This window comes from Xenorhabdus lircayensis (assembly GCF_016306625.1).
Taxonomy (GTDB): Bacteria; Pseudomonadota; Gammaproteobacteria; order Enterobacterales; family Enterobacteriaceae; genus Xenorhabdus; species Xenorhabdus lircayensis.
On sequence record NZ_JACOII010000020.1, the window covers coordinates 57,672 to 173,014 of the forward strand.

The window sequence follows — 115,343 nt, forward strand, 5'->3', positions numbered from 1 at the left end:
AGCAATTGGGTGACTATACTGCTGGGCGATGGGAAACCCCATTGATGCCAATCGTTCCAGCTTGACCGCCATTTCAATTGGCCCATCCGGCCAGCCCCAGATAAAGACGCCAATTTGTTTAAGCTCCGGTGCAGGCACCTTGCGCATCATCACCCCCGCAACTTTGCTGCGCGATCCCTGACTTCCTGCAACGGATTGTTGGTGATGTGTCTGCTGCCAGAAAAGCTCACCTTGCAATACCAAACGTTCCGGAGCATTTTCTATCTGCTTGGGAATACTGGGAATAAATGAGCTTTTATCCATCCAGTCTGTTCCTTCGGTACCATTACCACGACTGATTAACCGCACTAACTGGCCTTTTTCATAGACCAAAGTCACCGCGACACCATCAATTTTGGGTTGCAGCCATACCCCCGTTCGCCCCTGTAACCACTGGCGAATTTCCTGTATTTCTTTCAACTTATTCAACCCGGTGTGCTGGACAGGATGAGGCTGTTTCCCTTCTGTTGGCACAGCAACCACGAAAGAGCGGTTTGGTGCCTGATTGACACAACCTTGCCAAAGCGTCAGGGTTTCCAGTAATTGATCATAGATTTCATCATCTATTTCACTAACGCCCTGCTGACGATAAAGCTGATCCCATCTCGCCATCTGCTCTGTCAGATGTTCGATTTCATGCTGAAGCTTTTCTTGTGACCACTTGTCCTGTGGCCACATAGAGCAATTTACCTTGTTGGCAAATGCCATCGGCGTGCCAAATAGCAATACCCATATTGTTATGAGAAAACTGATGAGAAAATTAAGCATCCCTGCTCCGTCGATTCCTAAAATACGGACAGAGAATAAAAAGCAGGGCGATTTTTGCCAAGAAGCAAAAGATAGGTTTGCGAAGCGTTTCGAAAAATAAATGTTTAATTTCTGCAACCGTTTATTTTTCCTGAAATTGTTTCGCAAAATGAACCATTAATATCAGTTTGTTAAGAAAAAATTTTGTTGAAATGTCCGTTGGCATGTATTGTAACGCTGCATGGGTTAACGTATCCGTGTATACTATGTGGGATTTTACATTCCTGCGCTTGCATTTATTTATACCCAATCAGTCAAGAAATCATCATGAACCAAGGAACGTTATATATTGTTTCTGCGCCGAGCGGAGCAGGCAAATCAAGCCTTATTCAGGCTTTATTAAAAACTCAGCCTTTGTATGACACTCAGGTTTCTGTTTCGCATACGACACGCCAATCTCGTCCAGGCGAAAATCATGGTGAACATTATTTTTTCATCACAGTGGATGAATTCCAAAATATGATCAGCCATGATGAATTTTTGGAGTATGCCTGTGTTTTTGGTAACTATTACGGCACATCGCGAAAAGTCATCGAAGATACGCTCGCCAGTGGCGTTGATGTTTTTCTTGATATTGACTGGCAAGGCGCACAGCAAATCCGTCAGAAAATGCCGGCAGCTCGCAGTATTTTCATTCTTCCTCCTTCCAAGGAAGAGTTGCTCCGCCGTCTGCGTGGGCGTGATCAGGACAGCGAAGAAATTATTGCCAAACGGATGGCTCAGGCTGTCGCGGAGATGGAACATTACAACGAATATGATTACGTCATCATCAATGACGATTTCAATACGGCACTAGTCGATTTACAATCTATTATTCGTTCAGAGCGTCTACGATTAGATCGTCAGACTCAGCGGCATGACGCCTTAATCAGCAAATTATTGGCAGACTGAACCAAGTTTCAGTATTATGCCCAGTCATTTATTTATCTGTGGAGTAGCACATATATGGCACGCGTAACTGTTCAAGACGCAGTAGAAAAAATTGGTAACCGTTTTGACCTGGTGTTGGTCGCTGCTCGCCGAGCACGCCAATTGCAAATAGGCGGTAAAGATTCCCTCGTTCCAGAAGAAAACGATAAGATGACTGTTGTCGCTCTGCGTGAAATTGAGCAAGGCCTCATCAACAATAAAATTCTTGATGTTCGTGAGCGTCAGGAACGGCAAGAACAAGAGGCCGCAGAAATCAAAGCCGTTTCTGCCATCGCTGAAGGTCGTCGTTAATTTTACGGTAGGTCTGCCTTGTATCTGTTTGAAAGCCTGAATCAGCTGGTTCTGAAATATTTGCCTGAAGATCAAATTGATCTGCTTAAACAGGCCTATGTTGTCGCGCGGGATGCCCACGAAGGGCAGACCCGCTCCAGCGGTGAGCCGTACATTACTCACCCTGTCGCCGTTTCCTGTATTCTGGCCGAAATGCGCCTTGACCATGAAACACTCATGGCGGCACTTCTGCACGATGTCATTGAAGATACTCCAACGACATTTCAGGATATAGAGCAGTTATTTGGCACGGCCGTCGCCGGATTGGTGGAAGGCGTATCCAAACTGGATAAGCTGAACTTCCGCGACAAGAAGGAAGCACAGGCTGAAAACTTCCGCAAAATGATCATGGCAATGGTGCAAGATATCCGCGTCATTTTGATCAAATTGGCAGACCGTACACACAATATGCGAACACTTGGCTCCCTGCGCCCTGATAAACGGCGGCGCATTGCCAGGGAAACGCTGGAGATTTATAGCCCGCTGGCTCACCGTCTGGGTATTCATCACCTGAAAACGGAGCTGGAGGAGCTTGGGTTTGAAGCCCTGTATCCTAACCGTTACCGCGTAATCAAAGAGGTTGTTAAAGCCGCTCGTGGTAATCGTAAGGAGATGATCCAAAAAATTCTGTCAGAGATTGAAGGCAGGTTAACGGATGCTGGCATCGAATGTGCCGTTAGCGGCCGCGAAAAACATCTCTACTCTATCTATTGCAAGATGCGTCTGAAAGAACAGCGTTTCCATTCCATCATGGATATTTACGCTTTTCGTGTCATCGTCAATAATCTTGATACCTGTTATCGCGTACTGGGGCAAATGCACAGTTTATATAAACCGCGCCCCGGCAGAGTGAAAGATTATATTGCTATCCCCAAGGCTAACGGCTATCAATCCTTGCATACTTCCCTTATTGGCCCGCATGGAGTCCCCGTTGAAATCCAAATCCGTACCGAAGATATGGATCAAATGGCAGAAATGGGGGTTGCAGCACACTGGGCCTATAAAGAGCAGGGAGAACTTGGTACAACTGCGCAAGTCCGCGCTCAACGCTGGATGCAAAGTTTGCTGGAGCTTCAGCAAAGCGCCGGAAGCTCTTTTGAATTTATTGAAAGCGTTAAATCTGATTTGTTCCCCGATGAGATTTACGTTTTTACCCCCGAAGGACGAATTGTTGAGTTACCAGCCGGCGCGACTCCTGTCGATTTTGCCTATGCCGTCCATACGGATATCGGCCATGCCTGCGTTGGCGCACGTGTTGATCGCCTGCCTTATCCCCTCTCACAAACTCTCAGTAGTGGGCAAACTGTCGAAATCATCACTGCACCTGGCGCACGCCCTAACGCTGCGTGGCTAAACTTTGTCGTCAGTTCCAAGGCGCGAGCCAAAATCCGCCAGTTACTGAAAAACCTAAAACGGGATGATTCCATTGGATTGGGGCGCCGTCTGCTCAATCATGCACTTGGCAACGGAACGAAAGTTGTCGATATACCACAGGAAAATATCGACAAAGAGCTGGCAAGAATGAAGCTCACCACTTTGGATGATTTGCTGGCGGAGATCGGGCTGGGCAATGCCATGAGCGTGGTGGTTGCACGTAATTTATTACTGAGTGCGACGGAGAAAGCGCCAAACAACAACGCTAATACAGCTCGTAAGCTACCGATCAAGGGTGCTGATGGCATTTTGATCACCTTTGCCAAATGTTGTCGTCCAATTCCAGGCGACCCCATTATTGCCCACATCAGTCCGGGGAAAGGTTTGGTGATCCACCACGAATCCTGCCGCAATATCCGTGGATATCAGAAAGAACCGGAAAAATTCATGCCTGTCGAGTGGGATAAAGATATCAATAGCGATTTTATTGCCGAAATTAAAGTTGATATGTTTAATCATCAGGGCGCACTGGCAAATCTGACTGCTGCCATCAATGATGCAAACTCCAGCATTCAAAGCATGAATACGGAAGAAAAAGATGGCCGCGTTTATTGTGCTTTCATCAGGCTGACGACCAAAGACCGTATACAGCTGGCGAATATCATGCGTAAGATACGTGTCATGCCAGACGTGATGCGAGTCAGCCGTAACCGAAACTAAAGGTTATGAATCCTAAACGTTACGCCCGTATTTGCCAGATGATGGCAATGCGTCAACCTGACTTGACGATTTGTTTAGAAGAAGTCCACAAACCCCATAACGTATCCGCCGTCATTCGTACTGCGGATGCGGTTGGTATCCACCAAATTCATGCCATCTGGCCCACCCAACAATTAAGAACCCAGCTCTCCTCTGCGGCGGGCAGTAATAGTTGGGTTCAAGTAAAGATGCATTCCGCTGTTGAACAAGCCATTCAACAATTTAAATCCGATGGCATGCAAGTGTTAGCAACTCATCTTTCTGATAAAGCCGTCGATTTCCGCCAAATTGATTACACTAAACCTACCTGCATCATTATGGGGCAGGAAAAGAAAGGTATTTCAAAACAAGCTATCACTTTGGCAGATCATGACATCATCATTCCGATGGCAGGTATGGTGCAATCACTAAATGTTTCCGTCGCATCTGCCCTGATCCTGTATGAAGCACAACGACAGCGCCAATTGGCTGGCATGTATCAGCGGGAGGAAAGCACATTGTCCGAAGAGGAACAGCAAAAACTGCTTTTCGAAGGAGGATATCCCGTTTTGGCCGCAGTTTCTTGCCGTAAAGGTCTGGAACAGCCATTGATTGATAAACAAGGGCAAATCATCGCAAGTGAATCATGGTGGGCAGCAATGCAGGCAACGACCGCACCATCAACAAGGAAATAAATCACACCGACGGAGATATCGCATGAAAGGCCAACTACTTGATGCCATCCCCTTAACCACCCTGCGTGGTGTTGGAGCCAGTCAGCTCACTAAGCTCGCCGAATTAGGGTTAGTCAACCTACAGGATTTGCTGCTGCATCTACCTCTCCGCTATGAAGATCAAACCCGCCTGTATACCATCAATGAGTTGCTGCCCGGCATTTATGCTACGGTAACAGGTGAAATATTGCGCACCAATGTGGCTTTTGGGCGTCGTCGTATCATGATCTGCCAAATCAGCGATGGCACAGGAATATTGACTCTACGTTTTTTCAATTTCACCGCTGCCATGAAAAATAATTTGGCCGAAGGGAAACACGTCGTTGTCTATGGCGAAATCCGTCGCGGCAACCAAGGGCCAGAGATTATTCATCCTGAATATAAAGTCCAGCAACACGCCAACCGTGTTCAGTTGCAAGATACCTTAACCCCTATCTATCCCACGACTGAGGGAGTGCGCCAAACAACGCTGCGCAGATTGATTGAGCAGGCATTGGAGATATTGGATACCTGTGCCATTAATGAATTGTTACCGGAAGAATTCAGCCGGAAGATGATCAGCCTGCCCAGTGCACTGCATACGTTACACCGGCCCCCGCCAGATATCTCTCTGACCGATTTGGAAAATGGACGACACCCAGCCCAGCGTAGGTTGATTCTGGAAGAATTTCTGGCACACCATTTAAGTATGCTAGCGGTCAGAGCGGGAGCCCAGCGCTTTCACGCCCAGCCGCTCACGGCGGATAATTCGCTAAAACAGCAGCTTCTTAGCCAATTGCCATTCTCACCAACAGGTGCGCAAGCGCGTGTCGTTGCAGAAATAGAACACGATCTGGAAAAAAACGTCCCCATGATGCGCTTGATACAAGGGGATGTTGGGTCGGGTAAAACGCTGGTGGCAGCTCTGGCGGCAGTCCGTGCCATTGTTCACGGCAAACAAGTTGCGTTGATGGCGCCAACTGAGCTGCTGGCGGAGCAACATGCCAATACCTTCCGCCAATGGTTGGAGCCACTCAGTATTCAAGTCGGCTGGCTGGCTGGCAAGCAAAAAGGCAAGGCTCGTCAGGCACAGCAAGACGCAATTGCGAGTGGTCAAGTGAGCATGGTCGTCGGGACTCATGCAATGTTTCAAGAGCAAGTCAAATTCGCGGGATTAGCGCTAGTTATCATCGATGAACAACATCGATTCGGTGTTCATCAACGACTTGCGTTATGGGAAAAAGGCCGCGAACAAGGATTCCATCCTCATCAATTGATCATGACAGCGACCCCCATTCCACGGACATTGGCAATGACCGCCTATGCCGATCTGGATACGTCCATCATTGATGAATTGCCGCCAGGCCGAACTCCAGTGATAACCGTTGCTATCCCCGATACCCGCCGAAACGACATTATCCAACGTATCAAAAACGCCTGTTTGGATGAAGGACGTCAGGCTTATTGGGTATGTACTCTGATCGAAGATTCCGAAGTACTGGAAGCGCAAGCAGCGCAAGCGACCAGTGAAGAACTGGCACTGGCGTTGCCGGAGCTGAAAATCGGCTTAGTGCATGGGCGAATGAAATCCGCAGAAAAGCAAATCATCATGGAGGCTTTCAAACAGGGTGAATTACAATTGCTGGTCGCCACGACAGTCATTGAAGTCGGTGTCGATGTGCCCAATGCCAGCCTAATGATTATCGACAACCCCGAGCGGCTGGGATTGGCCCAGTTGCACCAGCTTCGTGGGCGTGTCGGGCGTGGTGCCATCGCTTCACACTGTGTCTTGCTCTATAAAACGCCACTGACCAATACAGCCAAAATACGTCTGCAAGTTTTACGGGATAGTAACGATGGTTTTGTGATTGCCCAAAAAGATTTGGAAATCCGCGGGCCGGGTGAATTACTTGGCACACGCCAAACGGGTAATGCAGAGTTTAGGATCGCAGATTTATTGAGGGATCAAAGTATGTTGCCCGAAGTTCAACGCATCGCTCGCTATATCCATCAGCACTATCCTGAACATGCCAAGGCACTGATTGAGCGCTGGCTACCGGATCGCTCGCAATATAGCCATGCTTAAAATACGCATTTAATGACAAATATGCCGCTGAGTATTTCAGCGGCATATTTAGCCAAGATATCAGGCGATATCAAAAATGAATCAATTTAACCTGCTACAGATGGAAATACCGGTAATAACAGATACATTTTGATAACAGCAGCGTTAACTATATCGATAAAGAATGCCCCAACCATCGGCACGAGTAAGAATGCCACGTGAGATGGCCCACAACGGTCAGTAATCGCCTGCATATTCGCAATAGCCGTTGGCGTCGCCCCCAAGCCAAAACCGCAGTGACCGGCTGACAATATTGCGGCGTCATAATTTTTACCCATCACACGGTAAGTCACGAAAATCGCGTACAACGCCATCACCACTGCCTGCACGGCGAGGATCACCAGCATGGGTAGTGCGAGGGAAGCCAATTGCCATAGTTTCAGGCTCATCAACGCCATTGCAAGGAACAGTGACAAACTGACGTTACCCAATACAGAAACCGCTCGGTCAAATACCCGATAAAAACCAAGCATAGACAGGCCATTACTGAGGATGACCCCAACAAACAGTACACACACGAACGTCGGCAGTTCAAAGGCAGTACCTTCCAACTGTTTTTCAATAAAGCTACCCGCCAACAAGCAAATGGAAATCATGGCAATGGTTTCCAACATCACTAATGGCGTGATAAGCCGGCCAGTATAAGGTTTCTCAAAAGCAGTCGGGATCTCAGTATCATCTGCACTCAAACCCGGTGTTTTGGTATTTTTCACCAGAAAACGAGCCACTGGGCCACCGATCAAACCACCCAAGACCAAACCGAATGTCGCACAAGCCATTGCGACTTCCGTCGCATTCTCAAAGCCGTAACGTTCAGTGAATACTTTGCCCCAAGCGGCTCCTGTTCCGTGGCCACCTGAAAGCGTAATAGACCCTGCCAACAGCCCCATTAATGGGTCAAGACCAAGCATTTTCGCCAATGCGATGCCTACGGTGTTTTGCACCAATAACAGGCCAACAACCACGAAGACAAACATTATCAGAAGCTTTCCGCCCGCTTTCAGGCTGGCAAGATTAGCGTTCAAGCCGATTGTGGCAAAGAATGTCAACATTAGGGGATCTTTTAGGGATAAATCAAAACTGACTTCCCAACCCGTGGTTTGTTTAACCGCCAATAAAACTAAAGCGACTAATAACCCGCCCGCGACTGGCTCAGGGATCGTATATTTTTCGAGGAATGAGACTGATTGTACGAGCTTTCTTCCTAGTAGTAAAACAAGTGTGGCAGCAACGAGCGTGCCATAAATATCCAGATGATACATCTATGTACCCCATCCATTGTTAATATTATGTGAATTTAATGTGACGTTATAATCATCCTATAAAAACGCCAAGAGCAGGTAGGGATCGGATTAGAAAGAAAATTATTAATAAACACAAGTTAAAACATTTAAAAATGTGACGGAATTAAGTCGTTTTTCATAATGAAAACTTAACGCAAACGATTGCTTTAATGATGTAGATCATTAAAATGTTCTCCTTTGTCCATCTGGAATTTCACAACATGGTCAATTTAGCCCGTGAGTCCAATTCACCAGCCGTTTCCGACAAATCAGACAATGAATTGATCTATCGTCTCGAAGATAAACCGCCTCTCCCACATGCCCTATTTGCTGCATGCCAACACTTACTGGCAATGTTTGTGGCTGTTATTACTCCGGCGATGTTGATTTGCCAGGCCCTTGGGCTTCCAGAGCAGGATACGCAGCGCATTATCAGTATGTCCCTGTTCGCCTCAGGTCTGGCATCACTTATTCAAATTCGCTCTTGGGGGCCGATCGGTTCCGGATTGCTTTCAATTCAGGGGACCAGTTTTAACTTCGTTGCTCCACTGATTATGGGCGGGCTGGCGCTGAAAAATGGAGGCGCTGATATCCCAACCATGATGGCAGCCCTGTTTGGTACACTGATGCTCGCCTCAATGACCGAAATACTGCTCTCCCGTGTGCTGCATCTGGCAAGAAGGGTCATTACGCCTCTGGTATCCGGTATCGTGGTCATGATTATCGGCCTGTCGCTGATCCAAGTCGGATTAACCTCAATTGGAGGCGGTTACTCTGCCATTCAAAACGGTACATTTGGTGCACCGGAAAATCTACTGTTAGCAGGAGTTGTCCTTGCTGTTATCGTGCTGCTAAATCGCCAAAAGAACCCTTACCTGCGCATCTCTTCTCTGGTCATTGCCATGATAGTCGGCTATCTGGTGGCATGGTACATGGACATGCTGCCTCTCTCGACACCAAAAGAAAATACACCTGTCATCACGATCCCCTCACCGCTCTATTACGGCCTGTCTTTTGATTGGAATCTGCTGATCCCACTTATTCTTATTTTTATGGTGACGTCACTGGAAACCATTGGCGACATCACAGCAACCTCAGATGTTTCAGAGCAGCCAGTCAGTGGCCCACTATATATGAAACGCATCAAGGGCGGTGTGCTGGCAAATGGCCTCAATTCGATGGTTTCAGCAGTATTCAATACGTTTCCAAATTCCTGCTTTGGCCAGAACAATGGCGTAATCCAACTGACAGGCGTTGCCAGCCGCTATGTCGGCTATATTATTGCCTCAATGCTAATTCTGCTGGGACTGTTCCCCGCCGTGGCAGGTTTTGTGCAACATATCCCCGAACCTGTCTTGGGAGGAGCGACGATTGTTATGTTTGGTACTATCGCCGCTTCTGGCGTCAGAATCGTTTCCCGCGAACCACTGAATCGCCGTGCGATTATGATCATTGCACTATCGCTAGCGGTAGGTTTAGGTGTTTCTCAGCAACCATTGATTTTGCAGTTTGCACCTGATTGGGTTAAGAACTTACTCTCTTCGGGTATTGCTGCGGGAGGGCTAACAGCTATTCTGCTGAACCTGATTTTTCCTCAGGAAAAATAGCATAGATTTGGATACCTTTTGTCACTCCCGCTTTACTGGCGGGAGTTTTCTTTTTTTACGTTCATTTTGCGTAGCTATCCGCAATATCCGCATTAACTCGCCCTGAAATGCACTAAATGATGTTTTTGTCAGTGCCACCTATTGAGTGCCTATCCTTTTTGCGGCATAAAAGAGTTTCTGTCAGGAGGCTATGCTGAGGTGCATTTATGAAGTGGTTAGGGAAATTTGTTGTCACTCTTCTATTGTTGTTGATTCTGGCAATCATAGTTATCTATGTTGTTGTCCAGACACATTGGGGAACCAAACAAGTAAGTCAATGGTTCAACAAACAGGGGCATTATCAAGTCAGTATTGAAAGCATCAATCATAGCTGGCTGCAACCTGCCACCTTAACGTTTAATCAAGTGGATATCCGCGATAAACAAAGCCCGTTCTCACTCAGTGCCAATACCGTCAATCTCGATTTCAAATGGCAGCACCTGCTGACACCTCAAAACCTCCATCGTCTGACATTACAACAAGGAACATTGACGCTATCCGGAAACCAATTTCCGCCTCCCTTGCAAGCAGATATTTTACAACTGAATCAGATGAATATTCAGTTAAACAATCCCAATACACACATTCAGGGAGAGAATATCACCGGCGGCATTGCTCCTTGGATCCCTACCGTGAAAAACCCGTTTGGTAATGGACAATATCAATTCAGTGCCAGTGCGATCCATTTAAATGGCATTCCTGTTGAAAATGTCATTATGCAAGGCAGTTACCAGAATAATGCCCTGTCTATCGACTCCTTTGGTGCGACATTTCTGCGAGGCGCCATTTCTGGAGATGGTCAGCGATTATCTGACGGTAGCTGGCGGTGGAATAACCTCCTGATCAGCGATATCCGCTGGCAATCACCGATGACACTGAACGCATTGAAGGGCAAAATTAGTCATCTTCCCGCTATTCACGTTAAAGACCTCAATATCACCAATGCCAAACTGCAAGGGCAAAACTGGTCTGTCGATTATCTGGATAGCACTATCAAAAACTTGGGGCTGGTCAATGGCAGTTGGGATGCCGAAGATGGGTTGATTGATTTTAATGTGATGAACATGATGCTGAATGACGCACAGTTCAGCGATACGCTTGGGAAATTCCGTTTTTCTGGTGATACTTTTACTATTGCTAACCTAACGACCCATTATCAAAAAGGATTGTTCAATATCCAATCTCAATGGGATCGCAAAAACCGACAACTGACTCTCAAGGATAGCTCGGTAACAGGGCTGCTTTATATTCTGCCATCAACCTGGATCAACTATTTCAAAAACCCTGCACCGGAATGGATTTCAGGATTGAAACTAAATGACATTACCATCAATAATACTCTGCTGATTGATACCAATCCCAGCTTCCCGTTCCAGCTCACCACCCTTTCTGGCCATGTTGATACCTTGGATATCTTGAAAAATGGCAAATGGGGATTGTGGAATGGTCAGGCATTCTTGCAAACCGCCGGAGGGACATTCAATAAAGTTGAAATAGTTCGCCCTTATCTGCAATTGCACACCACAGATGGCAAAATAACCATTGATAAATTGAATGCCTTCACACGTGATGGACTACTACAAATCACCGGCACAGCTGAACAACAAACCGCTCAGACCCCTTTTAACCTCAATTTCAAAGGAATGAATGCAGATTTGAACATTTTGCCACAATGGGGTTGGGTACCGCTCAATATTCAGGGAGCAGGGAATTTCTCACTCTCTATCACAGGTGATCTCTCTGCTGATGATGTTAAAGGAACAATCAATGGCACATTGGTTGCTGAAGATAAATCATCAGACAAAGAGTCACAGTCTATTGAGCAGGGTTTGATTTCAACCAGTCGCTGCTCCCCCACAACACACTCTCCCGTAGATAACCCGGAAGCCGAACACTCGACAACAGACAATCACTCTACAACAGAGAGACAAACCTGCGCAAAAATCAAGCTGTAGCAAAACGCTCGGGAGGCAGGACAATATAAGTTCCGGTGAACACGCTACCAACGCCATGTTCACCGCTAACCAGCACTTCCAGTTTTACGCGCGCTTTGTTGCCTCTGGCAAGACGGGCCAGATCACCGCTCATATTATTGAAATCCGCAGTTGCACTGGGGCGCCCCGTTATGGGCTGCCGGTAACGAATATTGGCATCCACTAAAATAATGTCTCCACCCAGCTGGCGCTCCTGCAACAACAACCAAATCAGTCCCCATGCCGTTAAAGTCGCCTGCGAAAACAGACTGCCAGCGAAAATAGTATGGTGCGGATTCTGGTTTCCGGCTTCAGGCATAGTTGTGATAAAACGCTGCCCAGTATATTGAGTGATCCGCAACCCCATCTTTTCGCTTAAGGGAATATTCTTGTACCATGCCTGCTGCAATTCTGCACACCAGTCAGGGCGATGCAGAATATCATCAAGGCTCATAATAGGCTTGATCATCAAAAAATGGTTAATCGGTAACGTCTTAGCACCATTGATCAGGCCGCGGTTTTGAAAGCCTAATTTATCGAAGAAATCAACAGCATCTTCCCGTACACTGCAAACAACCCGTTTTACCCCTTCCTGCCTGGCGACAGATTCCAATGCCATCTCAATCAGTGTACCTAACCCTTTCCTCTGCACATTGGGATGAACAGCCAGAAAACGGATAGCACCTTCATTGTCCGCATTGATATATAAACGCCCAACAGCAAGCGGATTACCATGTTCATCCACCACCATTTGATGATGGGCCATCGAATCGTAACCATCTTTCTCTGAACCGATAGGCTGGTGAAGCGGCTTACGCAGCATCTCCCAACGAAATTGGTAATAGGTTTCCAACTCTTGTTCTGTTTGAGGTACTCTCAGATGGTACATAGGAACAGCTCCTTCTCTTGTGTGTAGTCATGTGTAGTCGGGGGAAACGTATGCAGCACAAGGTGGGTTATTTTATTATTGTAAAAAGCAATATTTCTTATAAAATCAATCCATTGAAATGTTCCACCACATCATACTTGCAACCAGAAAGTCACCGGTCCATCATTTGTCAAACTGACTTTCATATCCGCAGCAAATTTCCCCATTTCTGTTTTTACACCAGTTACACGGCACTGTTCAACAAAATAGCGATAAAGTTCATCTGCTTTTTGAGGCTCGGCACCACCAGAAAAACCTGGTCTTAAGCCTTTCTGGGTATCCGCAGCTAATGTAAATTGGGACACAACCAGCAAACTGCCATGAGCCTGCTGAACATTTAAATTCATTTTTCCCTGCTCATCGCTGAATACCCGATATCTCATTACTTTTTCACATAAACGCAGGGCTTTCTGGGGATCATCGTCTTTTTCAACTCCCAGTAATACCAGCAAACCCTGTCCAATTTCGCCAATAGTTTCACCTTCAACAACAACCTTTGCCTCTGTTACGCGCTGAATTAATGCGATCATTTTTCTTACCTGTTATCCTTGCCCAGACCGGGCAAGGAGAGGAGAGAGCGGAAGATGTTAAATTTCTGTGGGAAGCGAGAAATTATATGCTTTAAAGTAATCAGGAACCACGTTCCTGTCAGTAACATGAATTGCATTGATACCTGATTTTTTCGCGGCTTCAACGTTTTCTAAAACATCATCAAAGAACATGGCTTTATCCGCCTCCACACCTTCTATTTCAAGCACATATTTAAAAATATCAGGATTCGGTTTACGCATCCCCAGATCTTGAGATAAATAAAGAAAATCCGCTGATTCAGCAATCTCAGGGTAGTTCACTGGCCAGTAATCAAGATGCAATCGGTTTGTATTTGACAGTACAACCACACGATGCCCTTGAGCACGCAATTTATTCATTAACTCAATAACTTCCTGCCTGATACCAATAAAAATCGCCTGCCAGCCTTCCGCGAACTGTTCAAAACTGAGCGAAACGTCCATTTCATCACACATCATTTCCGCAAATTCACTGTCAGTGATTTGCCCATGTTCATGTTTTTCAAAGGTTTCTCCCAATGAAAATCTCGGGGTCAATGTTGCCAATGGTGTCCCACTCAGATTACTCCAGACAGCCAGTACTCTTTTAAAATCAATATCAATAATCACGTTACCCATATCGAAAATATACAGCATAATCCCTCCTGACTGACGCTCATAGTTTGGTACTTTTATCATAATTTTATGAAGAAAAAAGAATAAAGAGACAAAAAGACAATCAAATTGCTTTTTGATGAATGGTTGTTGCATTTGATAAATAGTTATTGAGTTTGATAAATAGTTGTTGAGTTTGATAAATAGCCGTTGAAATCCCAATTGGCTGTACGGACGAATGATTAGAAATGGATGGCAGAGATTATTGGAAGAAATATCATAAAAAACTCAGGGTGCCGAAACACCCTAAGCTATTCACATTCAAACTGTCACACGCAATGTATCACACGCATGTATCACAGAGAAATTAAGCGTCTTTGCTACGATTTGCACGACGGCGATCATTTTCAGTCAAATGACGCTTACGTAGACGAATTGACTGTGGAGTAACTTCAACCAGTTCGTCGTCATCAATAAACTCCAGCGCCTGCTCTAGTGTTTTCTTGATATGTGGAGACAGTGTTGTCGCTTCATCTGTTCCTGACGCACGTACGTTAGTCAGTTTTTTACCGGTCAGACAGTTAACAGTCAGGTCATTAGAGCGTGAGTGAATACCAATGATCTGGCCTTCATACACTTCAGTACCGTGACCAAGGAACAATTTACCACGCTCCTGCAAACCATACAGTGCGTAAGCAACCGCCTTGCCCTGTCCATTGGAAATCAGCACACCATTTTGACGGCGGCCAATCTCACCTGGACGGATATCGTCATAGTGGATGAATGTTGCGTATAGCAGACCAGTACCAGAAGTCATGGTCATAAATTCAGTACGGAAGCCAATCAGACCACGGCTTGGAATCACGTAATCAAGGCGAACACGGCCTTTGCCATCTGGCAGCATGTCACGCATTTCACCTTTACGCTCACCCAGCGCCTGCATCACATCACCCTGATGCTGTTCTTCGATATCCAGAGTTACCTGCTCGAAAGGCTCCTGCTTACGGCCATCAATTTCACGGAAGATAACTTTTGGACGGGAAACGCCCATCTCAAAACCTTCACGACGCATGTTTTCAATCAGAACGGACAAGTGCAGCTCACCACGACCCGACACGCGGAATGCATCTGGATCTTCGGTTTCTTCAACACGCAGTGCAACGTTGTGAACCAGTTCTTTTCTCAGACGATCAAGGATCTGGCGAGAAGTCACATATTTACCTTCGCGACCACAGAACGGTGAGGTATTTACACAGAAGTACATGCTCACGGTAGGCTCATCAACCGCCAGTGCTGGCAATGCTTCAACCGCATTAACTTCACACAGGGTATCGGAAATGTTCAGATCGCCCAAGCCGGTAATCGCGATGATATCACCCGCTTCCACCTTATCAGACTCAATGCGATCCAATCCCAGGTGGCTGAATACTTTACCAACTTTACCGTTGCGAGTTTTACCTTCGCTATCGATGATGGTGATATTCTGGTTTGGTTTTATCGTACCGCGCTTGATACGACCAATACCGATAACCCCAACGTAGTTGTTGTAATCCAGCTGCGAAATTTGCATCTGGAATGGGCCATCAAGATCAACCTGAGGTGGTTCAACGTGATCAACGATTGCCTGATACAACGGAGTCATATCTTCAGCCATATCAGTATGCTCGTTACCGGCAATACCCATCAGTGCAGAAGCATAAATGATTGGGAAATCCAGCTGCTCATCTGTTGCACCGAGGTTCACGAACAGGTCAAATACCTGATCTACAACCCAGTCAGGGCGGGCACCAGGGCGGTCAACTTTATTGATAACCACGATTGGCTTCAAGCCATGAGCAAAGGCTTTCTGGGTTACGAAGCGAGTCTGTGGCATTGGGCCATCCATCGCGTCAACCAGCAGCAGGACGCTGTCTACCATTGACATTACTCGCTCAACCTCACCACCAAAGTCGGCGTGACCCGGGGTGTCTACGATATTGATACGGTAGTCATTCCATTTGATGGCAGTATTCTTTGCAAGAATGGTGATGCCACGTTCTTTTTCCAGATCGTTGGAATCCATCACACGCTCAGTTGTTGCGGCACGTTCACCGAAAGTACCGGACTGTTGCAGAAGTTTATCAACCAGCGTGGTTTTGCCATGGTCGACGTGAGCGATGATGGCGATGTTTCTTAAGTTATTAATTGACAAGTATTTTTACCGTTTTAGCTATTTGAGGAAATATTACATGATACAGAGTGGCGGGACGCCGCTAGACTCATCTAACACAAATATGGTGCTATTTTACACGTTATACCTACAGAGTGAAATAAATGTGAGATGTATCACCTTAGATAGTTTGTCGGTAAGGCGGAATACGCTCGATGAGGGAACATGTTTGATACGTTAGTAACGTGCTCTGACTTCGTTAACTACGAGTGATATGTGTGCCATTTTATCTCAGTGTTACTTTATTTTTCACCTATAGTGATAACTTCATAGCAGATAAAAATATTTATTCGAATTAGAGATCATATAATAAAAACAACTATCAATATAATCAGTTAAATAGATGACCTTTTACAAATAAAATGTAAAAGGTCAACAAAATCACTCCACAAAATCAATATTAACCTTAATAATAATATTTATATAAAACTGACGGTTAAAAATCACTAGACATCACTCACACTCGGGCCATGGCCCATCAGTATGAGTATCAATTTTTCCTTTCCAAGCCTTACTGTTAATCATTCTATCATCTGTATTCTTAATTGAATAAGAAAAATAAATCTTACCAGGATTATCAGTGTCAACTTCACTAATACCGACAAGATATGTTTGGGTAATACCTTGTATGAAAAAATTAGTTTTACCATCGTTACCCGCATCAGTCGGCATGTTTAATTTAATAGGGAGATCTAATTTTTTCCGATCTGATCTAATGTGTAAATACAGAGTCACTTCAGAACCTAGAGGTACTTTTGTCGCATCGTTAGGATCGTTTGTTCCCGTAATTTTAACAAATAATCCTGCATCCCCCGTATTGTTTTTATAATTAGAGATATCTTTACAAGCTATAACGTAATCCTCAGTCACTAGATCGTTATCATTAGTTCCCTGACTAGAATAAACTTTACATTTCTCATAAACATTATCTAAAGGCGTTTCGTCTTTTACATATGTTACCTGAATTGAATCTGATACTAATCTCTCCGCACTATCTTTAATAATGACATAATAGAAATTAACTGGTTTATTTGGCTCCAAGAAGACACTATAAGGTAACTGTATAAAAGGAGTTCCTAAATTTTCGGGATCTGAATAAAAAGGCACATCAGTCATTAACCCATTAATAAAGAAAAATATGGTATCACTATCCTCTGCATTATCATATTTTGGGATCGTAACTGAGAATTTCGAAGAATTACCATCAGAACGCAAAATCCCTTGGTGCTCCCCTGAAATAATTGGCTCATCTACTATATAGTTGGGATCTGTTCGTCCACTATCTATAATATACAAAGCCTTATCGGCCGAAATCTCTCCCGTAACACCCACTATCTTAGAGACAAGATTAAGAACAACAGAGCTATCTTGTTTAGCATAAACATAAAAAACCAATCTACCATTAGAATCTGTATTAATAATTAACCCTCTTTTATTCCCGATATCTCTAACTTGTAACTTTTCTTTTTTATCAGAAGAATAGAAATTAACTTTATCAAAATTACCAGAAGTATCAAGCACAGTAACAGGAGTACCAGATAAATTAGTCTTCCCGTCCCGACTTTTGATTGTCGTACTAATCTTAGAAGCTAATTGTCCACTTGGGGGAATATTAAGAGAAGTCGGCATTTTTATATAGTCAACCCCAACTTCCAATTTCACTGAAGATATATCAACAGTTTTGGCATAGTATAACATACTGGTTTTATGAAATCCTTTTGCTTCTGAATTCGGTATAATATCAAATAGTACACTATTATTCTCAGGTACATTATCATCAACAAACAATTCAACAGAAAAAAACCCTACTTTTCCGCCATCATGAAGAGTTATTGGTGGTATATTTCTTTGAAGCTCAATACCATTTTTAGTTATTATATCAATATTAGCGTCATTTGAAATAACATTATCAGATTTTAAAATAATATCAAGAGTAAGGTTTTGCCCCATTATTACATCTAAGCCATATTTTACAGAAGTGCTAATTGTGTTAGCCATAATAATCATCTCGTCCTAATATCCAATTAAACTTTTATATAGAGTGTAAATTTAAGAATTATTTAATTACCACTCTAAATTATAAATATTTATAAGATTATATTTTAATTTAATTAATTCACCCTATCCATTTAATATAAATAGAGTTATCTACGTATCCATTTTAAATTTCTTGTTACAAGCCATAAGCTATATATATATTTATTAAAAATATCATGAATCGATAGTTTCAATTCTACCCCAGTAATATTTACTGTAAGTACGGTCTCCGTCATCAGAGACATAATATTCAAAATAAATCATCGGAATTCCATATTCTGGGCTACTCGCAAAGTGAACCAATAAATCGTGTTTTATACAGATTACAGTCGTTGATGTCTTACCACCAGAATGATCAGGAACATCGTTAATAACGCAAGAATACCTTTGATTGGTCTGTACATATTTATTGTCAAAGCTCAAATCATCGCTAGAATCACCGTTAAGATACATAGTTAAATCAATTGTATCTCCAAATTTTGGTTTTTTCGTATCTGTTATATCATTTGTTCCTATTATTTTTACAAACAACCCGTAACCTTTATTTCCATCTTTATTATAACCAGAAATTGAGGGACTATTAATAGTAGACCCACAATCAAGCTTAAAACGATCATCATCCTGATCTAAGGGAGGTTTACTCGTAGGATCAGCCCAACTAGCATATACAATCGGCATTTCAAAAACACGTTTAACATCATCAGATGGCTTATTATCTCCGCCACCGATGTAGGTTACATCTTGCTCTTGCGAATATAAACTACGGCCATTTTCTGTAACAATTATGTAATATAATTCTGATTTATTATTTAATTTAAATATATCATAATAAAGTTCATAATCATAATAATGAGAAATAGTATCCCTTATTTTCTTAACAGGTGGAAAAGTTATATTGTTATTATCCTTAGTAAAAAATAGAACCGAATCTCCATCTAATGCCCCATCATAATGTGGAATTCTGACATCAAACTTCTGGCTTGAGCCAGAAACGCTCAGTTGACCATCATCAAGATCTACTATTATTGGCCTAGAGAGTAATAAACTTTGATCACTAGGCTTAGGAGCAATAATATATATATCAGGTACAATAAAATTCACATCCGCCCCAGGCAATTCAGCACCTAATTTTATTTCAGCAGAAATGTCTTTTTTCGGATAAACCCGAAATTTAAGATCCCCATTATGATCACTAGAGATAGGAACAAAAACATTATATCCAGTAGTGACTGGCTTAATAGATTTAAGAATTTGCCCCGCATCAGGATTATTCGTTACAATAATTTTATCTTCTATATAACTTCCAATTACTGAATAAATATGGATAAGTATATTCCTCATTGGTTGACCAAACATATCGGTCAACGTCATAGAATAGTTAATGAAATTATCCTTGATATCTTCAAGATTTTCATCTTTCACTGGTGTATAACAAAAGGATTTATTCACATGTACTTTCACATCATTTGAAGTGGAAAATTCATTTTTTTTCATATTATTACCTATTCATTTTTCATTTAAAATATTTTTATATGAACATCAATGATAGATATTAAACAAGTAATATAACCACATGTATAATAGAAAATAGTTATCACGTGATAACCATATAAAATTATCAGTGAAAAAAGAATAATAACCTACAGACTTATCATAAAATGATTATAGGAACATCTTTTACATGAAAAATTCATAAAAAACAACAAATAACACCACTCAATAATGGCAGTTTATTACTGTTTCTATATAAGGTTGTTATCCTATATCTAAAAATAATATAGTAACATCAAAATAATAAAGTGGGAACTTTATATAAAAAGCGCCCACTTTTCAATAAATATAGATATTGAAAGTAACTATAACTCAACCTTTAATTATTATCAGTAAAAATTTAAGCATCAGATGAACAACCTTCCAGATCATCCTCCCCCATATGTGTATCAGTATCAATACCAGCTACCCAGATATTACTATATGTTTTTGTACCGTTACCATCATCAATATAGTAATCAAAAAAGAGTTCTCCATCAGTACCATCATGGTATGCAGCAGCCCTACTAAGAGCACAGTATGGTATTGGAATTATATTTCCACCTTCTTTATTCAGTGTGAATGTATAAACCTTCTGATTGTTTCTCGTCCTGGATGTATAATACAAATTTATACCACCACTCTGACCAACTGTTGGTAATGATTTATTTTTGGGATCTTTAGAAGCAGGTACAATAATATATAGACCAATAGCACTATTAACATTAACTCCAGAGTCCTTTTGGGCACTTATTGAACCTGTATCAACAACGTCATAATCGCGTATTTCGTTTTCATCACTGGATAAGTCAATAGGTAGATCCACAATACTAGAATAAACCCTGACTTTATCATACTGTCGATAAATATGATCTTTTGGTGTTTTCTCTTGACCACCAACATACTTAACGCCATTACCTCTAGAGTATTGCTCTTTCCCATCAAGTGGTGAAATAACATAAGAAAGAGATACATACTTATTATATGGCAATACATCATACGGAAAACAAAAAGGATAATCACTTGAATTAACTATATTACCAAAAACATAAACTGACTTAATCAACTTAGGTATATTATCAGAATCATCCTTCATGAAAAATAAAATACTATCCGAAGATTTATGATTATTATAATTAGGAATTTTAATTTTAAATTCATTTGTAGATGAATTTAAATCCTGTTCAAGAGTGTTGTCTTCTTTTTTCCCATTTATAAATGGAGGTTCTATTTCTTCAAATGGATCAACAATGTTCGGAGCAAAAACATAAATATTAGCTGCTTCTGTTTCATTTTGGGTTACACCAAATACCTGTATGACTAACCCAATCCGGACAGGTTTATCTTTTATAGGATATACACGAAATTTTACATTCCCTTGCTTATCGCTATAAACTGAACAAAACTCTATCTTCTCTACTTGATTTACTTTCCTCAATATAGGAGAGGTTTCATCTGTCGTAATCAAAACATTACTTAACTTTCCATCAATAATAGATGATATATTTACTTCAATATTATTCAATGGATTTCCTTGTTCATCTTTGATGACAGTTGAAAATAATGAAAAATCTTTATTTTTTGGATCATCAATATTATTATCCTGTTCTGGCGTAGTAAAATAAGCCATATCTGGATGAATAGTAATAGGATTTTTTTGTAATGACTTCACTTTATAATCTACTGGGAGTGGCGTAAAACCAGCCAAATCGTGATTTTGGTCTAATTCAGAAACAACATGAATAGTATATCTGACAATATCACCCGGTTGTAATTTATTATCAATATTTAATTGATATTTTATTTTTCCTGATTTTTCGTCTACTTTTTCCCAACCATAATCTTTTATAACTGAAATAGAATCTGATTTAGGTTTTATTAATACTTTAATATTTGATGGTAAATCTGAATCAGAGCGTACACATATCGTTAAAAAAATATATTGACCAATAATGACATCAGATTCTGTCGGTATTGATACCTTAATTTTATCCGATGCTAATCCACTCGATGACATTACTGAATATTTCTCAAAGTTCATATAACATTCCTTTAATAAAATAAAAAATTTCAAGTTTTAGTGTTTGTTACTAATTTAAAATACCACAAAAATAAATTTTATATAATAAAAATAAATTATCACTTAAAAACCGGCTTATATTTTAATTTTGCAAAGTAATATTTTAAAATATAAAAATATAGAATTAAATACTGCACATGCTTCCACATAATAAATCATCACCAATTATCTATCTTAAAATTTTCAGATAAAACACTGCAAATTTTAAACTTGTAGAAATACAAGCAATAAAATTTAGTTATCATCCCAGTCCATATGATCATCACCAAGAGGACAGCCATCTAGCTCACTAGGATCATCATATTGCTCTGCTGTTTCAATCTCTACGTTCCACACTTTACTATATATCTTCATACCATCATCATCATTAACATAATAATCAATATATAAATGACCAGGGTGATCTTGGTATGCCGCTGCACGGTTAAGATCACAATATGGTATTGTCACTAAAACACTACCCGTTGTTCTTCCTGGATCATTGAGATTCGGTAAAGTAAAATTATAGTTTCTAACTATCTTTCTAGTACTAGATCGTAAATACAAATTAACTTCACCGGATTGGCTAAGTCTAGGTAATTCTTTATTTGTTGGAGCATACGAGCCTTCAATATATAAATATAAACCAGGTGCCCCAGCTCCTTCAGATTGGTGATGTCTTTTCTGGGCAATCATATCTAAGGTAATATCATTCTCTTCAGACAATTTATTATCACTACTGGATAAATTAATAGGTAATGTTGCATAGCTAGAGTATATTTTATCAATCTTAGCATATACCCTTGGAATAATTTCAAATGGATTTTTTTCTTTTTCACTGCCTAGATATTTTACAGTGAGAGGATAAGATATTTTTATATCACCATCTATAGATGAAATAATATAATAAAAATCAACTTCTTCATTAAGAGGTAAGTCTTTATATGAAAATGTGAAAGCTTTATCCGGTAAATCACTCACGTTTTTAATCGGATAGATAGGTTCAAGTAACTTAGATTGATCATGCATCCCTTTCTTTATAAAAAATAGAGCAACATCCTGAGCATAAGCTGGCTGATAAGAAGGGATTGTAACATGGAATTTTTCCGAGGGGGATATCAAACTGTTTTTGAGTATATTATTTCCATCCAATTCTTGAATGGTTGGAGGACCAAGTGTGGATGGGCTATTTTGTGGATAAGAAAAGACATACAAAGTATATGCTGGATTAGCTCCTGTAACGTCTAATATTTCTGTTGTTAAATCAAGCCTGACTTGCGTATATTGTTTGGGGTATATACGGAACTTAATTTTACCTTCTTCATCAGAGTAAACAGTAAGGAAATTAATTTTATCTTTGGATTGGGTTTTTATACGCCGACGAGGGTTTTCGTTTGTAGAAAAACAAACCAATTCTAGTTTGTTTGGTGGAAAGGCAGAAATTGTTAAAGCTACATTTTTTAGTGCGTTGCCTTTATCATCAATCAGTGTTGAAGAAATTAGGGCATATTTACTATTTGGAGAATCCATACTGTTATCGGTGGTTGGTGTCACCATATAGTTTGTGTCAGAACTAAGTTGAATACCGCTGCCATGGCTGATTTGTTTTGCTGTATAAGTAACATTGAGTGGATCGATCCCTTGAACATCCCCCATTCCTGAACGTGAAATAGCATGAACAGTATAAATGACGTCTGTTTCTGGTAATAATTCGTTATTGATTTTTAATAAAAATACTGCGCTTCCTTGGGTTTTATCTTCTGTTAATGTCCACGGGGTGTGACGGATGGCTGTAACCACGTTTGTGTTATTTTTTATTTGGATCTTTTTAACATCTTTAATCACCTCTGGAGCAGCTAATAACGTAATGGTCAGATACACTGATTGCCCAATAATAATATCTGAGCCACTCGGTATTGATACACAAAGGTTTCCAGAGGAACATTTATTTAATAATGTATCATTGTCATTTAGTATATTCATTTTTACCTTATAAATAATGTGTTGATATTTAGTGTAAAATAATTATATAAATTAATTTTAATCATCGCTCCAATGCATATTTTCTTCACTCTCAGGGCAATTACTTATATCACACTCAAATCCTAAAATATTCTGCCAGATTTCAATAAAACTTTAATGTTTGATGGTAACTCTGAGTCAGATTGTGCACATATTGTTAAAAAAACATTGACCAATAATGATATCTGAACCAGAAGGAATTGACATCTCAATTTTATTCAATGCCAGTATATCTCGTGGCATTGAGTAATTTTTTTCAAAATTCATATATAATCCTTATTGATTATTAGTTTTAAGTTTAATGTATTTGTTATTAATTAAATGCATATGGATAATTTTTCTCTTAAAAAATAATGTTACGTTAAAAAATTATCAATTAATTATATGGCTCCTTATGTTTAGTTTTACTTCATAAAAAATAATAGTTAGGGCTGTAATCATTTATCGGCGTATATTCAAAACGATAATGTTAATCAACTATCGACCGAAGAAGCGCCTGAATTTTAGGCAACCCAAAGTCGTCTTTGAAGAACTACAGCAGGCGGCGTTGCACTTGAAAGTTGAATCCGCCCTTTGTCACACTGTAATTACATTTCATTAATATATTAAGATCCCTTAAAGACAGTATGACGCTCTAATTTATAATGCCAACAATACGTATAATCTAAAATTAGCGATGTAATAAATAATTAATATGTTATAAGTTAGGATTATGATGGGCATCCATAATATGTATAATTCTCAAAATCAGGACCACTTGGGTCACTGGTATCTATATTAACTCCAAAAAGTTTACTTTTTGTTTTTTTGTTATTTTTTGCAGTTATTTCGTAATAAATATGTAATCTTGAAGGCCTATAATCACCTATTGGATGGATTTCTTTAAGGAGACAAAATGGAATAGTAACTATTTGATATTTTCTATTTCCATCTGTGAGTAGTTTCTTAGTGGCTAAGTCAAAGTCATATTTTTGAGGCTGAATGTTCTTGGAAGATTTTATACTCACCTTCACTGTCCCCTTCTGGTCAGGTGTAGGTAATTTTTCTGCAGAATTATTAGTAATTTGTATCACTACATATAAACCAGCATTCTGACTATTATCTATATATTCACCAAAAATAAGCTGTTGGCTTATCGTGTCAAAAGCTACGGAAGCTGATTCATAAACTCTGGCGCCTGGATAACTAGGTTTGACCTCACTCTTCGTTATATAACTAGAATATATAACAGGTTTATCATAGACTGTATCGCTATCATCATCTGGCTCTGATGAGTCATCACCACCGACGTACATCATTTGTAGGGAGTCGGAATACACGGGGCTTCCGTTTTCCTTAACCACCATATAGTATAATCCACCCTGTTGATTAAGTACTAATTGGTCATATGTAAACGGAAATGGCGTCTCACTTAGCATTCCTACATCTCCTGTTCTATATGTAGGAGATAATAATGTTTTGTTTTTTGTATTATCATATTCAGTAAAAAATGCAAGTACGTCTTTCTTACTGGCACCCGGATATAAATTAATTTGCGTATTAAAACTCGTATCATCAAATGATTTTTTAAGTATACCCCCTATATCCATTTCAAATATAAAAGGGTTGTCTAATGGACGGTTTTTAGAATCAAAAGGAAAAATACACATGACTGCTGTATATTCTTCACGTGATATATTTGCTATTTTAGCTACAAAATCAATTCTCGCTGATTGACCTTGTATGGGATATGCACGAAAACTTATCTTACCATGTTCATCACTCTTTAGAACAAAGAAGTGTCTTTCACCTTGCTTTCCTATAATAGCAATGGGGTTACCTTCAGATGTGGCTATATTTATCAATGCCGGAGAAAACTGATTATGTTGTGTTGTGATCATAATCTGGGTATTTTTTATTGATTTTTCTGAAGCATCTTCAACTTTTCCTTCATATAGCCTGTTTGTTCCATTTGGTATTATATTTTGAGTAGTAGGTGTTTCTATAAATTCATTTTCAGTTTTTAATATAATAATATCTGGTGGTGTGTTTTTTATTATATTATATGTAATAGGTAGGGGCTTAAATCCAGTTAAATCTTTACCTTTATTATCAATAGGGACTACTGTAAAAGAAATATTATTGGATGTAATTTTTTCACTAATCTCTAATAATATTACAGTAGAACCAAATGTTCTATTTTCAAGGTTAAATGATGAATATTTAACATATTCTAATACATGAAAATCGTGTTCTGATCCTGTTTTTGGTTTTATTTTTATGTGCGCTATTTTATTAAATATGCCCGGATTTTTTTCACCATCAATTGTAATTGATAAATAAATACTTTGACCTTTAAAAACATTAGAGCCACTAATAAATGACACCGTAATAGGATTGGTTGCATCTTCAACTGTGATTATTTCTTTTTTGTGTCTCATTTTTACACCTTTATAATTTATTTAATAAGAATTATATTATTGTGTTATAGTACAAATAAAATTTATTAAAAAACTAGTGATAACATTAATGTAAATTAAAAATAACTTGCTATCTAATGAAAAAAAGTAATCACCTCATAAAGATATTACGCATACTAAATTATCACCATATTAATATAAGCATAACTCAGTCCGTTTAGTGATTTGTGATTTTTCGCAATTGTTCAGATCGCAAAAATCGGACTGAGTTACCGCCAAGTGATCTACTATTTTGAAATTTTATTTATAATATATTGTAATTTATTCAGTTGGAGTGTATTTTCTTCCAAATTTCTACTAACCTTCAATAAAGTAAAGTTTATCAGAGAATAATCATCTCTGATAAACTTATAATTACTCAGTAAATTATACTATATTAAAATCAAGCACACACAGTACATATCCTTCTATATCAGTACTATACTTAGGACCTGTATCACTCCTGAGATCGTATATGAACTCTTGCCTAGTACCAATAAGTATATTTGATATATTAGGGTTACTACCCCCGTATAATATTCCCCAGAAGAAACTTTTTGGAAACTCTTCAGTCAAAGGAATAATGTTTTGTGGATTAGGATTAGACCTTGTTAAATCAGACATATCAACTTTTCTAACCCTATTGTGTGGATCGCTGTTAGTAGTGCAGTGTGCTTCAGTACCAGGGTAAATTGGGTCAGTATTGCCATAACTCAAGAAAAGTTTTTTGATATTAAAATCATAAGTATAACTATACTTGGCTTTATTAGGTTTCATAACCGTTATTTCAACCTTCTCTTTTCCTGGATAATAAAAGCTCATTATTCCTTTACTATCTATACTAGCAACCGAAAGATTATCAGATGCTTTTACCCGATCGTTCCCTTGGGAAATAGGCTTTTCTGTCAATTGATCCAATAATTGAGCTTTCAACGCCATAAACGTATTATAAGGTTTGTTTTGTTCTTTATATATGTATCCCTGAGGTTTTTTATCACTGAATACGTGAATCCATGCTTCCTTAGCGACAAGAAGGAATGCCACTGGAGATGCTTCGCCCAGTATAGCGGGAGCTGTTCCTTGTGGTATTTCTAATTTTACTATCAGACCATCAGTTAGTTTATCACCTTGAATATCACCCACACCAACCTGGCTGGTCAATGTAGCAGTAATTTTGCCATCTTGTATTACGTTATTGATATTCGTAATTTTCCATTCGTCCTTATTGTTGTAAGTTGTAGCAGTAAGATTAGTATCCCATTTTGCATCTATTTCAGTTCCATTGGGCAGCGGCTCCCCTGATGCCTTAGTAACATATGCCGTATAGTTATAATGATTGTTGCCATCTCCCAACAGAGCATTGTCGATCTTAAAATCTGATGTGACTTTTTGTATCTTAAGTACCTCTACTGGATTTTCAAAATCTACAGGTTCTGCACATTGTTCTGTCGAAGACACTTCAACAGATTTGTCAACAACATAAAGACAGACCTGTGCGCCTGTCACTACAGGTTTTTTCTGAATGCTGTATAGTGAAACCTTCAATATACCGCCAGACTGAGCAGTGACTTCTTCTTTATTCGATAACCAAGTTTTACTCTGGTCGTCTCCATACGGAAGTTTCACTTTCCATTTAAATTTAATATCCTGTTTTGTATAAGGTGTTTTACCATCAGGATCGAATACTTTTGCAGTAAATACATAGGATTTTGTTCCATCGGGAGAAATTGTTTTACTGGCTGGGGTAAAAGTTGGTTTCTGGACAATTGGCCATCTGAATTCCGCAACAAAAGGTGCTGATTTCGAGGCACCATTATCAATAGACGCTTGCACGCTAATACTTTGTGGCACATTGCTGGTCAATTTCGCCGTGTTTTCACCAGTTGGCTTTATCGTTGCCTGCCCTTTAACAAAAGTCCAACTAACAGGCTGTATTTTCCCGCTTTTATCTAAAAACTCTGCCGTTAATTCATAGGATTCATTGACTGGTAGTATTGGATTTTGTGGTGAAGACGTTATCTTGATTTTGGCAAGATAAAAAGATACCTTTTGAGCCGATACTAATGGTTGTTTTTCAATCGATAAAGAAACCTCAACATCTGTTAGGAGAACCGGACTGCTCAATATTGCTTGTAATTGTCCCTGCTCATTTGTTTTAAATTTCCCGTCTATTTTTATTGGGGTCACAGGAACATTCTTACCCTCCTTATCTTTTGCACTCCATTTCACATCATTATCATCTAATTCTTTACCTATAACTTTTGTCCCACTTCCATCAACAATAGTTGCTGTATAAGTATATTTACTGTAGTCGCCAGCGGGTAGCGGCCCAGACTGATCAACATCCAATTTGTTATTTTCAATATGGTATTTTGATTTATCTTCATTAAAACTCACCGTTCCCACCAATTGTTTAAGTTCCCCTTCCATTTTCAAGTAAACATTTACATTCGGAATGGGTTTTTGGCTGGTCAACATGACAGTTTTTGTTAGATAACCGTGCTCATCTGTCGTCAATTTATCTACTTTATTCCAGCTAAACTTCAGACCGGATTCAGCACCTTCATCGGGTTCCGATATCCACTGAACATTATCGATAGTGGCATTTTTTAATGGCTCTCCCTTACCTGTATCAAAGGTAATCACGGGGTTAAAAGTATAATGGGATATGTTATTTGCGGGTAATGGCCCTGATGGAATGAAGTTAGCTTCTTCACTTATTTTAACTTTGTAAGGTCTGACAATGACGTTCATCTTCACAAGCTCTGATTTCTGATTATTATTTAATTCGGCAAGTGCATAAATCGCGTAATTGTTGTTTTTATTATCACCGGAGAGAAACCTCGGCAATGTAATTTGAATTGACTGCCCTGTTTTAGAAGAAATTTTCCCTCCGTTTTTTTCAAAGTCTTTACTTGCAGTCCAGTGGATCTGTTTGATAGGAGTATCAGATGATATTCTTGCTGAGATCTCGTGTTGCTGATAACTATAACCTATGATCGTTTCTGGCAAAGACAATTGCGTAATTGATGTCTTTTTGTGTTCAAGCACAATATTGTTATTTCTTTCCACCAAATCATAACGGCTGCCCGCTAATGTCCGCATAGAGGCCACGTTTTCTGGCGATAATTGCACACCCAGAGGTACACCCAGTTTGTAATTTAAATTCGCCAAGAATTGGGTTTCGGTATGTCCACTTTCCCCTTGTTTATAATCTACACCCATTGTGAATAGCGGGATCGGGGTATAAGTCAGGCCTAACTTAGCCAAGCTGGGGTTTTTCTGTTTGGTGTCGCGGTTGAATAAGGTAACGTTATCACCAAAATATTGCTCATAGGTTAGTTTGGTGCCCAGATTAGGGTAGGCTGGCAGGAAAAACTCTCCATTGATGTCATAACCGTCGGCAGGGCGTTCTTGATAATCCTTAAAACTCTGTGATTTTTGCCAATCACTTAAGCGATAATAAGTATTCGCGGAGAGTTTAATATAGTCTCCCCAAATTTCGCCCCCCAACCCCAAACGTTGGTTTTTCCCCGTGAGGTCGTGGTCATAAAATGTATTTAGGCCATACATCCAGTTTTGATAAAAATAGCGCCCTCCTAAACCCACGTTAATGGTATTTCGGCTGTCTTTATTGCGATAACCGAATTGAGAGAAGAGCAACCAATCAGCTTTATTGTCGTAAAGCGGCAATAATAAATCGAGTGAGTTATTTTCTAGCGTTCCCTTTTTATCCAGCCCAAAGTTAATTCTGGCAGTACCAAATTGCGATAACCATTTTTGAGCTTCAGACGCGACCGTACTGTTCAATCTACTTAAAGCATAGGATTTAGCTTGTTCTGCCAACTCTGAAGGAGAAGATGATAGGATATTGCTTGCTGTTTGAATGTTTTTGACAAGCACATTCGGTGTATCAGGCTCTGAGATGTCATTGCTTTTTTGCAAATTATCTTCTTTATTGGTATTAGAGTTCAGAAATCTTTTACTTGACTTATTAACTTGAATATCTATATCTTCTTTCTTATTTACTTCTTGGGGATATGTTTTCCCTGTTGATACATTACCATCAGCAAAGGCATTCATCAGCGTAGAAGGTAACAATAATGTATATAAAACAATAAGAAAGCGAAATGTATTAGTAATATATGAAGGCATATATGAAGACCTCAGCATATTTTCAATAGAGTATTTTCATTTAATTTCATTAATGTAAGAAATATCCTTCTTCCTGATATAGCATATAAATAGTAATTACATAAAATTACAAATATTTATCAGTTGATTCAAATAAGTTATCACTTGATGATTTTTACCATTTCCCGCAAAAAAATCATCAATTCCTCATGATGCTATAGCCGTAAATTATTTCATTTAAAAAAATTTATCATAATGACAACCATTTATAATTAACAATTAAAATACTCCAGAGATAAATAACCACACCTATCCTTATATAAAAACAGTATAAAATAAACAACCTCATCATCAAAGACCTCTCCAAATAAGACTCCCCCTTAAAAATCAACCTAATTAGTGAGTCAGTTTTTATAGTTAAATATTTTTAAAATCATCTTAACTCCTGAAAAAAAATTAAAAAACATAAAATTAAGGCAAATAATTTTTTATTACTCGTAATGCGAGTAATAAAAACAAAAAATCACTCAGTTATTAATGTGATAACTTATTTTCATTATAAACCTGCCAATATTTTATTTATATTTACCACTCCTATTTAATAATTAAAATTTCTGTATAACTCTTAACAAAACAAGGGATTAATTATAATGACCGAAAATCATCTACTTCCTCCTCCTGTCTTACCTCAAGCTAATAATGGTGTTTTGGATAAATCTAAATTACAAGGGGAGGATATTAAAGTTTTGGTACCAACTTCACCCGCTACTATCAATAAAGGTGACAAGATTACTGTGACCTTTACTCACGGTGATGACTCTTTCAGCCATGCAAAGCATGCGGGCAATAACCTTGGTCAATATATCGAGGTTGATTTTTCTCCAGAACAGGTCATAGCACAACAGTATGACGTCAGTTATGTAATTGAAAATACTTACAACCCTGCCAACTCAGCAATAGTTACCATCACAGTTGTTGACGGTACATCAACAAAACCACCACCAACCGATGAGCCATTTATCATCATGGGTGCCCGTTCTACCAATTACCTTTTGGCCAATGGCCTTAAAGGACCACAATGTCTGACTGCCTGGGATAAGGATACCAAGCAGCCACTTGCAGTAACATGGCAATATGATGGTAGTACACTAGTCTATGATCCTTTGTCTTATGAAAATTCTACATTTTTCTATGATACTGCTCCGAATCGCATCATTCTCGTTTCTCACGGTAATAGCACACTCCGAATAAATCCACTCAACGTTTTTGGCAACGGTGGCACCTTACATCCCACCTTACCTTTTAATAGTGAAGATTATAATAACATTGATGATGACTCGCCTGTTTACTTGTATCCCTCTACTTTTGCTGCATTACTCACTCCTTATGGCCCTGGAAAATATCAGGTCATGGTAGGTTGGGGAGGGTACTTCAATAAATCTTTTACACTAGGCAACAAAGAAGATATCTCCGGAGTTTTATCATTGACCACAAACGGAGGTGCCTATGCAGCTATTTACATAGATCCTAGTCAAGATATGCTCTTTAAAGGTTGGGGAATTGAAAAAGATGGTGCTTATATCCCTCCTTATGCTAGCCAGATGGCATCTCATTTTGGTGCTGGCGGCCAGAGCTTTATAGCCGAAAATGTCTTTGGGGGTTACACCATCTGGGACAAAATAAAATGTCCAACCACCGACCTTAATGAAGGACACGATGTACCTACCCTCTTTGCAGGAAATAATTATGGTATCACCTGCTATCTTCCTGATTCTGGAACCATACAAACTTGGTATAGATCATCAGTATTAACACCAACATCAGATTGGACGAAGAAACCATTGGGGGGAAATTATCAGGAGATACGTTCCATTACACCAATAGCAGATGGTTTTGTTCTCCTGAACAAAGAGGGTTATGCGTCGGTTTGGGGAAATACTCAACTTTCTATACCAGATATCATCGGAAGTCAGGGTGATTACGTACAAGTTGCCAATACCCCAAAAACCGGTACCGCTTTGCTGAAGTTTGATACCCATGAAGTGTGGGGTTGGGGAGGCCAATTTGGTTCCGATAGTTCAACCGCCATTGAGTCAAAAGTTCAGGACATGTCAACCACTATGGACACGATCCTTTTCAGAACCACAGATTATGCTGTCAAAGCAATAGGAGATCTTGAAGTACCCGATGATATCCAGTCACTCAAAGATATCGTTCAAGTAGTCGGCTCGGCTAAGGCATGTGCCGCATTGAGAAAAGATGGAACGGTAGTAACCTGGGGAGATACTGACTATGGTGGTGACTGTACCGCAGTCCAAGGACTACTCACTAATGTAAGAGCCATCTACTCTACAGGAAGAGCTTTCGTTGCTCTAACCGCAACGAAGTCAGTCATTACTTGGGGTGACTTCAATGGCGGAGGAGATAGTAGCGAGGTACAACAATACTTTCTCAACAATCTAACCTATTATCTTGATTAAGATGGTGTTGATATCATCATAATCAGTTCACTCTAATTTAACAGGCGCAATCTATGTTAGTACGACAAAAAGATTGCGCCTTATCACCATCAATACCGCATCGATACTCAATAGCACCATAATGGTGCGCACCTTCTTTTATCATTCCCTAATTTGGTGCAAATGTGTTTAAAACCGTACTTTTACCTCATTCATATGTCTCCCTCCACAGCCCCATACATTGATATTAAAGATTTTTAAAATGTTGGCACACTTTTCGCATTTCTCTTGGCAATAGCGATTTCGTAAAAATTTACCGTACAGAGATACACAACCGCCCCGACGTAAACTTAGGAGAGCTCAGTATGTCCGTTGAACATGTTTTGTCCATGATTGAAGAACATCAGGTGAAGTTTATTGACTTACGTTTTACTGATACCAAAGGTAAAGAACAGCATATCACCATCCCTGCCCACCAGATTGATGAAGATTTCTTCGAAGATGGCAAAATGTTTGACGGTTCATCTATCGGTGGCTGGAAAGGTATCAATGAGTCCGACATGGTGTTAATGCCAGATCCAAGTACCGCAATGCTTGATCCTTTCTTTAATGATGCCACCCTCATCCTGCGCTGCGATATTCTGGAACCCGGCACAATGCAAGGTTATGTTCGCGATCCCCGCTCCATCGCCAAACGCGCAGAAGATTTTCTACGTGCAAGCGACATTGCAGATACAATTTTATTTGGGCCGGAACCCGAGTTTTTCCTGTTCGATGACATTCGTTTCGGTAACTCCATCTCTGGCTCGTATTACCATATTGATGATACTGAAGCGGCATGGAACAGTGGTACGCGTTATGAAGGCGGTAACAAAGGCCATCGCCCCGGTGTCAAAGGAGGCTATTTCCCTGTTCCTCCAGTAGATTCTTCTCAAGATCTACGTTCAGCCATGTGTCTGACAATGGAAAAAATGGGTTTAGTGGTTGAAGCCCACCATCATGAAGTTGCGACCGCCGGACAAAACGAAATCGCCACCCGCTTTAATACCATGACTAAAAAAGCGGATGAAACCCAGATTTATAAGTATGTAGTTCATAATGTTGCCCATAAATATGGCAAGACTGCCACATTTATGCCAAAACCATTGGTAGGCGATAACGGCTCTGGAATGCACTGTCATATGTCACTGTCCAAAAATGGTACTAACCTGTTTGCTGGTGATAAATACGGTGGTCTATCCGAGCTGGCACTTTACTATATCGGCGGTGTCATCAAGCATGCCCGCGCATTGAATGCTTTTACCAACCCAACCACTAACTCATACAAACGTCTGGTTCCCGGCTTTGAAGCTCCAGTGATGCTGGCTTATTCTGCCCGTAACCGCTCTGCTTCTATCCGCATTCCGGTTGTAGCCAGCACTAAGGCTCGCCGTATTGAAGTGCGTTTCCCTGATCCAGCAGCGAACCCTTATCTGTCCTTTTCTGCCCTGTTGATGGCGGGTCTGGATGGCATCATCAATAAAATCCACCCGGGTGATGCAATGGATAAAAACTTGTATGACCTGCCAGCGGAAGAGGCGCAGGAGATCCCAACGGTGGCCCCTTCTCTGGAAGACGCATTGGCCGCACTGGATGCAGACCGAGAATTCCTGACACGCGGTGGTGTTTTCACTGATGATGCAATTGATGCTTATATCAACTTATTGAAGGGTGAAATTGAGCGTGTCCGCATGACTCCACATCCTTTAGAGTTTGAACTGTATTACAGCGTGTAATGTTTTATCGTGTGCTTGATGGCATTGCGGTTGTACCTTTTTTTGTTGCCGTGAAACTTTTGGCCCATCTTCGGATGGGTTCTTTTCCCGTACATATGCACGCTACAATCACTCGTGATGATGCATGTTCCCAATAACACAGCCAGATGATACACAGCGGAAATAACGCATACTGAGCAGAAGGATTCATCGAGTTATGCTTAAATAGGCTACAATGCACCAAAAAAGTGCAGAGATTGAATGACAATGGTTGATTTACCCGAAGCAGAACAGATTCTCGACTCACTGATAAACAGCGTCTTGGTGCTGGATAATGATCTGATTATCCGTTACGCCAATCATTCCGCTATGCAACTTCTGGCACAAAGTACACGTAAATTATTCGGTACGCCTCTTCCAATTCTGTTTAGCTATATCTCAATGGATACAGAATTGATGCGTTCCAGTTTGATCAACAGCCATGGTTTTACCGACAACGAAGTTATACTGGTGATTAATAATCACTCTCATGTGATGTCGCTCAGTGCCCAACCGATTTCCGAACAGCTTATTCTGCTGGAACTGGCGCCTATGGATAGTCAACGCCGTTTAAGCCAAGAGCAGATACAACAAGCACAGCAGGCAGCTGCACGAGAATTGGTTCGGGGGCTGGCCCATGAAATCAAAAACCCCCTTGGCGGGCTGCGGGGAGCCGCACAACTGCTGGCTAAAGCGCTGCCAGAACCGTCCTTGCGGGAATATACCCAAGTGATTATCGAACAGGCAGACAGGCTGCGCGCCCTTGTTGATCGGTTGCTGGGGCCACAGCATCCGGGAACCCAAACCCACCAGAGTATCCACTATGTGGTCGAGCGGGTTTATCAATTAGTTTCACTGGAAATGCCTGCCAATGTCACGTTGATAAAAGATTATGATCCCAGCCTGCCAGAACTGTCTCACTATCCTGACCAAATTGAGCAAGTTCTGCTGAATATCACCCGTAATGCCCTGCAAGCACTGGGCAAAAAAGGCGGTACTATTACTCTGCGAACACGAACAGCCTTTCAGGTTAGCTTACAGGGTGAGCGCTATCGTCTGGCTGCCAGAATTGACATTGAAGACAGTGGGCCAGGCATCTCCCCCAATATTCAGGATACGCTTTTTTATCCCATGATCAGTGGACATAGAGGTGGAACTGGACTCGGGCTGTCCATCGCGCGTAATCTTATCGACCAGCATGCTGGCAAAATCGAATTTACCAGTTGGCCGGGACATACGGAATTTTCCATTTACCTGCCTATCAAGAAATAACCGATCAAGAAGTAGAGGGTGACAATGCAACGAGGAAAAATCTGGATCGTTGATGATGATAGTTCTATCCGCTGGGTACTTGAACGGGCGCTAAGTGGTGCAGGAATGGAATGCACCACTTTTGAAAATGCCGATGCGGTGCTGGCTGCACTATCACAGGGCAGCCCTGAAGTTATTCTGTCCGATATCCGCATGCCCGGCTTGGACGGATTAAGCCTGCTCAACCAGATAAAACAGAGCCACCCACAGCTTCCGGTCATCATTATGACCGCCCATTCTGATCTGGATGCCGCTGTCAGTGCTTATCAACACGGTGCGTTCGATTATCTGCCAAAACCCTTCGATATTGATGAAACCGTTGCGCTGGTTGAGCGGGCGCTAAGTCACTATCGCGAACAGCATCAATCTTCCTCCAATCCGCAAGTGCCGGTATCCGTTTCAGACATGATCGGAGAAGCACCAGCCATGCAGGAGGTATACCGGATTATCGGCCGACTTTCCCTCTCCTCCATCAGTGTGTTAATCAATGGGGAATCCGGCACGGGAAAGGAGCTGGTTGCCCATGCCCTGCACCGCCACAGCCCACGTTCTTCAGCGCCATTTATTGCTCTGAATATGGCTGCAATTCCGAAAGATTTGATTGAGTCCGAACTGTTTGGTCATGAGAAAGGTGCTTTTACGGGGGCAAATCAAGTACGCCACGGGCGTTTTGAACAAGCCAATGGCGGCTCGCTGTTTTTGGACGAAATTGGCGATATGCCGCTGGATATCCAAACTCGCTTACTGCGTGTTCTGGCAGAGGGGCAATTCTATCGGGTTGGGGGTTATGCACCAGTGAAGGTTGATGTCCGCATTATTGCAGCTACTCACCAGAAACTTGAACAACGCGTTGCAGAAGGCAAATTTCGGGAAGATCTCTATCATCGCCTGAATGTGATTCGCGTTCAGTTACCCCCTTTGCGGGACAGAGTGGAAGACATTCCTCGTCTAGCGCATCATTTCCTGCAACAAACCGCCAAAGAACTGGGTGTTGAAGCCAAAGTGCTGCATCCTGATACCGAAACTGCCTTGATACGCCTGCCGTGGTCGGGAAATGTCCGCCAATTGGAAAACGTCTGCCGTTGGCTGACCGTGATGGCTGCCAGCAAGGAAGTACTGGTACAGGATCTTCCTGCTGATCTGATTGGAAACCGAACTACAGAACAGGCAAAAATTATCACTCTTTCTCACTCCACCTCACCTGAAAATTGGCCACAATTACTGGCAGACTGGGCACAACATGCCTTAAAAGAGGGGAAAACTGATCTTCTTTCCGATGCCCTCCCATTGCTGGAACGCACTCTGCTTAATTGCGCTCTGGTGTATACCAATGGGCATAAACAGGAAGCCGCCCGCTTGCTAGGCTGGGGCAGAAATACCATAACGCGGAAATTGAAAGAATTGGGGTTGGAGTAAATCGATATATATTATGGATGCTATTTGGCATGGATTCTGTCTACACAGAAAAAGATAAAATCCAACATTGAAAAATAATCAAGAATTAACTTTATATGAAGATAATGACAGTATTTCACTGACATTAAGAGAATATGCAGAAAATAGGTAGCATGGGAAGAAAGCTCATCTTACGAGCCTTCCCATTTCTGACAGCCTCATATCACCCGCGAAAACTGCCTCTGCCGCATCTGATTACGCAGATAGCTATCAAAACACATACAAATATTACGGATCAGCAGACGCCCTTTTGGTGATACGTAAACCTGCGATTCTGTCACTTCAACCAGTCCATCTTCTGCCAATGGCGCCAACAATTGCAGGTCTTCGGCAAAGTAATCAGCGAAGTTCAGCCCATAACGCTGTTCAATATCCACAAAGTTCAGCCGGAAATTACAGATTAGCTCTTTAATCACATCACGGCGAATGCAGTCATCCTGCGTCAGTGCCAAACCACGCCATAACGCATTACCGTGGGCTTCTACTGCTGCATAGTAAGTTTTCAGGTCTTTATGGTTCTGCGCATAGCTGTCCCCCAGCATACTGATGGCTGAGACGCCCATACCGAGTAAATCGCATTCTCCCTGCGTGGTGTATCCCTGAAAATTACGATGCAAAATGCCTTCTCGCTGGGCAACCGCCAATTCATCATCAGGGCGGGCAAAGTGATCCATACCAATAAACTGATAATCATTGCCTGTCAGAGTCGCAATCGTTTCCTGCAAAATATCCAGTTTCTGCGTCACACTTGGTAAGTCTTGCTCTTTAATCTTACGCTGTGCCGCAAACAAATTCGGTAAATGAGCATAGTTGAATACACTCAGGCGATCAGGTGACAACGCCAGCACGCGCTGCAATGTAAAGGTAAAGCTCTCTGCGGTCTGTTTTGGCAGACCATAAATCAGATCAATGCTGGTGGATGTAAAGCCGGTTTCGCGCGCGCGATTAACCAGTTCGAAGATAAAATCCTCGTCCTGTTCGCGATTCACCAAACGCTGTACGTCTTTATTAAAATCCTGCACACCCATACTCAGACGGTTAAATCCTTCATGGCGCAGGTGATCAATCACATCAAGCTCAATTTCACGCGGATCAATTTCAATGGAAAGTTCGGCATCAGGCAGAAAATGGAAATGGCTACGCAACATCGACATCAATCGACTGATCTGTGCCTTATCCAAATAAGTTGGCGTTCCTCCGCCCCAGTGCATTTGGCTAATTTTCCGCTGAGAAAATAATTTCGCTCGGGTAGCAATCTCTTTTTCCAACACATTCAGATAGTCATCTGCCTTGTGCTTTTGGCGAGTGACCAACTTATTGCAGCCGCAGAAATAACACAGCTTATGACAGAACGGGATATGAATGTAGAGGGAAAGAGGGCGCTCGGGATAACGGGAAGCGGCGTGGGTAAAAGCAGCAGCATCGTATTGCTGGTTAAACTCCAATGCCGTTGGATATGAAGTATAACGAGGCCCTGAATAGTTGTATTTTTGGATCAAAGGCAGATCCCAAACAATGGCTTGTTCTGGCATGCTTATTCCTTCCGCTGTTTTCGCCCATCAAAACACAACCTTTTCGTGGAGCTGAAATGTCGTGCCATAATGGTACCGCGCAATCGACGTTTACGTCGCGATAGCCGCCATAGTTTACCCAATAACCACAATAAATAACATACTAATAATGTGGTTATTAGGATGAACCCGCCTTCTACAATCACAACTAATTGATGCAGGGATTACTTACCCTTCAACAACTGCATGATATCTTCCTGTGGTTGTTCTTCTTCGCTGTCACCTTCTTCCAGATTGATACCCAACTCTTCCATCAGGGCATCGATGCGGTCGAGCATATTATCGATATAGGCTTTCTCTTCCTGAGACAGTGTTTCACCCTGTTCAAAACGTGCCAGCAAGTCATCCAGGCGCTCATCATTTTCCAGCATGTTCAGCTCTTCCTGCGGTGACAGACGAGGCGTCTGTTTCTCCACAACTGGTTTAGCCACTGGTTTCGCAGCCACCGTTTTTTCACCGGCGACCAGAGGAACCGGAACTTTACTGCCGATACGCGGATCTTTTTCCTGCTTGGCTCCTGAGCGCTTATTATCTCTGTCATCACCGTTACTACGGCTGCCGGAGGGGTTACCACGCTGTTTTTTCTGACGTTTACGCTCGCGCCCTTCTATATTTAGCTCTGCGCGGCTTTTTCTTTTTTGCTTACCAGCGGAAGACTTCGGCTTCGCTGGTGATTTTTTCTTTAACGGGCTCATGGTTTGTGACTCAACTCGCTTTTATCAAGATATTTTCGGCGGAATCTAACAGAAACTACCTTTAACATCCAATGTCATTCACTTATGGTTTAAAGTTCGGCTATTATCCTAGATAACTTTAATTCAAATAATATGATCATTAACCACCATGCGTTTTTTCAATACTTCTTCTTATCGCATGCCATTGTATCTTTGGGTCACTGGTTATGCTGCTTTATGGGTAATAGCAAGCTACTCTCTCGATCCCACCGTTCCTTATGATGCCGTAGAAGCTTTGAACTGGGGCATCAATGGGGAGTGGGGATCTCCCAAAAACCCGTGGCTAGTGGGCACTATAATGCTACCCGCCATCCATATCAGCAATATTTCTCTTAGTTTTTATTGGTATTTCACCCATTTTGTTGCCATTGCCATCGGTATGCTCGGTGTCTGGCAACTGACTTTCAAGCTAACAGGCAAAGTCACACTGGCTTGGCTTGCCATGTTAACGCTGAACCTGTCCGGTATCATCAATTTTGATATCATTCCTTATAACGATAATTACCTTTTGGTTATGCTCTGGCCGTGGTCGCTGCTGTTTTTCCTGCGCGCCATCGACGATCATCCCAAATGGTGGCTGGCATTCGCACTCACCACAGGGCTGGCAACGATGGGGAAATACTCTTCGCTGGCCATCGTCGGCTCTGTCTTTTTGCTCTCTCTGTTCGTGCCTAAAGTGCGTCGCAACTATCGGGAACCCTTGTTCTATCTCGCCATCGTGGTGTGGTTAGCGCTAGTGTTACCGAACGTCTGGTGGCTAGTGCATAACGACTTCGTTGCGTTTAAGTGGGTAGATTCCCAAATTCAAAAAGGATTCAATCTGCATACCACACGTGCGGCGTTTTCCGTGTTCTATCCGTTGATTATCGTCAGTGTGATTATTTACCTGCTGGGTGGCCGAATTGGCTGGCCAAAACAGCAATCCAACGCGTTGATCAATATCGTTATCCTACTGCCTTTGCTGATTATTTACGGCTGGTTCTCCTTCAATCAGGGCGGACGTATGACTGAGTGGATACAGCCTTTCATGGCCGTTTCGCCCGCCCTGTTAGTGGGATCGATAACGGTCTATCCCAACAAGTCTCTGAAAGGAACATTTCTGGGATTGGCTATATTCGGCGCATTGGTGTTGATCGGCTATACCAGCGTGATGATGGCGAATGTCCGTGATGCAGGGCAAAAATTTGTTGGCATAAAAACCCTTACCAGCCAACTTGATCAACGTTGGAACGAGCTATATCCGACACCTTTGCGCTATGTTGGCGGGAAATATCTGCATGAATGGCTGACGTTCTATAGCCACTATCGTCCAGAAACGATACAGCCTTGGGAATTAGATAATGGGGCGCCACCGAATATCTATAACCGTCATATCAAAGAGAGCGATATCGTAGAGTATGGTGCATTACTGGTGGGGGAACGAGGCAAAAGCTGTGCGGAGGAAGGTTTCCAGCATACTCTTCAGGAATGGCCGGCATTGACGATCAGCCATAAGGAAGAGTTCTCCTTCCAAGCCCAGCCAAGTGCTGAACCAGAAACGGTCTGCATTGGTTTTGTGGCACCTGAAAATATCCAATAATAGATTAACCATCTAATAAAAAGCCTGACAGCAATATTCATTGTCAGGCTTTTTATTACCATATCAATCATGTTTAGTGGGCATCCACCAACACCATTTTCAATACAAACAGTAGCGTCACAACGATAACGCAGGAGCCAATTTCACGCCATTTTCCGGTTCCCAATTTCATGGCACAGTAGGCGATAAAACCCAGCGCAATGCCTTCAGTAATGGAAAAACTAAATGGCATCATGACCGCAGTGATAAATGCGGGTACGGATTCAGTCAGATCGTTCCATTTCACTCGTGTCAGGCTGGAAGTCATCAAAACACCGACATAAACCAGCGCTCCCGCCGTGGCATAGGCAGGAACCATGCTCGCCAGTGGAGAAATAAACATCACCAGCAGGAATAAAATACCGACCACAATCGCCATCAAACCCGTACGACCACCAACAGAAACACCAGCGGAGCTTTCGATATAAGCGGTAACCGAAGAAGTGCCAATGTAAGAACCCGCTACCGAACTGATACTGTCCACATACAACGCTTGTTTCATGCGTGGGAATTTGCCGTTACTGTCCGCGATCCCTGCTTTATCCGTCACGCCAATCAATGTACCGGAAGAGTCAAACAAGTTCACCAGCATGAACGAGAAAATAACACCAGCCAAAGCAATATCCAGTGCGCCTTTCACATCGACATTACCCACCACACTCATCACACTGGGCGGCAGGTCAAAAATACCGTGATATTCCACATATCCCATCATAAAGCTGATGCCTGTTGTCGCCAGGATGGAGATCAATACTGCTGCGTGGAAATTGCGTGCTGCTAAAATGGCAATGATGAAAAAGCCTAATGTTCCCAACAGGACGTTATGAGAAGCAAAATTACCAATTGAGACGATTGTATCGGGATTTGGCACGATAATGCCGGCATTTTTCAGCCCCATCATGGCAATGAACAGGCCGATACCGCTGGTAATTCCCACCCGTAAACTCAATGGAATATTGGCGATCATCCAATAACGGATTTTAAAGATAGTTAAGATCAGCAATCCCACCGCGCCCCAGAAAATCGCTCCCATCGCGACCTGCCATGAAATACCCATCGCACCGACCACAACAAAGGCGAAAAACGCATTCAGCCCCATCGCAGGTGCAACGGCAACAGGCAGATTTGCCATTAATCCCATCAAGATACTGCCCACTGCGGCAATTAAGCAGGTGGTGACAAATACCGCCTTAATATCCATTCCTGCAACCGCCAAAATTTGCGGGTTAACAAAAACGATATAGACCATGGTCAGAAAGGTCGTCACTCCGGCAACCATTTCGGTGCGAACCGTTGTGCCATGTTCCTCTAATTTAAACACGCGCTGAAGCAAGCCCTGACGATTTGCAGAGCCAGAAGTTATTGTGCTCATGTAATGTTGTTTCCCAAAAAACGAAGTTTTCGACCCATCTTACAGGAAACCCATAAAAATCGTTACTGTGGAACAACAAAAAAAGTAAACGTTTGCGGAGCGTATAATCAATAAGTTACATAACAAAATGATTGTTGTGGTTATTCATCAGATGACGCTATTTTATGCGTTATTTCTGCCATTCATCATGTTATGCCACGCCAAAAAACAGTGTAATTCTCTGGGATGTTTAGTGTAATATTCAGTTTAATTACCTTATGATGATTTTCATTTATTTTCTTTTTTTGATTTTTTTCTTCTTGTATCCATTCGTTTCTTACGCTCTATTTCCTTTAAATGAACGCTGTATTGTTTCTTGCTCATTTTCATTATCCTATCGCTATCTTTACTCAATAAAAAATGTGTCATTTTAAAATATTTAATATCAATAACCATATTAAAAAAATGCTGGCTATTCATAATGAATTTTGTTAACAAAGAAAGAGTTATTTAAAGGTATCCCCACTCATTTACTTCGTTCATAACCGTGTTGCACTTATTATGTGAATGCAAGTTGCTTTACTTCTCGTGGTTATAGCATAAGATTTAACCAGAAAATACCGATTAAATTCTAAAAACAGAGACAACCACATAGATATACCCAATAGATTTCAAGTTGCAGCGCGGCGGCAAGGGAGCAAATCCCTAGGAGCATAGATAACTATGTGACTGGGGTGAGTGAGCGTAGCCAACAAAGCAGCAACTTGAAAGATGACGGGTATAAAAACATTTTTCTTCAATAAGAAAAACATCAGACAAGTAAATAAAATAACCTTACAATTTTTAGCTTAATATAAAAAAATTCCCTACCTCTCAGCAGGGAATTAATACAACAGCGAAAATATCTGCCAGGTTTCAGATATTAACTTTGTAGAACCACTTTCAATACTTTTTTACGCCAGAAACTGAAGATCGATATTTTTTCACGTCTCACTGAGAATCGCCGGACAACGTAATTGGCACTCAATTCCAGTGTTAAACACATCACAAAATAAACTAGCGCGACAAATAAAAAGACTTCCATTGGGTAAACCATGCTGCGGTTATTTACTTGGGTCGCCAAAAATGACAATTCCGCGACACCAACGATATACGCCAATGAGGTATCTTTAATTAATGCAATCCATTGATTGATGAATGAAGGCACCATCATGCGTAGTGCCTGTGGTAAAACGATATACCACAGCACTTCCCAGCGATTGAATCCCAGTGATAATCCTGCGCGCCATTGGCCTTCGCCAATGGCCAAAATGCCCGCCTTGACACCATGCGCCAAATAAGCCGAGGTAATCAATGCCAGCGCACAAACCACCGTGGTAATTTCAGGAATTTCCATCCCCAATACCACTGGCAGCAAGAAGTATGTCCAGAAAATCAGCATGATGACCGGAATGGCACGGAAGAACCCCAGTATTGCCGCCAACAGATTGACCCAAAATCCACGCAGCATCGCCAGTGCAATTCCACCTAAGGTGCCCAATACAATGGAAATCACCCCCGCCATGATGCTGATTACCAGCGTCAAGGCCGCTCCTTCCAATGGCCCATCGGGAAAGGTTCCCAATAGCAAATAGCGCCAGTTTTCTGCAATAACGGTAAAGTCCATATCAATACCCCCTCGCCAATGTTCTCTGCTGATGCCACTGTCCCCAACCTTCCATCACGGCGATAATGGCAACGTAAAGCACGGTCGCGACGCCAAATGCCTCAAAAGTTTGCAGGGATTGAGTTTCAACCTGACGAGAAGCATAGGATAGTTCTGCCACCCCAATCGCCATCGTTAATGAGGAGTTTTTGACGATGTTCATGTATTGCCCCAACAGCGGCGGCATGGCTATTTTCAATGCCTGTGGCAGTACAACATGGCGCATGGCCTGCCAGCCCGTTAGGCCTAACGCATGAGCAGCATATTTCTGCCCACGTCCGACACCCTGAATGCCCGCACGTAATTCCTCAGCAACAAAAGGGGCTGAGTAGAGCGTCAGGCCAATAAATCCCGCCAAGAATTCAAAGGATGGCCATTCCAGTGTCAGGCCAAAAAGCATGGACTCATGGGGCGTATTCAGCCACATCATCGCTTCTTGTGGCAGGAGCTGACCAGATGCGAAGTACCAGAAAAACAGTTGAACCAACAGGGGCGTGTTACGAAATACAGTGGTGTAAGCCGTGACTGACCAAAGTAATGGCTTGATTTGGCTGTCCCGCGCAGCAGCAATGACAAAACCCAGTAAGGTAGAGGAAACAATAGCACAGGCAGAGAGCCACAAAGTGAGCAGGAATCCCTGCCAGAGCCATCGCAGATATTCAGGAGCCAGTAAATGCTCGGTAATAAATTGCTCAAACATATTATTCACCACATAAACCAAACAACGAAGCCCCGTGATGACGGGGCTAGTTTAAGCCGTTGTTTTCTAAAAAATGACTAAAGGAGAATTACAGCTTTGCCTGACTCTCTAATGGAGCGAATTTAAAGTCACCACGTGGTTGAGCAGATTTGGTTTCCGGGCCAAACCAGCGGTTGTAGATTTTCTCTGCTTCACCCTCTTTTTCCAGTTTCAGTAAGGTTTGGTTAACCGAATCAATCAGTCTCCCTTCCCCCCTGGAAGCCGCTACCGCCTGATATTCGCGGGTAATGCTGAAGGGAGAAATTTCAAAGTCTGCTTTCTGGGCTTCTGGAACGTTTGCCAGCAAACCAACCAGTTTTGCATCATCTTGCGTGATCGCCTGAACATTGCCATTTCTCAGAGCAGCAAATGCCAGCGGTGTATCGTCATAAGAAATGACTTTTGCTGTTGGATAATGTTCGCGTAGGGTGATTTCCTGCACTGTGCCCTTGTCTGCCCCAATACGCAGTTTGGCGATATCATCCGGGCTAGTCAGAACGCCTTTGCGGGCAATAAATTTCTGCCCCGTAGCAAAATAAGGAATGGAAAAATTGACTTGTTTTGCACGTTCGGCGGTAATCGTGAAGTTAGCGGCGATTAAGTCAATTTTCTTGGAAGAGAGCAGAGGAATGCGGTTTGCTGGGTTCGTTGGACGCAATTCCAATTTTACGCCCAAATCACTGGCAATTGCGTTGGCGATATCCACATCATAGCCTGCCAGCTTTTTCGTTTGAGGATCAATAAAACCAAATGGCGGGTTACTGTCAAATACCGCAATGCGTACCGTACCGGCTTTTTTAATGTCATCAAGTTTATCTGCCTTTGCCACACCAGAGACCAGTGCCAAGCCGGTCAGCAGTGCAGTCACCGCTACGCGAGATTTATTGCGAATTTTCATTGAACACCCCTGTTGGTTATAAATTTTTATATGACCAGCAAAAGCTATCAATTTCGATATAGCACTTGAAATAATATAAAATGCTATATTTATTTCTATATGGAATATATAAAAAAGGAAACGCTGGAGGAAAACACCAGCGTTTCAGATGGTTAAGAGGATTACTCTTTTTTGGTAAGTAGTTTTTCCAACTGATCACCACCAACGTGGCGGAAGTCCTGTCCTTTAACGTAATAGAAGATAAACTCACAAATATTCTGGCAACGATCACCAATTCGCTCAATGGATCGGGCACAGAACAGAGCTGTCATAACATTCGGAATGGTTCTGGGATCTTCCATCATGTAGGTCATTAGCTGACGAACAATGCCTTCGTATTCCTGATCGACTTTTTTATCTTCACGATAAATACGAATGGCTTCTTCCAGATCCATGCGGGCAAAGGCATCCAGCACATCGTGCAACATTTGGATAGTATGGCGCCCCAAAGATTCCAGACTGACCAGCAAGGATTGCTGTTGATGTGAAAATTTCTCAAGCGCGGTCTGGCAGATTTTATTTGCCACATCCCCAATGCGTTCCAATTCAGCAATGGTCTTTGAGATCACCATGATCAGACGCAGGTCACTGGCTGTCGGCTGGCGTTTTGCAATGATGCGGACGCAGGCTTCATCGATCGCTACTTCCATCATGTTGACCTTATGGTCATCTTCAATTACTCGCTGTGCCAGCGCTTCATCCTGATTGTGCATCGCCAGAATTGCTTTACTGAGCTGTTCTTCCACCAGCCCACCCATTGTCATCAATTCCGTGCGAATATGCTCCAGTTCAGCATTGAACTGGCCGGAGATGTGTTTGCTGAGATTCAGATTGTCCATATTATGCTATACCCCATATATGCCCCGTCTATACTCTGTATCAACCGTAGCGGCCAGTGATGTAATCTTCGGTCTGTTTCATTTTAGGTGTGGTGAACAATCTGTCGGTATCGCTGAATTCAATCAGTTCACCAAGATACATAAATGCGGTGTAATCAGAACAACGAGCCGCCTGCTGCATGTTGTGGGTAACAATCACGACGGTATATTCCGATTTCAATTCACTGATCAGCTCTTCAATGCGCCCGGTAGAGATCGGGTCAAGCGCCGAACACGGTTCATCCAGCAACAAAACTTCCGGGCGAATGGCGATACCACGGGCTATGCACAGGCGCTGCTGCTGACCACCGGAAAGACTATATCCACTCTGGTGTAATTTATCTTTGGTTTCATTCCACAGTGCCGCCTTTGTCAGTGCCCACTGGATACGTTCATCCATCTCAGCCCTTGGCAGTTTTTCAAACAGGCGCACCCCGAAAGCAATATTGTCGTAAATTGACATCGGGAATGGTGTCGGTTTCTGGAAGACCATCCCAACTTTAGCACGCAACAGTGCAATATCCTGTTTATCCGTCAGGATATTGGTATCATCCAGAATAATTTCACCTTCTGCCCGCTGTTCACCGTACAGTTCATACATTTTGTTGAAAGTACGCAGCAACGTGGATTTGCCACATCCCGACGGCCCAATGAATGCCGTCACTTTATTCTGTGCAATATCCAGCGTGATGTTTTTCAGCGCGTGAAATTTGCCGTAATAGAAGTTCAGATCACGTACCTGAATTTTGCTTCCTGCAATTTTGCTTACTGCAATGTCATTGGCCTTATTCATCAGTGCTCTCTTTACCTATAAAAATATTAGTGCGTCTTCTTCGCAAACAGCACACGCGCCACAATGTTAATCAGCAATACGCACAGCGTGATCAGTAATACCCCTGCCCATGCCAGTTGCTGCCAATCAGAGAACGGACTCATGGCAAACTTGAAGATGGTGACAGGCAGGTTGGCAATCGGCTGGCTGAGATCCGTGCTCCAAAACTGGTTGGAAAGTGAGGTGAACAGCAGTGGTGCCGTTTCACCTGCAATACGGGCAATCGCGAGCAGCACGCCAGTAATAATGCCTGATATCGACGCCTTCAACGTAATCGCAGAGATCATTTTCCATTTCGGTGTCCCCAGTGCATAAGCCGCTTCACGCAAGTTATCCGGCACCAGTTTCAGCATGTTCTCCGTCGTGCGGATAACAATGGGAACCTGCAACAGTGCCAGTGCAATTACCCCAGCCCAGCCGGAAAAATGTTGCATTTTCGTCACCACCACCGTGTAGACAAACAGCCCGACAACAATCGAAGGTGCCGAAAGCAAGATGTCATTGATGAAGCGGGTCATTTCTGCCAACCATGAGCGACGACCATATTCCGCCAGATAAATCCCCGCCATAATACCCAATGGCGTACCAAACACCGTTGCCCAGAAGATCAGCAATCCACTGCCGACGATGGCGTTTGCCAGACCACCGCCCTCAGTATTGGGGGGTGGCGTCATATCGGTAAACAACGCCAGCGACATACCATCAATGCCTTTAGTGACGGTGGAGATTAAGATCCAGCTCAACCAGAACAAACCGAATGCCATCGTCGCCATGGACAGCATCAGCGCAATGCGGTTTTTCTGGCGACGCCATGACTGCATGCGGCGACGGCTTTTCATATCAACTTCGTTGATTGCACCAACCCGGTGTGGCTGTTGATTACTGATGGTTGTCATCTCAGCGCCCCTCATTTTTTGCCAGACGCATAATCATCAATTTTGACAACGCCAACACAATAAAGGTGATTACAAACAAGATCAGCCCCAGTTCCATCAATGCGGCGGTATGCAGGCCAGATTCCGCCTCGGCAAATTCGTTCGCCAGCGCAGAAGTAATGCTGTTCCCCGGCATGTACAGAGACAAACTATCAAGCTGGTAAGTGTTACCAATAATAAAGGTTACGGCCATCGTTTCTCCCAAGGCTCGACCAAGCCCCAACATCACGCCACCAATCACACCATTCTTGGTATAAGGCAGGACGATACGCCAAATCACTTCCCATGTTGTACAACCGATCCCATAGGCGGACTCTTTCATCATGACGGGAGTTTGCTCAAACACATCACGCATAACAGAAGCGATATAGGGGATAATCATGATGGCGAGAATGACACCCGCCGCCAAAATACCGATACCAAAGGCGGGGCCGGAAAACAGTTCACCCACGATGGGGATACTCGATAACACATCACCGACGGGTTGCTGGAAATAGGTGGCGAACAGCGGAGCAAAAACAAACAACCCCCACATGCCGTAAACAATACTAGGAATCGCCGCCAGCAGTTCAATAGCGACACCCAACGGACGTTTCAACCAGTTCGGCGCCAGCTCGGTCAGAAACAGGGCGATACCAAAGCTCACCGGAACTGCAATAATCAGGGCGATTAATGAGGTCATTAATGTGCCATAAATCGGCACCAGTGCGCCAAACACCCCTGCTGGTGCATCCCAATCTTTGTTCCACAAAAAAGCAAAACCAAATGCCTGTATACTCGGCCAAGAAGCAATGAGCAACGAAACGATAATGCCCCCCAGCAGGAATAAAGTCAGCAGCGCTGCCAGTCTAACCAGAGCGCTGAAAATAATGTCGCCATTTTTGCTTGGTGCTTTCAGTGCCGTTTTACGTTCGGCCATACGCTTAATTCTCATTTTGGGTTATTTCCCCCTCGAAAGGGGGAGGTTTCACAATCGCCGATTCACAACGGTGACAGGCAGACCATCAATATAGCGGTTTGCCACTGCTGTCTTTGATGTTGCTCTTCCATGCTGCACGTACCTGAGTGATCACTTCTTTTGGCAGAACAGCATAATCCAGATCTTTCGCCTGTTTTTTGCCTTTGTCATAAGCCCAATCGAAGAATTTCAGAACTTCGGTGCCATTCGAGGCATTTACCTGCTGTTGGTGGATGAGAATGAATGTTGTGGAGGTAATTGGCCATGCATTATCACCTTTCTGGTGTGTCAGATCCTGAGCAAAGCTGCTGCGCCAATCCACTCCTTTGGCCGCTGCACTGAAGTTCTCTGCCGTAGGTGCTACCACTGCGCCATCCGCTGAAACCAGTTTGGTGTAAGCGAGGTTATTCTGCTTCGCATAGGCGTATTCAACATAGCCAATCGAACCAGGCAGGCGTTGAACAAATGCTGCGATTCCATCATTGCCTTTGCCGCCCAAGCCGGTTGGCCATTTGACGGTAGTCCCCGCCCCAACTTTTTCTTTCCAACTACTGCTAACTTTGGACAAATAGCGGGTGAAGACATAGGAAGTCCCTGAACCATCCGCGCGACGGACCACGGCAATGTTCTGATCCGGTAATTTGAGGTCTGGATTCAATTTTGTAATAGCCGGGTCATTCCATTTCTTGATATTACCCAGATAAATATCACCGAGGGTTTTACCATCCAGAATCAATTGACCAGATTTGATGCCGGCAATGTTCACTGCCAGCACAATACCGCCGATCACTGTCGGAAACTGGAACAGAGCATCTGCGGCCAATTTTTCATCAGAAAGCGGGGCATCAGACGCACCAAAATCAACGGTATTGGCAATAATCTGCTTTACACCACCAGAAGAGCCGATGCCTTGGTAATTAATTTTGTTGCCAGTTTCTTTTTGATAAGAATCCGCCCACTTGGTATATACCGGTGCGGGAAATGTCGCACCTGCCCCCGTCAAGCTGGTGGCAGCAAATGAAGACAGGGATGTCATAGCAAATACAGCAACCATGAAGCTCGCCACGGTGGTACGCATTGGTTTCATACTCCCTCCTGCTGGGATACGTATCATTAATTAAAAACAAGTGTCAGATATCGTCGATAATCAGGTTCTTAGGTTAAGAAATGGATCAATGAGGAAAATAGATGAATTCAATGACAATAAAATGTATGAATTATGACATTTTTATGACAGGTCATTTTCAGGCGCTACTCATTTTGTATTCAATGGGATATATACACGAATGGAGAACCCCCGCTTTTCACTTTCTCCCACCTCAATATATCCCCCATGAAAATCGATGATGCGGCGGATTATTGCCAGTCCCAGCCCTACGCCGCCATTATTGTGAATACGGCGAACCCGCTCTCCCTGTACGAAAGGCCGGAACAGAGTAGCCACTTCTTCTTTCGTCATACCTGCGCCATTATCCTCCACCTGAAACCAGCCAAATTTTTCTGTTGAACCACTGCTGATTCGAATCCACCCATTGCCATAACGCTGGGCATTAGTGAACATATTGACCAGCACGCGTTTGATGGAAAGTGGATTGGCCAAAATGAAAATTGAGCTGGCGGACAAATGATTTTCGATATCTTCTGTACCGTGCTGCCCGGTTTCAATAACCGCTTCAAGCAATCCATTCAATTCACAGCATGCCATCGGCACATCCTGCCCCGCACGCTGATAGTCAATGAACTGATCAATAATGGCGTTGCACTCCTCAATGTCTCGATGGATGGATTCCGTAAGAAACGCTTCTTTTCCCTCCATCATTTCCATCGCCAGACGAATACGAGTCAATGGAGTGCGTAAGTCATGGCTCACACCAGCCACCAATACCGCCCGATCACGTTCCTGTGATTTCAGCCCCTCCGATATCTGGTTAAAAGCGCTAATCATCGAACGCATGGCTGGTGCTCCCACTTCAGGCAGGGGGGCGATCTTTCTTCCTTTTTCCATCTCTATGGCTGCTTTTTGCATAGCTTCCAGTAGGCGTTTCTGGGTATGGAGATACTGCCAAAACGCCACGAACACCGACAATGCAGCCGTAAAAACACTCATGAAGATATAAGGAAATACAACGCTGAGTGAGAGCTTTTCTATCATCACCAGCAACTGGGCGGCCAAATAGCTGACCAGCAGACTACCCAGCAACATCGCCAGCATCAAATACAAGGTATGGGGCAACAAGGCGCGTAGCGAAAGCCAAAGCCTTTTCATACTTTGCTTCCATCGGGAACAAAAACGTATCCCAATCCCCAAACCGTCTGGATATAACGGGGGTGGGCGGGATCTTCTTCAATCATGCGACGCAGGCGAGAAACCTGCACATCAATGGAGCGCTCCATCGCGCCATACTCACGTCCCCGAGCCAAATTCATTAATTTATCCCGTGATAATGGCTCGCGTGGGTGAGAAACCAAAACCTTCAGCACGGAGAATTCTCCACTGGTCAAAGGCAGTGGCTTATCTTGATGGAACATTTCACGGGTTCCGAGATCAAGTTTAAATTTTCCAAACCTAACCACCGCATCATCCGATGCAGGCGCTCCCGGTAGTTCATTAATCTGACGACGCAGGACTGCACGCATACGTGCCAATAACTCACGCGGGTTAAAAGGCTTGGCAAGATAATCATCAGCCCCGATTTCAAGACCAACAATCCGATCAACTTCTTCCCCTTTCGCGGATATCATGATGATCGGGATCGGATTATGCTGGCTTCTCAATCTTCGACAGACAGACAACCCATCCTCGCCTGGCAACATTAAATCCAGGACAATCAATTGAATGGATTCTCTAGTCAATAAGCGATCCATCTGTTCTGCATTCGCTGCGCTACGAACTTGAAACCCCTGCTCGGATAAATAGCGCTCCAATAACGCCCTCAAGCGCATATCATCATCAACAACAAGGATCTTATAACTCTCTTGCATGTTTCAGCTCCCAAGATGCTCCATGCCCGCAATATCCATTACTCTCACAGAAAACCCATAATCCAATAGAGACTAACCGCATGTATTTTAAGGCCATTCACGCCATTAGCAATAATTGCTTATGTTTTGGTTTTCTCTCCCTGTTCTCCTATCTACGTCACTCAATCTCCGTCATTTAATCGCCGTGATTTATGCCAAAGGCTGGTAACTAATTGCCAATATCCAGTAAGTCGCCATGCCGTTAGGGGTCATCACTGTAATTTCATCATCAACCTGCCTGCCAAGTAACGCCCTCGCTACTGGAGAATCAATGGAAATCCACTTCTTGGCAGGATCGAATTCATCCGACCCCACCAGACGAAAAATATGCTCTTCCGCATTTTCATTTTCGACTTTTACCCATGCGCCAAAAAAGACTTTTCCTTCTTGTCGCGGATCAGGGTCGACAATTTGCAGCACATCCAGACGCTTGGACAAAAACCGCACACGACGGTCAATTTCCCTTAATCTTTTTTTACCATAAATGTATTCTGCATTCTCCGAACGATCACCTAATGCGGCCGCATCTGAAACAGCCTGAGTGACTTTGGGACGTTCAACTTTCCAGAGATATTTCAGTTCTTGATCAAGCGCATGCCAACCTTCTCGGGTAATGTAGTTACTCTTGGCCATGAAAAACTCACTTGAGAAAAGATGATTAATGGCGGAGTACTATATCTCAACCCAAAAGATATTCGATGAATTCTGTCGCAACATGACCGAAATATCGCGCTAAACTGGAAATTATCGCTCTCAACACGTATAAATGGAGCCAGTTTGAACCACGCCTATATTATTTCAGATGATATTTGATCCTATCAGGCACTGTCTGATGATGTCCGAGGATATCTACAGGCGCTAAGAAAGTTGAAGAAAACAGACCATGAATGAATCTTTAAGTCGAATCATTGCCGGTGAGCTACAGGCTCAGCCACAGCAAGTCCAAGCCGCCATTACTCTTATTGATGAGGGAAATACCGTTCCCTTTATTGCCCGTTATCGTAAAGAGGCCACCGGTGGTCTGGATGACACGCAGCTCCGCCAGCTCGAAAACCGCCTCGGTTATCTGCGCGAACTGTCCAACCGCCGTCAGACTATTCTGAAATCTATTGAGGAACAGGGGAAGTTAACCGTTGAGCTCGCAGAAGCGATTAACATCACGCTGAGCAAAACCGAACTGGAAGACCTGTACCTGCCATATAAACCTAAACGCCGCACCCGTGGACAGACAGCCATTGAAGCCGGATTGGAGCCTCTGGCCGATCTGCTGTGGCAAGATCCGCAGCAAGAGCCAGAGCTGGCGGCAGCCGCTTATGTCAATGCCGACAAGGGCGTTGCCGATACCAAAGCGGCGCTGGATGGCGCACGTTATATCCTGATGGAGCGTTTCGCCGAAGATGCGGGTCTATTGGCGAAAGTACGCGAATACTTGTGGAAAAATGCCCATTTGGTGTCCAAAGTTGTCGAAGGCAAAGAGGAAGAGGGTGCTAAGTTCAGCGATTATTTCGATTATCACGAAGCCATCACCACGGTTCCCTCTCACCGCGCCCTTGCCATGTTCCGTGGACGCAATGAAGGTATCCTGCAACTGTCTCTGAATGCCGATCCACAATTTGAGGAAGCGCCGAAAGAGAGCTATTGCGAACAAATTATTACCGATCACCTCAACCTGCGCCTGAATAACGCCCCCGCTGACAATTGGCGCAAGGCGGTAGTGAGCTGGACATGGCGCATCAAGGTGCTGTTGCATCTGGAAACCGAACTGATGGGCACACTGCGCGAGAAGGCCGAAGACGAGGCCATCAACGTATTTGCCCGTAACCTGCACGATCTGATGATGGCGGCACCTGCGGGTATGCGTGCAACAATGGGTCTGGATCCAGGCTTGCGTACAGGGGTAAAAGTTGCCGTTGTTGACGCGACAGGTAAACTTATCGCCACCGACACCATTTACCCGCACACTGGGCAGGAAAATAAAGCGGCTGCAAGCGTTGCTGCCCTGTGTACCAAACACCAAGTGGAACTGGTGGCTATTGGTAATGGCACTGCATCCCGTGAAACCGAGCGTTTCTTTGCCAACCTCCAGAAACACTATCCTGATGTCACAGCACAGAAAGTGGTCGTCAGCGAAGCGGGAGCCTCCGTCTATTCCGCTTCTGAACTGGCTGCACTGGAATTCCCTGATCTGGATGTTTCCCTGCGTGGTGCCGTCTCCATCGCCCGCCGTCTGCAAGATCCGTTGGCAGAACTGGTGAAAATCGAACCAAAATCCATCGGTGTTGGTCAATATCAGCATGATGTCAGCCAGACCCAGCTTGCCAAAAAACTGGATACTGTGGTTGAGGACTGCGTAAACGGTGTCGGCGTTGACCTGAACACGGCCTCCGTCGCCCTGCTGACTCGCGTTGCAGGTCTGACCCGAACTGTTGCCCAAAATATCGTTAACTGGCGTGATGAGAACGGTCGCTTCGACAACCGTGACCAATTGCTGAAAGTTAGCCGTTTGGGGCCGAAAGCCTTCCTGCAATGTGCGGGCTTCCTGCGCATTAATCAGGGGGATAATCCGCTGGATGCTTCAACGGTTCACCCAGAAGCCTATCCAGTGGTTGAGAAGATCCTGACAACGATAGTACAAACACTGCCTGAATTGATGGGCAACCCAGCTAACCTGCGTAATTTGAACGCACAGGATTTCACGACGGAAAAATTCGGTATCCCAACCGTCACCGATATACTGAAAGAACTGGAAAAACCAGGCCGCGACCCACGTCCTGAATTTAAGACTGCCACGTTTGCCGATGGCGTTGAGACAATGAAAGATCTACAGGTGGGCATGATTCTGGAAGGTACTGTGACCAACGTGACCAACTTTGGTGCGTTCGTCGATATCGGTGTCCATCAGGATGGCTTGGTACATATCTCCTCCCTGTCCGATCGCTTTGTAGAAAACCCTCATACAGTGGTCAAAACAGGTGATATCGTGAAAGTGAAGGTGATGGATGTTGACCTGAACCGTAAACGCATTGCGCTGACCATGCGTCTTGATGAACAACCTGGCGAAAGGAACTCTCAAGGTGGCAACCGTCAGGAACGCAATGACCACGGTCACAACAGTAACGGCCGCAACGGAAATGACAGAAATAGTAATAGCAGAAACCGCCATAATTCCCGTCCTTCAGGTTCTTCACCTGTGGCTAACAGCGCCATGAGTGATGCACTGGCTGCCGCCTTTGGTAAAAAGCGTTAATCTCAGTTAATCACTTCCTGAACTGGCTCAATGGGGTCAGTTCAGGATGATACCTAATGAGATATACCCAATAGATTTCAAATATCACTAAATATATTTTTATTTAAATAAATTATTACATTGAGAAAATCAAATTTCTCAACCAATCTCTCCCCATGAAAAATCCATAATATTCATAATGATGATTCTATTTATTGCTAACGTTATAAATTTAAACAAGTTATGATGGCTGCCTATTTACATTAATATTTCGTATAATTCATTTCGCAATAAATCTCATCATAATGAGAGGTTATTGGAATAATACAAAAATATAACCAACTAACAAAACCAACATGTTCTACACCCAATAGATTTCAAATAGCCGCTAACCCGGCAGCCATTTGAAAAATAAAAGGTATCAAGAACAAATTCACACTGTTGAGGAAAAATTATGAACAAATACGTCCAAAGCAGTTTTGATTTACTCAGCAATATCCGTTTTTTCAGTCTTTCCACTCATGATCCAGATGCCGATTCAGTCTGGTCATCAACGATGTTTTATATTCCGAAATACAATCCACTGACACTGATCTGGTATTCAAAACAAGATACCCGACATTCACAAGAACTGCACATCAATCCCTGTGTCAGCGGTACCATCTACAGTAGCCGGGTCATGCCTGATTCATCGCTGGACTTGGCAGGGTCTCAATTCGTTGGTCATGCCTGCCAAGTCCCAGACGAGCAATTACAAGAGACATATGATTACTTCTTCCTGAAAACCTATCCTGATGAAAATATCAGAAAGAAGAAAGCTCGTCCTATCAGTGACTATCAAGGCCATGCAATACGCCGTTTCTATGAATTGGAAATTCAAGCATGGTGGGTATACGATTCCGACGCCTGGAGTCAGCATCAAGATGATGATCGCGTTCAGGTTCCGCTGGACGAACTACTTTATCCCCCAAAGGGAAGTGAAAGATAAAAAATCATTGATGAAACTAATGAAAAAATAAAAAATAACAAGCCCTGATAATAAACAGGGCTTGTGACAGCAATAAACTCCACCATCGTCATTCCCTTCATCATTTTGTCCCACTTATCAATTAAAAGTAATTTCTGAGAGTATTAAACAATTATCAGAATTATTTGTTTTCAATAAAATTGCCATTAGTTTGATTAATATCAATTTGTTTCAGTACTATTCCGGGATAAATAACCAGTATTGCAGTTGCATATTATTATCATTAACAATCAGAATTCAGGAGAGTTGCCGTACTTTTTCCTTGTGAATTCCCCTTTATTGAGGATAATAATTCTTATAATCAATTATATTTTCAGTTTTAATGGAGAGTTATATGGTACTTATTCCAGAACACAGATATAAAATTCTGGGATTTTCTCCAGAGATCAGCCCAGCTTACCGGCAAAAATTATTGTCACTCGGCATGCTACCCGGCTCAACATTTCAGGTCATTCGCTTCGCCCCGTTGGGCGATCCAATACAAATCGAAACACGCAGAGTCAACCTTACCCTTCGTAAACAAGATATGGCATTTCTCATGCTGCATGAAGATTTGGGCTAACAAAGCCCGGAGTCAATATGGTTTAGAACAAACCATAACCCACACACGTTTATAACTAGAGTGAAATAGTCGCTTCTTGATTGGCAGAAAGTATGATGAAACAATTAACCATAGGCCTGATCGGTAATCCCAATGCCGGCAAAACAACGCTCTTTAACCAACTCACGGGTTCCCGACAACGAGTGGGGAACTGGGCAGGCGTCACGGTAGAACGCAAAACAGGCCACTTTACCACCCATAACCATCAAGTCGATCTTGTCGATCTCCCTGGTACTTATTCCCTCACGACCATTTCTGAGCAAACCTCTATTGATGAACAGATTGCCTGCCACTATATCCTCAGTGGTGAAGCCGATATGTTGATCAATGTCGTTGATGCTTCAAATCTAGAGCGTAATCTTTATCTCTCTCTGCAATTGATTGAATTGGGTATTCCCTGCATTATTGCGCTGAATATGCTGGATATTGCCCAAAACCAGCATATCAATATTGATATTGCAGCACTGGAACAACGTCTCGGCTGTCCGGTTATCCCGCTGGTTTCTACCCGCGCCACGGGGATCGATGTACTGAAAAAAACCATCGATAATTATCCCCAGAAATCTAATCCGGTACAGGTTGAGTATCCTGATGAATTATTGCAGGAAATTGCCCACCTCTCCCACCAGATCACGGAGAAATTCAATCCACAACAGCGACGTTGGCTCACTTTGCAAGTGCTGGAAGGGGATATTTACAGCCGTGAAATTTCCGGGTTAACTCAGGCACAACTGGCCGAAAGCAAAGTACGCCTACAACCACAGATTGCAGAACCAGACCTCATCATTGCGGGCGCTCGCTACCAAATGATTAATGAGCTTTGTCTGTCTGTCATTGATACCCGCTCGGCCATACCGAACAAACTGACCCAAGTGTTAGATACCGTGATCCTGAACCGCTGGCTAGGTGTCCCTATCTTCCTGTTTGTTATGTACCTGATGTTTGTACTGGCCATCAATATTGGTGGCGCCTTGCAGCCAATCTTCGAAGGCGCTTCCGCCGCCATTTTCATCGATGGGATGCAGTGGCTCGGTCATACTCTCCATTTCCCGAATTGGTTGACGGTTTTCCTTGCCCAGGGGATTGGCGGGGGTATCAACACGGTGCTACCACTGGTGCCTCAAATTGGCATGATGTACCTATTCCTCTCCTTCCTTGAAGACTCAGGCTACATGGCGCGAGCGGCGTTTGTCATGGACAGGCTGATGCAAGCAATGGGGCTGCCAGGTAAATCTTTTGTCCCCTTGATTGTCGGCTTTGGTTGTAACGTACCTTCCGTAATGGGTTCAAGGACACTTGATGCCCCCCGTGAGCGTCTGATTACCATCATGATGGCACCGTTTATGTCCTGCGGGGCGCGGCTGGCGATCTTCGCCGTCTTTGCTGCGGCTTTCTTTGGCAAAAGTGGGGCAAGCATCGTTTTCTCCTTGTATATATTGGGGATTGCCGTTGCCATTCTGACGGGGTTACTTCTCAAATACACCATTATGCGTGGTGAAGCATCGCCATTTGTGATGGAACTGCCGGTTTATCACGTGCCTCATGCCAAAACTTTGCTGCTCCAGACATGGCAACGACTGAAAGGTTTTGTGATACGTGCGGGTAAAGTGATTGTCGCAGCAAGTATGCTTATTGGCGCTCTGAACAGTTTCTCCTTCTCAGGTAAGACCGTTGATAATATCAACGAATCGGCACTGGCTTCAGTCAGTAAGGTACTCACTCCCATACTGCACCCCATCGGCGTGCATTCCGATAACTGGCAAGCAACCGTCGGTCTTATCACTGGAGCGATGGCAAAAGAAGTGGTTGTGGGAACCTTAAACACGCTATATACCGCAGAGAACATCACTCAAGAGCCATTCAACCCAGATGAATTCAATTTGCTGGATCAACTGAAAGATTCCGTGGCAGAGACCTGGGATAGCCTGAAAGAAACTTTCACCTTAAGCGCGCTTTCTAACCCGATTGGGGCCAGCAAAGGTGATGGCGATATGGATCGCGGCCCTATGGGAACCATGAGCGCCAAATTTGGCTCTGCCATTTCTGCTTATAGCTACCTGATTTTCGTGCTGCTGTACGTGCCCTGTGTTTCCGTCATGGGGGCGATTGCCCGTGAAACCAGCCGGGGCTGGATGACTTTCTCCATCCTGTGGGGACTGAACGTCGCCTATTCTCTATCGGCGTTGTTTTATCAAGTCACCACGTTTTCTGCCCACCCAGAAAGCAGCCTGATCACAATTTCGACCGTAGTTCTGTTTAACGTGCTGGTCTTTATTGGTTTGCGCCGAGCACGCAGTAGAGTCACCGTAACATTCACTAACAGCACAGACCGTAGCTGCGAATGCTCAAACAGCAACTGCCACTAGTCGGAGTTCTGAATGATTAGCCTGCTGAAAATCAGAGATGCCGTTGCCCTTAATGGGCGCACTGATGCAAGGTCATTGAGCCATCAGTTTTCAGTACCACTGCCAATGGTGGAAGCCATGCTCAAGCAGCTTGTCATAATGGGTAAACTGGAGGAAGTGGATGCTTCCTCCTGCCTCAGTGGTGGCTGCAAGCAGTGCCCGGAAACACAGAAATGCGATACGAAAGTGTATCAATTGGCAGTCAAAAGTTAAGAGATTGCCTGCTTTATGGGGTTTGATAAGGCAAGTAAATTCTCCTTGAAATCATAACAATCATCCCGTTGTCGTAGTTGGTATTTCGGTAACGGGATGATTTTATTAAATCAGACTTTCAAGAGATTTGCGCCCAAATAATGCGCCAATACCGCTTGGGATATATTGAGTTTTTCACGAATAGATCTGATCTCATCAGGTTTCAACTCTTCTTTAGATTTAGCGGTAACCTGATGGTTTTTCAGGGTAATTTTTCCTTCGTTATATTGCTGTAAGCTCTCCATGCCTTCTTTAAGTTCAGAAAACAGTGATGCAGGCGATAAATATGATATGTTCTTTTTTTACTTGAATTGCCAAATTAAATCCCTTATTAACAAGCAAGAGCCTATTTTATATTGGAAATGAGTAATAAGAATAATGGCTTAGTCAAAAGTATCTTACTCAAGATTAAACAAAAAAATACCCACGCGAAAAATAAATTCATTCATTACAACTCAATTGAAAAATAAAAACTATTTTCTTATTATCTGATACGCGGCCTTCCAATATTAATAACCTGAGGATACTAATATGCCTAAAGAGTTATTCACTGCAACAGTCGAGTCAGCGGGTCATCTCAAAATGAAATGTTCATCGCGGGATTTTACCTTTCACATAGACGAGCCGAAAAATCTGGGTGGAACCGATGAAGCAATGAACCCAGTGGAAGCATTGCTTTCTGCTTTTGGTGCGTGCCAGTGTATTGTGGCAAAAAGTTTTGCCCGCAAACATAAAATCAATTTGATCGATATTCAGGTTAAAATGGAAGGAGAGCTGGATACCGATGGCTTCACAGGCAGAAATAAAAACACCAAACTGGGGTTTTCAAAAATCACCTCCAAATTTTATATCAAGGCAGATAATACCGAACAGGAGATCCGCGACTTTATTGCTTTTGTCGAAAGTAATTGCCCGGTTCTTGATACTATCGTTAATACACCAGAAATTGTAACCGAAGTTTATCCTGCCGAATAAATTTCCTTATTACCCATAACCGTTTAGTGTTATGGGTAATAGTTAGCGTTATAGATAATTTGTGATCATAAATAGTTATCGACAATTACCATCCCATGCTGGCAGCAAAATCCATTAATACTTCAACAAATTCATCAGGATGGGAAATAAAAGGCGCATGGGCGGCGTGTCGCATAATAACGGAATGCGTATTCGGCCACTCACCATCAAGCCGCGCAGCAATCTTGCGCGGAACCAGACCATCAAGATAACCATAAAGACGCAGGAAAGGTAATCGAAGCTGCAACAGCTCTGCCCTTAAATCATCAGTGCGCAGAATTTCCAAACCCGCATTGAGTACCTCCACTGTCGGCATCGGCTGATTCAGTATTACTGATTTCAGTAAACGAGAATCCTGACGAGCACTCTCTGTTCCCAATGTCTGCAACGCCAGAAAACGTTCGACAGTCTTCTGAAAATTTGCACTCAATTGATGTTCAAAGGCACTCAATACCTCAGGCTTAATCCCCGGCCAATCCCCATCAGTACTGAATTTTGGCGAGGAAGCCACTGTCACCAAACCCGCAACCTGTGCCGGATGATCCAGGGCAATCCGACTGGCAACCAATCCGCCCAAAGACCAACCCAGCCACAGGGCATTCTCTGGTGCCTGCTGCCACACCGTATCCGCCATTTCCGCCAGTGACATGGCCGGATACGACTGACTGCGGCCATAGCCCGGCAAATCCACCAGATGCAAGCGAAAATGTGAAGCCAATCGCGTTTCCACTGAATGCCAAACTTCAGCATTCAATCCCCATCCGTGCAACATCACAAGATCACGTGGTGCCTCACCGATTGTCTGCCAAAACAACTGTTCCATTGTTATGCTCACCTTATTTGTCACCAAGGAAGGAAACTATGCTAACAATGGTTGGATACTGTTGGCTATGCCATCAAAATTTGTATTTTGCCCATCATGGAGTCTGCCACGTCTGCCATCGCCAATTAAAACGGCTACAACGTGTCTGCCCGCGCTGTGCGCTGCCTTCTAAATCCAGAGACGTTGCCTGCGGGCGCTGCCTGAAACATCCCCCTCCGTGGCAACACCTGATTGCCATCACAGATTACACCCCGCCATTAAGCCAGCTTATCCAGCGATACAAGTATCACGGTACGCCGCAACTCGCGACAGTGCTGGCTCGCCTGTTCCTGCTGCATTGGTTACAAGGCTACCGTGAAGGCCGCTGGCACAAACCGGATCATATACTGGGCATTCCTCTGCACAGCAAAAAACGCTGGCAACGGGGGTTCGATCACATTGGGTTAATTACTCATCCCCTGTCGCGCTGGCTGCAATGCCCGTATCAGCCCGATCTTTTGCAACTCTCACGTGCTACACTCACTCAACGGGGCTTATCTGCCGCCCAGAGGAAAACCAATCTTAAACATGCCTTTCAATTACGGGGCGATTTTACCGATCAACATGTCGCGATTTTCGATGATGTGATCACCACGGGCACAACGCTGCATGAGGCCTCACAATTGTTGATTCGTGCAGGCGCCCGCTCCGTACAGGCTTGGGCAATATGTCGAACCTTGTAGTTCCTTTATAAATGGGCGTATTATAACCAACTAGAACAGTCAACTATTGAGCAAATGACATGATTAATATTACTGAAGCAGCGCAAGCGCACTTTGCCAAGCTACTGGCAAATCAAGAAACGGGCACACAGATCCGCGTTTTTGTGATTAATCCAGGAACCCCGACCGCTGAATGCGGCGTTTCCTATTGCCCACCGGATGCTGTTGAAGCCACTGATACCGAACTAAAATTTGACCAAATTTCTGCCTATGTTGATGAAATCAGTGCACCTTTTTTGGAAGAGGCCGTCATTGACTTTGTGACCGATCAACTTGGCTCCCAACTAACCCTGAAAGCCCCGAACGCCAAAATGCGTAAAGTGGATGACGATGCTCCGCTGATTGAGCGTGTTGAATACGTCCTACAATCGCAGATAAACCCTCAGCTGTCTGGGCATGGTGGGCGCGTCAGCCTGATGGAGATCACCGATGAAAGTTATGCCATTCTACAATTCGGTGGTGGATGCAACGGCTGTTCAATGGTCGATGTCACCCTGAAAGAAGGGATTGAGAAACAGTTGCTACAGATATTCCCTGAATTGAAAGGGGTGAGAGATCTGACTGAACACCAACGCGGTGAACACTCGTATTACTAATTATTTTTCTGTTTCTAAGCATTTTCTACCCGCATTTCCACGCCTTCCTAATGCAAACATTGGGAAGGCGATCAGGTCATACCAGACGACTATTAAGAAATGAATATATTGAAAATGAAAATTTGAGAAACTACATTGAGTATTTATGGACCATTTTCAAACGATAAACCCTGAGCAGGCTTACCAGCATTGGCTCGATAAAACCGCAGTCATGGTTGATATCCGTGACCCACAGAGTTTCCGTACCGGACACGCAACAGGCGCATTTCACCTCACTAATGAAACGCTCAATAACTTCCTGCAAGGAGCTGATTTTGACCAGCCGGTTATAGTGATGTGCTATCACGGCCATAGCAGTCAGGGAGCCGCTCAATATCTCATCAATATGGGTTTTGAGACAGTTTACAGTGTCAATGGGGGCTTTGAAGTCTGGCAGAGAGACTATCCTCACGCCATCCACACCCTATGAATCTTTAGCACACTCATTCCAATGCGATGACCCCCTGTGCGATTAACTTCAACTTAAGGCAGAGATAAGACGAGCAATGATCCAAGTAACCTCAATATCCAATCCTCGACTGGCTCAGGCCTTTATTGATTATATGGCGACACAGGGCATTCATTTGGCTATGAAGCCCACCAATGAGCCGTTGCTAGTCGAGCTATGGCTGGAAGATGACAGCCAATTAAGTCTAGTTGAACAGGAACTGCGCCATTTTGCCCGCGATCCACTCAATGAGCGCTATCAGGCCGCCAGTTGGCAAACAGGCAAATCCAGCCGCTCTTTCCAGTATCGTAACAACCTGAACTGGAGCACTCTCAAAAGTCAGTCCGGCCCTCTGACTATCTCCATGACAGCGATCTGCATTCTCGTTTTCCTTTGGATGCTGATTGCGGGTACACCCGATGTCATGAACTGGCTGGCATGGCCTAACAGTGATCAATATCTGGAGTTATGGCGTTGGGTCAGCCATGCCCTACTACATTTCTCGCTGCCACATATCCTCTTTAATCTCGTGTGGTGGTGGTATCTTGGTAGTCAAGTGGAACGGAAGATTGGTGCCGGAAAACTCCTTGAAATCACGATAGTATCCGCAGTTTTCAGTGGGTGGGCGCAGTCATTGTTCAGTGGTTCTCATTTCGGCGGGCTTTCTGGTGTGGTCTACGCGCTGATCGGATATGTTTGGCTAACGGGTGAAATTTCACCCAAACGCGGGGTCAGTGTTCCCAGAGGGTTAATCGCTGTCTCTGTCATCTGGTTATTGGTTGACTATTTCGATGTATTTTCATTAAACATCGCTAATGCCGCCCATGTTTCAGGATTAATCATCGGGTTATTGATGGGGCTGTGGGATAATTTGCGCAAACAAAAAAATCAATAATATCCCAAATAATTTTGGTCAACTATAATCCATCTACGCAAACATTAGGGGAATTTCGTGAAGCAAACTCAGCGACATGATGCAATAATCGAGCTGGTGCGCCTTCAAGGTTATGTCAGCACTGAAGAGCTAGTTGAACATTTTGATGTCAGCCCGCAAACCATCCGGCGTGATTTAAATGATCTCGCAGATAAAAATAAAATCCAACGTCATCACGGCGGTGCCGCGTTACCATCCAGCTCTGTCAATACCGCCTATCATGACCGTAAGATCATGTGGTCGGATGAAAAAGCCCGTATTGCGCAGCAAGTTGCCACCCAAATTCCAAACGGCGCAACCCTGTTCATCGATATTGGAACGACCCCAGAAGCCGTGGCACATTCCCTGCTCAATCATCGCGATTTACGGATTGTCACCAATAACCTTAACGTCGCAACCCTGTTTATGGGCAAAGAAGATTTCCGGCTGATTTTAGCTGGTGGTGAAGTGCGCTCCCGCGATGGTGGCATCATTGGTGAAGCAACGCTGGATTTCATTTCTCAATTCCGCCTTGATTTCGGCATTCTTGGGATCAGTGGCATCGATAGCGATGGCTCCCTGCTGGAATTCGATTACCACGAAGTCCGCACCAAACGTGCCATTATCGAAAATTCCCGTTGTGTCATGCTGGTGGCCGACCATTCGAAATTTGGCCGCAGTGCCATGGTTAACCTCGGAAACATGAACCTGATTGATTTTCTCTTCACAGATAAAGCTCCCCCTCCTGGCATCCAGAAAATCATTGAGCAACACAGCGTCAAACTGGAGCTGTGCTAATCACCTTTTATTTAATGGTATTCCCCACCTGAAATGTTGGTGGGGGATCTCTTCCTGTCAATATCTCCTCTCAGATTTGCCTCTCATAAATTCCTTATTAATCTTATGTGTATGCTAAAGATTTGTTACCTGTATCACGTGAATATGTTTTTTCTGAGTTAATGGTTGGCGATTGATGGATTTTTGATTACAATCTTTGAGCGAAAACGAACATTAAAGAACTGTTTCGAACATTTCAGAGGGTATGCAATGGAAACCAAAGACTTGATTGTAATCGGCGGCGGAATTAACGGCGCTGGTATTGCGGCAGATGCTGCTGGCCGGGGACTTTCTGTCCTGCTATTGGAAGGTCAAGACTTGGCCAGTGCGACTTCGTCTGCCAGTTCCAAACTGATCCACGGTGGCTTACGCTATCTGGAGCATTATGAATTCCGTCTAGTCAGTGAAGCGCTGGCAGAACGTGAAGTGCTCTTGAGACTGGCTCCCCATATTGCATTCCCGATGCGTTTTCGCCTGCCACACCAGCCACACCTGCGCCCAGCCTGGATGATCCGCATTGGACTGTTCTTGTACGATAACTTGGGTAAACGCGTTAGCTTACCGGGCAGCAAGGGGCTGAAATTTGGTGCAAGTTCGGTGCTGAAACCGTCCATCACCCGTGGCTTTGAATATTCCGACTGCTGGGTTGACGATGCACGTCTGGTTGTCCTGAACGCGCAGGAAGTAAAAAAACACAGCGGCGAGGTACGTACTCGCACCCAAGTGACCCGTGCATGGCGTGAAAATGATTACTGGATGGTTGAGGCCAAAGACCTCACAACGGGCGAAACTAACACATGGCGCGCGAAAGGCTTGGTCAACGCGACTGGCCCGTGGGTGAAAAACTTCTTCGACAACAGCCTGCAACTGAAATCGCCTTATGGTATTCGCCTGATCAAAGGCAGCCATATTGTTGTTCCTCGTGCTCACGATGAGCCACAGGCTTATATTCTGCAAAACGAAGATAACCGCATCGTGTTTATCATTCCATGGAATGACGAGTTTTCCATCATCGGTACGACCGATGTTGAGTACAAAGGCGATCCCAAAGAAGTCAAAATTGGCGATCAAGAGATCGACTATTTGCTGAAAGTTTATAACGACTACTTCAAAAAACAGCTTGGTCGCAATGATGTGGTTTGGACTTACTCTGGCGTTCGCCCACTGTGTGATGATGAGTCCGATTCACCACAAGCGATCACCCGTGATTACACACTGGATGTTCAGGATGAACAAGGCCAGACACCATTACTGTCCGTATTTGGCGGTAAACTGACGACTTATCGTAAACTGGCTGAGCACGCGATGGAGAAACTGGTACAGTACTATCCAAATGCGGGTCAGGCATGGACTAAGAATGGCAAGTTATCGGGCGGTGAACTGGAAGGCTGTGACCGCGATGGTTATGCACGTTTACTGCGCCAGCGTCACAATTGGTTGCCAGAAGGCGTGGCACTGCGTTATGCCCGCACTTACGGCAGCAATAGCCAAATCATCCTGAAAGGTTCAGAAGCACTGACCGATCTCGGTGAATTCTTCGGTCATGGCTTGTATGAGGCTGAGCTGCGTTATCTGGTCGAACACGAATGGGTAACACAGTTGGATGATGCTATCTGGCGCCGTACCAAACTGGGTATGTGGCTCACTGATGAGCAGAAACAGCGTGTAGCTGATTGGCTGGCACAGAACGCAAAATCCGCCCAATTGCAAGGCTGATTTAGCGTGAGTAAAAATGGTGATAGTTTTTTATCGCCATTTTTCATTTATCCCCATAATAACGGCTTATCCCCATCCTATAAGTTTCTTTCTGCTCATAAATGTTCCCCAAAATACCATAAAGTTTCGAAATCAATCATCCCTATTTTTCATCTTATTCAACTGGTTATGCCGTACGCATATTTTTGTCATAGTGATAATATGTTGAAGATAAATTTGATATATCTAAACCCAAATCTTCTGGAATAAATAAATACAATATTTTTTCTCATATTATTAACTCCAATTACATAATAACTCACCTAACATCCGATAACATAAAGTACCAACCTCCATCATTGCTAAATGTATATCCTTATTTAATTATTAAGTTTTTATTACCAAAAATATTTTCTTTATCATTTTATTCCATGCAAAAACGGAATAATCTTCTCAGTCAAAGCTTGCATAATATCAATGAGTGGATCAACGTCACCGTGCCCGACTAATGTTGGGCAGCATACTCGACCATGATAAGCAAAACTACTGGACGCATTTCTCTGCCACTGTCTTCAACTTCAATCGAAATATTATTCACTGTAATTTTCACAAATGGCAACCTTTTGATTTATAAACGGTCGAAAATATAAACCCGAAATAAGCTAACTTTATTATTGAATTTTACGATATGGAAAACTCATTTTTAACACAGTTAAATGAAATATCCGCAGCCGGATCTTTCATTGATTCATACAAAAATAACGTGCAGAATATAGTCTAATTATTCTGTCACATGATAAATAGTGTAGCAAAAATCACCATCTAGACAGAAAAATACAGCGGACAGATATGGGTAATACGCCCATATTCCCTATATTCTCCCATAATGATGATTTTTTATATCTTCAGAACAAAATTAAAATACATCTTCAAAAGATTGATAATATTATACTTTATCATTTTTTAAATTTTCATTTTTTTTATAATTGTGATATTACTCCCCTTTCTTTAATTCGCTTATTGCGATTTATGTTCAAATTTATGAAGATAAACGAGAATGGGTACAAACTTGTAATGATGAGTCAAACATTCATTAAAAAAGAGGGGATTGCACAGTCGTTTCTGGCTCGGTATCTCCTCTCAGAACAATGTGGCAATCGGCTGAAAACCATAGAGTTATTAGCTAAAGAATGTGGTTTGTCCGTAGGTTTGATGCAAGCAGCATTAAAATCTCTCGAACAAGCACAGGCGGTTGGGATTAAGCGTCGTGGTCGTAATGGTAGTTTTCTTGCACAGATAAACCATAAATTGCTCTTGAAGTATGCCGATATCGGCAATGTGGTCTGTGCAATGCCGCTTCCTTATACTCGCGCTTATGAAGGGCTGGCAAGTGGTTTGAAAGCATTGTGTGCTGGCGTTCCTTTTTACTTTGCACACATGCGTGGCTCGGATATCCGCATTGAATGCTTACTAAATGGCGTTTATGACTTAGCAGTAACATCAAGACTTGCCGCAGAGCAGTACCCAGAAAATAAAGATATATATATTGCGCTTTCACTAGGGACACAAAGTTATACAGACAGGCATAGGTTAATCTTTCGTCATGGCGAAATGGAATCCATTCGCCGCGTTGGATTAGACAGTACCTCAGCAGACCAAAAAATAATGACAAAGCAATATTTTGCAGGAAAAGAGATTGAATTGGTCGAGGTCTCCTATCACGAATGCCTGAATCAAATCATAAAAGGCCACATTGATGCGTCTATTTGGAACGTTGGACAAGGTCATGAGCTGATTTCACAGGGCCTCATGACGCAGCTTCCCGGCGACAGTGAGTGTTTTATCAAAGCTTCTGAAGCCGTCATCCTTGCCCGTAAGGATAATATCCCCATCCAGCAACTCCTGCATACTATGATTGACCGGGACGCACTGCTAACCCATCAACAAAACGTAGTAGCAGGCACCATAGAACCCGTTTATTAAAACTCGATCAGCCGAGATAATCAGTTGATTAACACCGACGTATAACAAAAAGCAATGGTAGAACAACGGTTAGCTATCCTGCTACAAGGCGGCGTTATTGATCAAGATATCTACGATAACATGCTGGATGTTGTGCATGATCTAGAAGATATCTGGCTCATCCCTGTCCGTCATCCACAAGGCGAAATGGCGCTTACCCACATGGCAAGTGCTTTCATGCGTTCACGTCGTGGTGAAAGAGTTTCTCCACTGGAGAAAAAAATACAGGCAGAAATTGAACAATCTGAGCATTATAATCAATTAGTTACCATTCATCGTTCTCTGATCGAAAAATTTACAGTAACGTTACATCCCAACGAAGAAGGCTATCTGTTAGTCAATTTATATGGTTTAATACTTTCGATCGAAAGAGATTAGCTTCTGATTACTCTATAAATTTTCAAAAAAATGAAGATTAATGCCTTCAAAGAAAATGTTGATTTTCACACAGCCTTGCTGCTTTGCAGACATGAAGGGAAGCCTATGTTTATTGATGCCTTGAAAAAACAGAACCCCAAATTGGTTGAAGTTGCAAAAGAACTTTGGCAACAGGGCGTAATATTGCCAGATACTTACATCATTGATGTCGATCAGGTCTTGGATAATGGCCGACGCTTGCTGCAAGCCGCAGAGCAATACGGCATTGAACTCTATTTGATGACCAAACAAATTGGGCGTAATCCGTGGCTGACCAAAAAGTTGATTGAACTCGGTTATCGCGGTGTCGTGGCTGTCGATTTCAGGGAAGCCTATAGCCTGAGCCAGCATGACATCCCCCTATGCCACATCGGTCACTTGGTGCAGACACCGACGCATTTAATAGAAACCATGCTCAAGCATAAGCCGGATATCATCACGGTATTTTCCCTTGAAAAAGCACAAGCCATTTCTGATGCTGCGGAGAAGCTGGGCCGAATACAGCCCATTATGCTGAAAGTGTTCGATAAACGAGATACCGTCTTTCCCTGTCAGGAAGCTGGCATCATCTTCAATGAGCTTGATGCCGTTGTGGACGCCCTAAAACTCATGCCGGGAATTAAATTGAGCGGCCTGACACATTTCCCATGCCTATCATGGGATGCGCGATATCAGACAACCTTACCTACCACCAATTTGCTCACCCTCATTCGTGCACGAAACCGACTTGAACAACTCGGCATTAAACTTTCACAAATCAATGCCCCTTCAGCCTCAAGCTGTAACACCATACCATTACTGGCCAAATACGGCGCCACCCACCTTGAGCCCGGTCATGCCTTGACCGGCACTGTCCCCGCCAATATCAGTGGCCAAGAGCCGGAACATATCTCGATGGTCTATGTCACGGAAGTTTCTCACCACTACGATGGCAATAGTTACTGCTATGGTGGCGGTTACTATAAACGTGGACATATGAAACATGCCTTGGTTTTCCCTGAGCGTTCAATCTCCCCCAAAAAAGTGCGCATACTGCGCTTGGGCGAACCCTGCATTGACTACCACCTCCCGCTGTCAGGCACACACCCTATCGGCAGCCCGGTGATTATGTGTTTCCGTCCCCAGATTTTCGTAACCCGCAGTGATGTCGCCCTTGTTTCGGGTATTCAATCGGGCTCTCCAAAACTTGAAGGCATCTATGATAGCCAAGGAAATTGGAAAAATAGTGGCTACCCTCAATAGTCCCTAAGCAGAGGTATTACATATAATATTATCCCGACCTTAAAGAATGTTATTTTCGCTATAGTGGATTTACCGCATGATTTTGCGTGACGACTTTATGAAATCGTATTCCCATAACACAGCCATTTATAAAATAATTATTTATGAAGATAGTTATGGGATACTAAAAACAGACTGGGGATACGCCCACACATTCCGCTTCGTATTCCTCATCCGGCACTGATGCAGTTGAAGGCACACTCAAGCAGCGGGATATCAAAGATATCAAGTTGAACGTCGGGGGTGACACACTGCAATCTTCATCAGACAATCGCTCTGTTAATCATCATTTGGCAGTAAAAACAAATCGCTGTATTGACGCTTCCGGCTATACCTATGTGCATGAACATCTGCATATCGATCTCTCTGGTGCGAAAGGCAGCCTCGATTGTCGATTGGATCAGTACGATCTGATCGCAGATGAGCTTCGCCATCTCTACACCCTTGGGGTACGGAACATCGTGGAGATGACTAACCGTTACATGGGACGCAATGCGGCTTTTCTGCTGGATTTAATGCGTGATACCCACATCAATATCATTGCCTCGACAGGTTACTATAAACAGCCCTTCTTCCCTGCCCATTTCAATGAATTATGCATACAGGCAATTGCCGATAACATGATCGCTGAAATTGAAACCGGCATTGATGGCACCGCATTAAAAGCCGGGGTGATCGCCGAGATCGGCTCCAGCCTTGGGCAAATCACGGAAGATGAGCAAAAGGTATTTGCAGCGGCGGCGTTGGCACATCAGGCAACGGGTTGCCCCATTTCTACCCATACCACATTAAGCACAATGGGACGTGAACAACTGGCACTGCTGAAAAGATTTGGCGTATCCCCCGAACATATAGCCATCGGCCATTGCGATCTGAGAGATAACCTAGACACCATCATTCCGCTGCTGGAAGCTGGGGCATGGGTGCAATTCGATACGATTGGCAAAAATAATTATTATCCAGACAGTGGACGCATTGCCATGTTGCAGAAAGTCGCCAAATGTGGGCTACTTGATCAAGTCATGCTTTCCCAAGACATCACTCGCCGCTCTCATTTGAAAAGTAATGGGGGAAATGGATTCGATTACCTGTTAACCGTATTCGTTCCCATGTTGCTGGAAGCTGGTTTTTGCCAAACGCAGATAAATCAGATGTTACGCGATAACCCTGCACGATTTTTTCAGCACAGATGATTTTTCCAACACAGTAAAAAAACATAATTTATTAAAAAACAATTAAATACAAAGAGAGGGATAACAACATGAGATTTGTCGTTGGTGGACAAATAGAGAAAGAGACAATAGCCGAGGGTATTCGTCAACTGGCAGGAGATAAAGCCACTTCCATTACAGTCATGAATGACATCGAAGCAGCGATGGCAATTAAAAATGGAGATGCAGATTACTACCTTGGCGCATGCAATACCGGTGGAGGTGGTGCACTGGCAATCGCCATCGCCCTTATCGGATTAGATCAATGTGCCACCATCGGCATGCCGGGCAAAATCCTGTCTGACGACGAGATTATTGCCCATGTGAGAACAGGCAAAAAGGCATTTGGTTTTACGGGTCAGGATATTGATATCGTCCTGCCTGTGATCATCAACACCATCATCTCACTGTAAGGAGCCTATCATGCAACATCTCCATGATTTCATGATGAAATTGATGGAAGTTGACCCTTTCAAAGCAGGATTATTGGCAGCCATCGGAGCCATTGCCGCCATGATGGCAAACCGCGGTATCGCCGTTTTCCATGATGGCCTGCGTCCGCTGCTACCGGAATACCTTGAAGGACGAATGAGCCGCAAGGTACTCGCCGCAACCAGCTTCGCCTTGAGCATCGGTTTAGTGGTAGGTTTCGGTATTCCCTTTTCACTCGCCGCTCCGATTGTTCTGGTTCACAGTCTGTTACTCGGTACTGACATGATCGGTATCTGGTGTGCCAACAGCCGCAGGGGCTTTATCGCCTCCGGTATCATCGGCGCTCTGTATGCCATCGCCTTGCTGGCTGGCTTGCGTTCGGTAGTGGAACTGTTTGCCATGCTGCCGGTGAATTTCACCGATGATCTCAAGAAAGTGGGTGATCCGATTGTAGCCTGTTTTGCCCTGTTCCCAGCTATGGTCGTCGGCTATCAATATGGTTATCGCAAAGGGCTTTTGGTCATGCTCACCGCACTAATCGGCTATCTGGCAACCAAAGCCATTGGCCCATTGAGCTTTGGCGGTATGATCGAAAAACCCGTCAGTATCGACCCCAATGGTGCCGCACTGCTGCTATCGATGATTGCCATGTTCTACTTTGCAATGCGTGAGCGTCCAGCTCAGTCAGCGGAACAAAAAGGCGCCAATGAAGTTTTGGTCGGCCTGTTCTCAACCCGCATAGAACGCATCCAGAAAAACAAATGGCTGCTGATCCTGTGTGGTGGCTTGACCGCCAGTGCTGCAACCATGTCCTTTAGTCTGCTGGCTGAAGGCCCCGTTTCCCTGCAATTGATGGCGCAAGGCGAGCAAACCAACGCATTGCTGGTCGCACTGGCACGTGCTATCAGCTTTATCCCTTTGGTGGGCACGACAGCGATAGCCACGGGAGTTTACAGCCCGAATGGCATGAAATTCGTGTTTGTGGCAGGGCTGGCGACCAATAACCCGTGGATTGCCTTTATCGCGGGCGGTATCACCATGTTTATTGAGATCCAGCTACTGGCGAAAATTGCGATCTGGCTGGATAAATACCCTGGCGTGAAAGCGTGTAGCGGACATATTCGTACCGCGATCACCAAAATGCTCGAAGTTGCCTTGCTGGTTGGTGCTATGATTGCCTCCAACGCTATTCTGCCGGGTATGGGCTTTATGATCGTGGCGGGTATCTACCTGCTCAACCGTACTTCCAAACGTCCTTTAGTGGAAATGGCAATCGGCCCAATCGCAACAATTACCGTGGGTATTCTTGCTAACCTGCTCTTTCTGCTAGGAATAAAATAAGAGATGAAAACCTATCCATTGCAAAGTATGACGATGGCACAAGCGCAACAACAACAGTTTAAGCTAGTGGATATTATCTGTCGTCACTTTCCGGGTGCTGATTTTCTTTCGCAAGGTGATCTGGGCTTAGTCCCAGATCTTCACCAGCCACGGATGACCCGACGCATTGAAGCGGTAATCGCGGAGTTTTTTAGCGCTGAAGCGGCGGCCTTTGTCAATGGAGCAGGAACTGGCGCATTACGCGCGGGGCTGGCCACCTTAATCAGCCCCAATGCGACACTACTTGTGCACAATGCGCCGATTTATCCCACAACCAAAGTGTCGATTGAACACATGGCACTTCACGTCGTCCATGCGGATTTCAATCACACAGAACAAATTGCAGCCGCCATCCGGCAATACCAACCTGTGGCCTGTCTTGTCCAGCATACTCGCCAGAAGATGTCTGACAGTTATTCCCTGCAAGAAGTGATTGGCACACTGAATCAATATCACATTCCTTCGTTGGTGGATGATAACTATGCGGTCATGAAAGTAACACAAATTGGCTGTGAATATGGTGCAACACTCTCCACATTCTCTTGCTTTAAATTATTGGGGCCGCAAGGCGTTGGAATCGTTGTTGGAAAACAAACGGCCATTGATACCCTGCGCCACAGTATGTATTCCGGTGGCTGCCAGATACAGGGTTATCAAGCAATGGAAGCCTTGCGCGGTATGGTATTCGCGCCAGTCATGCACGCAGTGCAGGCAGAAGTTAACGATGAGCTGGTTACTCGCTTGAATCAAGGGGAATTACCACAAGTGAAACAGGCACTTCTCGCCAATGCCCAATCTAAAGTATTATTGGTGGAATTTCACGAACCCATCGCAGAAAAGGTACTTGCCACAGCCCATACATTCGGAGCACTACCTTATCCGGTAGGCGCAGAATCAAAATTTGAAATCCCGCCCCTGTTTTACCGCATTTCCAGCACTTTTCGTCAAACAGATCCCACATTGGAACAGCGTATGATCCGCATCAATCCCAATCGCAGTGGAGCAGATACCGTGATGCGTATTTTACGGGGAAGCTGTCGGTTGAAATATGAGAAATGGAACGTTGGATGAAAGCTGCCGATTATTGGCTCGGAGAATAGAAGATGAACACCCATAGAAACTTTACATGCAAGTAATTATAAAAGAAAAAATATAACGCCTGATTACCATTTAACTGCAAAAACAAACCACTGATATACTTTCTGTCACTACATCACATAAGGTATTTCATCTGTTTTTATTATCTACCCACTGTTTTGGTATCGTTAATCCAAAACAAAAAACATTATCAGGCGTTAATAACTAAATTTAGTTTACATTATGTATTAGCACTTGATTTGGCTTTGGTCAACCCGAACCCTTCTTATAATTAATAAAATATTCTTAATTTTTCAAATTGCTTTTATTAGCTATCCTCAATCACCCCAGTCACAGTCACATAGTTGGTTACGCTTCTGGGAATTTACTCCGATAGTTATTAATGTGACATACATCACTATAATATGAAGATTCATTATTACAGTAAATAGATCTATCAACATAGCAAGTGAATTGCTTTTAAAGAGATAATCCCCTATGAACATACCAAAAAAAATTCATTACTTCTGGGCCGGGAATAATATACCAGAAAAACACTTGAGAAATATCATAGAGATTAAATATGAAAACCCAGGTTTTGAAGTCAATATCTGGGGGGATAATAATAAAAACTCGTTAATTATAAACACATTAAGAAGAATGAAATTTAAACATCATGGCAATGCTATTGATATTGGTGAAATACCCGTTAATTTTACTTATAGGAATATTGAAACAGCTTTTAGATTTCTATCTCAACAAGCTAATTATCTGAGCTCGATTCAACATCCAGAATTAAATTGCTTAAGCTTCTTTAACAATCATAGAAAAGAAGAAAAAAACACGAGGAGCTATGGAGATTGCATTGATTTGATTAGTTATTTACAGCATATATATCGTCTTAATCTAAACGGTAATTATCATAATTATGCATCAGCCAGTGATATTGCACGTTTAGTTATTTTATATATGGAAGGTGGAATATATCTTGATACTGATGTCGAATTAAGTGATCAAGATATAAGAGGTATTCTTGAGAGAAAAAGCGCTAGATTTTCAGATCTATATCTTCAGTCTGATATGGGGATCGGTGACAGTTCGGGGCTAGGTTGGTATTCTGGCATCCCCTATAATGAATTTGGAAATGCTATTATTGCATCCCTTCCCCAATCAAAAAAAATTTTAAACCTTTTATTACACATGGCCACTATGATGAAAAGACATCATCTTTCTATTCAAATAAATCAATCATCTAAAGCCAATGAAATCAATAAAATAAAAAGAACCAATAAATCCAATGAAATAGATAAAAGAATAGACTTGGCCCTAAAACTTCAAAAATCCAATCACATCCATCTGAATATGAAATGCAGTATGCAAGATCCTGTATGGAGAACAGGACTTGATAAATATTCAAACGACAATAGTGAACTCGCTCGTCAGAATACGCGAATTGATTATACTATGAGAATGACAGGACCTAGTTTTATTGACGATAATCTTAATCCCAAACAAAAAAGATATTTCCCCCAAAAGTATAAACTTATGTCTAAATATCAAAATGATGGAGTTTTTAAAGATGTCGATGATGCGGGAGATTGGGCCTGTATTAAAAAAAAATACTCAGATGAAGATCCATTCAGCTAGACACTATTGTTGTTGGCAACTTGAACACAGTTCAAATGTAGAATGATAAAAAACACCACCAAGAGAATAGGTGGCAAGTATACAGATATATCACTTTAAAATGATATAAGTGTCCACTTAAATGAACCAAACTACAGCCATTCAGTGCTTAAATAAGCTCGATCAACAAAGTCGTTACGTCTTTACCAGTAAAGATCTTGCCAAACTGTTTTCAGAAGACAACAAACGTGCTTTTGAAGTCAGATTGAGAATTCAGCATGTATTTGCTGGCAACGTTTTGGAATAATTCTTCCAAAAGTTACAACTCACATACGTTACCAATACAATTCAGCCTGAATTTAAACTTTAGAAGCCTGAGGATGTTTGTTAAAGAATAGCAGTGGTGATCCTCAGGCTTTTCCATTTCCTTGATTTAACAAATCTGAGATTCAATTACCTCAACCGCCCCCCTACACCAAAGCCGCAAAATCCCCCTGTTGCCGCTCCACCAGCGTGAGGATACTGTAAAGCGCCACAGGTTGTTGCTCCTGATTCAACACCTGCACATCCCACACCACAACACCGTGTGGTTTATCTTCTGGACTCTTCTGGGCTTTTTTAATCTTCTTCTTGCAAGTCAGGCGTACCTGAATGGTATCGCCAATCTTGACTGGCTCAATGAAACGCAGGTTTTCCATACCGTAGTTAGCAAGCACAGGCCCAACCGCGCCATCAACGAACAAACCCGCCGCAGCTGATACGACAAAATAACCGTGTGCTACACGCTCGCCGAACAAAGATTCTGCCGCACCAATTTTATCCATGTGGGCATAAAAATGGTCCCCACTCAGGCAGCCAAAATTAACGATATCCGCCTCGGTGACAGTACGGCGAGCGGTCAGCAGACTTTCACCGATCACAAGCTGTTCGAAGTATTTGCGGAATGGATGTATCGGATCTTCCTTCACTTTTGCACCGCGAACCCACTCACGGCCAATCGCTGCCAGCATACTGGGGCTACCTTGAATCGCAGTGCGCTGCATATAGTGTTTCACGGCACGCAACCCACCTAATTCTTCACCACCGCCCGCACGCCCTGGTCCGCCATGTACCAACATGGGCAGTGGCGAACCATGTCCTGTGGATTCCTCAGATGCCGCTTCATCCAGCACCAACATACGCCCATGAGCACAGGCCGTCGCGCGGATCACCTGTACAGCAACCTGCTCATCCGCCGTAACCAATGACCCCACCAAACTGCCCTGTCCCATCATCGCCAATGCGATCGCCTGTTCGGTATCCTTATATGGCATTAACGTGGAAACTGGCCCGAAGGCTTCCGTACCGTGTACCACCTGATTTGTCATGGGATCAGCGCAATAGAACAGAGTCGGCGGATAGAATGCGCCATTACTGTTGCTGTTGCCTGTCAGTACCAATTTATCCAGTGAACCACCACACAAGAGTTCACAACCGCTATTGTGCAATTCGTTGACCTTCGCCTGTACCTCATCACGCTGTTCCAGACTAATCAACGCCCCCATGCTTACTTCCGGCAAGGCGGGATCGCCTACCGTCACACCGGACAACCGTTTGAGCAACGCCTGTTTGACCGCCTCCATTTGGCTGGCGGGCACAATAATACGCCGGATAGCCGTACATTTCTGGCCTGACTTGACGGTCATTTCACGGACAACTTCCTTGACGAATACACCAAATTCCGGCATTTCAGGCATAACGTCCTCGCCTAAAATGCAGCAGTTAAGAGAATCCGCTTCCATCGTAAAGGGAATGGATTTTTCTGCCAGCCGCGGATGAGCACGCAACTTCTGTCCCGTTTGTGCCGACCCCGTAAAAGTCACGGCATCCTGATAATCGAGATGATCAAACAGATCGCCAATACCACCGCAGATCAATTGCAATGCCCCCTCCGGCACCAGACCGCTGTCGATGATCATTTTCACCATCGCCTGTGCCAATTGGGCAGATGCCGTAGCGGGTTTAATCATCGCTGGCATACCCGCCATCCACGTTGGCGCTAGTTTTTCCAGCATTCCCCAGCAAGGAAAGTTGAAGGCGTTGATATGCAGTGCAACACCGGGGCGGGAAGTCAGCACATGGCGAGCCATAAACTGAGATTGTTTAGACAGCGGGATCATCTCATCTTCCGGCCACAGAGTATCGTCCGGCAACTCACGCCCCGCCAACCCTGCATAAGAGAAAAGCGTCGCAACGCCCCCTTCAATATCCACCCAGCCATCCGAACGGGTCGCACCAGTCTCCACGGAAATGGCATACAGTGCTTCTTTATTGGCGAGCAGATGCTTTGCAACCGCTTTCATCATCTGCGCACGTTGCTGGAACGTCATTGCTGCCAGCGCCTTCCCACCTTTTTCACGGGCATACACTAAACTCTCTGCCAATGGCAATCCCTCTGAAGATACCTGATACAAGGCTTCGCCGCTTACTGCATGATGAATGGTTCTGGTGTTGCCCTGCCCATAAATCCAAGCCCCACAAATGTAACTCGTTAACTGTTGCATTCTTTTCTCCACCAATCTCATTAATGAATCATTCATTAAGTAACAGCATTCTATTTATGTATCATATATTTCATTAACAAGACCACTAATGGAATTAACAAAATCAAAACATTTGCACCCGATCACTTGTCAATATTCTTGCCTTCATCCAACAATAAAAATTAATACTTTGTTTTAAAAGGAATAAAAATTCATATTGTGATGTGTACGACAAATATACAGATGAAACATTTGATATTTTTGTTAACAGTTTATAGATTTAGGGTTAACTAAAGTGATTCATTTTTATATGAAATTATAAAAAATAAGAATCATAATGGAGACCAAAATGACAACTGACCCACTTCAGACCCACTTTGACGCCAAGATCGCTGCAGATCTGTCCATCGAGGCCAAAGACTGGATGCCTGAAGCCTATCGCCAGAATCTGATACGCCAGATCGGTCAACACGCACACTCGGAAGTGGTCGGCATGTTACCGGAAGCCAACTGGATCACCCGCGCCCCGACGCTACGCCGCAAAGCGGTACTGCTGGCTAAAGTACAAGATGAGGCAGGACACGGGCTTTATCTCTATAGCGCCGCAGAAACACTAGGTTGTACCCGTCAGGATATCTACCAAAAGTTATTAAATGGCAAGATGAAATACTCCTCTATCTTTAACTATCCCACACTCAATTGGGCAGATGTTGGGGTGATTGGCTGGCTGGTGGACGGTGCAGCAATTATCAATCAAGTTGCCTTGTGCCGCGCCTCTTACGGCCCCTATGCCCGTGCGATGGTAAAAATCTGCAAGGAGGAGAGTTTCCACCAGCGGCAAGGTTATGAGGCGGTCATGGCTCTGGCGAATGGCAGCGAAGCCCAACGTGCAATGTTACAAGACGCCATCAACCGTTTCTGGTGGCCGACGCTGATGATGTTTGGCCCCAATGACAATGATTCTCCCAACAGCGCCCAAAGTATGGCGTGGAAAATCAAGCGATTCAGCAATGATGAACTACGGCAAAAATTCATCGACAACACCGTTCCCCAGTTGGAAGCACTGGGCATGGCAGCGCCCGATCCTGATCTGGCTTGGGATGAAACAGCAGGGCATTACCGTTTTGGCGAAATCAACTGGGATGAATTCTATCAAGTACTGAAAGGACAGGGCATATGCAATCACGAGCGTCTGGAAGCCAAACGTCGAGCCTGGGAAAACGGAAACTGGGTACGTGAGGCAGCGTCTGTTCATGCCAAGAAAATAGCCGCCAAAAAACGTACCACTTAATCCGTTGCGTTATCTGAACAGAATCGGAACAGGAGAGTGACTCTAATGAACGATACCGATTGGCCACTGTATGAAGTCTTTGTCCGCAGTAAACAGGGTCTGGCTCACCGTCATGTCGGCAGCCTCCATGCGGCAGATGATCAAATGGCACTGGAAAACGCGCGCGATGCCTACACGCGTCGCAATGAAGGTTGCTCCATCTGGGTCGTGAAATCCATCTATCTGGTCGCCTCACAGCCGGAAGATCGCGGCACTTTTTTCGAGCCATCGGAGGATAAGATTTACCGCCATCCGACTTTCTACACCATCCCTGATGGCATCAAGAACATGTAGGGAACGGAAATATGAATACACATAGCATTTATACACATAGCATTTCATCACCCAGACATGACCTGTTTAATTACGTGCTGCGTCAGGGAGACACTCCGCTGATTCTGGCACAGCGCCTGTGCGAATGGTGCGGGCATGCACCAGAACTGGAAATTGATCTTGCCCTATCCAATATCGGTCTCGATCTGCTGGGGCAAGCGCGCCATTTCCTCAGCTATGCAGCTACCCTTTCAGGAACGGGGCTGAATGAAGATCATTTGGCGTTTAGTCGTGATGAGCGGGAATACCTCAATCTGCTGCTGGCGGAACAACCCAACGGCGATTTTAACGACACGTTGGTACGCCAGTTTTTTATCGATGCCTATCACGTTCTGCTGCATCAAGCGCTGGGACAGAGCCGCGATCCCCAATTGGCAGCCATCAGTACCAAATCTTTGAAGGAAGTGGAATATCACCTGCGATTCAGTCGGGGCTGGATGATCCGCTTAGGCGATGGCACAAAACAGAGTCACCAGAAAATCCAGCAATCGATCAATCAACTGTGGCGCTTTACGGGAGAACTGTTTCATTGCGACGAAATAGAGCAACGACTGGCCGAAGACGGCATTGCCGTTGATCCCCGAACCCTGCATGAACCGTGGCTGAAAATCGTCAACGAAACGTTCACAGAAGCCACATTGGAAATACCGCTGGAGTCACCTTACCGACAAGGCGGCAAACAAGGGCTGCATACTGAACATCTGGGATACATACTGGCAGAAATGCAATACCTACAACGCAGTTACCCCAACTGCAACTGGTAACAAATACGGATAGCAATGGGAGGAAATGATGGTACAGCAATGCAACACATTCTTTCGTGCTGGCTTTCGTGCGGGAATACAGCCACCGGAAATCCATCAGATCTGGCAATGTCTGCACCAGATTGCTGATCCAGAACTGCCCGCACTCTCCATTACCGATCTCGGCATGATACGGGCTGTCACGCCCTTGCAAAACGGCTGGCGGGTAACATTTACCCCAACCTATTCCGGCTGCCCCGCGACGGAATATCTGATCAACGCTATTCAGGAAACATTGGCACAAGCAGGCTTTACGCCGGTGTACATCGAAATCAGTCTGACTCCTGCGTGGACAACCGACTGGATGAATGCCGATGCCAAACAACGCCTGAGAGAATCCGGCATAGCCCCACCTCAGGGGTTGGCTTGTGAAAAAACAGCAGATGTGGAACCCATCACCTGCCCGTGCTGCGGCAGCCATGAAACAGAAAAAATCAGCGAATTCGGCTCTACCGCCTGCAAAGCCCTTTATCGCTGCCAACAGTGTCTGGAACCATTTGACTATTTCAAATGTATTTAATGAGGCAAATGTATTTAATAGGGAGTAGAAGGAAGATGGCTACTTTTCATCGAACACGATCCCATAGCTTTCACCGCTTAAGTATCGCCGCCATTGAACGGGAAACACCTGATGCCGTGACCGTCACTCTGCATGTCCCCGATGCGCTGAAAAACCGTTTCTGCTATCAACCCGGTCAACACCTGACACTCAAGGCACAGGTAAATGGTGAAGAGCTGCGCCGCTGCTACTCCATCTGTAGCTCACCGCTAGATAACGCATTACAAATTGGCGTCAAGGCCATTGATCAAGGTCGTTTCTCGACTTTCATCAATCAGCAATTGAAAGTTGGGGATGAGCTGGAGGTGATGCTGCCACAGGGCAGTTTTGGCCATCGCCCCGATGCGGACCAACAAGGGCATTATCTGGCTATCGCCGCCGGTTCGGGTATCACACCCATTCTATCGATCATCAAAAATACACTGGCACTGGAGCCGGATAGCACTTTCACCTTGATTTATGGCAATCGCACCAGCCGTTCCGTCATGTTCAAAGAAGTGTTGGCTGATATCAAAAATCGCTACCTAAGCCGTTTTCAAGTGCTGTACCTGTTCAGTCAGGAAGCCACTGATAGCCCATTGTTTAACGGACGCATCGATACCGAACACCTGCACCGCATCGGCAAAACTCTGCTCAATTTTGCCCAGTTTGACCATGCTTTTCTCTGTGGGCCAGAAGCCATGCTGGACGATGCCCATTCTGCACTGGAGCAGGCAGGAATACCCGCCAAATGCATCCACAGTGAACGCTTCAATACCGGGCGAGCCCAAAAAGCCGCGATGAGTTCGCGTCCTGCCAATCTCGCCGAACGCAGCGAAACCCGCGTCGAAATTCATCTGGACGGTCGCACCCTCAACATTACCATGAACACCGAAGATGACAGCATTCTCGATGCAGCACTGCGTCAAGGCGCAGACTTGCCCTACGCCTGCAAAGGGGGCGTATGTGCTACCTGTAAATGCCAGCTTAAATCCGGTGAAGTGGACATGGATGTGAACTACAGCCTCGAACCGGATCAATTGGCTGCCGGTTATATCTTAAGTTGCCAGTCATGGCCGAAAGGCGATGGCGTGGTTGTGGATTTTGATGTTTAGACGCATCCATGAATAAAAAACCAGGAATGAGGAACGACCATGAGTCAGGAATGGGTTTTATGCCACCAACAGCAGAGAGTACGCACACTGACCCTCAATCGCCCAGAAGTGCGTAATGCCCTCAGCAATGGCTGCCTTGAGCAGCTCGTACAGCAATTGGAGCAAGCGGATGTGGATAGCGGAACAGGAGTCATGGTTATTACAGGTTCATCGCGCTGTTTCGCGGCAGGGGCTGACCTAAAAGAACTGCAACAACAGACCGTGGCCACAGCCATGACTGACCGCCGGCCGCAACTGTGGCAACGCTTAAACAACATTAGCAAGCCCTTGATTGCAGCCGTGAATGGCTATGCACTTGGCGCTGGCTGCGAACTGGCTCTGGCCTGTGATTTGGTGATTTGTGGAGAAAACGCCCGTTTTGGTCTGCCAGAAATCACCTTAGGGCTGATACCAGGGGCGGGGGGAACACAGCGACTCATCCGCAGTGTCGGAAAAGCGCTGGCTTACCAGATGATCCTGACCGGCGAGGCGATTAGCGCCCACCGCGCACAAGAGGCAGGGTTGGTCAGCGAAATTTGCATTGATGCCCTGACATTAGAACGTGCAGAACAAATCGCACAACGCATCAGTGAATTCTCGCCTCTGGCACTACGGGCAGCCAAAGCGGCACTTAAGACCGCACAGGAAACTAGCCTGTCACAAGGGCTGCTCGCCGAACGCCAGCAGTTTGTCGCTCTGGCGGGTACAGCCGATCGTCAGGAAGGCATTACCGCCTTTCTGGAAAAACGTAAACCAACATTTAAAGGATTCTGATAGATGGAAAACATGTCAATGATACTCACTGATATTAAAGCTGGTGTCCTTAGCATTACGCTCAACCGTCCAGAATGCCTCAATAGCATTAACGAGGAGCTACACCAACAATTAAGTAAGGCGATGGATATTGCTGAACAGGATGAATCTGTGCGCTGTGTTCTGCTCACAGGTGCCGGACGCGGCTTCTGTGCCGGGCAAGATTTAAATGATCGAAATACTATTATTTCTGAGGGGAATGTGCCCGATCTCGGTCAATCCGTTGAACGTTACTACAATCCGCTGATCCGGCGCATGACTTCCTTGCCTAAACCCATCATCTGCGCCGTCAACGGTATTGCAGCAGGCGCTGGCGTCTCCCTTGCACTGGCCTGCGACATGGTAATCGCTTCTCGTACAGCCATCTTTATTCAAGCCTTCTGTCGCATTGGTCTGACGTCAGACTCTGGCGGTAGTTGGTTCCTGCCCCATAAGATTGGGCAGGCCCGTGCAATGGGCATGGCCTTATTGGGCGATAAAATCAGCGCTGAACAAGCACTGGCATGGGGAATGATCTGGCAAGTCGTCAAACCCGAAGAATTAGAAGATACAACACGGAAACTCGCTCAACGTCTGGCAACCCAACCCACGGTAGCCCTTGGCTGCATTAAGCAATCCACTTATGCCGCCGCAGCCAATACCTTGGATCAACAGCTTGATCTCGAACGTGATTTACAACGCAAGTGCGGACACAGTGAAGACTTCCGTGAAGGTATCAATGCGTTCGTTGAAAAACGCCAGCCAATGTTCAAGGGGAAATAATCATGACCACGCCTCTACTCCACGGCCCCATAGCCGTCATTGGGGCGGGAACAATGGGTATCGGCATTGCTCAAGTCGCAGCTCAGGCAGGACATTCCGTCCTGCTGTTTGATATGAACGGCGAAGCTGCACGTCATGCGCTGGATGGTCTTCATACCCGTCTGCATCAGCGCGTGGAGGTTGGCAAAGCAGAGGCTGGCGCAACGCAAGACCTATTGCAGCGCATCACTCAGGTTGATTCGTTACAAGCACTGGCGCCGTGTGCGCTGGTGATTGAAGCGATCATCGAACAATTGGAAGCCAAACAAAACCTATTCCGCCAACTAGAATCCATTTGTTCAGCCCAAACCCTGTTTACCAGCAACACCTCATCATTATCAATTACTGCCATTGCCCGTGTTCTGTCTGCGCCACAACGCATGGCGGGTCTGCATTTTTTCAATCCCGCACCGTTGATGAAACTGGTGGAAATCATACAGGGTCTGGAAACCTCATCCCAAACCGTAGCCGCCCTGAAAATTCTCGTTACCGATTGGAAAAAGCAGCCCGTGATTTGCCGTTCTACACCGGGGTTTATCGTCAATCGCATCGCCCGTCCGTTCTATACTGAAGCCCTGCGCGCATTGGAAGAACAGGTCGCATCCCCTGCCACACTGGATGCCGTCATCAAAGAATCTGGCGGATTCGCGATGGGGCCATTACAGCTGATGGATTTGATCGGCCATGACATCAACTACGCCGTAACCGAATCCCTGTTCCACGCCTTTCACGGCGATCCCCGCTTCCAACCTTCTCTGCGGCAGAAAGAACTGGTGGATGCTGATCATCTTGGGCGCAAACGCGGACGCGGTTTCTATTTTTATGACATGAAAGGAAACAACAGAAAAAAAGAGACTCAACCGCAGCCGAAAATAGCACCTAAACAGCCCATAGAACAAAAACAGCCTGCGCGGATCAAGGTAACGGGAAATTGGGCTGCCTTACCGCATTTTGCCGCCTTCCTACAGCAACCTAAACTACAGCAATATGGAATCATCTTCGAAGAAAGTAAAAATGACCGATTCCATTCTCCCACCTTGCAGGTTGATGGCACTATCTTGACGCTGACCAAAGGGAGAACCTGTGCTCAAATTGCTGACGAAGTCAGGATACCCGTGATGCAGTTTGATCTTTCCGCCAATCACCAATCGGCTTCCATTATCACCCTCAGTACTGCCTGTCAGAATACGCCCCAACAATCGGCAAAGGTGATCGGCTTCCTGCAATCTCTCGGCAAGCAAGTGATTATCCTGCCAGATTATCCCGCCCTGCTGACGATGCGTACCGTCGCCATGCTGTGCAACGAAGCGCTGGATGCGATCAACAAAGGCATCGCCAGCGCCGAAGATATCGATCTGGCAATGTGCAATGGCGTGAATTACCCCATCGGCCCACTGGCATGGGGTGAGCAACTGGGCTGGAAACATATTCTCAGTACGCTGGAAAACTTGCAGAAATTCTATGGCGAACCCCGTTACCGCCCAGCGCCCCTGCTGCGCCAACTGGCGGCAGGTCATGCCAGATTGCAACTCCCCCAACAGTACGAAAGCGATGATCACGGAAAGCATAATCACGAAAACCATAATAAGGGGAGCACTCATGCACGATAAAATCTCCAGCCAACTGGCTCGCCGCTGCATTGAAACCCTATACGCCAAAGACGCCTGCGCCCGAAGCATGGGAATGCACATCGAGCATATTGACGTGGGGATCGCCCAACTCAGCATGACGATTGTGCCCAACATGCTCAACGGTCATCAAAACTGTCACGGTGGCATTCTGTTCAGTCTGGCTGATACCGCCTTCGCTTACGCCTGCAACAGCGAAGGACTGGCGGCGGTGGCATCCAGCGGCAGCATTGACTTCATCCGTCCGGCATTAGTCGGCGCCCGCCTTACCGCCACCGCTTCTGTGCAGCATCAAGGTAAAACCACCGGCCTGTACGACGTCGAAATCATCAATCAGGACGGCAAAATCGTGGCTCTTTTCCGCGGTCACGCCCACCGCCTCGGTCGCTCTATTCTGGAGAGCACTCAGGAAAACAGTCTGGGAGAAAAATCATGACTCACGCGTTTATCTGTGATGGTGTCCGTACTCCCATCGGACGTTATGGCGGCGCGCTATCCAGCCTGCGGGCTGACGATCTGGCAGCCCTGCCGCTACAGGCATTAATGGCCCGTTATCCGGCACTGGATTGGGGGCAAATTGATGATGTGATCCTCGGCTGCGCCAATCAGGCTGGGGAAGATAACCGCAACATCGCACGCATGGCACTGCTGCTGGCGGGGCTGCCAAATTCAGTATCGGGCACGACAGTCAATAGGCTGTGCGGCTCCGGTCTGGATGCCTTGGCCTTCGCCGCCCGCAGCATCAACGCCGGTGACGCCCAGATGATATTGGCGGGTGGCGTTGAATCGATGACCCGCGCCCCTTTCGTTATGGGCAAAGCAGACAACGCATTCAGCCGCCAAACCGAGATCTTTGATACCACCCTCGGCTGGCGTTTTATCAATCCGTTAATGCAGCAACAATTTGGCACTGATTCCATGCCGGAAACGGCAGAAAATGTCGCGACCCAGTTTCAAATTAGCCGTGCCGATCAGGATGCCTTCGCCCTGCGCAGTCAGCAACGCGCCGTCAGTGCACAACAACGCGGCGTACTGGCCGAAGAAATCATCCCCGTCACTCTGCCCTCAACCCACAAAAAAGGCGTCGCAACAATCATCTCGCAGGATGAACACCCTCGGCCGGAAACGACATTCGAACAACTGCAACGGCTCAAAACCCCATTCCGTACCGACGGCACTGTTACCGCCGGCAACGCTTCCGGTCTCAACGATGGTGCAGCGACACTTATCATCGCCTCAGAAACAGCGGCATTACGCCAAGGGCTAACCCCACGGGCGCGTATTGTCGCAACGGCAACGTGTGGAGTCGAACCACGCATCATGGGGATCGGCCCACTGCCTGCCACCCACAAGGTATTGGAACGCACTGGCTTGAACCTAAATCAAATGGATGTCATTGAGCTGAACGAAGCCTTCGCCGCACAGTCATTGGCCGTAATGCGCCAATTGGGGCTGCCGGATGATGCAGAACACGTCAACCCGAATGGTGGTGCGATAGCATTGGGCCATCCGCTGGGCATGAGCGGTGCCCGCCTTGCGCTGACGGCGACCCTTGAACTGGAACGGCGTACGGGTCGCTATGCCTTGTGCACCATGTGTATTGGTGTGGGACAAGGCATCGCTATGATTATTGAACGTATTTCATAACAACCACTGATAGCTGAACTTATACCCGATTCCCTGACTTAACTAACACCTGCACATAACTACAAAAACAACCTGTTACAAACAAATTAACAAAAGGACAGGAAACTATGAGCAACAACGTACGACACCCAGAACAGCACTTAAAACATCACCGAACACAATACCAAAAACAATACCGAAAACAGCACCTGACACAACATCTGGACCCCCTTGAATTTGCCTCACTTGATGAAATTCAAGCCCGGCAAGTTAAACAGATAAAATGGACTCTCAATCACGCCTATCACAACGTTCCCATGTACCGCCGCAAATTTGATGCCGCGGGTGTCCATCCGAGTGATTTCAAACAGCTCGAAGACATCCGCAAATTTCCTTACACAACCAAACAAGATCTGCGGGAACATTACCCTTTTGATACCTTTGCCGTCCCGATGGAACAGATTGTGCGCATCCACGCCTCATCCGGCACAACAGGACGCCCTACCGTGGTGGGTTATACCCGGCGGGATATTGACAATTGGTCAGATCTCATCGCCCGCAGTCTGCGTTTTGCGGGCGTTAGCGCCAAAGACAAAGTTCACGTAGCCTACGGCTACGGCCTGTTCACAGGAGGATTGGGGGCACACTATGGCGCTGAACGGCTGGGCGCGGCAGTGATTCCGATGTCCGGCGGCAACACCGAAAAACAGGCACAACTGATTATGGACTTCAAGCCTGATGTCATCCTGATGACGCCATCCTACTGTCTGACACTGCTGGATGAACTGGAACGCAAAATGGGCGGGGATGCCAGCAACTGCTCCTTCCGTGTCGGTATCTTCGGCGCAGAACCGTGGACAACCGCTCTGCGCACCGAAATTGAAACCCGCATGGGCATCAAAGCGTTGGATATCTACGGCCTATCCGAAGTCATGGGGCCGGGCGTTGCGATGGAGTCACTGGAATATGCCGATGGCTCCACTATTTGGGAAGATCATTTCTATCCAGAAGTGATTAATCCTGACAACCTAAATGACCTGCCAGATGGTGAAAACGGAGAGCTGGTTTTAACCACTCTGACCAGAGAAGCCATGCCCATAATTCGCTACCGCACCCGCGATTTGACACGCTTATTACCCGGCACGGCACGTAACATGCGTCGCATGGACAGGATCACCGGACGCTCTGATGACATGCTGATCATCCGTGGCATCAACGTTTTCCCATCACAGGTAGAAGAACAGATCATCCGCTTTAAAGAACTGTCCCCCCACTACCAGTTGGAAGTAAACCGCAACGGCAACCATGACTGCCTGTCAGTCAAAGTAGAACTGAAAGAGCCTAATCTGCTCAACCATGAACAGTGTTGCAATCTTTGTCACCAGTTGCGCCATCACATTAAATCGATGGTCGGACTCAGTACCGATGTCAGCATCGTTAACTGTGGTGTCATTCCACGCTCAGAAGGCAAGGCAGTACGGGTAATCGACAACCGACCGCATGAATAACCTTTTGCCACCGCAAGTTCAATGATCACATTCAATGATGTGGAACCACGGTGGCGCTTTCCCAATAATATTTTTCCTAAGCGTATCTATACGGTTATCCTAATGTCATGACACACTTTTAATCAGATCACAGAAAAATATGGCACACAAATTCGACGATTTTATCCGACACGCCCTTGATGCCCAGCCTATCAGCGGAACATCGCTGATCATCTCCCTGTATGGAGATGCTCTCAGCCACCGTGGCGGTGAAGTCTGGCTTGGCAGCCTGAGCCTCCTGTTGGAACCGATGGGGTTCAGTGACCGTTTCGTGCGGACATCTGTATTTCGCCTGCAAAAAGAGGGTTGGCTCGCGGTAGAAAAAATTGGCCGGCGCAGTTATTACCGCATCACCGAGCGTGGCATGAATCAATTTCGCCATGCAGAGAGCAAAATCTATCTCAGCGAACCGCCGGAATGGGATGGCAAGTGGGATTTACTGCTGCTGGAAGGCGCCAACAAAGACGAGCGTACCCACCTGAAAAAAGAGTTGGGCTGGCTTGGATTCGGGCAACTCAACAGCACCCTGATGGCTGCGCCAAGCAGTTCCCAAAGTGACATCCCTGCCCTGTTGGGTGAACTCAACGCCAGCGATTCCGTCATCTACTTCCGTGCCGATTATCCTTACCCACGTTCAGAACAGAGCCTGAAAGAGCGCGTATCTGCCAGCTGGTCACTGGAGCAGGTATCACAGCACTATCACGAATTTATCGTCTCTTTCCGCCCCTTGATGGCCTTGCTGCGGGATTGCCATGAAGACGACCTGACACCGGAACGCTGCTTCCAGTTACGTCTGCTGCTGATCCACTTTTACCGCCGTGTGGTACTGCGCGATCCCTTGTTACCTGATGCCCTGCTGCCTGCACAATGGGAAGGACAAATTGCGCGCAACTTATGTTTCAATATCTATCAGCGTATTGACCTTGCCGCGACGCGCTACGTCAGCGAACGCTGCGAAACGACCATTGGTCAATTACCCCAACCTGCTGCGGCGTATTACCGACGTTTTGGTGGCTTGCACAGTGAAATGAGCGTCTGACAATTTTACCGTCTAATCTATCCCAATAGATTTCAAGAGGAACAAATCATGCCAGTCTACCAAATTGATGGTTTAACCCCAGTTATCGATCCAAGCAGCTATGTCCATCCTACCGCCGTTTTGATCGGTGATGTCATTATTGGAAAACAGGTCTATATCGGTCCCAATGCCAGCCTGCGAGGTGACTTTGGGCGCCTGATCGTGATGGATGGCTCGAACATTCAAGATAACTGCGTCATCCATGGTTATCCCCAACAGGACACGGTAGTTGAAGAGAATGGGCATATCGGGCACGGTGCAATCTTGCATGGATGCCAAATTCGACGCAACGTCTTGGTTGGCATGAATTCCGTGATTATGGATGGGGCAGAAATTGGCGAAAATTGCATTGTTGGTGCAATGGCCTTTATCAAGGCGGATGCGACCTTTGCCGCCAATCAACTGATTATCGGTTCTCCCGCCCGTGCCTTGCGAGATCTGACAGAGCAAGAACTGGAATGGAAGCGTGTCAGTACCCGTGAATATCAGGAACTTGTAACACGCTGTAAAGAGACATTAAAAGAAGTCAATCCACTGACAGAAATAGAACCCGACCGCAAGCGCATGGTCTTCAGACAAGATTTCGTACCTAAAAATCAACTGTAATTCACTACTTAATAACAACAAATACCCTATGAAAAACTACTTTGACAGCCCCTTTAAGGGAAAGACATTAGCAGAACAGGTCACCAACCCGAATATTCAGGTTGGTCGTTTCAGCTACTATTCCGGTTACTATCACGGTCATTCATTTGACGAATGCGCCCGTTACTTATCGCCTGATTTAACCAATGTCGACAAACTCATCATCGGCAGCTTTTGCTCCATTGGTACGGGCATCTCCTTTATGATGGCGGGCAACCAAGGGCATCGCCTAGATTGGGTTTCATCATTTCCGTTTTTCTATATGTCGGAAGAACCCGCCTTTGCTGATGCACGAGATGGCTATCAACCTATGGGGGATACCATTGTCGGCAATGACGTCTGGATTGGAGCGGAAGCAATCATTATGCCGGGAGTAAAAATTGGCGACGGTGCCGTCATTGGCACTCGCGCGTTAGTGACCAAAGACGTGGAGCCTTATACCATTATTGGCGGCAATCCGGCGAAAGTGATCCGAAAACGCTTTTCTGATGAGCATATTGCCTTGCTGCTGGAAATGCAGTGGTGGAACTGGCCGTTAGAGCAATTGAAGGTCGCGATGAAACTGATGACCTCATCGGATATTGAAGCACTGTATCGGTGGTGGAAAGATCAAAGCGAGACAAAATAAGCCACCGATACTTTATCGAGTTCAAATCATTGCTTTTACCAAACTGTTTGCAGGTTGCAGGCAGTTTAATTTATTGAACCTAAGAAGGTTTTATCGTGATTTTTTGCCCATGCAATTCACAATCGTCAATAATTTGTATCACACCCTCCTTAGCCCATAAAGCCTGATGATTCATTGCTTCCTTATAAGGAACAACATACTCATTGATATCAATAAAAGGCTTACTGAATATAAATACGGTTTCATTAAGTAATGCTCTGTTATTCCTCATGATGATAAATCTGGACATGATTGGCGATTCCTTTGATTTACTGGAGATCCGTTCTTGAGAAGTCATTATTTTATAATACAAAGGATTTTATGAGTGAATCATAGTATTTTCGAGTGAGATACATCCTATTTTTGATTATTAAACGAATACCGTTTTATATTATGACTTAAGTCATAAATGTTAGCGAAATTCCCGAACACAATAATAAAGTATATTATGTGAAAGTCATTTAATGAAATAAATTACTATTAATCTATTTTCAATTTCTAATATTTTAGTTAAAAACCACATGATGAAATCTACACATCATTTTATTATGCTGCTTTATCCATTAGATAGTTTTTTGCTGTTTTTTCGATCAAGATCGCTCAAAAAGGCTAATCTGTTTTTTGTCTGCCTGATAAGGTAATTGGTTTATTTATCGCCATTATTTATCTGGCCAGGCACCGTAATCTTCCTCCCCTGATTCATTAGCACTACTACATACAAATACATGCAAAAATGAGGAACAGCCATGTCAAAACTCATCTATTATGTCGCCGCCACAATGGATGGCTATATTGCTACTGAAAACCATGAATTAGGTTGGTTATATGATTGTCCACTTGGTGATGATGCCACTCCTTATGATGCGTTTTATCAAGGCATTGGGGCAGCAATTATGGGGGCTGTAACCTATGAGTGGATTATGAAAAACTCCTCAGGCGAGTGGCCGTATCAAAATATTCCTTCCTTTATTCTTTCCTCAAGGTATTTAACTATTTCTGCTGACATTAATGCCGTTGTCACTCAAGGCAACCCCAAGAATATTGCCGCGAAAGCAAAAACCGCAGCCAAAGGCAGAGATGTTTGGGTTATTGGAGGGGGGAAAACCGCCGCCAGTTTTGCCGATGCCAGGGAGCTGCAACAACTGTTTATTACTACCGTTCCGGTATTTTTAGGATCAGGCATTCCTGTCCTACCTGTTAATCAGGCTATTCATGCAACGTCTAATAAACAGCGATTCTTGCGCAGTGGTGCGATTGAGACGGTCATGGATATCAACTAACCATGGATGCAGGATATCTATATGGCTCTGTTTCCCTATTCGCGTCTTGCCTATCTCTTTGAAGTGATTCAGGCGGAGAAATTGCCACAAGATGAGTTGGCAAAACGCTTTAGTGTTTCCAGCCGCACCATTCGCACGGATATCAGCGAATTGAATGACATTCTGCGCCGTTACGGGGCGCAGATCTTTTATAAACGTGGGATCGGCTACGCCCTTCGCATTGAAGATCAAACCTTATTTTCCTCCCTGCCAAAACAACAGCAAATGATCCACACGATCCCCCGCAACGCCCGTGATCGTGTGGATGCACTGCTGCTGAAATTGTTGCTGGCATCAAAACCAATCAAACTGGATGATATTGCCGAAGCGTGGTGTATCAGCCGTGGCACGTTGCAGCATGATATGAGCACGGTGCGCGAGATGCTTGGCAAATATCCCCTGCAACTGGAAAGCATTTCTCGTTTGGGAACCCAATTGCATGGTGATGAGCGTTTGATTCGATCCTGCCTGACGGACACGTTGCTACACCGCTTCTCACGGGACATGGAGCCATCACTCAGCCAATTCAGGATTGATGTTTTGGCCCATATCGACCTGACTTATATTGAAGCAATCCTGCAAAACAATCTCAGTCGGTTTGATATCCAGCTAACCAATGAAGGCCGCCAATATCTGATAGTTAACTGTGCGGTTTCCCTGTTCCGCATTCGCCATCATCATCCAATAAAACACAACAAAATCCATCAACTGGATAGCACCATACAACGTGCAGTAGAGGAAATTTCAACAGCACTCACCATATTTTTAAATAATGAAATGTCTCACGCAGAAGCCCTTTATCTCGGCAGGCAAATCGCCGCACATCGTGTTCCCCTGCTTGACGATCCCATTTGCAGTATTCTTGAGAGTCAGCGCTGGGCTGATGATATCCTCAACGATATCAATGAATCCTATAACTATGATTTACGTCATGACAACAGGCTGAGAAACGATCTGGCGAGCCACTTAAGTCTGTTAATCAGTCGATTGCAGCACCAAATCAGCACGAAAAATCCCCTGCTGGCGGATATCAAACAGTATTACCCTTTTGCCTACGATGTCACGGTCAGCGCGCTGACTCGCATTGAAAACCAACTTCCTTATGCCATCAATGAAGATGAGCTGGGATATCTGGCCGTACATATCGGTGTAGGGCTGGAACGCCATTACGGCACAGGTCATAACCGCCCTATTGCTGTTTTACTCGTTACCGATGCCGGCAATGCAACACGGCGAATGATTGAAGCGCAAATTGCCCGCGAATTTCCGCAACTCAAGCTCCAGCGTATCCTGCCATGCCATGAATACAATACATTGACCTATGTGGAAGAGAATTTTGTCATTACGACTCTGCGCCTGACTGAGAAAAATAAGCCTATCGTCAAAATTTCCCCTTTCCCTACAGCCTACCAAATCGAGCTGATTGGACGACTAACGATGGTGGATCAAACTCGTTCCTATATTCTGGAACGTTTCTTTGACCGACGTTATTTCATGGTGATTAAGGAAGAAATAGAGCAGGAAGCCCTGTTCAAAAAGGTCTGCCGCAGATTGCAGGTGGATGGTTATGTCAACGACGATTTCTGTCCTTCGTTAATTGAGCGAGAATCCATTATCTCCACATTGTTGGGAGACAATATCGCTCTGCCACACGCTTTGGGGCTACTGGCACGCAAAACTGTTGTCGTCACAATCCTCGCCCCCAACGGTATTGAATGGAGCAGAGAAACCAAAGAGCGAGCTAATGTGATTTTCTTGCTCGCCATCAGTAAAGAGGACTATGAAGAAGCCATGTCCATCTACGATCTATTTGTCACGTTTGTGAGGGAAAAAGCCACGAAAAGACTGTTGCGCAGCCGGAACTTCGATGATTTTCAGATGATTGCAAAAGACAGCCTTGGCAGGGCCATCTAGCTTCCATTATCATCAAAACACAAGGAATAGAGCTGGCTATAATGTGACCACATTCAAAGGATAAGAAAATCATTTCCTACGCTTTTTACCCATTTTCTCACTGAAAAAGCCCACAATGCCGCATAATCCCCCCTATTTTTAAATAATTTCCACTTTGAAGCGGAAATTAATCTACTCCAAAGCTAGCAATAAAATCGATAAGGTCATTTCAGCAAACAAAACAGTATTCGTTTGATGACAGAGCGGCGATTTGCCGTGATCAATTTGATTGGGAACCTTTTATGACTGATTGGGAACCTTTTGTGAATAGTCCCTCCATGCGTTTCAATATGATGAAAAGAATCATGGCGAAAGGAATCCTTGATCCCGAAACAGTCAGCCAAGAAGTCTTGGCTCTCATTGAAATATGTCTGGCAACAAAAGGGGCTTACACCACGTCCGTCCAGCAACAAATGCTGGCATCCCACGTTAAGGCCATGGTGATAAGAGCCAAGACAGGAGAGGCCTTGCCGGAAGTGGATCTTTCGCTGTTTGATGAGATATCTCCAGAGTCCATAAAGCTGGCTGCACAAATCGTCGAAACCTTGCCTAATCTGGCTGTCGAAGAAGTTTATCTGCTATCGGTACATTTTGAGATCGCGCGTTCCAATCCTTAATTATTTGGAGGCTGAACCCATGAGCAAAAAAACATTCTTTAAAGAACAAGTCATTAAAACACCGGTCGTTAAAAAACAAGTCGTTGTGGTTATCGGTGATCGTTTAGGTAAGGGACAAAACGTTGCTGTGGGTATTGAAGCCGCAGGCGGGAAAGCGATTGTGATTCCGGGCATGGCAGCAGATATGAAGTTGGGTGATGTCATGCACCAAGAGCAGGCCGATATCGGCATTTCGTTTTGTGGCAGTGGCGGCGCTGGCGCGATCACGGCACAAAACAAATACGGTTATTCAGTTCGCCACGGTATGCGCTCGATTGAAGAAGGTGAAACAGCGATCCGCGAAGGCTGTACTGTGCTTGGTTTTGGTTTCATGGACAAAGCCGTATTAGGCGAGCGGCTGGTTCAGGCCTTTATCAAAAAACAGGAGAAGCAATCATGAAAGAGTTGCTTGAAACCTCTGTTCGCGTCAGCGGCTCCGGTGATTCCCGACAAAAAGCCATCACCGATGCCTTGAATGCGGTGCAACGCACGGTATTGCAAGGAACTTCTCACATTATCCTGCGTATCGAACCGAAAGACATTGCCATCGTCAGTGCCACCAGCGAAGTCACGACAGAAAAGTTTCTGTTCTTTTTTCTGCCCCGTCAGCGCGAACGCTATTCAGTGGTACTGGATGTTACCGTCAATGTCATCTTGCTGGATATACAGGCTATTCATTTCCAGCAATCCATTTCAGCCAATCCGTGTATGCCCAAAAAAAGTAACGCCGAAGAAAAACATATTTCCGGCAGAACCTGATAGGGAGAAAAACCCATGAGTGCTACCGCCTCTTTGATCGAAATACTGGGCATGTCGCTGGTTATCGGTGGTCTGTGTGGTTTCGGCCTCGGCGCAGGAGCGGCACGGATGTTCCACGCGCCGACCGTTCAAGGTATGGGGGCATTTCGCACGTTAGGTGAGCTGAATGCTTGTGAAGGCGATCCGGCCTCCCACTTCTCTTTTGGCCTCGGTTTCTTTTTTAACGCTTGGGCATCTTCGGTCGCTGCTGGCGCGTTCACACAGGATGTAGATCATCGCATCATTCCCAATTGGGGCGCGGCGGCTTTGATGATAAAAAACCGCAACGTCGCGGAAACGCTGCACAATCCGAAAAAAATGGCGATTGCCTGCGGGATTATCGGGGCACTGCTGGTCGCTTTCCTGAATACCACTGCCTCCGCTGTGCCCGCTGCCTTGCAGACCACCGCGACCAACGTGCTTGTCCCTGCCGCCAATTTGCTGGTCAACACTGTGATGCCCGTGCTGTTCTGGCTCGCCGCGTTGGATGCCGGTCGCCGCTCCGGTTTCTGGGCCACGCTATTCGGCGGTTGTGCTCAACTCATTATGGGCAATGCCATTCCTGGTCTGGTGTTGGGCATCTTGATCGGCAAGGGCGTGGATGACAGCGGCTGGAACAAAATCACCCGTACCATGCTCATCGCCGTCGTTTTGCTGTTCATCCTCAGCGGCTTCTTCCGTGAATTCGATCTGAAGCTCCTGCAATCTTTCATGCTGGATGCACCAAATTGGCTACACCATATCCATCAACTTCTGGGTGGGAAATAATCATGAATACTGAACTGAACAAGCATGATTTCTGGTACGCCGAATGGACATTTCCCCTGTTTGTCGGCCTGTTGTCAGCGGGAATCTTTGCCGGTACTCATATGTATGTGGTGTACGGGTTTGGCGCATTTAATGAAGTGGCATTCGTCGCGATGCTACGTTCCGGCATTGATACCGGTGTTTATGGCGCCGTCGCGGCATTTGGTGCCAGTTTTTTGTTTGCCCGTATCGTCGAAGGATCACTGGTTGGGATCCTGGATATTGGTGGTGCGCTGCAAACGGGCATTGGTTTGGGCATTCCCGCGTTACTGCTGGCGGGAGGTTTTGATTTTCTAGTGACTAACTTCTGGGCGTCGCTGATCACTGGCATGTTGTTGGGTGTTGCTGTCGGTCTGGTGATCATCCTCGCCCGTAAATTTACGGTTGCGCAGGGAAATTCCACCTTCGGCGCAGATGTCATGATGGGCGCGGGTAACGCATCTGGACGCTTCCTCGGCCCCCTCATTATTCTGGCTGCAATGGCAGCTTCCATTCCGATTGGCCTCGGTTCGCTGATGGGCGCACTGCTGTTTTATCTATGGAAAAAACCCGTGGCAGGCGGTGCAATTCTGGGAGCAATGGTACTCGGCTATTTTTTCCCTGTCGCAACATAATTCTTAAAAGGACAGGTATCTCATGAATGACTTAATCATTAAACAAGGGACACTCATCAACGGGGATATCATTGATATTGTGATCAATGATGGCAGAATTACCGCCATTGGCCCCTCCGCAGCGACGGGATTGGCATCCATCAGGGAGATTGATCTGCATGGCCATTATCACGTCAGCGCTGGCTGGATTGATGCCCACACTCACTGTAATCCGCAATCTCCGCTCTATTTTGATGAACCCGATTTGATTGGGGCATCTTCCGGTGTTACGACAGTCGTGGATGCCGGTAGCACCGGTGCGGATGATATCGACCATTTTTATACTGTGGCGCGCAAGGCCAAAACGCATGTCTATGCCTTTTTGAATATCGCCCGCACAGGCATCTGCCGCCAAAACGAGCTGGCTGACATGGCTCAGATCGACAATGAACGCCTGCAAAATGCCGTCAGGCGCCACAAAGGCTTTATCATCGGACTGAAAGCGCGTATGAGCAAAAGCGTGATTGGCGACAATCGCCTTCTGCCACTTATCAAAGCCAAAATCATGCAAAGAGCGAACGGATTGCCGCTAATGGTGCATATTGGGAACCCTCCGCCCAATCTGGAAGATATTGCCGACTTGCTGACCAAAGGCGATATCATCACTCACTGTTTTAACGGCAAACCCAACCGTATCCTTGATGATGCCGGTAACCTGAAGCAAGCCATTCAGAGGGCACTGGCGCGAGGCGTGATTCTGGATGTAGGGCATGGTACAGAAAGCCTCAGCTTCTCCGTTGCCGAGCAAGCCATCAAATTCGGTGCCCATCCTCACATGATCAGTTCGGATATCTACCAAAGAAACCGTGTTGGCGGGCCGGTCTACAGCCTCGCGACTGTGATGACGAAATTCCTCAACATGGGATTGTCTCCCGAATACATTCTTAATTGCGTGACAATCAACGCGGCAAATTTGCTCCATCTACCACGTAAAGGGCGATTGGAACGAGGCTATGACGGCGATATCACAATTTTTGAACTGAAAAACCAACGCATTAAACTTGTCGATGCAGAGGGTCAAATCAGGATTGGCACGCAACAATTTATTCCCATTGCAGCCATCATCGCGGGAGTTCATATCGTCGTAGCAGAAAATGCAGCAGCGAAAAACATGTCGGCGGAAAATATACCTACCCAAAATGCAGCTACGGGAAGGAGCAGAGTCAATGGCATCTCTCTATGAAAAATACCAGCTACGTCAAGTGATCAACGCTGCCGGACGTATGACAGCATTGGGTGTATCAACGCCTTCCGATGACGTTATTGCGCAGATCACGTTAGGGTTGAAACACTATTTTGAGATGGATGATTTGGTGGATAAAACAGGCGATTACATCGCTAAATTACTCAGCGTGGAAAGCGCCGTTATCGTTTCTTGTGCCTCTGCCGGAATCGCGCAATCTGTGGCTGCGGCTATTATCAAGGATGATAATGATTTACTGCTTAACCTGCACAATTCAGATAAATCAGTTCCTCGTGAAATCATCCTGCCCAAAGGGCATAACGTGAATTTTGGCGCCCCCGTTGAAACCATGATTACATTGGGAGGCGGTAACGTTATTGAAGCGGGCTTCGCCAATGAATGCAGTGCGACACAGATCGCCAATAAAATCACGCCCCAAACCGCTGCCATCCTCTATATCAAGTCACACCATACCGTGCAAAAAAGTATGCTGACCGTGGCAGATGCCGCCCACGTTGCACAAGCACACAACTTGCCTCTGATTGTGGATGCTGCTGCTGAGGAAGATTTAACCCTCTATTATCAGCAAGGGGCAGATTTAGTGATCTACAGTGGCGCCAAAGCGCTTGAAGGCCCCACCAGCGGGTTGGTTATCGGCAAACAGCCTTATATCGGATGGGTCAAACGACAGCGTCACGGTATCGGGCGCGCCATGAAAATTGGCAAGGAAGGCATTCTCGGCCTGACATTGGCCATCGAAAAGCATCTCAATGAGGCAAAAGAAACAGGCGAAGAGATGGTGGCAAGAATGACGCCGTTTATTGAAAGATTGAACCGTATTACTGGCGTCTCCGCCAAAGTCATTTGGGACAGTGCCGGCCGTAATATTGCCCGTACTGAGATCACGTTTGATGAGCAGCTAATCGGCAAAAATACGTTTGAAATTCTGGCACGACTCCGGCAAGGCAATACTGTGATCTACTTTCGGGAATACAAAGCCAATGAAGGCAAAATCGAAGTAGATATCCGTAGTGTAACATCGGTTCAACTTAATACGATTGCAACGGAAATCAGGCGGATGGTGATGGGTGGAAAGTAATACCCAATATCTCCTCTTCTTTAAAAAATAAGGCTATTTTGCAACAGGATTGTGAAAGATGCCTAAATCCTTTTACACACCATTATTAACGTTTGATCTAGTCCAAAACTGAATGCAGGAGGATCAGAAATGGATCTCGATTGTAGATCTAATAGGGTATAAACCCGTATAATGCGGGTTTATACTTAACAAATGGGACCACGGTCCCACCCATTAGAACAGGTCAGAGTGGGTTCCTGTTCGTTCGAATCGAAGCAGGTTATCAGTAATTTTGTAGATAAGAATCCAGTCTGGTTCTATGTGAGCATCCCGATACCCATTGTAGTTACCTTGTAGCGGGTGATCTTTGTATACGACTGGTAAAGGTAGCTCGTCGTTAATTAGGAGCCTCATAAGCTCTTTAAGTTTGCTCATATCTTTATGGTGCTTCTGAGCTTCTTCACATCCCTCTGGAACTGGCCTGAGTATTCAATCTCCCTTTGTGTAGTCATGGTCTATCAGATACCCAGTTTATCAAAGAGATCATCGGCATCTTTCGCTTTATGAACATCTAAGCCTTTCTCACTATTGGCAATGGTTTTAGCTGTAATCCCGTTAGGGATGCTCATATCGAATGGTATAGCCTTTTCCTTGGCTACTTTGGTCAGAGTAATACGTATTAGATCGGACACGGTTAAACCCATGCCAGCAAGCACTTCAGCAGCCTCATTTTTTAGTCTTTCGTCTATACGAGCACGAACAAACGCATTTGCAGCCATGTTAAACCTCCTGTGTTGGTTAATAATTAGACTGTAGCTCAATTGAGCTACGCTAACAAATATGGATGCAAATTAATCAAAATTCGCTTATCACGCTTGAATCATCGCGTCTTTCAGGTTTTCCGCTTGACCAACCCAGGAGTAATGTTGGCCGTTATATTCGAATTTAACAGCCCATTGACCATCATCACCAGTGGATTCATCTATGGAGATGTCGTCATCCAGCGCTTCATTCCCATCGCTTTGAATAATAATATTAGGAGACTCTCTCCGACCACTTACCCCAAGGCATCAGCTGCAAATGCCATATAGCGTTTGTCGGCATTTTATTAACATGAAAAGTCTATCCAGTTTTCATCAATCAATCTGGCTTTATAAAAAAACATATTAAGTGATGTATCAAATTCTATCTTATTTTTATCCGTAAGATCGAAATCTATTGTGTCTTTGATGTTTGTTGAGTAAATGAGTTTATTCCCAAGATATGGGTAACTGACTTTATCAGTAAACCACGGGGCTGAATGGGCAATGACAAAAAATTTTTTCTCATCAATGTTACCGGAAATAGATTTAACGCCGCCTTTTTTTAGGATTATTTTTTCTTTTTTAGCTACTGGCATTATTTCTCTAGATTTTTTACTATCTATCTCATAAAAAGGATTGAACTTATCAAGAGTTATTTTATCACTATTTAAATCATTTAACTTTGATAAATCAAATAAAAAAACCCTCTCTCCTGTTGACAGAAAAAACAAGTGAGATTGTTCACCATACACTTGATACATATCATGAATTCCATCTTCCCAAATGGGATCCTCATTACAAAAATTATACTCTTTACATCTTAAATAATAATCTTTTATATCGTATGTTGCTTCTAGTTTCAGTTTAGCCTTACCAGAAATAACATGATAAGAGTATTTATTAATAGATGTATAACCACCTGCATAAATCTTTTTATTAGTATGATCATAAACAACCGAATGGGCATAAGTTAATGCAGACCATTGTGTATCACCTGAATTTTGTTTTACATTATCACCCTCATGTAATAATAAACCAACCCACCCTTTTGAATCAGCGATAACCACATTTCCATCAGGTAGTGGGAGAGCTGAGTGTATATTTGTTTTATAACCTGAAATCTCTTTATGGAATAACACTTCCTTATTATTTGTTAATGCATATATAATAACCCCATTCTCTGTTATTGACATGACTGATTTTTTTCCACGATATATAACTGGTTTTACTTCTGCCATAAACTTTGTTTCTGGTGACTCCCAGATTAAATCATTATTTTCAATCATGACCTTTTGACTTGTTAGAATAAATTTGAATATTTGTATTTTATTTACCCCTTGATTACCAATAATCAGATACTTATAATCATTATTATTTTTATTCATAAAATGCCCCATCAATATGATATTTATGGAATATAAAAATACATAAATGTGTTCAATGTATTATAAATAAACTTAGGAAATGTACTTTAGCGGCTATTAATCTTAGAGCTTTAAGTATAGCACATATTCCAGAGAGGCAAGCTGAGGCCCCCGATTATTCAAGGAGTCGAAGGAGATCTGGTATCAGAATAAAAACATGAATACTTAAATAACAAGTAGAAAGAAATTATTACAATTCCTATATTTCATACCCCAGGAAAAACAGGTGTGGGTTCTGGCTCGATGCTAAAAATGCAGCATCCGGCGCGCTGATTCACGGCTTGGATGAAGCAATGGTACAGACGGCCCTGAGTGTCGCGGCAGCCTCCAATCTGTTATCGTCCTCTCTGGGGGCGCTATCTCTGACGTATCATGGCCTGCCTCTTTCAGAAAAGATTTACAAGATCTTCAATAAAGAGGAAACCGCATGAGAAGTATCATTATCGATATAAGGCTGGTTCTCGTGGCGATAATGTTCGCTATGTTTACCCAGACGCTAATATCGGGGATCGTCATTTTCATGGTCGTTTCCACCTGCTGCTGCTTCGGTGCTTCTATCGTTCTCAAATTGGATTCAGCATAAAAGGGGGTAATCTAGTGAACAAGAATAAATATAACGTGAGTGAAAAACTGTTTGTATTGAAAGAATTCAGCAAAAAAACACGGCAAAATCTACATAAAATCCCTGAATTATCCGGTCAGGAACTTAAAACTTCTCAGTATTGCCGTGATCTAATGACCCGTTTTGGCTATACCATCAAAACCTATGAAGGCTATACCGGTTTTATTGCCGACTTAATCACTGATCCAGAAAAACCCCTGATTGCATTCCGTGCTGACATGGATGCCCTTGCCATGCCCGATATGACCAACAATGAACATCGCTCAGTTCATGAAGGTTGTGCCCATAACTGCGGTCATGATACTCATATGACCATCGCCCTGACCGCAGCCAATTATTTGTCACAACATCAGGATGAAATGAGTGCCAATGTGCGTTTCATCTTCCAGATGGCCGAAGAAGACATGCGCGTTCCGGGGGCGGATAAAATGGTCGAACTGGGTTGTGTGGAAGGCGTGGGTGAAGTGTACGCCCTGCATAATAACGGAGCACAGGAAACCGGATGTATCAGTTTCAATGCGGGAGTGATGACATCATGGGGATCAACATGGACGCTGGATATATACGGTGTTTCCGCTCACGGCTCAACGCCCCAGAAAGGGTTGGATGCCATTCGCGAAGCCAGCCGTATCCTTGATTACATGGATTATATCATTGCCAAGAAAACCGATCCTTTCAGCCCTGCGGTATTCAGTTGCGGCATGATCAGGGGAGGAACCATCCCCAATGCCGTAGCCGACCACGTTCAGGCTCGGGGAACTATCCGGGCAATGGATAAAGAAACAGACCAAATCCTGAAAAACAGCTTTCAAGAAATTATTGCCCGTAGTGAATCGGGAGGGTTCAAAACCACCATCATCCATGACAGCTATCCCGCAGTGGAAAACCACTCTCAGGCACATCAGCGCATTCTGGAAGCCGCGGGCAAATTCCTGCCAACCGAGCATATCGAGTCAAATAGCCGCCCCATGACAGGCAGCGAAGATTTCAGCTACATGATCAACGCCACCAAAGATCGTATCGGCGCAATGTTCTTCCTCGGCAGCGGTAATAAAGCCAAAGGAATCGATAACTACCTACATTCTAACCCTTATTATATTGACGATGACTGTCTGCTGGTTGGAGCACAAATCTTTATCAATCTTGTGACTCGCTAATTATTCCTCGCGTCCGGTAATAGCAACCGGACGCGATATCATTCAAGGGTATCGGGTAATGTCAAGGATATGACTCTTTATATTATTATTTTAATATTAAGACAGATTATATTTTGTTACTTGATAACTCCCTTCTACGAAGCCTATCATTCTTGGTACTCGAACTTCAGGGCGAAATAATCCATTAATAATCAGGTTAATTTCTTCATCACTGCGTGCTGAGAGAAGTTCTTTCTTATCATCTTCGTTTTCCAATTCCCTTATAACATGAATAATAGAATACAATAATCCATTAAGGGAGTGATAAAAACCTGAAAAAGAACTTTTGCCTCTACATAACTTTCTTGCTCTAAATTGTGCTTTTGAAGAGTCACTGATCTTAAGACGCTCGAACAACCGCTTACAACAAAAAGGTTGACCGAGATGCTTCTTAGGCATTAAATTATCAAACAACACCATAGAAGAATGCATTAGTGAAATATTATCTCCAGAATACCTTATTCGATAAAAATAATTTCCAAAGACGCTTTTGGTTTTTTTTGGGATTATTCCTACCTCAAGTGAAAAAAACACATAATCATCATTCCCCAGTCGACTTATATCTTTAACACTTGAGTTATACTTATTAAATGAAATTTTTTTCTCCTCAAGGCGAACTCTTGAGTAAAGATTCAAGTCTTTTTTAGAATTATTTAGATTATCTATAAGATATTTATCACTGACATGAACAATATAAAACTCTTTTGACTTAAAGGATTTTGCAAACTCCAACTCCTCATTTGTAAACTTACCTAAACTATTCCTCAAGTCATCTGTAATCGTCCTCATATTAAAGTGTAAATTTGGAGAATCATCATAACATTCAGTTTTGTTAAAATCGTAGATTATTTTGGATACTCCCTCTTCCGCTCTCTCGGTCATTGTCTTACTCATTCTGTCAATCGCTCGACTTGCCCAACATTGACGAGTAGCCCTTCTGAACTTATCCCAAGCATCTTTTTCATTCATACGTCACCTCGTTATTCCTTATATATAAATCAGTATATGAAAAAGTATCGTAGTTTCGAATAATAAGTAAATTGATAGGTGAAAAGCCAGCTAGCAGAGTTCCTATATCTTCTAATCCAGAGGCAAGGCACTGATGCCATATTACCAACTTACTGAAAATGAGCAATACCAAATTATCCTCTAAATAGTCAAACTGCACTTATTAATTTAATCTTCCAACAAAATAAACAAACTCCTTATTAAATTTATTTAACTATAAAAAACCATTTTTTCTATAAGGGGAAAGTATACAAATAACAACTTTTATTCATTTATCAAATAAAACAATTTCATTTTCGATATAAAAAATCAGACAACAAAATATATTAAGAATAAAAAGATAAAATTAATAGCATCACATGTAGAAATCGATTAAATATCACGCCACACTCATATAGTTTATTTAATTATTAATTTTTATAATTGTGCCAACCTTGCTAACTAACATGTTCATATTTCAACCAGCATACAGGTTGGCGTTGCCAGCATCACAACCAAAGACCGCACCTTCAAGAACCCGCTCTGGAATCGGGAATTTTGGTATGAAGGCCGGAATCTGGAACATCAGCGACGGCTGAGCAACTATCACTATTACGATTTTCCCAGACGTTATAAAGACGATGAACTGGTAATAGCCAATAACCGCAAGGTCACGGTAGAAGGCCAACAGGATCATAAAACCACGGGCAGCTATATTGAGCAGACGGACGGTGATCGCTCACTGCAAGCCAAGGGTGACCTGATTGAGAAAATTCAGGACGTACTCAGCGTTGATGCGCAAGGTGATATTACCCTGCAAAAAGAATTTAAGAAAAATAAAAACGAGATAGGGCCGATAGAGTCGTTTGTACAAGGAATAGATAAAATCACCGATGTACTGTCAGTCGGACTGATAGTGATAAGTTCAAAATCCTAAAAATGAATCTCATCTATCCCTCGATTAAGATTCACGGCGAACATGAGCTTGCCCATAATAATAACGAAGAAAAAGTTAAAAACGGTGAACTAGGCGCATATGCAGTTACACAATTGGATTTCATTTTAACAGGGAAATTAGATGTTACATTTGGTTGGGAATCTGATGAAAAAGGCGATTGGTCTTTCAAAAAAATAGCGTACTAGAAGCTGAATTTGGCATTAAAGCCGTAACTAATCTTCGCGGTGGAGTTAGTTATTCTGCCATTTATGGTTATGTGGATGCGACGGCCAAGGCGGACGCTAAATTACTGGTAGCACTGGAGTAAAACCCCAAAAACTTGGATTTAGTGTTTTATCATGATGGTATTAAGTCATCGGTGGATTTGGATTATGCTTTTGGTGTGGGAAAAGAAAAATTTCGGGATGGTGGATTTAAGACAACTGTAAATATAGAGAAAAAAGGAGGAACAGGCCGTGAATGGGTATTTCAAAAACCACCGTCTAGAGATAAATCGCCCTATCGGGTTTCTTTGGGTTAGTGTTTGACTTTATTCTTATATGTTATTCAATATTTCTGCATCAGGGAAAACAAATCTGGAACATGAGTAAACCAGACTGGGAATAATGGGCCATTGCTGATAATAGTCAGCCCAATATTTTTTCGATTCGATGTGGTTTGAAGAGAAAATAGATCGTGATACATATGCAGTCAGAATCGAGCCAAAATGGAATAATTTTAAATTCGATTGATAAAATATTTACCACTAACATCTTGTATATTTATAACAGCTATTTATCATACTCCATTTGTCACTCATCGACGGTTCTAATATCATCACATCACCTACTGTTTTGAAAAATCCCATATCAAAATAAGCTTTTTCCGCTCTAGGTAATGCATCAATTTGTAATTTACCCTCTTTTCCTAAATCTACTGATTCCTTTACTGCATATTCCATTAGTAAATATCCACAGTTTCGAATCAAGTAATGTATCGCAAAATGAACAACTGTAGGGATATTAGTTTTTTTAGAAAACCGCAATATCCCTATGGGATTATTAAAATAATAAGCAATAAAAAAAACATCCTCACCATGTGAGCTATTAATTGACTGACGTATTGATGTAAATATCGTTTTTGAATTTTGATATCTGAAAAAATTCTTCTTTATTTCTTCTGTATTTTCTATTTCTTCTTTTGTTTTGTCTTGTTTTAACAATCCATGATTTTTTAATATGTTATTAAGATTAGGAAATTTCGAACGGAAAGTCTCTCCAACATTTTTTTCCCTCGGTTCATTATTAAAATTATCCTTAAAAAAATCATACAACAATTGTTCTTCATTCATTTTAATTAATATTGTGTTCACAGCAGAAAATGCTTCTTGATGATCCCCCTTATTGATGCGTATAACTCTTCTGAGATCCCTAAGATTTGAGAGTTCAGCATCAACAGATCTCATATTCGAAGCGGACTGAGTCCGCCGTAACGGGTTTAATGAAAAATCATTATGATTATTAATATTAAAAGATCTTGTTCTGTATATCATGGTTAAACTCCCCTCTAAATCACATGATGAGTCTCGTTTCATAATACCGAATAGTTGTTCTATACCCGTCGTCTTTCAAATTGCAGCTTTGTTGGCTACGCTCACTCACCCCAGCCACATAGTTATCTATGTTCCCGGGATTCGTTTCCTTGCCGACAATTTGACTGTCTATATTATACTCAATTCAATAGCTGAGAAAAGTTTTTTAAACTACCCAAAATAGAACAAAATCAGTGTAAAAAATAGGATATAAAATAAGGGATTAACTGCTTTTGTGTGCCCCCCTATGACTGCAAAAGGAAAAATCATATAGTTAAAAGTTATTAATAAAAAATAATAAGATTTCACTGTATTTTAAATGAAAAAATATAAACCCAATACAATACATCTCATATTCCGCAGTCATATTGTAACATTGTGTTTTAATTAATACTTGTGTATACATAAATCGTATGAATATTTACAAATCATAATATTACATATTGGGAGGTATAGACAGGGCAACCGCATGAACGTTTTGCGATCATTAATAGGTTGAAAATAACCCAGATTAAGATTAAAAATAAAACAGATTAATTCGTTCAGATATTAGGATAGTCTGTTCATTATCCGTTATGGACGATATTTAAGCATTCATGCGGCTGCGCTGAATGTATAGAGACAGTTACATAATAAATATCTATTTGTCACCTAAGTAATTAAAAACAACTTCACCAATAAATTTTATAAATATAAAAAAGTATTTTAATTTCAACCTAATGGCGTAAAGTGTGATCTAAAACTCAAACAAAAAATATTTTCATATTAAAAATCTTGAAATCTGACTAGGATAAATCTGCTATTACGTCAGTCTATTCATTATTTCATCACGAGAGTAATCGTTCTGTTAATCGCAAAACTCCGTTATTTACAACTCCTGCCATACAAAGGAGAAAAGGCATGAAGAAAAAACAAATAAATCAAAAGGATATTGATAAACTTATTACCTTGATTGGCGGAAAAGAGAATATCGCTTCCGTCAGTCATTGTATTACCCGCCTCAGATTCGTTCTCAATGCACCAGAAAATGCCGATGCCAAAGCCATTGAAGAATTACCGATGGTCAAGGGCTGCTTCACTAATGCCGGGCAGTTTCAGGTGGTGATAGGAACGAATGTGGATGTTTATTATAAAGCCTTGCTTGAAACCACGGGGAAAAAATCTGTTAATAAAGAAGAGGTTAAACAAGCTGCTCGTCAAAATATGAAATGGCATGAAAATGCAATTTCACATTTTGCTGAGATCTTTTTCCCATTACTGCCCGCCCTGATCAGTGGCGGTTTAATCCTCGGTTTTCGTAATCTCATCGGGGATATCCCGTTCAGTGAAGGCAAATCACTCGCACAACTCCACCCTGTCTGGCAGAACATCTATGATTTTCTCTGGCTAATCGGTGAAGCGATATTCTTCTACCTCCCTGTCGGTATCTGTTGGTCTGCCGTCAAAAAAATGGGTGGAACGCCAATTCTAGGGATTATTCTGGGGATTACGTTGGTTTCCCCGCAGTTGATGAATGCTTACCTGCTTGGGCAGCAAACACCCGAAGTCTGGAATTTCGGCTTGTTTACGATTGCCAAAGTTGGCTATCAGGCACAGGTCATTCCTTCCTTATTAGCGGGTCTAACGTTGGGATGGATTGAAACGCGGCTGAAAAAATGGGTGCCGGATTACCTCTACCTTGTGATTGTCCCTGTGGTTTCTCTGTTGCTGGCCGTCTTCCTTGCCCATGCTCTGATAGGCCCTGCTGGACGCGTTATCGGTGATGGCGTTGCCTGGACGGTTAAAGGGCTAATGACGGGTAGTTTTGCCCCTATCGGTGCCGCTCTGTTCGGCTTCTTCTACGCCCCGCTGGTTATCACAGGTGTACACCAAACCACCTTGGCCATTGACCTGCAAATGATCCAGAACACCGGAGGAACGCCAATCTGGCCTATCATTGCGCTATCCAATATCGCCCAAGGTTCTGCCGTAGTCGGAATTATCTGGGCAAGCAAAAAACAGAAAGAACGCGAAGTTTCCATTCCTGCGGCGATTTCAGCCTATCTGGGTGTGACTGAGCCTGCCATGTATGGTATCAACCTGAAATACCGCTATCCGATGTTCTGCGCGATGATCGGCGCAAGCTTGGCTGGTCTGATTTGTGGACTCAACCATGTGACCGCCAATGGTATCGGCGTCGGGGGAATACCGGGTATTCTTTCTATCAAACCGCAGTTCTGGATGGTTTATCTGATCGCCATGCTTGTCGCCATTATTGTTCCATTAGTGCTGACCATTCTGGCTTATCGCAGAAACGAACGTAAAGCGGCCTTGGAAAATGAGATAACCAATTAATTTATCAAGGTATATTACATTAACAGGTATAGTTATGACCGAACAAAAACCGTGGTGGATGGATAGTGTTATCTATCAGATTTACCCAAAGAGTTTTCAGGATAGTACCGGAAGTGGCACGGGAGATATCGACGGGATCACCCAACGGCTGGATTATTTGCAGCACCTCGGCGTTGAGGCTATTTGGATCACCCCAATTTATCCGTCCCCACAAGTTGATAATGGCTATGATGTCGCTGATTATTGTGCCATCAACCCTGATTACGGCTCGATGGAAGACTTTGATAATTTGGTGCAAAATGCCCATCGCCGTGGTATTCGCATCATTTTGGATATGGTCTTCAACCATACATCCACCCAACATCCGTGGTTCCAAGCTGCTCAGGATATTCATAGCCCTTATCGCCAGTTTTATATCTGGCGGGACGGTTGTGAAGGTTCCTTACCCAATAACTGGAAATCCAAATTTGGCGGTAATGCGTGGCAATGGCATGCAGAAAGCCAGCAGTATTACCTCCACCTGTTTGCAGTAGAACAGGCCGATTTAAATTGGGAGCATGAACCTGTTCGCACCGAGCTGAAAAAAATCTGCGAATTTTGGGCCGACCGTGGTGTTGATGGCTTGCGTCTGGATGTTATTAACCTCGTCTCTAAACAGCAGGATTATCCTAGTGATAATCGCGGAGATGGCCGCCGATTCTATACCGATGGCCCGCGGATACATGAGTTTCTGCAAGAAATGAGCCGTGATGTTTTCCAGCCTAAGGGATTGATGACTGTCGGTGAGATGTCTTCCACTGGTCTTGAGCACTGCCAGCGCTATAGTGCTCTGGACGGAACGGCGTTATCCATGACGTTTAATTTTCATCATCTCAAAGTTGATTACCCAAATGGAGAAAAATGGGCTCTCGCGAGACCAGACTATGTTGAGCTGAAAAAGATTTTCTCAACGTGGCAGCAAGGGATGCATCAAAAAGCCTGGAACGCGCTCTTTTGGTGTAATCATGATCAGCCTCGTATTGTTTCACGATTTGGGGATGAACATCAGTACCACAAAATATCCGCCAAAATGCTGGCGATGCTGCTGCACGGTATGCAGGGCACGCCGTATATTTATCAGGGTGAAGAATTGGGCATGACTAACCCACACTTTGCGCGTATTGAAGACTATCGGGATATCGAAAGCCTGAATATGTATCAAGAGCGCATTGAACAAGGCATGCCGCCAGAGGAGATATTGGCAATTCTGGCACAAAAATCCCGTGATAATGGTCGAACGCCCATGCAGTGGGATGATTCGGAAAACGCAGGTTTCACCACAGGCACACCGTGGATCGCGCCTTGTAGTAATTACCCAGAGATCAATGCCGAAGCCGCATTGCAGGATAAAGATTCGGTCTTCTATTGCTTCCACAATTTAGTTAAATTGAGGAAGCAGCAGCCCATTCTGACATATGGTGATTACTTAGATCTGCTCCCTGAGCATCCATCACTGTGGTGTTATTTGCGCCGTTGGCAGGATCAAACCTTACTGGTTATTGCAAATCTCAGTGATGAAACACAACTGTGGTCTCCAGAATTTTCAATCATCAATAAAGAATGGCAGGTATTGATAAGTAATTATCAATCTTCTGCGAGTATCGAACATGAAAGTAAAATTAAACCCTATGAAGCAATATATTTAATTTCTAGACAATAGTATTATTCATATATGACTAGACACTATAATATAGCATTTATTATAAATCATTAAATAACACACCTCGTCTCAATAGGACGAGGTGCAGCATACCCACCCCGACAATAAATATTATTTCCTTAATAAAAAATACACAATTAAGTTCTATATTAACAAATAAAAAATATTTTAAATTCCACTTGATATTTGATAACCCCTGCTATACTTAAAAAAAACGTAAATAAATAATAAAATTATATTTCTAAAAGGAGAGGTAATCATGTCTGAAATAACAATGCTCAAACTAGTAAATAGCACAGATTCTGTTTGGAAAAAAGTATCTGAAACATTTCAAGGTATGGAAAGTATAAGCTTTCCAAAAGACCCAATAGAAAATCAGAGAAATGTATCCGCCTCTGTTATCTATAGCTATAATCATAGTGCTACTTTTGAGGTAAAATACCAATTAATGCATTCAGAAGAGAATACATTCATAATACGTGGGAGATATAAAAATGAACTGGATCGGTTCGACTTAGAATTATTTCTAGATAATTTGGAAACAAGTAACTATAAAAAGGGGGCTGTCGTAAGCCTTGGCTGGAAGCCAGATGGTTTCATCCACTTAATTCTTATTGGTGATGTTGGCAATTATATAGGACCTGATATAAATACCGAATATTGGATGCAAGACCATCGCAATATTTTAGGGAATCTTCCAATAAATAAACTTTGCATTACAGGTTCTCATGATGCAGGAATGAGTTTAATTACATGGAAAACCACTTGGGCTTTTGAGTGCAACACTTTAACTCAATCAAATAATATCTTAGGGCAATTAAAACTAGGTATAAGATACTTTGATATTAGACCAGTCCTTAGCGATGGAATATTTTTTACTGGTCACTATAAAGATCTAGGCGTATGGGAAGGTTCAAATGGTGAATCATTAGACTCTATTATTTATGAGATTAACACGTTTACAAAGACTCACAACGAATTGATTATAATAAGGCTTGACCATTCCCTCTGTCTGGATGTAGGCATATTAGAGAGATATCGTTCTTTTAAGGAAAGTGAGTGGCTTAATTTATTTTATACACTAACTGGAATTGACCATTTGTATTATCACAATGGCACGTGCAATATTTCCGACGTAACATTAAATACTCTGACAGATAATGGCACTCATTCTGCTGTTTTATTATTTGTAGAAACCGAAGATACTAATGTTACTTTGCAGGAATATAACAATAATGGATTTTTCTATCTTAGTGAATTGAATATGTACCATAAGTATTCTAATACAAGTAGCATCTTGAAACTAAGTTCAGATCAAATTAAAAAGATGAATGACTATGCTCCCACACATTATTTTGAATTATTGTGGACCCTGACTCAGAATGTTATACAGGCAACGACATGTGCCACAACACTCTCCTCTAGCATTAAACAATTGGCAGATGAAGCAAATGATACAATCGAGGAAGTTCTGCCGCATATCAGAAAAACGGTATACCCTAATATTTTTCTTATTGATAATGTTAAAGATACAGTAGCAACAACTTTCGTTCTCGCTATCAATTGGACGGTACTTTCTTATAAGTAAGAATAGAAGATATACCCATTAATATTACTCTTATCGATAAGTAGCCATATATTCATGCGATGGCACTGCCACAAAATCTGTGCCATACTTTTTTAGTCTCAAACGGGGAGTATGCCATTATGTTTTATTCAAAATACTTAACTTATTTGGGTGCAGGTTGTCTTCTATTATCTACCCTTGTACAAGCACAACCACCATCGAAACAGTTATCCCTGAGCCAGAAAAAATACCTGCAAAAACAAATTAATGAACAAGTTACGGATAAATCTGCATTGAAAGAGGTAGAAAGTTGGTCAGATACCAAAAAGGTGGCCGAGTTTATTTGCCGTCCTTTTGCTTTACCAATTATTAAACAACATTACAAAGACGCCGATAAAGTTTTCCTTGGTGATGTGTCACCAGATAGCATAAGACTGGAACATTCTTCTGAATTGGCTGGTACAGGCATGTATCGAACGGATGATGGCTGGAACGACATTCGGTTCTCCTGCAAATTGGATGCAACCGGCAAAGCACAATCATTCAAGTTCGAAAAAATCGTACCACCAAAATTGCAAACTGGACCAGGGCCTGTAGTTCTACCTCATAAGGAGAAATAAATGAAATATTTCTGGTTGATGTTACTTCTCCTGACACCACCCAGTCTCGCGGCCAGTTTTGATTGTGCAAAAGCCAAGGCCCCGGACGAAAAAACCATTTGTTCCAACCAAAAACTGAATGATTTGGATGTGGAAATGAGTGTGAAATATCACTTTCTACGAGGGTTATTTGCCATGGGAGTATCAGGCGAAATGTATGATAACCAAACTGCATGGCTGAAGCAGCGCCAAAAGTGTAAAGGAAATAAAACATGCTTGCTGCAAAGTTATCGCCAACGCATTAATCAGCTTGATACGTTGTATAATTCGATAGAGAAACCGATTTGATAGAAAAGAATTAGAAGCTCAAGGAAGGATTTTCTTTCCTTGAGCTTTTTATAATAAGAAATCATGTTAATGAGGCGGGGTCAGTTCTTTTACTAATTCGGGTAATTACTATTTCTTATAAATATCTGGACGAACTATCTGCCAAACACAATTTTCACGATTAACAGGTGAATAGCCAAATTTTTCATATAACCAAGGCGCGGTTGAAGTCACAAGCATGATTCTCCGTAACCTCTGCATAACTGGATGAGATTGGCAACACGTCATCAGCCAGCGTCCTAATTGTTGTTTTTGATACTCCTCTAATACATACACATCACATAAATATCCAAAAGTCGCAAAATCCGTCACGAGTCTGGCAAACCCTATTTGGGTTTTATCTTTGTACAATCCAAACGTCAGACTGTTTTCAATAGAATACCGTACTGTTTCGAGATCAATGCCTT

General features: G+C 43.9%; 101 protein-coding genes and 2 pseudogenes (2 of these 103 cut by a window edge). 66 read left to right on the forward strand and 37 right to left on the reverse strand.

Annotated elements, in window-relative coordinates; all coding sequences use genetic code 11:
- On the reverse strand, nt 1–807 hold the beginning of the coding sequence (ligB, locus tag H8A87_RS02815) for an NAD-dependent DNA ligase LigB (protein ID WP_198688485.1). The gene continues 960 nt to the left of window position 1, outside the view; the window shows 807 of its 1,767 coding nt (coding positions 1–807); its start codon is at nt 805–807; the stop codon falls past the left edge of the window.
- A gap of 306 nt (nt 808–1,113) precedes the next feature.
- On the opposite strand from ligB, the gene gmk reads away from it, so the two are divergent.
- From gmk to recG, 5 genes are read left to right on the forward strand one after another with little or no spacing between them, the layout of a single operon-like run.
- Nucleotides 1,114–1,737, forward strand: coding sequence for a guanylate kinase (gmk, locus tag H8A87_RS02820; protein WP_198688486.1), 624 nt, complete (start codon nt 1,114–1,116; stop codon nt 1,735–1,737).
- 54 nt (nt 1,738–1,791) lie between these two features.
- Nucleotides 1,792–2,067, forward strand: a complete 276-nt coding sequence (rpoZ, locus tag H8A87_RS02825; protein WP_198688487.1) for a DNA-directed RNA polymerase subunit omega — start codon at nt 1,792–1,794, stop codon at nt 2,065–2,067.
- An 18-nt stretch (nt 2,068–2,085) separates the two neighbouring features.
- A complete protein-coding gene (gene spoT, locus H8A87_RS02830; protein WP_198688488.1) occupies nt 2,086–4,200 on the forward strand; it encodes a bifunctional GTP diphosphokinase/guanosine-3',5'-bis pyrophosphate 3'-pyrophosphohydrolase in 2,115 nt (704 codons plus the stop codon).
- A gap of 5 nt (nt 4,201–4,205) precedes the next feature.
- Nucleotides 4,206–4,913, forward strand: a complete 708-nt coding sequence (trmH, locus tag H8A87_RS02835) for a tRNA (guanosine(18)-2'-O)-methyltransferase TrmH (RefSeq protein WP_198688489.1) — start codon at nt 4,206–4,208, stop codon at nt 4,911–4,913.
- A gap of 22 nt (nt 4,914–4,935) precedes the next feature.
- On the forward strand, nt 4,936–7,017 hold the full coding sequence (recG, locus tag H8A87_RS02840; protein ID WP_198688490.1) for an ATP-dependent DNA helicase RecG: 2,082 nt from the start codon (nt 4,936–4,938) through the stop codon (nt 7,015–7,017).
- A gap of 86 nt (nt 7,018–7,103) precedes the next feature.
- Here recG and gltS read toward each other — a convergent pair whose 3' ends face one another.
- A complete protein-coding gene (gene gltS / locus H8A87_RS02845; protein WP_198688491.1) occupies nt 7,104–8,318 on the reverse strand; it encodes a sodium/glutamate symporter in 1,215 nt (404 codons plus the stop codon).
- Nucleotides 8,319–8,560: 242 nt separating this feature from the next.
- On the opposite strand from gltS, the gene H8A87_RS02850 reads away from it, so the two are divergent.
- Together H8A87_RS02850 and H8A87_RS02855 are read left to right on the forward strand one after the other, a co-directional pair.
- Complete coding sequence (locus tag H8A87_RS02850) at nt 8,561–9,946, forward strand: uracil-xanthine permease family protein (RefSeq protein WP_198688492.1); 1,386 nt, start codon at nt 8,561–8,563, stop codon at nt 9,944–9,946.
- A gap of 206 nt (nt 9,947–10,152) precedes the next feature.
- Nucleotides 10,153–11,940 (forward strand): AsmA family protein, encoded by a 1,788-nt coding sequence (locus H8A87_RS02855; RefSeq protein WP_232370041.1) that lies wholly within the window; start codon nt 10,153–10,155, stop codon nt 11,938–11,940.
- On the opposite strand, the gene fabY is transcribed toward H8A87_RS02855, so the two are convergent.
- The 10 genes from fabY to H8A87_RS02905 form a co-directional block, all read right to left on the reverse strand.
- A complete protein-coding gene (gene fabY, locus H8A87_RS02860) occupies nt 11,930–12,847 on the reverse strand; it encodes a fatty acid biosynthesis protein FabY (RefSeq protein WP_198688493.1) in 918 nt (305 codons plus the stop codon). The genes H8A87_RS02855 and fabY overlap by 11 nt on opposite strands.
- A gap of 131 nt (nt 12,848–12,978) precedes the next feature.
- Nucleotides 12,979–13,416: a D-aminoacyl-tRNA deacylase gene (gene dtd, locus H8A87_RS02865; RefSeq protein WP_198688494.1), complete on the reverse strand. Its 438-nt coding sequence runs from the start codon at nt 13,414–13,416 to the stop codon at nt 12,979–12,981.
- Nucleotides 13,417–13,473: 57 nt separating this feature from the next.
- Nucleotides 13,474–14,091, reverse strand: a complete 618-nt coding sequence (yihX, locus tag H8A87_RS02870; protein WP_198688495.1) for a glucose-1-phosphatase — start codon at nt 14,089–14,091, stop codon at nt 13,474–13,476.
- A gap of 325 nt (nt 14,092–14,416) precedes the next feature.
- On the reverse strand, nt 14,417–16,240 hold the full coding sequence (gene typA / locus H8A87_RS02875) for a ribosome-dependent GTPase TypA (RefSeq protein ID WP_198688496.1): 1,824 nt from the start codon (nt 16,238–16,240) through the stop codon (nt 14,417–14,419).
- Between the two features lie 471 nt (nt 16,241–16,711).
- On the reverse strand, nt 16,712–18,256 hold the full coding sequence (locus H8A87_RS02880; RefSeq protein WP_198688497.1) for a hypothetical protein: 1,545 nt from the start codon (nt 18,254–18,256) through the stop codon (nt 16,712–16,714).
- Between the two features lie 213 nt (nt 18,257–18,469).
- Nucleotides 18,470–19,789, reverse strand: coding sequence for a hypothetical protein (locus H8A87_RS02885; protein WP_198688498.1), 1,320 nt, complete (start codon nt 19,787–19,789; stop codon nt 18,470–18,472).
- Between the two features lie 397 nt (nt 19,790–20,186).
- Entirely contained in the window at nt 20,187–21,866 is a 1,680-nt protein-coding gene (locus H8A87_RS02890) for a hypothetical protein (protein ID WP_198688499.1), read from the reverse strand.
- Between the two features lie 273 nt (nt 21,867–22,139).
- Nucleotides 22,140–23,867, reverse strand: coding sequence for a single stranded DNA-binding domain-containing protein (locus H8A87_RS02895; RefSeq protein WP_198688500.1), 1,728 nt, complete (start codon nt 23,865–23,867; stop codon nt 22,140–22,142).
- Nucleotides 23,868–24,616: 749 nt separating this feature from the next.
- On the reverse strand, nt 24,617–26,326 hold the full coding sequence (locus H8A87_RS02900) for a hypothetical protein (protein WP_198688501.1): 1,710 nt from the start codon (nt 26,324–26,326) through the stop codon (nt 24,617–24,619).
- A gap of 405 nt (nt 26,327–26,731) precedes the next feature.
- Complete coding sequence (locus tag H8A87_RS02905; RefSeq protein WP_198688502.1) at nt 26,732–30,499, reverse strand: inverse autotransporter beta domain-containing protein; 3,768 nt, start codon at nt 30,497–30,499, stop codon at nt 26,732–26,734.
- 629 nt (nt 30,500–31,128) lie between these two features.
- Here H8A87_RS02905 and H8A87_RS02910 point away from each other — a divergent pair.
- The 4 genes from H8A87_RS02910 (at nt 31,129) to glnG (ending at nt 37,457) form a co-directional block, all read left to right on the forward strand.
- Nucleotides 31,129–32,958, forward strand: coding sequence for an RCC1 domain-containing protein (locus H8A87_RS02910; protein ID WP_198688503.1), 1,830 nt, complete (start codon nt 31,129–31,131; stop codon nt 32,956–32,958).
- Nucleotides 32,959–33,302: 344 nt separating this feature from the next.
- Complete coding sequence (glnA, locus tag H8A87_RS02915; protein WP_198688504.1) at nt 33,303–34,712, forward strand: glutamate--ammonia ligase; 1,410 nt, start codon at nt 33,303–33,305, stop codon at nt 34,710–34,712.
- Between the two features lie 240 nt (nt 34,713–34,952).
- Nucleotides 34,953–36,002, forward strand: a complete 1,050-nt coding sequence (gene glnL, locus H8A87_RS02920; RefSeq protein WP_198688505.1) for a nitrogen regulation protein NR(II) — start codon at nt 34,953–34,955, stop codon at nt 36,000–36,002.
- A gap of 24 nt (nt 36,003–36,026) precedes the next feature.
- Nucleotides 36,027–37,457, forward strand: a complete 1,431-nt coding sequence (gene glnG / locus H8A87_RS02925) for a nitrogen regulation protein NR(I) (protein ID WP_198688506.1) — start codon at nt 36,027–36,029, stop codon at nt 37,455–37,457.
- Between the two features lie 197 nt (nt 37,458–37,654).
- On the opposite strand, the gene hemN is transcribed toward glnG, so the two are convergent.
- Together hemN and yihI are read right to left on the reverse strand one after the other, a co-directional pair.
- Complete coding sequence (gene hemN, locus H8A87_RS02930; protein ID WP_198688507.1) at nt 37,655–39,028, reverse strand: oxygen-independent coproporphyrinogen III oxidase; 1,374 nt, start codon at nt 39,026–39,028, stop codon at nt 37,655–37,657.
- A gap of 203 nt (nt 39,029–39,231) precedes the next feature.
- Complete coding sequence (yihI, locus tag H8A87_RS02935) at nt 39,232–39,762, reverse strand: Der GTPase-activating protein YihI (RefSeq protein ID WP_198688508.1); 531 nt, start codon at nt 39,760–39,762, stop codon at nt 39,232–39,234.
- A gap of 148 nt (nt 39,763–39,910) precedes the next feature.
- Here yihI and H8A87_RS02940 point away from each other — a divergent pair, with 148 nt between their 5' ends.
- Nucleotides 39,911–41,380 carry a glycosyltransferase family 39 protein gene (locus H8A87_RS02940; protein WP_198688509.1) on the forward strand — a complete coding sequence of 490 codons (1,470 nt, stop codon included), beginning with the start codon at nt 39,911–39,913 and terminating at the stop codon, nt 41,378–41,380.
- Nucleotides 41,381–41,453: 73 nt separating this feature from the next.
- On the opposite strand, the gene H8A87_RS02945 is transcribed toward H8A87_RS02940, so the two are convergent.
- The 12 genes from H8A87_RS02945 to greB form a co-directional block, all read right to left on the reverse strand.
- Entirely contained in the window at nt 41,454–42,791 is a 1,338-nt protein-coding gene (locus H8A87_RS02945; protein ID WP_198688510.1) for an NCS2 family permease, read from the reverse strand.
- Between the two features lie 901 nt (nt 42,792–43,692).
- Nucleotides 43,693–44,436 carry an amino acid ABC transporter permease gene (locus tag H8A87_RS02950; protein ID WP_198688511.1) on the reverse strand — a complete coding sequence of 248 codons (744 nt, stop codon included), beginning with the start codon at nt 44,434–44,436 and terminating at the stop codon, nt 43,693–43,695.
- Nucleotide 44,437: 1 nt separating this feature from the next.
- Complete coding sequence (locus H8A87_RS02955; protein WP_198688512.1) at nt 44,438–45,175, reverse strand: amino acid ABC transporter permease; 738 nt, start codon at nt 45,173–45,175, stop codon at nt 44,438–44,440.
- 88 nt (nt 45,176–45,263) lie between these two features.
- Nucleotides 45,264–46,112 (reverse strand): ABC transporter substrate-binding protein, encoded by an 849-nt coding sequence (locus H8A87_RS02960; RefSeq protein ID WP_198688513.1) that lies wholly within the window; start codon nt 46,110–46,112, stop codon nt 45,264–45,266.
- A gap of 161 nt (nt 46,113–46,273) precedes the next feature.
- Nucleotides 46,274–46,990 (reverse strand): phosphate signaling complex protein PhoU, encoded by a 717-nt coding sequence (gene phoU, locus H8A87_RS02965; RefSeq protein WP_198688514.1) that lies wholly within the window; start codon nt 46,988–46,990, stop codon nt 46,274–46,276.
- Nucleotides 46,991–47,030: 40 nt separating this feature from the next.
- A complete protein-coding gene (pstB, locus tag H8A87_RS02970) occupies nt 47,031–47,822 on the reverse strand; it encodes a phosphate ABC transporter ATP-binding protein PstB (protein WP_198688515.1) in 792 nt (263 codons plus the stop codon).
- A 26-nt stretch (nt 47,823–47,848) separates the two neighbouring features.
- Nucleotides 47,849–48,757 carry a phosphate ABC transporter permease PstA gene (pstA, locus tag H8A87_RS02975; protein WP_198688516.1) on the reverse strand — a complete coding sequence of 303 codons (909 nt, stop codon included), beginning with the start codon at nt 48,755–48,757 and terminating at the stop codon, nt 47,849–47,851.
- Nucleotide 48,758: 1 nt separating this feature from the next.
- Complete coding sequence (gene pstC / locus H8A87_RS02980) at nt 48,759–49,715, reverse strand: phosphate ABC transporter permease PstC (RefSeq protein WP_198688616.1); 957 nt, start codon at nt 49,713–49,715, stop codon at nt 48,759–48,761.
- 85 nt (nt 49,716–49,800) lie between these two features.
- Complete coding sequence (gene pstS, locus H8A87_RS02985; RefSeq protein ID WP_198688517.1) at nt 49,801–50,841, reverse strand: phosphate ABC transporter substrate-binding protein PstS; 1,041 nt, start codon at nt 50,839–50,841, stop codon at nt 49,801–49,803.
- A 168-nt stretch (nt 50,842–51,009) separates the two neighbouring features.
- A complete protein-coding gene (locus H8A87_RS02990) occupies nt 51,010–52,020 on the reverse strand; it encodes an ATP-binding protein (protein ID WP_198688518.1) in 1,011 nt (336 codons plus the stop codon).
- Nucleotides 52,017–52,736, reverse strand: coding sequence for an osmolarity response regulator transcription factor OmpR (gene ompR / locus H8A87_RS02995; protein WP_198688519.1), 720 nt, complete (start codon nt 52,734–52,736; stop codon nt 52,017–52,019). The genes H8A87_RS02990 and ompR overlap by 4 nt, the downstream gene beginning before the upstream one ends.
- A 189-nt stretch (nt 52,737–52,925) precedes the next feature.
- Nucleotides 52,926–53,408, reverse strand: coding sequence for a transcription elongation factor GreB (gene greB, locus H8A87_RS03000; RefSeq protein WP_198688520.1), 483 nt, complete (start codon nt 53,406–53,408; stop codon nt 52,926–52,928).
- A gap of 250 nt (nt 53,409–53,658) precedes the next feature.
- Here greB and H8A87_RS03005 point away from each other — a divergent pair, with 250 nt between their 5' ends.
- From H8A87_RS03005 to H8A87_RS03025, 5 genes are all read left to right on the forward strand, one after another.
- Nucleotides 53,659–56,022, forward strand: coding sequence for a Tex family protein (locus H8A87_RS03005; RefSeq protein ID WP_198688521.1), 2,364 nt, complete (start codon nt 53,659–53,661; stop codon nt 56,020–56,022).
- Between the two features lie 433 nt (nt 56,023–56,455).
- Nucleotides 56,456–56,989, forward strand: coding sequence for a pyridoxamine 5'-phosphate oxidase family protein (locus tag H8A87_RS03010; protein ID WP_198688522.1), 534 nt, complete (start codon nt 56,456–56,458; stop codon nt 56,987–56,989).
- Between the two features lie 373 nt (nt 56,990–57,362).
- A complete protein-coding gene (feoA, locus tag H8A87_RS03015) occupies nt 57,363–57,590 on the forward strand; it encodes a ferrous iron transporter A (RefSeq protein ID WP_198688523.1) in 228 nt (75 codons plus the stop codon).
- Between the two features lie 95 nt (nt 57,591–57,685).
- Nucleotides 57,686–59,995 (forward strand): Fe(2+) transporter permease subunit FeoB, encoded by a 2,310-nt coding sequence (gene feoB / locus H8A87_RS03020; RefSeq protein WP_198688617.1) that lies wholly within the window; start codon nt 57,686–57,688, stop codon nt 59,993–59,995.
- Between the two features lie 12 nt (nt 59,996–60,007).
- A complete protein-coding gene (locus tag H8A87_RS03025; RefSeq protein WP_198688524.1) occupies nt 60,008–60,247 on the forward strand; it encodes a FeoC-like transcriptional regulator in 240 nt (79 codons plus the stop codon).
- A gap of 110 nt (nt 60,248–60,357) precedes the next feature.
- Here the strand turns inward: H8A87_RS03025 and H8A87_RS03030 are convergent, their stop codons facing one another.
- Nucleotides 60,358–60,531 (reverse strand): helix-turn-helix domain-containing protein, encoded by a 174-nt coding sequence (locus H8A87_RS03030; RefSeq protein ID WP_198688525.1) that lies wholly within the window; start codon nt 60,529–60,531, stop codon nt 60,358–60,360.
- A gap of 286 nt (nt 60,532–60,817) precedes the next feature.
- On the opposite strand from H8A87_RS03030, the gene H8A87_RS03035 reads away from it, so the two are divergent.
- Entirely contained in the window at nt 60,818–61,261 is a 444-nt protein-coding gene (locus H8A87_RS03035) for an OsmC family protein (protein ID WP_198688526.1), read from the forward strand.
- Between the two features lie 85 nt (nt 61,262–61,346).
- Here the strand turns inward: H8A87_RS03035 and bioH are convergent, their stop codons facing one another.
- A complete protein-coding gene (gene bioH, locus H8A87_RS03040) occupies nt 61,347–62,123 on the reverse strand; it encodes a pimeloyl-ACP methyl ester esterase BioH (RefSeq protein WP_198688527.1) in 777 nt (258 codons plus the stop codon).
- 38 nt (nt 62,124–62,161) lie between these two features.
- On the opposite strand from bioH, the gene gntX reads away from it, so the two are divergent.
- The 15 genes from gntX (at nt 62,162) to H8A87_RS03115 (ending at nt 77,165) form a co-directional block, all read left to right on the forward strand.
- Complete coding sequence (gntX, locus tag H8A87_RS03045; RefSeq protein ID WP_198688528.1) at nt 62,162–62,845, forward strand: DNA utilization protein GntX; 684 nt, start codon at nt 62,162–62,164, stop codon at nt 62,843–62,845.
- Nucleotides 62,846–62,904: 59 nt separating this feature from the next.
- Complete coding sequence (gene nfuA / locus H8A87_RS03050; RefSeq protein WP_198688529.1) at nt 62,905–63,480, forward strand: Fe-S biogenesis protein NfuA; 576 nt, start codon at nt 62,905–62,907, stop codon at nt 63,478–63,480.
- A 145-nt stretch (nt 63,481–63,625) separates the two neighbouring features.
- Entirely contained in the window at nt 63,626–63,949 is a 324-nt protein-coding gene (gene glpE / locus H8A87_RS03055) for a thiosulfate sulfurtransferase GlpE (protein WP_198688530.1), read from the forward strand.
- Nucleotides 63,950–64,025: 76 nt separating this feature from the next.
- Nucleotides 64,026–64,862, forward strand: a complete 837-nt coding sequence (gene glpG, locus H8A87_RS03060) for a rhomboid family intramembrane serine protease GlpG (protein ID WP_198688531.1) — start codon at nt 64,026–64,028, stop codon at nt 64,860–64,862.
- A 57-nt stretch (nt 64,863–64,919) separates the two neighbouring features.
- Nucleotides 64,920–65,678, forward strand: coding sequence for a DeoR/GlpR family transcriptional regulator (locus tag H8A87_RS03065; protein WP_198688532.1), 759 nt, complete (start codon nt 64,920–64,922; stop codon nt 65,676–65,678).
- A 249-nt stretch (nt 65,679–65,927) separates the two neighbouring features.
- Complete coding sequence (gene glpD, locus H8A87_RS03070; RefSeq protein WP_198688533.1) at nt 65,928–67,433, forward strand: glycerol-3-phosphate dehydrogenase; 1,506 nt, start codon at nt 65,928–65,930, stop codon at nt 67,431–67,433.
- A 1,053-nt stretch (nt 67,434–68,486) separates the two neighbouring features.
- On the forward strand, nt 68,487–69,395 hold the full coding sequence (yhfZ, locus tag H8A87_RS03075; protein ID WP_198688618.1) for a GntR family transcriptional regulator YhfZ: 909 nt from the start codon (nt 68,487–68,489) through the stop codon (nt 69,393–69,395).
- Nucleotides 69,396–69,449: 54 nt separating this feature from the next.
- On the forward strand, nt 69,450–69,812 hold the full coding sequence (locus tag H8A87_RS03080; protein ID WP_198688534.1) for a PRD domain-containing protein: 363 nt from the start codon (nt 69,450–69,452) through the stop codon (nt 69,810–69,812).
- A 105-nt stretch (nt 69,813–69,917) separates the two neighbouring features.
- Entirely contained in the window at nt 69,918–71,093 is a 1,176-nt protein-coding gene (locus tag H8A87_RS03085) for a YhfX family PLP-dependent enzyme (RefSeq protein ID WP_198688535.1), read from the forward strand.
- Nucleotides 71,094–71,422: 329 nt separating this feature from the next.
- A complete protein-coding gene (locus H8A87_RS03090; protein WP_232370047.1) occupies nt 71,423–72,325 on the forward strand; it encodes a phosphotriesterase-related protein in 903 nt (300 codons plus the stop codon).
- 68 nt (nt 72,326–72,393) lie between these two features.
- Nucleotides 72,394–72,756, forward strand: a complete 363-nt coding sequence (locus H8A87_RS03095) for a DUF2620 domain-containing protein (RefSeq protein WP_198688537.1) — start codon at nt 72,394–72,396, stop codon at nt 72,754–72,756.
- Between the two features lie 10 nt (nt 72,757–72,766).
- Complete coding sequence (locus H8A87_RS03100) at nt 72,767–74,116, forward strand: YhfT family protein (protein WP_198688538.1); 1,350 nt, start codon at nt 72,767–72,769, stop codon at nt 74,114–74,116.
- Nucleotides 74,117–74,119: 3 nt separating this feature from the next.
- Nucleotides 74,120–75,226 (forward strand): aminotransferase class V-fold PLP-dependent enzyme, encoded by a 1,107-nt coding sequence (locus H8A87_RS03105; protein ID WP_198688539.1) that lies wholly within the window; start codon nt 74,120–74,122, stop codon nt 75,224–75,226.
- A gap of 504 nt (nt 75,227–75,730) precedes the next feature.
- The gene (locus tag H8A87_RS03110) at nt 75,731–76,879 is read left to right on the forward strand and encodes a glycosyltransferase (RefSeq protein ID WP_198688540.1); all 1,149 of its coding nucleotides are present in this window, start codon (nt 75,731–75,733) and stop codon (nt 76,877–76,879) included.
- 121 nt (nt 76,880–77,000) lie between these two features.
- Nucleotides 77,001–77,165, forward strand: a complete 165-nt coding sequence (locus H8A87_RS03115) for a hypothetical protein (protein WP_198688541.1) — start codon at nt 77,001–77,003, stop codon at nt 77,163–77,165.
- Nucleotides 77,166–77,328: 163 nt separating this feature from the next.
- On the opposite strand, the gene paaZ is transcribed toward H8A87_RS03115, so the two are convergent.
- The gene (paaZ, locus tag H8A87_RS03120) at nt 77,329–79,401 is read right to left on the reverse strand and encodes a phenylacetic acid degradation bifunctional protein PaaZ (protein ID WP_198688542.1); all 2,073 of its coding nucleotides are present in this window, start codon (nt 79,399–79,401) and stop codon (nt 77,329–77,331) included.
- A gap of 328 nt (nt 79,402–79,729) precedes the next feature.
- On the opposite strand from paaZ, the gene paaA reads away from it, so the two are divergent.
- The 14 genes from paaA (at nt 79,730) to catB (ending at nt 92,304) form a co-directional block, all read left to right on the forward strand.
- Nucleotides 79,730–80,671 carry a 1,2-phenylacetyl-CoA epoxidase subunit PaaA gene (gene paaA / locus H8A87_RS03125; protein ID WP_198688543.1) on the forward strand — a complete coding sequence of 314 codons (942 nt, stop codon included), beginning with the start codon at nt 79,730–79,732 and terminating at the stop codon, nt 80,669–80,671.
- A gap of 45 nt (nt 80,672–80,716) precedes the next feature.
- Entirely contained in the window at nt 80,717–81,004 is a 288-nt protein-coding gene (gene paaB, locus H8A87_RS03130) for a 1,2-phenylacetyl-CoA epoxidase subunit PaaB (protein ID WP_198688544.1), read from the forward strand.
- 11 nt (nt 81,005–81,015) lie between these two features.
- Nucleotides 81,016–81,807 carry a 1,2-phenylacetyl-CoA epoxidase subunit PaaC gene (gene paaC / locus H8A87_RS03135; RefSeq protein WP_198688545.1) on the forward strand — a complete coding sequence of 264 codons (792 nt, stop codon included), beginning with the start codon at nt 81,016–81,018 and terminating at the stop codon, nt 81,805–81,807.
- 28 nt (nt 81,808–81,835) lie between these two features.
- On the forward strand, nt 81,836–82,366 hold the full coding sequence (gene paaD, locus H8A87_RS03140; RefSeq protein ID WP_198688619.1) for a 1,2-phenylacetyl-CoA epoxidase subunit PaaD: 531 nt from the start codon (nt 81,836–81,838) through the stop codon (nt 82,364–82,366).
- Between the two features lie 35 nt (nt 82,367–82,401).
- On the forward strand, nt 82,402–83,499 hold the full coding sequence (gene paaE, locus H8A87_RS03145; protein ID WP_198688546.1) for a 1,2-phenylacetyl-CoA epoxidase subunit PaaE: 1,098 nt from the start codon (nt 82,402–82,404) through the stop codon (nt 83,497–83,499).
- Between the two features lie 39 nt (nt 83,500–83,538).
- On the forward strand, nt 83,539–84,312 hold the full coding sequence (paaF, locus tag H8A87_RS03150) for a 2,3-dehydroadipyl-CoA hydratase PaaF (RefSeq protein WP_198688547.1): 774 nt from the start codon (nt 83,539–83,541) through the stop codon (nt 84,310–84,312).
- Between the two features lie 3 nt (nt 84,313–84,315).
- The gene (paaG, locus tag H8A87_RS03155) at nt 84,316–85,113 is read left to right on the forward strand and encodes a 2-(1,2-epoxy-1,2-dihydrophenyl)acetyl-CoA isomerase PaaG (RefSeq protein ID WP_198688548.1); all 798 of its coding nucleotides are present in this window, start codon (nt 84,316–84,318) and stop codon (nt 85,111–85,113) included.
- A 2-nt stretch (nt 85,114–85,115) separates the two neighbouring features.
- Nucleotides 85,116–86,762, forward strand: coding sequence for a 3-hydroxyacyl-CoA dehydrogenase (locus H8A87_RS03160; RefSeq protein WP_198688549.1), 1,647 nt, complete (start codon nt 85,116–85,118; stop codon nt 86,760–86,762).
- On the forward strand, nt 86,752–87,216 hold the full coding sequence (paaI, locus tag H8A87_RS03165; RefSeq protein ID WP_198688620.1) for a hydroxyphenylacetyl-CoA thioesterase PaaI: 465 nt from the start codon (nt 86,752–86,754) through the stop codon (nt 87,214–87,216). Before H8A87_RS03160 ends, paaI begins: the two co-directional genes overlap by 11 nt.
- Nucleotides 87,213–88,427: a 3-oxoadipyl-CoA thiolase gene (gene pcaF, locus H8A87_RS03170; protein ID WP_198688550.1), complete on the forward strand. Its 1,215-nt coding sequence runs from the start codon at nt 87,213–87,215 to the stop codon at nt 88,425–88,427. Before paaI ends, pcaF begins: the two co-directional genes overlap by 4 nt.
- A 107-nt stretch (nt 88,428–88,534) precedes the next feature.
- On the forward strand, nt 88,535–89,914 hold the full coding sequence (paaK, locus tag H8A87_RS03175; RefSeq protein WP_232370042.1) for a phenylacetate--CoA ligase PaaK: 1,380 nt from the start codon (nt 88,535–88,537) through the stop codon (nt 89,912–89,914).
- 139 nt (nt 89,915–90,053) lie between these two features.
- Entirely contained in the window at nt 90,054–90,992 is a 939-nt protein-coding gene (paaX, locus tag H8A87_RS03180; protein WP_198688551.1) for a phenylacetic acid degradation operon negative regulatory protein PaaX, read from the forward strand.
- A 48-nt stretch (nt 90,993–91,040) separates the two neighbouring features.
- The gene (paaY, locus tag H8A87_RS03185) at nt 91,041–91,637 is read left to right on the forward strand and encodes a phenylacetic acid degradation protein PaaY (protein WP_198688552.1); all 597 of its coding nucleotides are present in this window, start codon (nt 91,041–91,043) and stop codon (nt 91,635–91,637) included.
- A 28-nt stretch (nt 91,638–91,665) separates the two neighbouring features.
- Nucleotides 91,666–92,304, forward strand: a complete 639-nt coding sequence (catB, locus tag H8A87_RS03190; RefSeq protein WP_198688553.1) for a type B chloramphenicol O-acetyltransferase — start codon at nt 91,666–91,668, stop codon at nt 92,302–92,304.
- A gap of 79 nt (nt 92,305–92,383) precedes the next feature.
- On the opposite strand, the gene H8A87_RS03195 is transcribed toward catB, so the two are convergent.
- Nucleotides 92,384–92,593, reverse strand: coding sequence for a hypothetical protein (locus H8A87_RS03195; RefSeq protein WP_198688554.1), 210 nt, complete (start codon nt 92,591–92,593; stop codon nt 92,384–92,386).
- A gap of 496 nt (nt 92,594–93,089) precedes the next feature.
- On the opposite strand from H8A87_RS03195, the gene H8A87_RS03200 reads away from it, so the two are divergent.
- The 9 genes and pseudogenes from H8A87_RS03200 (at nt 93,090) to H8A87_RS03240 (ending at nt 100,811) form a co-directional block, all read left to right on the forward strand.
- On the forward strand, nt 93,090–93,623 hold the full coding sequence (locus H8A87_RS03200) for a dihydrofolate reductase family protein (protein ID WP_198688555.1): 534 nt from the start codon (nt 93,090–93,092) through the stop codon (nt 93,621–93,623).
- 21 nt (nt 93,624–93,644) lie between these two features.
- Entirely contained in the window at nt 93,645–95,576 is a 1,932-nt protein-coding gene (locus H8A87_RS03205; protein ID WP_198688556.1) for a BglG family transcription antiterminator, read from the forward strand.
- Between the two features lie 332 nt (nt 95,577–95,908).
- Nucleotides 95,909–96,232 carry a transcriptional antiterminator gene (locus H8A87_RS03210; RefSeq protein ID WP_408646857.1) on the forward strand — a complete coding sequence of 108 codons (324 nt, stop codon included), beginning with the start codon at nt 95,909–95,911 and terminating at the stop codon, nt 96,230–96,232.
- 19 nt (nt 96,233–96,251) lie between these two features.
- Nucleotides 96,252–96,671, forward strand: coding sequence for a glycine-rich SFCGS family protein (locus H8A87_RS03215; protein ID WP_198688557.1), 420 nt, complete (start codon nt 96,252–96,254; stop codon nt 96,669–96,671).
- Nucleotides 96,668–96,958, forward strand: a pseudogene (locus H8A87_RS03220) (DUF4312 family protein); the annotation flags it as partial. The gene H8A87_RS03215 and the pseudogene H8A87_RS03220, both read left to right, overlap by 4 nt.
- 87 nt (nt 96,959–97,045) lie before the next feature.
- Nucleotides 97,046–97,837, forward strand: a complete 792-nt coding sequence (locus H8A87_RS03225) for a DUF4311 domain-containing protein (RefSeq protein ID WP_198688559.1) — start codon at nt 97,046–97,048, stop codon at nt 97,835–97,837.
- Between the two features lie 2 nt (nt 97,838–97,839).
- Nucleotides 97,840–98,490, forward strand: coding sequence for a DUF4310 family protein (locus H8A87_RS03230; RefSeq protein ID WP_198688560.1), 651 nt, complete (start codon nt 97,840–97,842; stop codon nt 98,488–98,490).
- Nucleotides 98,491–98,512: 22 nt separating this feature from the next.
- The gene (locus tag H8A87_RS03235; RefSeq protein WP_198688561.1) at nt 98,513–99,712 is read left to right on the forward strand and encodes an amidohydrolase/deacetylase family metallohydrolase; all 1,200 of its coding nucleotides are present in this window, start codon (nt 98,513–98,515) and stop codon (nt 99,710–99,712) included.
- Complete coding sequence (locus H8A87_RS03240) at nt 99,696–100,811, forward strand: DgaE family pyridoxal phosphate-dependent ammonia lyase (protein WP_198688562.1); 1,116 nt, start codon at nt 99,696–99,698, stop codon at nt 100,809–100,811. Before H8A87_RS03235 ends, H8A87_RS03240 begins: the two co-directional genes overlap by 17 nt.
- A 213-nt stretch (nt 100,812–101,024) precedes the next feature.
- Here the strand turns inward: H8A87_RS03240 and H8A87_RS03245 are convergent.
- The 3 genes and pseudogenes from H8A87_RS03245 to H8A87_RS03255 form a co-directional block, all read right to left on the reverse strand.
- A pseudogene (locus tag H8A87_RS03245) lies at nt 101,025–101,302 on the reverse strand (type II toxin-antitoxin system YafQ family toxin).
- 6 nt (nt 101,303–101,308) lie between these two features.
- Nucleotides 101,309–101,569: a type II toxin-antitoxin system RelB/DinJ family antitoxin gene (locus H8A87_RS03250; protein WP_198688563.1), complete on the reverse strand. Its 261-nt coding sequence runs from the start codon at nt 101,567–101,569 to the stop codon at nt 101,309–101,311.
- Between the two features lie 329 nt (nt 101,570–101,898).
- Nucleotides 101,899–102,978 carry a DUF6528 family protein gene (locus H8A87_RS03255; RefSeq protein ID WP_198688564.1) on the reverse strand — a complete coding sequence of 360 codons (1,080 nt, stop codon included), beginning with the start codon at nt 102,976–102,978 and terminating at the stop codon, nt 101,899–101,901.
- A gap of 332 nt (nt 102,979–103,310) precedes the next feature.
- Between H8A87_RS03255 and H8A87_RS03260 the strand changes: the two genes are divergently transcribed.
- From H8A87_RS03260 to H8A87_RS03270, 3 genes are read left to right on the forward strand one after another with little or no spacing between them, the layout of a single operon-like run.
- A complete protein-coding gene (locus H8A87_RS03260; RefSeq protein ID WP_232370043.1) occupies nt 103,311–103,448 on the forward strand; it encodes a DUF3100 domain-containing protein in 138 nt (45 codons plus the stop codon).
- Nucleotides 103,445–103,600: a hypothetical protein gene (locus H8A87_RS03265; RefSeq protein WP_198688565.1), complete on the forward strand. Its 156-nt coding sequence runs from the start codon at nt 103,445–103,447 to the stop codon at nt 103,598–103,600. Before H8A87_RS03260 ends, H8A87_RS03265 begins: the two co-directional genes overlap by 4 nt.
- A 14-nt stretch (nt 103,601–103,614) precedes the next feature.
- The gene (locus H8A87_RS03270) at nt 103,615–104,796 is read left to right on the forward strand and encodes a M20 metallopeptidase family protein (protein ID WP_198688566.1); all 1,182 of its coding nucleotides are present in this window, start codon (nt 103,615–103,617) and stop codon (nt 104,794–104,796) included.
- Between the two features lie 96 nt (nt 104,797–104,892).
- Here H8A87_RS03270 and H8A87_RS03275 read toward each other — a convergent pair whose 3' ends face one another.
- Entirely contained in the window at nt 104,893–105,804 is a 912-nt protein-coding gene (locus H8A87_RS03275; protein WP_198688567.1) for a hypothetical protein, read from the reverse strand.
- Between the two features lie 496 nt (nt 105,805–106,300).
- Nucleotides 106,301–106,519, reverse strand: a complete 219-nt coding sequence (locus tag H8A87_RS03280; protein WP_198688568.1) for a hypothetical protein — start codon at nt 106,517–106,519, stop codon at nt 106,301–106,303.
- A 418-nt stretch (nt 106,520–106,937) separates the two neighbouring features.
- Here H8A87_RS03280 and H8A87_RS19735 point away from each other — a divergent pair, with 418 nt between their 5' ends.
- Together H8A87_RS19735 and H8A87_RS03290 are read left to right on the forward strand one after the other, a co-directional pair.
- A complete protein-coding gene (locus tag H8A87_RS19735; RefSeq protein ID WP_232370044.1) occupies nt 106,938–107,087 on the forward strand; it encodes a hypothetical protein in 150 nt (49 codons plus the stop codon).
- Between the two features lie 21 nt (nt 107,088–107,108).
- The gene (locus tag H8A87_RS03290; RefSeq protein WP_198688570.1) at nt 107,109–107,300 is read left to right on the forward strand and encodes a hypothetical protein; all 192 of its coding nucleotides are present in this window, start codon (nt 107,109–107,111) and stop codon (nt 107,298–107,300) included.
- Nucleotides 107,301–107,525: 225 nt separating this feature from the next.
- Here the strand turns inward: H8A87_RS03290 and H8A87_RS03295 are convergent, their stop codons facing one another.
- Nucleotides 107,526–108,311, reverse strand: a complete 786-nt coding sequence (locus H8A87_RS03295) for a GNAT family N-acetyltransferase (protein ID WP_198688571.1) — start codon at nt 108,309–108,311, stop codon at nt 107,526–107,528.
- Nucleotides 108,312–109,250: 939 nt separating this feature from the next.
- Here H8A87_RS03295 and treB point away from each other — a divergent pair.
- The 5 genes from treB to H8A87_RS03320 all read left to right on the forward strand — a co-directional run bounded on the left by treB (nt 109,251) and on the right by H8A87_RS03320 (nt 114,897).
- Nucleotides 109,251–110,684 carry a PTS trehalose transporter subunit IIBC gene (gene treB / locus H8A87_RS03300; RefSeq protein WP_198688572.1) on the forward strand — a complete coding sequence of 478 codons (1,434 nt, stop codon included), beginning with the start codon at nt 109,251–109,253 and terminating at the stop codon, nt 110,682–110,684.
- A gap of 34 nt (nt 110,685–110,718) precedes the next feature.
- Nucleotides 110,719–112,383 (forward strand): alpha,alpha-phosphotrehalase, encoded by a 1,665-nt coding sequence (gene treC, locus H8A87_RS03305; RefSeq protein ID WP_198688573.1) that lies wholly within the window; start codon nt 110,719–110,721, stop codon nt 112,381–112,383.
- Between the two features lie 259 nt (nt 112,384–112,642).
- The gene (locus tag H8A87_RS03310) at nt 112,643–113,971 is read left to right on the forward strand and encodes a PI-PLC domain-containing protein (protein ID WP_198688574.1); all 1,329 of its coding nucleotides are present in this window, start codon (nt 112,643–112,645) and stop codon (nt 113,969–113,971) included.
- A 119-nt stretch (nt 113,972–114,090) separates the two neighbouring features.
- Nucleotides 114,091–114,570: a hypothetical protein gene (locus H8A87_RS03315; protein WP_198688575.1), complete on the forward strand. Its 480-nt coding sequence runs from the start codon at nt 114,091–114,093 to the stop codon at nt 114,568–114,570.
- Nucleotides 114,571–114,897: a lysozyme inhibitor LprI family protein gene (locus tag H8A87_RS03320; protein ID WP_198688576.1), complete on the forward strand. Its 327-nt coding sequence runs from the start codon at nt 114,571–114,573 to the stop codon at nt 114,895–114,897.
- Between the two features lie 108 nt (nt 114,898–115,005).
- On the opposite strand, the gene H8A87_RS03325 is transcribed toward H8A87_RS03320, so the two are convergent.
- Nucleotides 115,006–115,343: the 3' portion of a GNAT family N-acetyltransferase gene (locus H8A87_RS03325; protein ID WP_198688577.1), read on the reverse strand. It continues 109 nt past the right edge of the window; only the last 338 of its 447 coding nucleotides appear in the window; its start codon lies beyond the right edge, outside the window; the stop codon is at nt 115,006–115,008.

Coding starts and splice junctions, on each gene's coding strand:
- H8A87_RS03080 (WP_198688534.1), top strand. CDS start 69,450: ATGGTAGAACAACGGTTAGCTATCCTGCTACAAGGCGGCGTTATTGAT.
- feoA (WP_198688523.1), top strand. CDS start 57,363: ATGGTACTTATTCCAGAACACAGATATAAAATTCTGGGATTTTCTCCA.
- paaK (WP_232370042.1), top strand. CDS start 88,535: ATGAGCAACAACGTACGACACCCAGAACAGCACTTAAAACATCACCGA.
- H8A87_RS03195 (WP_198688554.1), bottom strand. CDS start 92,593: ATGTCCAGATTTATCATCATGAGGAATAACAGAGCATTACTTAATGAA.
- paaF (WP_198688547.1), top strand. CDS start 83,539: ATGAGTCAGGAATGGGTTTTATGCCACCAACAGCAGAGAGTACGCACA.
- H8A87_RS02895 (WP_198688500.1), bottom strand. CDS start 23,867: ATGAATATACTAAATGACAATGATACATTATTAAATAAATGTTCCTCT.
- gltS (WP_198688491.1), bottom strand. CDS start 8,318: ATGTATCATCTGGATATTTATGGCACGCTCGTTGCTGCCACACTTGTT.
- trmH (WP_198688489.1), top strand. CDS start 4,206: ATGAATCCTAAACGTTACGCCCGTATTTGCCAGATGATGGCAATGCGT.
- H8A87_RS03025 (WP_198688524.1), top strand. CDS start 60,008: ATGATTAGCCTGCTGAAAATCAGAGATGCCGTTGCCCTTAATGGGCGC.
- glnA (WP_198688504.1), top strand. CDS start 33,303: ATGTCCGTTGAACATGTTTTGTCCATGATTGAAGAACATCAGGTGAAG.
- H8A87_RS02955 (WP_198688512.1), bottom strand. CDS start 45,175: ATGTTTGAGCAATTTATTACCGAGCATTTACTGGCTCCTGAATATCTG.
- H8A87_RS03005 (WP_198688521.1), top strand. CDS start 53,659: ATGAATGAATCTTTAAGTCGAATCATTGCCGGTGAGCTACAGGCTCAG.
- H8A87_RS02950 (WP_198688511.1), bottom strand. CDS start 44,436: ATGGACTTTACCGTTATTGCAGAAAACTGGCGCTATTTGCTATTGGGA.
- H8A87_RS02850 (WP_198688492.1), top strand. CDS start 8,561: ATGGTCAATTTAGCCCGTGAGTCCAATTCACCAGCCGTTTCCGACAAA.
- yihI (WP_198688508.1), bottom strand. CDS start 39,762: ATGAGCCCGTTAAAGAAAAAATCACCAGCGAAGCCGAAGTCTTCCGCT.
- pstA (WP_198688516.1), bottom strand. CDS start 48,757: ATGACAACCATCAGTAATCAACAGCCACACCGGGTTGGTGCAATCAAC.
- H8A87_RS03110 (WP_198688540.1), top strand. CDS start 75,731: ATGAACATACCAAAAAAAATTCATTACTTCTGGGCCGGGAATAATATA.
- H8A87_RS03260 (WP_232370043.1), top strand. CDS start 103,311: ATGGTACAGACGGCCCTGAGTGTCGCGGCAGCCTCCAATCTGTTATCG.
- gmk (WP_198688486.1), top strand. CDS start 1,114: ATGAACCAAGGAACGTTATATATTGTTTCTGCGCCGAGCGGAGCAGGC.
- phoU (WP_198688514.1), bottom strand. CDS start 46,990: ATGGACAATCTGAATCTCAGCAAACACATCTCCGGCCAGTTCAATGCT.
- H8A87_RS03315 (WP_198688575.1), top strand. CDS start 114,091: ATGTTTTATTCAAAATACTTAACTTATTTGGGTGCAGGTTGTCTTCTA.
- pcaF (WP_198688550.1), top strand. CDS start 87,213: ATGACTCACGCGTTTATCTGTGATGGTGTCCGTACTCCCATCGGACGT.
- H8A87_RS02890 (WP_198688499.1), bottom strand. CDS start 21,866: ATGAACTTTGAGAAATATTCAGTAATGTCATCGAGTGGATTAGCATCG.
- H8A87_RS02880 (WP_198688497.1), bottom strand. CDS start 18,256: ATGGCTAACACAATTAGCACTTCTGTAAAATATGGCTTAGATGTAATA.
- H8A87_RS03215 (WP_198688557.1), top strand. CDS start 96,252: ATGAGCAAAAAAACATTCTTTAAAGAACAAGTCATTAAAACACCGGTC.
- H8A87_RS02990 (WP_198688518.1), bottom strand. CDS start 52,020: ATGAAAAGGCTTTGGCTTTCGCTACGCGCCTTGTTGCCCCATACCTTG.
- ompR (WP_198688519.1), bottom strand. CDS start 52,736: ATGCAAGAGAGTTATAAGATCCTTGTTGTTGATGATGATATGCGCTTG.
- H8A87_RS03205 (WP_198688556.1), top strand. CDS start 93,645: ATGGCTCTGTTTCCCTATTCGCGTCTTGCCTATCTCTTTGAAGTGATT.
- glpG (WP_198688531.1), top strand. CDS start 64,026: ATGATCCAAGTAACCTCAATATCCAATCCTCGACTGGCTCAGGCCTTT.
- H8A87_RS03030 (WP_198688525.1), bottom strand. CDS start 60,531: ATGGAGAGCTTACAGCAATATAACGAAGGAAAAATTACCCTGAAAAAC.
- H8A87_RS03255 (WP_198688564.1), bottom strand. CDS start 102,978: ATGAATAAAAATAATAATGATTATAAGTATCTGATTATTGGTAATCAA.
- H8A87_RS03085 (WP_198688535.1), top strand. CDS start 69,918: ATGTTTATTGATGCCTTGAAAAAACAGAACCCCAAATTGGTTGAAGTT.
- H8A87_RS03095 (WP_198688537.1), top strand. CDS start 72,394: ATGAGATTTGTCGTTGGTGGACAAATAGAGAAAGAGACAATAGCCGAG.
- glnL (WP_198688505.1), top strand. CDS start 34,953: ATGACAATGGTTGATTTACCCGAAGCAGAACAGATTCTCGACTCACTG.
- H8A87_RS02940 (WP_198688509.1), top strand. CDS start 39,911: ATGCGTTTTTTCAATACTTCTTCTTATCGCATGCCATTGTATCTTTGG.
- fabY (WP_198688493.1), bottom strand. CDS start 12,847: ATGTACCATCTGAGAGTACCTCAAACAGAACAAGAGTTGGAAACCTAT.
- glnG (WP_198688506.1), top strand. CDS start 36,027: ATGCAACGAGGAAAAATCTGGATCGTTGATGATGATAGTTCTATCCGC.
- treB (WP_198688572.1), top strand. CDS start 109,251: ATGAAGAAAAAACAAATAAATCAAAAGGATATTGATAAACTTATTACC.
- rpoZ (WP_198688487.1), top strand. CDS start 1,792: ATGGCACGCGTAACTGTTCAAGACGCAGTAGAAAAAATTGGTAACCGT.
- H8A87_RS03280 (WP_198688568.1), bottom strand. CDS start 106,519: ATGATCCTGTTGGCCTTCTACCGTGACCTTGCGGTTATTGGCTATTAC.
- glpE (WP_198688530.1), top strand. CDS start 63,626: ATGGACCATTTTCAAACGATAAACCCTGAGCAGGCTTACCAGCATTGG.
- paaE (WP_198688546.1), top strand. CDS start 82,402: ATGGCTACTTTTCATCGAACACGATCCCATAGCTTTCACCGCTTAAGT.
- H8A87_RS03275 (WP_198688567.1), bottom strand. CDS start 105,804: ATGAATGAAAAAGATGCTTGGGATAAGTTCAGAAGGGCTACTCGTCAA.
- H8A87_RS03230 (WP_198688560.1), top strand. CDS start 97,840: ATGAATACTGAACTGAACAAGCATGATTTCTGGTACGCCGAATGGACA.
- H8A87_RS02910 (WP_198688503.1), top strand. CDS start 31,129: ATGACCGAAAATCATCTACTTCCTCCTCCTGTCTTACCTCAAGCTAAT.
- glpD (WP_198688533.1), top strand. CDS start 65,928: ATGGAAACCAAAGACTTGATTGTAATCGGCGGCGGAATTAACGGCGCT.
- paaY (WP_198688552.1), top strand. CDS start 91,041: ATGCCAGTCTACCAAATTGATGGTTTAACCCCAGTTATCGATCCAAGC.
- H8A87_RS02960 (WP_198688513.1), bottom strand. CDS start 46,112: ATGAAAATTCGCAATAAATCTCGCGTAGCGGTGACTGCACTGCTGACC.
- paaZ (WP_198688542.1), bottom strand. CDS start 79,401: ATGCAACAGTTAACGAGTTACATTTGTGGGGCTTGGATTTATGGGCAG.
- bioH (WP_198688527.1), bottom strand. CDS start 62,123: ATGGAACAGTTGTTTTGGCAGACAATCGGTGAGGCACCACGTGATCTT.
- H8A87_RS02900 (WP_198688501.1), bottom strand. CDS start 26,326: ATGAGACACAAAAAAGAAATAATCACAGTTGAAGATGCAACCAATCCT.
- H8A87_RS03310 (WP_198688574.1), top strand. CDS start 112,643: ATGTCTGAAATAACAATGCTCAAACTAGTAAATAGCACAGATTCTGTT.
- H8A87_RS03160 (WP_198688549.1), top strand. CDS start 85,116: ATGACCACGCCTCTACTCCACGGCCCCATAGCCGTCATTGGGGCGGGA.
- paaG (WP_198688548.1), top strand. CDS start 84,316: ATGGAAAACATGTCAATGATACTCACTGATATTAAAGCTGGTGTCCTT.
- H8A87_RS03295 (WP_198688571.1), bottom strand. CDS start 108,311: ATGATATACAGAACAAGATCTTTTAATATTAATAATCATAATGATTTT.
- H8A87_RS03225 (WP_198688559.1), top strand. CDS start 97,046: ATGAGTGCTACCGCCTCTTTGATCGAAATACTGGGCATGTCGCTGGTT.
- H8A87_RS03235 (WP_198688561.1), top strand. CDS start 98,513: ATGAATGACTTAATCATTAAACAAGGGACACTCATCAACGGGGATATC.
- pstC (WP_198688616.1), bottom strand. CDS start 49,715: ATGGCCGAACGTAAAACGGCACTGAAAGCACCAAGCAAAAATGGCGAC.
- treC (WP_198688573.1), top strand. CDS start 110,719: ATGACCGAACAAAAACCGTGGTGGATGGATAGTGTTATCTATCAGATT.
- hemN (WP_198688507.1), bottom strand. CDS start 39,028: ATGCCAGAACAAGCCATTGTTTGGGATCTGCCTTTGATCCAAAAATAC.
- paaB (WP_198688544.1), top strand. CDS start 80,717: ATGAACGATACCGATTGGCCACTGTATGAAGTCTTTGTCCGCAGTAAA.
- H8A87_RS03100 (WP_198688538.1), top strand. CDS start 72,767: ATGCAACATCTCCATGATTTCATGATGAAATTGATGGAAGTTGACCCT.
- paaI (WP_198688620.1), top strand. CDS start 86,752: ATGCACGATAAAATCTCCAGCCAACTGGCTCGCCGCTGCATTGAAACC.
- H8A87_RS03105 (WP_198688539.1), top strand. CDS start 74,120: ATGAAAACCTATCCATTGCAAAGTATGACGATGGCACAAGCGCAACAA.
- yhfZ (WP_198688618.1), top strand. CDS start 68,487: ATGATGAGTCAAACATTCATTAAAAAAGAGGGGATTGCACAGTCGTTT.
- feoB (WP_198688617.1), top strand. CDS start 57,686: ATGAAACAATTAACCATAGGCCTGATCGGTAATCCCAATGCCGGCAAA.
- recG (WP_198688490.1), top strand. CDS start 4,936: ATGAAAGGCCAACTACTTGATGCCATCCCCTTAACCACCCTGCGTGGT.
- paaC (WP_198688545.1), top strand. CDS start 81,016: ATGAATACACATAGCATTTATACACATAGCATTTCATCACCCAGACAT.
- H8A87_RS03210 (WP_408646857.1), top strand. CDS start 95,909: ATGAAAAGAATCATGGCGAAAGGAATCCTTGATCCCGAAACAGTCAGC.
- greB (WP_198688520.1), bottom strand. CDS start 53,408: ATGGCCAAGAGTAACTACATTACCCGAGAAGGTTGGCATGCGCTTGAT.
- H8A87_RS03010 (WP_198688522.1), top strand. CDS start 56,456: ATGAACAAATACGTCCAAAGCAGTTTTGATTTACTCAGCAATATCCGT.
- nfuA (WP_198688529.1), top strand. CDS start 62,905: ATGATTAATATTACTGAAGCAGCGCAAGCGCACTTTGCCAAGCTACTG.
- catB (WP_198688553.1), top strand. CDS start 91,666: ATGAAAAACTACTTTGACAGCCCCTTTAAGGGAAAGACATTAGCAGAA.
- H8A87_RS03035 (WP_198688526.1), top strand. CDS start 60,818: ATGCCTAAAGAGTTATTCACTGCAACAGTCGAGTCAGCGGGTCATCTC.
- yihX (WP_198688495.1), bottom strand. CDS start 14,091: ATGCTGTATATTTTCGATATGGGTAACGTGATTATTGATATTGATTTT.
- H8A87_RS03265 (WP_198688565.1), top strand. CDS start 103,445: ATGAGAAGTATCATTATCGATATAAGGCTGGTTCTCGTGGCGATAATG.
- H8A87_RS02945 (WP_198688510.1), bottom strand. CDS start 42,791: ATGAGCACAATAACTTCTGGCTCTGCAAATCGTCAGGGCTTGCTTCAG.
- H8A87_RS03115 (WP_198688541.1), top strand. CDS start 77,001: ATGAACCAAACTACAGCCATTCAGTGCTTAAATAAGCTCGATCAACAA.
- H8A87_RS03200 (WP_198688555.1), top strand. CDS start 93,090: ATGTCAAAACTCATCTATTATGTCGCCGCCACAATGGATGGCTATATT.
- paaA (WP_198688543.1), top strand. CDS start 79,730: ATGACAACTGACCCACTTCAGACCCACTTTGACGCCAAGATCGCTGCA.
- pstB (WP_198688515.1), bottom strand. CDS start 47,822: ATGAATAAGGCCAATGACATTGCAGTAAGCAAAATTGCAGGAAGCAAA.
- paaD (WP_198688619.1), top strand. CDS start 81,836: ATGGTACAGCAATGCAACACATTCTTTCGTGCTGGCTTTCGTGCGGGA.
- H8A87_RS02885 (WP_198688498.1), bottom strand. CDS start 19,789: ATGAAAAAAAATGAATTTTCCACTTCAAATGATGTGAAAGTACATGTG.
- H8A87_RS03240 (WP_198688562.1), top strand. CDS start 99,696: ATGGCATCTCTCTATGAAAAATACCAGCTACGTCAAGTGATCAACGCT.
- H8A87_RS03320 (WP_198688576.1), top strand. CDS start 114,571: ATGAAATATTTCTGGTTGATGTTACTTCTCCTGACACCACCCAGTCTC.
- H8A87_RS03250 (WP_198688563.1), bottom strand. CDS start 101,569: ATGGCTGCAAATGCGTTTGTTCGTGCTCGTATAGACGAAAGACTAAAA.
- gntX (WP_198688528.1), top strand. CDS start 62,162: ATGCTAACAATGGTTGGATACTGTTGGCTATGCCATCAAAATTTGTAT.
- H8A87_RS02905 (WP_198688502.1), bottom strand. CDS start 30,499: ATGCCTTCATATATTACTAATACATTTCGCTTTCTTATTGTTTTATAT.
- H8A87_RS02855 (WP_232370041.1), top strand. CDS start 10,153: ATGAAGTGGTTAGGGAAATTTGTTGTCACTCTTCTATTGTTGTTGATT.
- dtd (WP_198688494.1), bottom strand. CDS start 13,416: ATGATCGCATTAATTCAGCGCGTAACAGAGGCAAAGGTTGTTGTTGAA.
- pstS (WP_198688517.1), bottom strand. CDS start 50,841: ATGAAACCAATGCGTACCACCGTGGCGAGCTTCATGGTTGCTGTATTT.
- paaX (WP_198688551.1), top strand. CDS start 90,054: ATGGCACACAAATTCGACGATTTTATCCGACACGCCCTTGATGCCCAG.